Genomic DNA, 115,343 nt, shown 5'->3' on the forward strand with positions numbered 1-115,343 from the left:
TGGTAGCCAAAGGAGATTTAAAGGCACCAATTGTGATCGGTCGGGACCATTTAGATTCAGGCTCTGTAGCATCGCCCAATAGAGAAACAGAAGGAATGAAGGATGGCAGTGATGCGATTGCAGACTGGCCAATCTTAAATGCGCTTATTAATGCAGTGGGAGGCGCTAGTTGGGTATCAGTTCATCATGGTGGAGGTGTTGGCATGGGATATTCTATTCATGCGGGAATGGTAATTGTTGCTGACGGAACAAGAGAAGCGGAAAAACGTCTTGAGCGTGTATTAACGACAGATCCTGGAATGGGTGTTGTTCGCCATGCCGATGCCGGTTATGAACTAGCTATTAGGACAGCTAAGGAAAAAGGAATTCATATGCCAATGCTAAGGTGACAAGGAGGAGAGAAGTGAATGTGCCCCCTCTTCGTTCGCAATGCGAAACAATTGATTACTTTAAAAGGAAGTTCTACAGCCCCTTTAAAGAAAGAAAAAATGAGAGAACTTCATATTATTGAGAATGGAAGTGTTTGGATCGAAGAAGGAAGAATTGTTGCTGTAGGGACAGATCAAGAGCTTTGTAAACAATTTCAAGCGAAAATAGATAAGGCAGAAATAGTTGATGCAACGGGAAAGACGGTCATGCCAGGATTTGTTGATCCTCATACTCATCTTGTCTATGCTGGCAGCCGTGAAAAAGAGTTTGCTATGAGACTAGATGGCATGACCTATATGGAAATTATGAATGCTGGCGGTGGTATTTATGCAACAACGAGAGCGACCCGGAAGGCGTCAGAGGAGGAATTGTTTATAGAGGGGAAGAAACGACTTGATCAATTTTTATTGCATGGGGTTACAACAATTGAAGCAAAAAGTGGTTATGGTCTGAATTTAAAACATGAGCTCAAGCAGTTAGTTGTTGCGAAAAAATTGCATGCAGCCCATCCTATTGACATCATTTCCACATTTATGGGTGCCCATGCTATCCCGGTAGAGTTTAAGGACCGTCCTAATCAATTTGTGTATACCATCGTTGAAGAGATGATTCCAGAAGTAAAGAAGTGGGAGCTTGCAGAATTTAATGATGTATTTTGCGACAGAGGCGTTTTTACTCCAGAGCAAGCAAAAATTATTTTAGAAGCAGGGAAGGCTTATGGATTAACCCCAAAAATTCATGCAGATGAAATTGAGCCGTACGGATGTGCAGAGTTAGCTGCAGAGATTGGAGCGATTTCCGCTGATCATCTATTATGTGTGTCAGATGAGGGAATTAAGCGGATGGCTGAAAAAGGCGTTATCGCTGTTTTGCTGCCTGGTACAGCATTCTTCTTAATGAAAGAAGCAGCAAATGGAAGAAAAATGATTGATGCAGGAGTTCCGATTGCTCTTGCTACTGATTATAACCCGGGTTCTTCTCCAACTGTATCGCTTCCATTAATAATGTTGCTTGGTTGCCTTCATATGGGAATGACTCCAGAAGAGGTTATAGTTGCCGTTACGATTAATGCTGCTCACTCCATTCGACGCGGACATGAAATCGGCAGTATTGAGGCAGGGAAAAAAGCAGATATGACGATTTTTAATGTATCGAACTATATTCAATTAATTTATTACTACGGCATGAATCATGCAGAGACCGTGATTAAGAATGGACAAGTAGTTGTTGCAAAGGGACAGCTTTGTTACTGATGCTTTCTTTACAAGTTATGTATGAAAATAAAATAAGGAGGTATGAAAGAATGAAGGTAGATACAGATAAACAATCTTTTTTATCATTACAGCCTCCCTTAGGGCATGCATGGAAGTTTTTTGTTTATAGTGCTATCGGCATATTTATGTTTTTTATTCCTATAAAAATAGGAGAAAATTCATCTATTATGTTAGATCACATGGTCTCTTGGATACGTGCTGAATTCCCATCTCTTGTTCGATATTACGCTTTTATGGTTATTTTGCTAGGAGCTGTGTATCCATTTATTAATAAAACATGGAATAAGAATGCTGTCACCATCATTTTTTCTGTGCTAAAAGTAATAGGATTACTTGTTGCTGCCTTGCTGCTGTTTAAGATTGGACCATCATGGTTATTTAGAGAGGACATGGGACCTTTTTTATATGATAAATTGGTGATTTCAGTTGGTTTGTTAGTCCCCATTGGTTCGATATTTCTCGCACTTCTTGTAGGGTATGGTCTTTTAGAATTTATAGGAGTATGGATGCAGCCTGTTATGCGGCCGATTTGGAAGACTCCTGGTCGATCAGCTATTGATGCAGTTGCGTCGTTTGTTGGAAGTTATTCAATCGGATTATTAATCACTAATAAAGTATTTAAAGAGGGGAAATACACAATTAAAGAAGCTGCGATTATTGCGACAGGCTTTTCTACTGTATCTGTTACATTTATGGTGGTCGTTGCGAAAACACTTGGACTTATGGATATATGGAACACGTATTTTTGGATCACATTTTTCGTCACATTTCTTGTCACAGCTATTACGGTTAGGATATGGCCATTAAGTAGGATGAGCGATGAGTATTATGGTGGGAAAGGCCAGCCTGAGGAAAAAGTAAAAGGGAACTATATGAAGAAGGCTTGGTCAGAAGCTATGGAGGCTGTACAACATTCGAAAGGCCTCATTGAAAATGTGTGGGATAATCTAAAAGATGGCTTTGTTATGACAATGAGTATTCTGCCGTCCATCATGTCTGTCGGGTTGCTTGGCTTACTGCTAGCAGAATACACACCGTTATTTGATATTATAGGATATCTTTTCTATCCGGTAACTGCTTTGCTACAAATTCCCGAACCATTGCTTGCAGCTAAAGCCTCAGCTATAGAGATTGCCGAAATGTTTTTACCTGCATTACTAGTAACAGAAGCACCACTTATTACTAAATTTATTATTGCTGTTGTCTCCATTTCAGCTATTCTTTTTTTCTCAGCCGTGATCCCATGCATTCTCTCCACAGAAATTCCGCTTAGTATTCCGAAGCTGTTGATCATTTGGGTTGAACGGACGGTTCTTACTCTTGTAATCGTCACTCCTATTGCCTATTGGCTTTTATAACCGTACATTTGTGCTGATATCTGTATAGCTTTCTGCCTCCCCCAGCAAACAAGGAACGCCAGTGGACAAATGAACTTCCCCACCAAGCGTTCCTTATTTGCGCAGGGCTTAGTCGGCAAACAAATCGGCTTGCCGATTTCAGCAGAAAAGCGGGAAATCCGGTATTGTTCATTGGATGATAGCAGCAAACAAAGGGTGTCTCTTTTTAGACTATTGACAACCACTTTTATGCTGCACTAGTGGCCTCGCAATCGTGTTTGCTAGGAAAAAACAAAGGGAGGATGAAAAAGCGGATGCAGCCAAAGTCAAAATGGACTTTGGCTGCGATTATCCTCGTTCCCTTTGTTGTTGCTTCAATAAGTCGCGGATTTCGCTCAACAGCTCCTCTTGTTTGGATAACACAGGCTGTTCTTCTATTTTTTCTTGCTTTTTACGTTGATGCAGTTTGTTTAATCCTTTTACAAGCAAAAAGATGGAAAAGGCAACAATGAGAAAATCAACGATGGTTTGGATAAACATCCCGTATTTTATATTGGCTTTTCCAAATTGAAATGAGAGGCTGCTAAAATCAAGACCGCCAAGCAGTAAACCGAGCAGCGGCATGATCATATCGTTGACAAGGGAAGAAACGATTTTGTTAAAGGCGCCGCCGATAATCACCCCAATCGCTAAATCAATAATGTTTCCACGCATTGCAAACTCTTTAAATTCTTTCCACATAGATAACACCTCATTTTAACAAGTATAACATATTTATAAAAGATTCTAGGAGGAAATTTATGAATGGGAGAAAGAAGAACGGGGTGATGAGGTAAACGAATAGCAATTTAATATAAAATGACTATTTACATATATTTACACTCACCTATAATAAGATTGTGGAAAATAATTACAAATAATGAAGGTGTATACCATCTTGTAAGCTCCATACAAAGGGATTGTTCCTATGTTGCTGTTTCCATTAATCAATGAAACTACAGGGGGGGACATGATGAAAAATAAAAAATGGCTTGCTCTTTTATTCGTTTTCTTGCTGGGAGCTTGTTCGGATAAGGAACCATCAGGACCTGAAGCTAGAGCAGGAGGCTCAAAAACAAGAGAAACAGTAGTAGATTCAGAGCAAACCAACCAGCAAGATGTCCAAAATGGTCATATCACGAACCACAACGAAAACACACAAACGAATCCATCATTGACTCCAGATGAGCTAAAAAGCAGCTTCAGCTTAGCATGACAAAAGAAGCGGTGGATGCATTATTAAAGGTTCAAGCAGTACGGGTGGTGGATTCTGAGGGGAGCGGCGTCATCATGCGCCGTTACGATATAGGCTTTCCGAAAACGTATCAGTTTCAAGCGACGAAGGGATCAAGTGGGATAGAGCTTGATGAAATCGATGTAGATGGCGTCAAAACATACAATGGGATTGTCATATTTGCCACTTATGATAACAAAAACGAAGCTCAGCGCTACTCCATCGTTTATCTTGAACCAGGCAAAATCTATCATTATATACACAATCCAGATTATGAAAAAACAGAAATGATTCAATGAAATTTCTCCCGCCTACACTCTATTTGGAGGCAGAAGACTTCTCGGGGGAGATGTTAAAAAAGAAGGAGACGGTTTTGTTGCGTGATTAGCTAGTAGGTTAATAGAGAAGGGATAAAAGTCAATACACGGAACCGGTTTTATCATCTTCAAGCAAGAAAACCCCACTTCAATGCATAAGGTATAAGTGGGGAAGCATTCTATAAAGCGCGTTATTTTCATCCTTCCGCGGCGACTTTGTTTGATAGATAGAGAGGAAATAGGTCAGCAGATAATAGCTTAGCTCATTTCCTCTTATGTTTCCGTCATGGTGCCGCCATTCACATGTAATACTTGACCTGTGACATAAGAGGAATCATCGGAAGCAAGATAAACGTATGTCGGAGCTAATTCGTACGGCTGTCCGGCTCTGCGCATCGGTGTATCGGTGCCGAAGGTTTTGACTCTGTCAGCTGAAAAAGAGGAAACGATTAACGGGGTCCAAATGGGGCCGGGTGCCACCGCATTGACGCGTATGCCTTTTTCTACTAGTTGCAGTGCTAACGATCTAGTAAACGATACAACTGCCCCTTTTGTTGACGAATAATCCACTAACGACGGTTCACCTTCATAAGCTGTAACAGAGGCCGTGCTCATAATAGAGCTGCCCGGCTTTAAATAAGGCAAAGCTGCTTGTGTGATGAAAAACATAGGAAAAATATTAGTGCGAAATGTATTTTCTAACTGTTCTTTTGAAATGTTAAGAATACTTCGTTGCGGATATTGCACCCCTTGATTTAAAACGAGAATATGCAGCTTGCCAAAAGCATCGATCGTTTCTTGAACAAGCTGATGGCAAAATCGCTCTTCTCTTAGGTCGCCAGAAAGCAGTAAACAACGCTGCCCGTATTTTTCTATATATTCTTTCGTCTCTTTGGCATCCTCATGCTCATCTAAGTAAGCAATGGCCACATCGGCTCCTTCTTTGGCAAAAGCGATGGCTACCGCTCGCCCGATTCCGCTGTCTCCTCCTGTAATAATGGCCACTTTATTTTGCAGTTTACCGCTTCCTTTATAACCAGGATGATCAAAAATAGGCCGGGGATTCATGATATACTCCAAGCCAGGCTGTTTTGGCTGATGCTGAGGCGGAAACGCGATCGGCTTCTGTTTGCAGACCGTTTCATAACTGTAATATGGATATACGGGAATCATTTCTCTTTCCCTCCTTACCGTTCATCAACACCCATCGTATGCATATGGTTATGAAAAGGTTCATCAGACTGTTGATGAACGTATTTATCGTTGGTCACTGATCTCGATTGCCCCCGCATGAATTTCTTTTGTTCGCTTCACGTCTCCACTTGGCGCCGTTCCTTGTTTGCCAAGCGTTTTCAAGCCATTCTGATGTTATGGATAAAATCAAAATGGACTTTGTCGATAACCTGTCATGAATAAAACGACTATAACTATAAATGGAAAAAACATCGTGAACTTGGAATCATAGAAGGCTTGCTTTCTCTCCTTGCTACAGCGGTTCTGTTGTTGATGCCCCATTTCTCGCTGATTGGGACTCTGCTGCCATGACGCGGTTTCGTCCCGTTTGCTTGGCCATATAAAGCGCTTTATCGGCATCGTTATAGCATGTGTGAAACGAATGACTGAGCTTGGCGATACCGAAGCTTGCGGTAACTTTGATGGTTTTTCCTTCATATGAAAAAGAATGGGCTTCGATCGTTTGCCGAAGCTGCTCGGCGATTTCTTTGCCAAGCTGTAAGCCGGTTTGGGGAAGCAAAATGATAAATTCCTCCCCGCCAAGGCGGGCAGAAATATCGGTGATCTTCAGCGTAGCTTGAATAATGTCAGAAAGCTCTTTTAAAATTTGATCGCCTGCAGGATGACCAAAGTCATCATTCACCTTTTTAAAGAAATCGATATCTAAAATAATAATGCAAGCTTCTTGGTTGGTCTTCCCATTTTTAATAGCTTCCGTATTAGCTAGCTCGATAAAATGCATCCGATTGAAAAGACCGGTCAGAGCATCGCGAGTAGCTAAAAATTGCAGCGACTCGTTTTTTTCTTCCAGATTCCTTTGTTGCTCTTGGATGACGTGATTTTGCTTCAGCTTAGACAGATGATTTTTCCAAAGGATCAGCGATATGCCTAATCCCATTCCTGTAGCCGTTACGCTGTTAATTCGAATATGGATCAACAATTCGGGTACATGCTGTGTCCATGTAACCATATAAAAAAATAAAAAGAAAGTGGCTGCATAAACGACAACTGCGATGATAGGCGGGATTAAGAAAATCAAACCGACTCCTATGCAGGCTGTTAGTAGAGGGTTGATATTAGTGGTAACAAGCTGGTCACTTACACAAAGCAGAATGCCAAAAAGGAGATTCAAAAAAATAGACATCGTTTGCATCAAGTAAGCTTTCTTCTCTCCTTCTTTTTCTTGCTTTTTTATTTTAAAGGCAATCAAGCCCAAAATCATATTTGCCAACAGCATAGTCAAATGAAGAGTAATAATAGAGTGATACCAGAGGACAACATGCTGAGGACTTGATGGAACATTAAGTCCAAAAAATGCGATGTGCACGATATTTATGGCTCCCATGATCCAACTTAATAAATACATGCGTTGAATATTGATCACACTGGCTGCTTCTAATAACTTCCTATCAAAGCTAATCAGTTGAAAAAATTTGCTTTTTATTTTGTTGTTCACTTAGCATCCCCTCCCTTTGTCTTGGGGTCTTTTTTACTATCCAATTGTTTTATATTCCGGAATGTGCCTGGATGTTCAATGTAAAACAGGTGGCATACTAGGTCAATGATTCGCTTGGCTAGGCTGAACCAATATCATTTTTGATAGATAAGCTTTAGATGCTGGCTGGTCGGATGCCAAGTAGTGAATCATTCATTAGATTAAGATAATAGTACTATTATACCATGTTTTGATGGGGATCGAGGATGGTTTTATGAACAGGATATGAAATTCTTTCATGTAGGTCCAGATGGAAAAAATGACATAAACTAAACCTTTTCATAAAAATGAGTACTTGAATATCCAAAAGCCAGTCCTCTATTCGTATACGTATATTTTCCTATATGATGAACTCATTTTCTCTGAGTTGAAAAAGGGGATTCCTTTTTTAATGATAGTGGTGATGAAACGGGATAAAAAATAGTAATAAGTAAAGGAGGAAGGTAATAAATTAGTTGCAAACGTTTTAATGATGATTGTATACAGTCGACGAAAATGAAGGTGAGAAGATTGAAGCCGCAGATGATGAAGAGAGAAACGTTAAAAAAACAAGTGTATGAATATTTACGGGAAGAAATTATGAATGGACGCATTGCACCTGGCGAACGATTAATCGAGGAGAAAATTGCAAAGAAAATTGAGGTGAGCCGCAGTCCTATTCGAGAAGCCATTCGCTTACTGGAGAAAGATGGTCTTGTTATTGTAAATAAAAGGGGTGGGGTGACGGTATTTCATCCAGATATCAGCCATTTTCAACATCTTTATGAATGCCGAGTGGAGTTGGAACCAGCTGCCGCTTATTATGCAGCGCAGCGAATTACGAAAGAACAAATCAGGATGTTGCGCCAACATTTGCCCTCGAAACATGAGATATGCAGACAATACGAGCTCAAAAAAATCCACGACATGAACGTTAAATTTCATGAAGGAATCATCGAAGCGAGCGGCAATCCTTTCTTAATTAAAACCATTTGTCATCTTAGAGGAATCAACAGCATGTATCGAATGGCGATACTGAAAAGAAATGATCTGCGAGTGGAATTAGCGATCGAAGAGCATTTTAACATATTTGAAGCGATTGCGAGCGGATGTGCAGATGATGCGCGCCGATATATGCGGGAACACATTGAAAGCGATTACAAATTTTATGTCCATCTTTACAGCGAAAGGAAGTGAACGGTTGGATGGTTAAGAAACAGCCATTAGAAGGAATGAAAGTGTTAGAAATGGGAAATTTTGTCGCAGCCCCTTTTGCTGGAAAGATATTGGCTGAATTTGGCGCTGAGGTGATGAAAGTCGAAGAACCGAAGGCGGGAGACCCATTAAGAAATTGGAGGTTGATGCATGGCGATACATCCATATGGTGGTACGTGCAGGCAAGAAATAAAAAATCGATCACGCTTAATTTAAGAGATGCTAGGGGGCAAAAGATTGTCAAGCAGTTGGTTCAAAAAGTAGATATCGTATTAGAAAATTTCAAACCCGGGACGCTTGAAAAATGGGGGCTTGACTACGAAGAGATGAAAAAATTAAACCCATCGATTATCATGACAAGAATATCCGGATACGGTCAAACAGGCCCGTATCGTGATAAAGCCGGATTTGGAAGTGTTGCGGAAGCCATCGGTGGGTTGCGATATTTAACAGGGTATCCAGATCGTCCTCCCGTTAGAACAGGAGTCGCTATCGGTGATTTAACGGCTGGTTTATATGCAGTTATTGGAACGTTAATGGCAGTATATGCAAGGGAGAGGGATGAGGCAAGGCGAGGACAGTTAGTGGATGTTGCATTATATGAATCCGTATTTAGTCTGCTTGAAGGGATGTTGCCTGAGTATATTTTAACCGGAGTAGTACGGGAGCGATCAGGCAGTACCTTGCCCGGAATTGCTCCATCTAACACGTATAAGTGTAAAGATGAAAAGCACGTGGTGATCGGAGGGAACAGCAATAACATCTTTCAAAGATTGATGCAGGTGATCGGTAGGGAGGACCTAGCCAATGATCCGAAGTATGCGAATAACCAAGGGCGTGCCGAAAATGCTGAGTTCATTGATAGCGTGATAGAATCCTGGACAAAACAGCATACCTTAACGGAAGTATTACAAACGCTCGATCGCTCCTCCATTCCAGCAGGTCCTATTTATAGTATTCAGGATATTGTCCATGATGTGCAATATCAAGAGCGAGAGATGCTGTTGCCGCTCGAGTTGGATGATGGGCAGGAATGTCTTTTTCCTGGAATTGTACCGAAATTATCAGATACGCCGGGAGAAATGAAGTGGATCGGTCCTAAATTAGGAGAACACAATGACGAAATATATGCTGGCATTCTCGGTTATTCTGCTAAACAGCTAGAAAAACTTAAGCAGGAGGGGGTCATTTGAATTGGAGACTGTCCAAATGATTGATGTAAGCCCTAGAGATGGCTTGCAAAATGAGCGCTATTTTGTGCCTACGGAGAAAAAGGTCAAGTTAGTGGAAATGCTAGTAGCAGCGAACATAAAAAAAATCGAAGTCACCTCCTTTGTTCATCCGCGCAAAGTTCCACAAATGGCAGATGCAGAGCATGTGCTGCAGCTGTGTGAAGGGTTTAGTCATACAGAACTTGTCGCACTTGTCCCCAATCTTACAGGATTTCAACGAGCTGTCCGAACTCATATATCCGAAATCAATTGGATCACCGCAGCAACGGATACATTTAATGTAAAAAATATCGGTATGAGTATGGAAGAGAATTTTGAGAAATTTAAGCAATTAATAGCAGAAGAAAACGGTAAAGAGAATCTTCAGATCTGCTTTTCAATCGCTGTAAGCTTTGGCTGTCCTTATGAAGGAGAGGTACCACCAAAACAAGTCTTATCACTTGTTGAGCGGGCCGTCCGTGCCGGCGTTCACCGGATCGGCATTGCGGATACGATTGGTGTGGCAACTCCAAAGCAAGTGAAAGAATTACTTGCGGATATATTCAAAATAGCAGGGGATATTCCTGTTGCTGTTCATTTTCATGATACAAGAGGACTGGGTCTGGCTAATGCTTATGCTGCTTATGAAATGGGGGTCAGGATATTCGAAACCGCTGTGAGCGGAATTGGAGGTTGTCCCTTTGCTCCGGGAGCTGCTGGCAATTTGGCAACAGAGGACTTGGTATATATGTTCGAACGAATGGGCATTCATACTGGTATTCACTTTGAAAAGCTATTAGAAGCCGCCGACTTTGCTGCTAGCCTGACCGCAAATCCAGCTTTAGGAAGGGTTAGACATGTGGAAAAAATAAGGAAAGGAAGAGTGTAAGGATGAAAAAGTTATCATTTATACTGAGTATCTGTTTCTTATTATCTATTATTTTAAGCGGTTGCGGCGGCAACACGATGACAAAACAAGCATCAAGCTCTGGCGGAAAAAATGAATATGAACCAGTTACAATCCGATTAGCGTATAATTTGCCTCAAGATCATCATATTTCCATCGGAATTGAAAATTTTGCTAAGAAGGTGACGGAAAAATCAGGAGGAAAGGTCAAAATTCAAGTATATCCGGCTGGACAGCTGTTGAGCGATAAAGAAATGAACCAAGCGATCTTGACAGGCGGAGTGGAAATGGGAGTGAATTCGTCGACATTATGGTCTTCCGTTGTTCCGGCTATGGGAATTTTTGATGTCCCGTATGCCTTCTCAAATTATGAGAAAGCAGGGAAAGCGTTATCCGGAGAGATGAGAGAGAAGTTAAATCAAGCAATGGAAGAAAAAGGAGCCAAAGTGTTAATGTATGCAGACTATGGCTATGCGCAATTTGCCAATAATGTTCGGCCGCTTAAATCTCCTGCCGATTTTAAAGGACTTAAGATTCGTAGTATCGGAGAGATCCCCTCAGAAATGATTAAAGCTTATGGTGCTTCCCCAGTATTTTTAGGCGCGGGAGAGGTGTACACCGCTTTGCAGCGTAAAACGATAGACGGAGCCACATCAGGAACTACGGCGATGCTGCAACGCCATTATGATGAGGTAGCTAAATATTTAACGATTAATAACTATGCCTATTTAGAATTTATTCTGGCGATGAACAAAAACTTTTGGGATCTCCTTCCAGAAAACACAAAAAATCTATTAAGCGAAACGGCTAAAGAAACGGAACAATGGATTCGCGCGCAAGCAAAATCGGAAGATGAAAGAACAGCCAAAGCGTTAAAAGAAAAGGGAATGCAGATAGAAGCCATTTCAGAAGCGGAATTGCCGGAATGGAAGAAAGCAGCTGAACCGGCGCGCGCTGCCTATATCAAACAAGCGGGAGATTTAGGAAAGGAATTGCTTGACAGCATAGAGCATCTTCAATAAAGCGAGCTTTACGTTAAATGGAAAAAGGGAGAGAAAGATCTTCTCCTTTTTTCAGAAGGAGGAAGAAGATGAAGCGTTTCTCATGGGTGTATAAAACGTTTGATCAGTTAGTCTTTGCTGGAGGTATAGCGGCAGGCATCCTTATCATATTGACTACATGTATGACGACGTTTGATGTCATTTCGCGAGCCGTCTTTAATCGTCCAACCATTTGGGCTACCGAGCTGTCCATCTACGCGATTATAGGAAGCTGCTTTTTAGGCTCTGCATATGCTGTTCGATCGTATTCTCATATTACAGTAGATTTATTCATTAATGTATTGTCTGATCGTATAAAAAAAATATTGGCTTATGTCTCTAATGCATTAGGCCTTATTTTTAGCATCATTTTTACGGTTTATGGATTTAAGTATGTATTTGGCACATATCAGCTAGGAACGACATCTGCCTCGTTGTTACGCATACCTATGTATATCCCAGAACTGCTTCTTCCAATCGGAGGCATATTACTTTGCATTGCCTTTATTCTTCAAATAATGGATGGCGGCGTTCAGAAAGGGGGAGGACATATATGAATATTGCCTTTTTTCTCGGTGGAATGGCTTCGTTATTGTTGATCGGTTTACCAGTTGCCTTTGCCCTTGGCTTATTGGCCATTAGTGGAATGTATCTGTTCAACGGCGGAACGTTTTCTTTTTTGCAAATTCCGATCATTTCTTACAAATCTTTAGATGATTTTACTCTTACGGCCTTGCCTATGTATGTGCTGATGAGCCAAGTTTTGGTTGTGAGTGGTGTAGGACGTGATCTGTATGAAATGGCAAGCAGATGGTTCCGGCATTTTCCGGGCGGGTTAGCGATTGCCACATTATTTTGCTGCGCGATTTTTGCTGCTATATCTGGGTCCAGTGTAGCAACGGCTGTTACAGTTGGAGCGGTTGCGCTCCCGGAAATGACCAAGCGCGGATATGATAAAAAAATGGTGCTTGGCTTGCTAGCAGCTGGTGGAACGCTAGGTATCCTTATCCCGCCCAGTGTGCCGATGATTATATATGGGTCTGTAACCGGCGAATCCATTGGGAAATTATTTATGGCCGGTATTGTTCCGGGAATATTGCTAACGATGGCGTTTATGATCTTTGCGTCTTGGAAAACGCGTCACATTAAGGAAGCTCCAGCTACTTGGCAAGAAAGAAAGGAAGCATCGAAGCGCGCTATATGGGGATTGATTTTGCCAATTGTGGTCATTGGTGGTATTTATATAGGAATTTTTACTCCTACCGAAGCAGCGGCGATTGGTGCTATGCTTAGTATTCTTATTTCTATTTTTATATATAAAAATTTAACGATTTCCAATATCAAAACCATTGTATTATCTACAGTTAAAACAAATGCGATGATTTTAATGCTTATTGTCGGTGCGATGCTGCTTGGATATATTATGACCGTACTGCAAATCCCACAAGCCATCACGCAATTCGCTATTTCGCAAAATGTATCACCGTGGGTGATCTTTATTTTAATTAATATCGTATTACTGATTTTAGGTTGTTTCTTAGAAACGATCTCCATCCTGGTCATTACGCTGCCAATCTTATATCCAATTATCACTTCGTTAGGATTTGATCCGATCTGGTTTGCCGTAGTGATGGTGGTAAATATGGAATTAGCTTTGATCACTCCTCCTGTTGGATTGAATTTATTCGTTTTGAAAGGGCTAGATCGAACCAACACGATAGCCGAAATTGTCAAGGGGGTAATCCCATACGCTATTATCATGCTTTTATTTATAGCCGTTTTGTCATTTTTCCCGGAAATCGCAACGTTTGTAGTAAGCGATCGGATGAAATAACTACATCGCGAAGGCGCGTTGTAAGGGACTAGCTTTGTCCGCTTCCTAATATTTGATATATAGAGACCTGTGGTGCTGGTTGGACATATGGCATGCAGCGATGATAGATGGTATCTCTTGATCCCTCTATATTTCTTCCCTATATGAACAGGGGATGATCCGCTTTCGACGGTTGGATGCCCGAACAACAAACTGCTTCACCAAGCGATGAATGGATCTGAAAGCAGTGTTGGTCGGGCTTTTGTTATGCGTTGACATGATAAAGATAGACCTAGATTTTAACATCATCCACCTATCCCACCTCTTCACGGAGTGGAGGTGGGATAGGTTCATTATTTATAGAGATGGTGAAACTCTCTTTGTGTGTTTATAAGCGACGTTTTTCATTTTTTGGACATGATCAATTCCATAGTTTTACTTTTTATGGAGGAAGTTATATAATACCAATTAAATTGATAGAAAAATAGAAATTTTATTTTGTTTTGTTAGGCGATAGAGCAAGGTAACACTTGATGGTTAAGTAGGGTCAAAAATCGACTCGTAGCTCTATTGGTTAGTGGAAACATGGCGTTTTTGTTTCATGTCTATATCTTTCAACGCTAGAGTGCACAATAGGAACAGCAGCAGGCTAACATTCTTATGTAAGGATTTCAGTTTAAAAGGAGAGTAGATAGGTATGGGGAAAGATCATGATCACGAGAATGGGAATGTAGAGGCAATGAGAACGGAGACGCTGGTGATTCACGGTGATGACGATCGAACGAATGATTATACCGTTGCGCCGCCCATTTATTATACAGCAACGTTTCGTGCTCAGGATTCTGATGAGTTTGCCGAAATGGCGGGAACGCCTAGACATCCTCAGTATTACACGCGTTACGGAAATCCGGGTCATCAGCGCGTGGAGAAAATTATGGCGGAGCTTGAAGGAACTGAAACGGCGCTTGTTACGGGATCTGGAATGGGGGCGATTGCGACAGCTGTATTATCTTTAGTGGGCGCAGGGGATCATGTAATTGCTCAGACACGTCACTATATGAGCACGGCGAAGATTATGGATGAATTGTTGCCGCGGTTTGGCGTCCAAGTGACGTTGGTCGAACAAGCGGATATCCATGCTTTCGAGCAGGCGATCCGCCCTAATACAAAGCTGATTATGGTGGAGACGCCGGCCAATCCGACGCTGGTGCTGACAGATTTAGCAGCGGTAGCGAAATTAGCACGTTCGCACGGCATTCTTACGATCGCTGATAATACGTTTGCCTCACCAATCAATCAGCGTCCGCATGATTGGGGCATCGATATGGTTGCTCATAGTGCGACGAAATATTTAGGAGGGCATCATGATCTAACAGCTGGTGTCATTTGTACAAGCCACGACTTGGCTGAACGAATTTGGCATACCCATATTTCGATTGGTTCTGTGCTGTCGCCGATGGATGGCTGGCTGCTTCTGCGTGGCTTGCGTACGCTTCCGCTGCGAATGGAGCGCATTAATGCCAATGCATTGGCTTTAGCCACATTTTTAGAGCAGCAGCCGCAGATTGAACGTGTGTATTATCCTGGCCTCCCAAGCCATCCGCAGCATGAATTAGCTAAATCGCAAATGCGTGGATTTGGAGCTGTTATTGCTTTCGCTGTTAAAGGTGGATATGAAGAAACGGAACGTTTTGTATCTGCTTTGCAATTGCCATTTAACGCCGTAAGCTTAGGAGGAGTTGATTCTCTTGTGGTTCATACAGCAGCCATGTGGAGCGGCGTTATGTCGGAGGAGCAGATGAAGGTAGCCGGCATTCCTGCTAATTTTGTAAGGTTTTCGGTAGGAATTGAGCATATTGATGATTTGAAAAGAGATATATGGAAGGCATTACAGGCGATTTAACATGATCGACCGAGAAGCCCCCCACTTTTTAACGGAGTGTAGGTAGGGGAGGTGTATTCTTTTTTTAACGTAATTTCCGAAAGAAGTCTCCCACCTACTCACTGTGCTGTCGCTCCGTTCCTTGAGGATGGGAGACTTCTTTCGGAACGCTGTTAAAGCGAAACGATTTAATAAGCGGTCCAACCAGAATCAGCTGTAATCACGGTGCCATTGACGAAGCTTGAATCATCAGAAGCAAGAAATAGAGCGACTTTGGCAATTTCCTCTGGCTCGCCGCTCCTCGGATTGGCGTTCATTCCAGCGGTTGCCCGTTCCATCCCGAACGGATTAGGATGATTGATTGTTGTGCCAATGTTCGTATTGACGCCCCCAGGGGCAATCGCGTTGCAACGGATGCCCATATTGGCATATTGAAATCCCACGTTTTTGGTTAAGCCAATCACGGCATGCTTGGAAGCGGTATAGGCAGCTCCAGCTCTTGAGCCGTATAGCCCTCCGATGGAGGCAATGTTAATAATCACACCATGTCCTTTGTTCAAAAAGATCGGCATCGCTCTTCTCATGGTTCGCATCGGTCCAGTCGTATTGACTGCCAAAACTTTTTCCCATAGCTCGTCTGTTAGGTCTGCAATTGGTACGAAATTATCCATAATTCCCGCATTATTGACAAGAATGTCTAACGTTCCATATGTTTGAACAGCTGTGTCAATTAATTGCTGAACATCTTCTTCCTTGGCAACATTTACTGTAACAGCGGTTGCTTCTCCGCCGTTTGCGCGAATTTCCTCCGCCGTTTCATAGGCGCCTTTCTCATTCATATCAGAAACAACGACCTTGGCTCCTTCCTTGGCAAATAAAACGGCGATAGCTTTCCCCATGCCTGATGCAGCTCCAGTAACAATAGAAACTTTATTTTGTAGCTTCACTATAATCCCCCCCACTTAAAAATAAGAACGTCCATAATAGTATTGTATCATTTTTGAAGTATGAGTTATGAAATAATTGTGAATATTTTGTAAATGATTCTTCGCTATGAAGGATGCTTTTTCTATGATCGCTTTTAAAAGGAGAAAGTTTGTGGGCTGGCTGCTTTTATCATGCAAAAATACAGGAGGGATTCAATGGTTGTCCATATCACATGTGATGTTGAGTTTGGACGAACGTATGAGGGCTGCAATCGACAGCAGCATGCATCCATATGGAGCAATGAAGTTGAAAGGGGCGGAGGAGTATAGAAATTCCGCCTCAATTTTAAACCTATTTGTGAAACGACTGCTTTTACTGCTCTTTCCATTCCAGTAATATCTCTAGCAATTTAAGAATGGTTTTTTGATCCTTAACGCTCATTGCTTGCAAGTGGGTAATGATTTGAGACAGGGTATACACTTGAGAATCTGAATGAGAATGAATGGATCGAAAAAGTTCTTCCAGCGAAATGTCTAGGGCATTAGCCACCTTTTCTATACTCCCTAAAGTAGCATTCTTTTCTCCGCGTTCCAACTGTCCAATATAAGTAGTGTGGAGGTTAGCCATATGAGCTAACTCCTCTTGGCTTAGCCCCTTTTCTTTACGAAATTTTCGAATACGTTCTCCAATGATCTTCGGTAAGTCACTCATTTTACCACCTCTCTAGGTAACAGTAGCCCTAATCTTTAAATTTTACCCAGAGACAATAGATATTAAAATCATATTAGTGATATACTATAGATATTATCGCTTTACAAAAAATGTCGAAAAAAATGGATCGCTTGGTTAATCTATGCAAATGCCTGTTCAGCGGGCATTTATAAAAGGCGGAACAGGGAAACAGAAGGCATAGTCATTAGGGGGTTATATGCTATGTTGAACACAAACGGAGCTATACTAGAAGACATTATTCGCGAGAGAAGGTTTCGTCATGTTTTTCAACCGCTCTATGTATTAGAAAATTGGCAAATATTCGGATATGAGGCCTTGCTGCGCTGCGAGTTTTTTCAAAATCCAGAATGTCTTTTTCAATGGGCCATGGCAGAAGATAAATTGTATGATTTGGATATTTGTTCCATTGATCGTGCTTTGACATCGTTTTATGTGGAACATACCCAATTGTTTGTGAATGCGTATCCTTCTACAATCACTCATCCTTCATTTCCTGATTTTCTTGAAAAAATCAGAAACTGCTCGTTTTCTAATCGCAATATTGTATTGGAAATTAATGAGGCGCAAAAGGTGTCAGATGTAGGCTTGCTCAAAGAAAAAATCCGTTTTTTAAAGAGTAAGAAGTATGCCATTGCCCTTGATGATTTCGGCAAAGGGGAGACGTCTATGCGAACCGTCATGGAGTTGGAGCCGGATTTCGTCAAGCTGGATCGTTTCTATGCTGTCGATCTATCTACTTCAAAGGAAAAGCAAAACGAAATCCAACTGCTTTTGGAGTTTTGCCAGCCAAGAGATATATATGTTGTTTTGGAGGGAATCGAAGAGCCAAAGGATTTAGCGATGGCCAAAGCATTAGGCATTCATTTAGGACAGGGCTATTTATTAGGAAAGCCATCGCCTGTTCGCGGGGTGAACTAAAAGAGGGGAGGGTTTGTTGATATGGAAATAATGATAAGCGCAATTTTCGTGTGCCTATTTTTACTTATCTTCTCTCTTATCCTTTTTCATGCCTTTTATAAGCAACAATTAAGAAAAAAGGAAGAGCAAATTCATACGTTGAAGGAATCGGTAACCGATTTGCAGATCAAGCTAAAAGATAAGGAGAAAAGAAAAGCCTTTCGCGTGAAATTGTTTGAGCAGGAATGTCATTTTGAATTGCTTGAATCTGGAAATCAGCCATTAGGAAACCTTAAAAATAAAAAGGGAGCGGGACAAATTAATGATATAAGCCGTACGGGTTTACAAATAAGTTGTACGTTGGATTTGCCTGTCCGAAAACAAATTTTTTTACAGATTTATTTTGTTATTGATGGTGAGCCTTTCTCTCTGAAAGGGAGGGTTGTGCGGAAGGAAGAGCTGATAAACCATGTAATCTACGGAATAGAATTTGTTGATCTGCATCAAAAGGATCAGCAGAAGCTGCATCGATTGATCCAAAGGTTAGAAATTGAAAGGAAAAAAAATGCAGAATGACCGGGCTTTATGATCCGTTTTTCTTCAAGTCATGCGAAAGCAGCTTGAGGATGGAACGAATCTCCTCAGGGAAATTCATATCTAAAAGCTATGTCCGCATATTAAAAAGTCAATGGTATGATAAGCAATGTTTCAGGATGTCACAAGTTTGTCACTCTTTAAAAGTGACAAACTTGTGACATCTTTGACTTTAGTGGAGAAAGCGGTTGCAGTTATAATGAAATTACTTTCAATATTCAGAAAATTTATAGGGGGGATTCTTAAAAATGATTAAATACAAAAAATGGAGGATCATGGCGGTTGCTGGAACAACTACAGTAATGCTATTAGCAGCTTGCTCTTCCAATAGCACACAGCAATCGACAAATACAGCGGAACATAAGGTCGATCCTAAAGTACAGGTGGAGGCGCCTTTTGCAGGAGTTGTTGAAGGACTGCCGAAAATCACCGCTCCTAAAGGTTTTGACTGGAAACAGTTTCAGGGGGTTGAATTAAATGTCATCTCGGAGAACACTCCTCCTTCTTCAGCGTTGGCTGCTAATATCGATCAATTTGAAAAGGCAACAGGAATTAAAGTAAATATCGAACAAAGCGATTTAGGGACAGTTGTAGAAAAGGTAAGTCTTGATTTTAATGCTAAATCAGCGAAATATCACATTATTTATGCAGATCCATATCAAATTTTAGCAAAACAATCGCAAAACTTTGTTAATCTATATGATTTTATTAACGATTCGACTCTTCCTCCGATTCCAGGTGGACTTGACGATTTTATTGAGAGTCAGCTTGAAGTTGACGGTTATATGGGAAATAAGAAAGCACTATATGCTCTTCCTTACGATGCTCCAACGATGGTATTAGCGTATCGAAAAGATATCATTGAAAAATACAAAGATCAGTTTATGGCTGAAAAAGGGTTTGATTGGACGCCTGGTCCCAACTTAACGTGGGAGCAGTATTACGAGGCAGCAAAATGGATTACTGAAAAGGCAAAAGAGGGAGTAATTAAAGAAGTAAAATACGGAACGGGCCATCAAGCGAAGCAATATGATTCTTTAATGTGTGATTTCAGTAATATTCTTGCTGCAAATGGAGGAGATTATTTTAAAGAAACCAACCTTGGAAGCATCGGAAAATCAAATCCCGGAAAATCAGCGATGACTTCTGATGTTGCGATCGAATCTGCTCAGTTTTACAATAAACTTTTAAAAGTAGCTGCTCCAGGAAGCAGATCGTGGGATTGGTCAGGTTTAGCAGAAGCTTTTGCAGCGGGCGATATTGCGATGGCGCCAGAATTTCATGAATTTTCTTCTACTTTTGAAAATCCGGAAAAATCAAAGGTTGTAGGAAAAGTAGGATGGGCCGTTTTACCAAAAGGAAAGGTCAGAAGTGCGAATATTTTTGGCGGAACGGGCATCGGCATTAACAAATATGCCAGTGATAAAGAGAAAAAAGCAGCATGGTTGTTTCTTGTTTGGGCCACTTCGCCTCAATCACAATATATGATTCTCAAATCGGATTTAGGGGGATCGACTCCAACGAGACACTCTGTGTACGAATTGCCGGATGTACAAAAGGGAATGCAGCCGGGAACAGAGGAATCAAAACAAATGCCAAATTTATTGCCGATGGCAGCAACTTTAGAGGCATGGAAAAACGAAAACGTATATATGCGTCCGAAAATTCCTCAATGGCCGCAAATTGATACATTCATCTTTACAGAACTATCCAAAATGTTAGCCGGCAAACAAAGCCCGAAAGAAGCAGTAAAACGAATAGCCAAGCAAAGTGATGAAGCAACTGGAAATTGATGCTAAGAAACAGGAGGGGAGAGCATCTATCTCCTTTCCTAGCTATAAAGAAAGGAGTGAGGATGTGAATACAGAGTATTCGAAGGTATATGAACAAAAAACAATGTCTAAAACAAAAGGGTTTATCTCCTTTTTTACTAGACGTTTTAAAACGGAACATTGGATGCTGTTTCCTTCTTTAGCGTTATTGGCGATTATTAGTATCTTTCCGTTTATTTATTCGCTTTATGCTAGTTTCATGGATTTTATGCTGTCTATTGATCATCCCGATTTTAATGGAATAACAAACTGGAAAAAAATCTTATTGAATGAAACTTTTTGGTATTCTTGGGGACGGACGGCCCTATACGGTATTGCTGGTCTATGTATTGAATTGGTAGTAGGAGTGGGAATGGCGCTATTGATTTACGAATTGCCGAAGGGAAGAAATGTAATCATTACGTTGTGGATGCTGCCACTATTTGTCGCTCCGGTCGTTTCTGGTCTATTAGGGAGATTTCTTTTAAATTCCACCTATGGATTATATGCTTGGCTGCTCAGTCATATTGGAATCGATATTGAGATTTTGGGTGATGTACACACGGCAATGCCAGCCATTATTTTAATGGATGTTTGGGAATGGACGCCGCTCATTACCTTAATTGTTCTAGCTGGCTTGCAGTCATTGCCTGCAGAACCGTTAGAAGCCGCGCAAGTCGATGGAGCTAGTTATTGGCAAAGATTGATTTATGTAATCCTGCCCCTTTTGTTGCGAACGATCATCGTTGCATTACTTGTTCGTTCGATGGATATTCTACGTTTTGTTGACACAATTAAGATTACAACAGAAGGAGGACCGGCCGATTCTACTAAAGTAATTGGATACTATTTAATGGAGGTGGCCTTTAAGTTCCAAGACTTTGGAGCTGCTGCTGCTCTTGGTTTGACGATGTTATTTGTGACTATTTTCCTTGGAAAGAACTTTGTTAAATTAATAGAAACAGGAGGGGAGTAATCATGATGCGTTCCAAGCATGTGCAACGCTCGCAGTTGATTAAGTACACTAGCTTATACACCGTGATGATTTTAGCGTTAATTTGGGCTCTTCTCCCTATTATATGGATGGTGATGTCTTCTGTTAAAACGGAAGCGGGCATGTTTTCGATGCCTCCTAAATTCTTTTTTAAGCCGGACTTTGGAACCTTTAAGTTTATGTTTTCTGAAAAAGGGAATTTTGTTCACTATTTGGCGAACAGTTTAATAGCCTCTATTGTTTCTACAGCTATTTCTCTTATATTAGGAACATTAGGAGGGTATGCTTTAGCAAGGGGAAACTTTAAAAATAAAAAAGGGATCTCCTTTTGGATTATTAGTACGAGAATGGCGCCTGTACCAGCCGTTATTTTGCCGCTTTATTTAATGTTTGCTCAGTTTGGTCTGATCGGTAAGATGTGGGGGCTTATTTTTGCTTACACTACTTTTAATCTTCCTTTTGCGTTGTGGATGATGATGGTGTTTTTTAAGGAAGTGCCAGCTGCACTAGAAGAAGCGGCGATGATCGATGGTTGTAGTCGTTTTCAAGCGTTTTGGAGAATCGCACTTCCCCCAGCTGCTCCAGGATTAGTCGCAACCGGAATTTTATGTTTAATGTTTTCTTGGAATGACTTTATGTTTGCTTCCGTTTTTTCAGGACATGACACACAAACCATCCCGGTTGCCGCATCTTTATTAATAACACAAACAGGAGTAGCATGGGGGCAAGCGATGGCGACAGGGACGGTCATTATTACACCGATGGTCATTGCAGGTCTTGCTGTCAGAAAATATTTAGTACAGGGATTATCGATGGGAGCTGTTAAATAGCAAAATTTTTAATAAAAAGGAGAGAGTGAAATGAGCGTGGAACATACTGAATGGGCATATGATCCAATCGAACTTCCTAGGACGATGAAGGCAGCGGTTATGAATCAGCCTTTTGATATTGAAATAAAAGAAATCCCGGTTCCTGAGGTGAAGGGGAATGAGGTATTAGTAAAGGTCATGGCAGTAGGAATTTGCGGTTCTGATCTCCACTACTATGAGCATGGAAAAATTGGGAGGTACATCGTAGAGAAACCGATTATTTTAGGACATGAATGTTCCGGGATTGTTGTCGCCGTTGGTGAAGATGTAACCAAACTAAAGGTAGGGACCCGCGTTGCTATTGAGCCGGGTGTCACATGTGGGAGATGTGAATATTGCAAGCAGGGGCGCTATAACCTATGTCCAGACGTCCAATTTTTGGCCACTCCTCCTGTCAATGGGGCTTTTGTTCAGTATATTAAGCATCGTGAAGATTTTTTATTTCCTATTCCTAATGAGTTGTCATTTGAGGAAGCTGCACTCAATGAACCATTTTCTGTTGGGATTCATGCTGCTAAACGTGTCCAGCTTCAGCCGGGATCTACAGTAGCCATCATGGGTATGGGACCAGTTGGGCTTACAGCCATTGCGGCAGTGAGAGCTTTTGGTGCCTCGACGATCATTGTAACCGATTTGGAGTCCAATCGTTTAGAGGCTGCTAAGCGGTTAGGGGCGACTTATACGATTAATATTTTAGAAAAAGATCCGATTGGCGAGATTCAACGCATAACGGATGGAAAAGGGGTTGATGCCGCATTTGAAACAGCAGGCAATCCTAAAGCTTTGCAAACAGCGCTCAAAGCAGTGAAACGTGGTGGAAAGCTAGCGATTATCGGTCTTCCAGCGCAAGATGAAATTGCGCTTAATGTGCCTCTTATTGCGGATCAGGAGATTGACATATATGGAATCTTTCGCTACGCCAATACGTATCCACAAGGCATACAGTTTTTACGGTCAGGTCAATATGACTTCAAAAGTTTGATTACTGATCGCTATCCTCTAGAACAAACAAAAGAGGCTATGGAACGGGCACGAACGAATAAGCGGGAAAGCTTGAAGGTAGTTGTATATCCTAATGGAATCATTGAAGAATAACCAAGGGGAGAGGGAAATGTCTGTAAAGAGTAAAGTGAAAACGATGAAAGCCGCCGTATATAAAGGTCCTCATCATTTAGAGATTCAGGAATTGCCATACCCTCAGCCGGGATATGGAGAAGTAACGATTCAAGTTCAGTGCTGTGGAATTTGTGGTACAGACTATCATATTTTAGAGGGAGACTTTATTTCACCATTTCCTTTAGTCGGCGGGCATGAATTTTCAGGTACGATATTTGAAATAGGAGAGGGAGTTGAGGGGTGGGAGATTGGTGCGCGTGTTTCCATCGATCCATCTATTTATTGCGGGAAATGCTATCATTGCCGTAATAAACAATTTAATCATTGCAAAAATTGGAATGCCATTGGGGTGACAATCAATGGAGCTTTTGCTCAATATGTAAAAGTACCAGCTAAAAACCTATATAAAATGCAGGATACGATGACATTTGAAGAAGGAGCTCTCGTAGAGCCGATGTCGTGCGTAGCGTATGCTCTTGAGAGAACGAACGTCAAGTTTGGTGATAAAGTAGTGATTTTTGGTGGAGGGCCAATGGGAATGATGCTCGTCCAAGCAATGTCGGTAAGTGGCGCCTCAGAAGTGGTGTTGGTAGATATTGCAGATCAAAAATTAGAATTGTCCAAAGCCTTTGGGGCAACTTCTGCATTTAAAAACGATGAACATTTAGATCAGTTCATTGGCAGGACACAATATCCAAACGGGTTTGATATAGTGGTCGATGCAACAGGTATTCCTGCTGTCATTGAAGGAATGTTTCGATTTGCTGGTCCAGGTGCAAGAATCTTGCAATTTGGCGTTGCGCCGAACGATGGGAAAATTACGATTAATCCTTTTGAAGTCTATCATAAGGATTGGAGCTATTTAGGGACAATGGCCCTAAAATTTAATTTCTATCAAGCACTTTTTATGATCGAACGAAAACGTGTACATGTAGAATCGTTAGTGACAAAGAAAGTGAATCTGGAGGAGTTTGTAGAATATATGTCACAACCGAAAAACCCAGAAGATTGTAAAGTGCTTGTCTATCCAACATGGTAAGTAATTGGTGAACAAATATTCAAAACAAAGCAGGATCTTTTTTACATTTACACGAAATATAATGTATATGTCGGAAGAGATCGTACAAAAAACGATTAATGAGATGGCTAATTTGATATAGCAGGCAGTGTAAAAGATCTATTAATATATTAGGTTATCGTTTTACGAGGGCAAGTCAAAGACTTGCCTTTGTTATATAAAGGATTACGCCCTATGTTCGCTAGGGAGATGGACTAATCATGCTTAATCGACAAGCCACTTCGCTTGTAGGTTAACCCTGCTCTATTGGTCGAGTTGGTGCTTGAATCCCAAAAAGCATGCTTCTATTTTTTAGTCTAATCACATAAAAGAGATTCCCTTTGCCTTAACTGTTAACTGGCAAGGGATATAAACAACAAGAAGGAGAGAGGGCATAGTGAAGGCTTCAGTATTAAGCTCAAGACAGAAGGAGTTGTTGCGTGCACTTTTATTTGCGTCTAAGCCAATTTCTTATCAGCAGCTGTCAGAGCTGTTTAAGCTAAGCCCAAGAACGATCCGTCGCGAGATCGTTTCTTTAAAGTCCATTTTAAAGAACTATCATTTGGAGATTGTCAAAAAAATTGGCTCAGGAATTTTTATTGATGGTACGATCGAAGAAAAGAAAAAGTTGGAACATGATTTAATGGAAACAAAGACGTTTTCTGTTTTTTCTCCTGAAGAAAGGCAAGATGGTATTCTTTATGATTTATTAATGGCAAAGGAGCCTGTGAAATATTTTTTCTTTAGTGATAAATATGGGGTAGCGGAAACAACAATTAGCAACGATTTAGAGAAATTAGAACCATGGTGTGAAGCTTTTGGATTAAAAATGGTGAGAAAGCCAGGAACAGGAGTTTGGATCGAAGGGCCTGAGCACAAAAAAAGAATGGCTATATCTAGGCTTCTTCATAAAGATATAACGTTTGAGGAATGGTTTGAATTATTCCAGCTTTCGCAACAAGAGGAATATCCAACGGATAAGTGGCAATTAGAAAGTATTGTTCGTAAGCGCTTGCAAAAGTTTATACACCCCCCTCATATTTTAATCGTTGAACAGGCGGTTCAAGAAGTGATCGAGTCGCAAAATATGATCCATTTATCTGATCGTAACTATGTTAATCTTGTTGTCCATTTGTTATTAGCGGTAGAACGAATCAAATGCAAAGAAGTGAATATAGAAGTCCATGATTTTATCCCTAATATTGAAAGCGTTCCGGAATATATGATCGCTAAACAAATTGTGCACAAATTGGAAGAAAAGATGAACATTTCAATTCCAGAAATAGAAGTTAGCTATATTACTTTGCACCTGTTAGGTTCGCGTTCTAACGGCTATTCTTTATCAGATTATCATATATATTCTACTGATATTGAGTGGGTTGATTTAGTAAAAAGCTTTATCAGAACTGTAGAAAAACATCTTTCCACTTCATTGAGAGAAGACTTGATCTTATTGGATGGTTTGTTATCACATTTAGTACCAGCAATTAGTCGTTTGGCGCTAGGATTACAAATTCATAATCCCATGCTTGAAGAGATTCAGGCACGCTATCCACAAGTATTTTCTGCTTGTCACAAAGCTGCACGTGTTTTATCAGATAAAATTGGCAAGGATATTCCTGAAGACGAAATCGGTTACTTGGCTATTCATATAGGAGCGTCTATGATACGAATAAATGAAAAGACAAAGTATATTCATAAGGCGATCATTGTCTGTGCTAGCGGTATGGGAACATCTACATTCTTATCATCAAAAATCGCGAAGGAAATCCCTAATTTAAAAATAGAGAAAGTGTTGTCGGTAACAGAGCTAAAGCAATGGATGCAACAAAATAAATCGGTGGATCTGATCATTTCCACGGTTGCCCTTCCATTTGTAGATTCTCATCAATATGTAATAGTAAGTCCGTTTTTATATGAGGGCGAGCGAAAGTTGATTCAACAGAAATTAAGCGGGTCGTTGAAAAAGAAAAAAGAAGATGAGGAAATAAATTCTCATTTCTCCTCTATATCGGCTGTATCGGCAGCAAAATATGGAGAAGCAATGACTCAAATATTACGCAATACGATTATTATTCATCCTATAACAGCGTTGAATCCGATCTTGCCAACGCTTGTGGACTATATTAAAGATTTGCCGTTCGTTCATGATGAAATACAATTGCTGCAAGCCATTGAAAGACGGGAGAAAAAAGGGAGTTTTGTACTGAATGGACTAGCAATGATTCATACAAAATCGGACGGGATTAAAGAATTAGGAGTGGTTTTATTTCGCTTAAACGGTCCGATCAAATGGGACGGACAGGATGTATCTACCTTTTTATTATTAGCTGCTCCGAAAGAGGCTACGAAAGAGCATATTGAGATGATCAGTGAAATCAGCTCCAATCTAATTGAAGAATGGTTTTTGGAAGCTTTGATCAATGGAACAGAGAAAAAAGTAAAAGAGCAAATGGAAAAGCTCTTATCCCAAGCTTATGTTCTCAAAGTCAAAGCAATGGTAAAGGAGCCTGGCGTTCAATGAGGAAGCTTGGGCAGTTATTAAGTGCCATGATTTACCAAAATATTTCTGTCATCATTGCTGTTGGGATTATTCGTGAAATATTTGGGATATACGGGTATTTTTATAATGATCGAATTTTACTGCTTGTAAACCCGATTTATCAAACACTTTTGCCTATTTTATTAGCATATACAGGTGGACGATTGCTTGGAGGGCAGCGTGGGGCGGTTGTAGCGTCGATCGTAACTTATGGGTTTACCTTAGCAAGCTCTGTTCCCATTATTATTGGAGCCATGCTGATTGGACCATTGGTAGGATGGATGATTGATCGAATCGAAAGGAACATAAAACATAAAATTCCGATCGGATATGAATTGCTCATTTTAAATGCTTTAACTGCCATGTTAGGAATTGTTTTAACTGTTATTTGTTTTTTATATGTCGGTCAAGCTTTATCAGCTGTTATTAAATCGGTAAATGCTTTGATGCAAACGGTAATTAGCTCAGGATGGCTTCCGCTTTCAGCCGTTTTGATTGAACCGGGAAAAGTGTTGTTTTTTAATAATGTGATCAACTATGGGATTTTAGGTCCTTTAGGAATCCAGCAGGCGAAAGAGATCGGAAAATCGATCTTTTTCTTGCTGGAATCGAATCCTGGTCCAGGTCTTGGGATTTTACTGGCCTATTGGCTCAAGACAAAAAAAGAAAAACGAAGAGCGGTACAATTATCGATACTGATTCATTTTCTAGGGGGGATACATGAAATTTATTTTCCGTATGTCTTACGAAATTGGAAGTTGATATTTGCGGTTATCGGGGGAGGAATAGCTGGAAATATCATTTTTCAGCTATTCGATGCTGGTTTGTCTTCATTACCTTCTCCTGGAAGTATAGTTACAATTATTGGAATGAGCCCTCCAGATGATATTCTATTTGTTTTATTAGGAGTTCTTGGCTCAGTGTTTGTTTCGTTGTTTCTTGCTTTTATTTTGCTCGATAGTTCCTCCAGTGATGCACCGGAACAAGAATATCAAAAGCAGTTGGAAACTATAAAAACATTGCAGGATCTTGACAAATTCTCAAAAATACAAAAACTAGCTACCCCACAAACCTCTATGAAAGTTCCAGAGAAAAATATAGAAGCAAAAGAATTTTATCAATCGATTCACAGTATTGTATTTGTTTGTGAAGCCGGAATGGGATCTAGCGCCGTAGGAGCGGCGATGCTGCGGAAAAAGCTCAAAATGGCGCAGCTTGATATTGAAGTCAATAACGCTTCACTGCAAGATATTCCGAAACACGCAGATTTAATTATTTGCCATCAGACCTTTTTAAAGGATGTTCAAGAAGCAGTCCCAGAAAAACTGTATTATTCCCTGCAATCTTTTACTAATTTTCATGAGTATGAAGACTTGGTTGAAAGAATCAAAAATTCTTATAAAGAAACGTATCAATAGTTGAGATGAAATCGAAGAAAGATAGGATGAATACATGATGGTGTGGCTAGTGATTTTTGTTAGGATACAGATAAATGAATATCCACAGAAAAGTGGCTCAAGAATTGATGCATGTCCAAAATATTTTGATGTGCAGCTTATCATATGATTGTGAAAGCTATTTCAACAAAAACATTTAATGACAGACGAAGCGAATTTACGCTTCTTTTTTTGAAACAGCATGATTAGGCATACTGCTTGTTTTTGAAAAAGAAAATGAGGGCATGTTCAAAGGCTGCAGCCATGATCCGAAGTGCAGATGTACAGAAAAGATTTCCTAATTTACGAGTGTGAATGAGATGTTTGTGATTGATTGACAAGACGATAAACATTTGTTTATAATTTAAACAAATGTTTGAGAATGCTGAGGTGCATTCAGATGAATGAAAAAGAGCAACGAATTTTAACGCTCATTCGCAAAAATCCATTTATTACACAACAAGAATTAGCTGAACAGCTTAAGCTTTCGCGCTCGGCCGTGGCAGGCTACATCTCTTCGTTAACCAAGCAAGGGAAAATCGTTGGCAGGGCCTATGTGCTTCCAGAACCATCGCGGATTGTATGCATTGGGGGGGCGAATGTCGATCGCAAAGCGCAGTCGCTCTCAACCGTTCGGTTTGGTACCTCCAATCCAGTCACTGTTACGCAAAGCTGCGGCGGAGTCGCGCGAAATATTGCTGAAAATTTAGGAAGGCTGGGCGAATCGGTTTCTCTTTTAACCGTTGTTGGCGATGATCAGGAAGGAGAATGGCTGCTGGCGACGACAGGTGCCTATGTCGATATGAGCCAGATTGCAAAGCAAACCAATGCTCATACTGGCACCTACACGGCTGTTTTAGATGAAAAAGGAGAAATGGTCATTGCCCTAGCTGATATGGCGATTTATGACACGATTACCACTGATTTTATTCAAAAAAGATGGCCGTATATTTCTTCTGCTTCTATTGTGCTATTGGATACGAATTTTCCGAGCGAGGTGTTAACATTTGTGATTGAGCGCTGCCGCGAGGAAGGGATTCCGTTGTGTGTCGCGCCTGTGTCGGCTCCCAAGGTGAAAAAGCTGCCTAGCGACCTCCGCGGTGTGACATGGTTGATTGCTAACCGAGATGAAGCGCTCACCCTCGCAGGAATGGAAGGAGAAAGAACAGAAGCGGCAGGTGATTACATTCTTTCTCTTGGCGTCGAGCATGTCGTTATCACTTGTGGCGCCAAAGGGATTACGTACAAAACCCAGCGCGGAGAGAGTGGGACGATCGCTGCGCCGTCGATCGACGTTGCCGATGTAACAGGAGCGGGCGATGCGTTCGTTTCCGGATTTTTATACGGAATGAATCAAGGAAAATCGTTTGCTGATGCGTGCCGGCTTGGCATGAGCAGCTCCATCATTGCGTTGCAGACGAAGGAAACGGTTTGTTCGAGACTGAATGAACATGTATTGAACCAAACATGCCAACACTATTTTTCATAGGAGGCCAAACAAATGAATGGAAAAGATGTACTTGTACTATCAAAAGAAGTAGCAAAAGCAATAGAAGAAAAGCGACCGATTGTCGCTTTAGAGTCGACCATTATCTCCCATGGAATGCCATATCCGCAAAATGTCCAGACAGCGAAGGAAGTGGAACAGCTCATTCGGGAAAATGGTGCTGTGCCAGCAACGATCGCTATTTTGGACGGAAAAATTAAAATTGGCTTGAATGATGAAGAATTGGAGTTTTTGGGAACAAGCAAAGAAATTGAAAAAGTAAGCCGCCGTGATTTGCCATACGTCATTGCGATGAAAAAGCACGGAGCGACGACAGTAGCAGCGACTATGATTTGCGCGCATATGGCGGGAATTCAAGTGTTTGCGACAGGCGGCATTGGGGGTGTCCATCGCGGCGCTGAGCAAACGATGGATATTTCCGCCGATTTGCAGGAATTGGCGCAAACGAATGTAGCGGTTGTGTGCGCTGGAGCGAAATCGATTTTAGATTTGGGATTGACGCTGGAATATTTAGAAACGCATGGTGTACCGGTCATCGGTTATGGCACGGAAACGTTGCCAGCTTTCTACTCGCGGACAAGTCCGTTCAAGGTCGATTATCGCCTTGATGCTCCAGAGGAAATCGCTGCGTTTATTCAGACAAAATGGGAACTTGGTTTAAATGGCGGACTTGTGATTGCGAACCCGATTCCAAAAGAAGCGGAATTGGAAGAAGCATATATTAATTCAATGATTGCCGCCGCATTGAGGGAAGCGGAAGAAAAACAAATTACCGGAAAAGCCGCCACGCCTTTCTTGCTTGACAAAGTTAAAGCATTAACCGGAGGAAAAAGTTTGGAAGCGAACATCGCCTTAGTGAAAAACAATGCCGTACTGGCGGCGAAAATTGCGGCTCATTTGTGCTTATAAAGCATGAGGTAGAAATTCATAACGGCAAATATAAAAAGCGCTTGCTGCTTAATAGCAGTGGGCGCTTTTTATAGCTTCCGCAAGAGGAGTGAACCGTATCAAAAAGCGAGTGTCTCAACGATCAGAAAAGTTTGCAGCGTCTTTGTACGATAAAACATAAAAAACCGAACGACCGACCGCTTGATAGATCGATGAATGGACGATCAACAACGGTGTTTGGGCGTCCGGCCATCAAAACAGCCTGTTAAACGATTGTGGCTGCTCGCTTGAAAGAGCTATAGATGTCTCGTGGTTTGGCTTGGGTATGAAGGGTTGCGGCGGAAACGCTGACGAAGATAGGGAATTACCCAATAATCCACCCCCCATTTTCCTGCATTAAAGCCGGCAACGAGCAAAAAGAAGGTAAGCAGTACCATCTGCGGATTGGTGCTGGTTGTGCCGGAAAACATAAAGGCAAAGTTCATCACGGCTCCCATAAGCGCTGAGAAAGTGGTGAATATCCCAAGGATCAATGCGGCACCAACCAGAATTTCTCCCCATACTACTAGCACATTAAAAAATTCGACATTTGGCAAAGCGACATGCTTTAAAAACGCTGCCCACCATCCTTGGACGGCTGGATGCTCACCTGAGGAGTTAGCGATCGCTCCTTTTAAAAAGCCGGTTGCATCAAACTCGCCGGTTTGCTTTTCCCATCCTGCTGTCAGCCAAGTATAGCCAAGATAGAGCCGTATTAACAGTAGAATGAAGGCTGCGCTGGCCTGCTGTCTTAACCAGTTTATAAACATCCCCATAGTCCCCCTCTATAAGTTTTTATATTTCTTTATTTATATAAATGCAGATTGTTTGTCCAACCTTCATTCGATGGCTGACGGTCAGTCGCTCAATCTGCCTTTATATCATTTTGTTCGGTCTATCTTGACTATTACAGATACAGCTTAACATTTTGATTTTGTATTGATATGAAGTTTAGGCCCGTTTTTCAGTCTTTGTCACCCATATGCGCAAGGATGGCACGTTGGCCGAGTTGATTCGACTGTCCATTCTCCACAGATTCTTTATGCTATCTTCAGATGCCATTTATGATAAAAAGATAGTTGTTTATCGTCATGAAGGATCGGTTATTCTAGCTGTGATAGCTTAATAGTTTCATCATAAGTGGGAATAGTTGGCATAGTCAAGAGCTTTTACAGATAAAATGATGAACATTTATGGACGCGTTTAATTCGTTGAAGGAATGAAAGCTGCCGGTTGAAAACGAACCAATAAAAGAAGAATGATTTGCTTGCCTTTCGTTGCCATTGGAAAGCAGAGGCCAGCGCTTTCTCTTTTCAGCCATTAATCTGTCGTCTGTTTTATCAAATTATATATAATATAGATGTAACGTATCGTATGAACATTTGCATAGATGCGGAGTTTTTCAATCTTCAAGTTAAGTTGTAAATAAGTCTCACTGTTTGGTAAACATCATCAATGGAGCCCTCTTGATTCGTTGTATTGTTTAATATATCGATCGAGAAGGTTCCTGTCTCATCACAAAGTGGAGGTGGAAGAGATGAGCGAATGGCGCAAGCATCAAGATTTAGCGGCATTGAAGCAAGATGTGGAGCCGTTTCTTGAGCGTCATGAGGGTGAAAATTTTGTTGCTCTCTCTCTTCAAACCGATCAGCACCCTTTTTAGTTTGAAAAAATAAACAATACGGGGGAGAACGATGGCAAAATATATTAGCATTTTTTTTCTTGTTGTAGGTGCGAGCTTCATTTTGTTTATGCTGTTTGGGAGTTTGTTGGATAATGGAGGAGACCCGGCAGAAGGGGCTGTTTATATTTTTGGGACGATCATCGTGCTTTTGCTTTCCTTTATCATTGCTCAGATGTTTTACCTCCTCCATGTTATTCGCAGGAAGCGCTAAGCCGGTGTTGTCTGTCCATGGTTCGAGCATAAAAAAGCAACGTTCGTAAAATTCCTTCAATTTTAAAACTGCTGTTTTTCGTGTTGGTTAGAATACATCATGAATCCCAGTTATTTCCTATCGCTAAAAACACATCCAGCGGAAAAAACGCCAAACGATGTTGATAAATAGCCAATATCCTATAAAAGAATAGGTGTGGCTCCATTGAGAGGTATGAATCAACCAGCCTGCAGCCTCTGCCCCTGCCTCCAAAAGAGCCATCCAAAAGCTTAGAGCGACCGCAAATAAACTTCGTTGCCAAGGCTGTAGCTTGGTCATAATGAAAAGAAAAAGCAGGGAAAAGGCGGAAAGTCCTAGTGTTGTAAAGAGAATATGAATAGGAAAAATTGCAGCCAGCGGACGTTGAGGGAAAGTATACCATCCTTTTCCTGTGAAGTATAAATCCAAATATGTTCCAAGCCAAGATGAAAGAAGGGCAGAAGCGATATAGGCCCGCTTCGTTTCGGTTCTAAAAAAACTAGAATAAGTGGCTTTTGGCGGTTGCTGCCAGCTCCAATTTTTCGAGCGTTTTACAATAGGCATTTGAGATCTCTCCATTCAACCATTCACTGTTTTTCGCTAAATAATGGACAACGCTTGGGTCTGTGAACCAATCTCCTTGTTCCGCTTCTTGATGCTCGACATTTTTCCAAACATACAAAAGCGGCGGGCTATAAATGCGCGGCTCTCCTTCTGAAATCTGGCAATCTTTTATTCTGCGGCGGTATGGCTGGCCAGGCAGCGATTCACGGACATCATTAAATAGATGTGGCCAGTAGTCTTTTCTCGTTCCTGTGTGTGGGTGGCGCGATGCCCAACGCACGGCTCTCTCCAATGTATCGTTGTCTTGGAATAATAGAGCATATAGCCGTTTGCCGAGCATGATTCGCTCATGTAGCGACTGAAAGTGATGAATCGTTTCACCCATTAGCACCGTCTGACCTTGTTCATCCTCATACGGAAATAAAATGTGATTCAGGCTGAAAAAGTCCTGGATTTTAAATTCAAGTGCTTCAAAGACTTTTTTTTGAAAGACAGGATGCTGAATGACCCGTTTTTCTAAATAGTTTTGCTCATTAATGACGAGGGCGATGGCAAGGATATATGGATCGTTGTAGCGCCAAAAATGATTCCAAATTGTTTCCATAAATAATGACACATGAAAACAGGGTAAAAGATAAAATAAAGGGATTCCTCTTTTTTTACTTTCTTCATACAGCAAAAATTGCGGATAAATATCTTGAAAAATCAACCAGTTGCCTCTTTCTAAAAAAGAAAAAAAAGCTTGCTGCTCCTCTTCTGTCAACAAAGCAAGCAGCCATTCTCCTTTTAAGTCAGTCATATTCCAGCCACCGTTTCGCGAAACCATATGTCCTAAAAATGCCCAATGAATTTCGCGATGCCTCTGATAAAAATCAAGATAGGCAGCGGTTCTTGTAATATTGTTCACATTGCTTATTTGTGTGCGGACGCGAATTTGTCGTAGTAAACTCCTTTCTTCCGCGGATAAATCTTGTTCGGTTATGCGATTGCCTCTTCGTTTTTTCTTTTTCAACTCCATTTGAATAGCGGCGAGAAAGGGAGAAAGGGAAGGAGCTTTCTTCTTGAACCAGCACATGCGAATCACTCCTTCTGTGAATCATTTGGCTTCTATACGAATAAGTATGAAAGAGAAAGCGGTGAGATTACAGGAAAAGGATGGAGATAGGCAATGCCGGATGAACGGAACCGATTGGTCGCTTTGTTAAAACGGGCGCAAGCTTCTGACGGATCATGGCGCCATCCGTTTGAAACAGGTATTTCGACAGATGCTTATATGATCATCTTATTACGTTCTTTAGAAATAAATGATGAACAACTTATCCAATCGCTGGTGGAACGAATTGAAAGCAGGCAGGAAAATAATGGGGCGTGGAAGCTATTTTATGATGAGGGAGACGGAAATGTAAGCGCAACAGTCGAGGCTTATTATGCGTTACTTTATTCTGGTTACCGGCGAAAAAGCGATCCTCGTTTGCGAGCAGCGAGAAGACGGATTTTAGAAATGGGGGGGATCGAAAATGCTCATATGTTTACGAAATTTATGCTAGCTTTGACGGGACAGTATCGCTGGCCACCGTTTTTTCCGCTTCCATTAGAATTTTTGCTTTTACCACCTTCATTTCCGCTGCACTTTTTTGATATTTCGGTATACGGGCGGGCTAATCTCACGCCACTCTTAGTTTTGTTGGATAACAAATACAGCCGGAAAACGAGCAAAAGCCCCAATCTTTCGGAGTTATTGGGAATGCGCGGGGAGGGAGAGGACTGGCGAGAGATGCGTACAGACCGCGGGTTTCTTTCCTATGTGAAACAATCGATTCTTGGATGGCCTGCGCATATTCGCGCGGCAGCGAAGCAGCGCGCGATTCAGTATATGTTGAAACATTTAGAGACAGATGGAACTTTTTATAGTTATTTCAGCGCCACTTTTTTAATGATTTTTGCGCTTCTTTCAGAAGGATATTCCAAAGACCATCCTGTGATTGCTCAAGCCATTGAGGGATTAAAAAATTTTCGCTGCACCATTGATGGACAGACGCACATACAATATACGACGGCACATGTATGGAATACAGCATTAGCCAGCTATGCATTGCAGGAAGCAGGAGTGCCGCCGACAGATGATGCCATTCAAAAAGCGAATCACTATCTGCTTTCTCGTCAGCACTATCGATATGGCGATTGGGCGATACATAACCCATACAGCCCACCGGGAGGATGGGGATTTTCTGATATCAATACGATCAATCCAGATCTTGATGATACGACCGCTTCTTTACGAGCGATTTACCGAATGGCATCAGAAGAAGGAGCGTTTCGTCAAGCGTGGGACAGAGGGATCAGTTGGTTGTTCTCTATGCAAAATGATGATGGCGGTTTTGCTGCTTTTGAAAAAAATGTAGATCGTCGACTATGGCGTTATTTGCCAATCGATGGGGCGGAGTTTTTGCTGTCAGATCCATCAACGGCCGATTTAACGGGAAGAACTTTGGAGTTTCTTGGTACATTTGCACGTTTAACAAAAGATCATCCAACTGTTGCTTATGCGGTAGAATGGTTAATGGATCATCAAGAAAAAAATGGTTCTTGGTATGGGAGATGGGGAATTTGTTATTTGTACGGCACATGGGCGGCGATAACAGGGATGGCTGCTGTCGGGGTTCCTTCCACGCACTCGTCGATGCAAAAAGCGATTAAGTGGCTGTTAAGTATTCAGAACAGTGATGGCGGTTGGGGAGAATCTTGTAAAAGTGACAGCGCTAAAGCGTATATACCGCTAAGGACTAGCACGGCGGTTCATACAGCATGGGCTCTTGATGCGTTGGTTGCCGTATTCGATCAGCCTATTCCTGAAATGGAAGCGGCGCTTCGTTTTTTGCAACAATCGCTCAATAGCAAAGATTGGACGGTCTCTTATCCGACCGGTCAAGGGATGGCAGGGGGATTTTATATTCATTATCACAGTTATCGTTACGTTTTTCCGCTTTTGGCGTTGAGCCATTACGAGAATAAATACGGATCGTTTACTTCGCAAAAGTCTTAACATTATAGAGTGCTCGATTCCTAGAAAGGCGAGCGGCGAATGAAATCAGGCAATAAAAAGAGAGATACAGATTCTCCTAACGGCCGGAGGCGAGTCTGTGGACATGTATACGCTCTCTGAACGATTAGAAAGAAAAACGGATCTTTTTCCGGCTGTTTTGCTCTTTTTACACAGAAAAAATATGGATTTTCCGCTATGATATAAGCTAGCATAACTGAAATCGATTTCATATGTCCCAAAACAAACTCGTTCAATTGGCTGCGATTCAACATATCTAAAATCGCAATGGCGTTTCATGGTCTGGTCGGCTCTATTTGTCACTTTGTTGATGGGGCTTTCCGCTGGAACATCTTTGCGTTGTGATGTCTGATATGTGATCATTCTTAGCACGGGGCCCTTTTCGCATGCAGAAGATACTTGACTTCCCATGAAGTGATTGATTGATGACAGCCGCTGTTATCAATGCTCTCTGCTTTTTGACATACAGAGTAAAGGAACATAGGGGGTATCTTGTTTTGTTGATAGCAGCAGAAAAAAGCGAGAATAAGTAGGCTGAGAATGTTATTTACATATATCATTTGGACTCTACATTTATATATTAGGATGCTCGCCTGTCTATGAAGAACGGATTCGGCGACGTATGAAATGGAATGGATGGTGAAGATGGGGGGAACAAAAATGAAACCATTGCCGTTGCATCAGTATGGTCTTTCCGCTAGCCGGCTTGTATTAGGCTGCATGGGGCTTGGCGGTGGATGGAATGAGCACCCGATTACAAAAGAGGATGTGAAGCAAGCGCACGAAGCGATCGAATCGGCCCTTTCGGTGGGCATCAACATGTTCGATCACGCTGATATTTATGCCTTAGGTAAAGCTGAAAGAGTATTTGGTGAAGTACTCAAAGAGCAGCCCGAGCTAAGAGAAAAAATATTCATTCAATCCAAATGTGGAATTCGTTTTAAAGAAAGTCCAAGTGCTCCGAAACGGTATGATTTCTCAGAGGAACATATTCGCCGTAGTGTGGACGGCATTTTAACAAGGCTTGGAGTGGAGTATCTCGACATTCTTCTGCTTCACCGCCCTGATCCGCTTATGGATCCGGAAGAGGTAGCCCAAGTGTTTACGGAATTAAAAGCGTCTGGAAAAGTCCATTGGTTTGGCGTATCGAACATGAGCGCTGGACAGATCCGCTTGCTGCAATCGTATTGTGATATGCCGTTGATCATTAACCAGCTGGAAATGAGTTTAGCGAAAATCGGCTGGCTGGAAACAGGTGTTCATGTTAATCAAGAAGCTGCGAAAGAAAGTGTATTTCCTGAAGGCACCCTTGAATACTGCCGATTGGAAAATATTCAGATTCAAGCATGGGGATCACTTGCACAAGGTGTATTTTCGGGACGATCATTAGAAGGACAACCTCAGTCGATGAAACAAACGGCAGAACTCGTTCAAGAAATGGCAAAGCAGAAACAAACAACACCGGAAGCGATCGTGCTAGCATGGCTGATGGCTCATCCGGCAGGAATCCAGCCCGTGATTGGTACGGCAAATCCAGTCCGTATTCGGGCATGCGCGGAGGCCATCAATACGACATTGACAAGAGAGGAATGGTATGCTCTCTATGTCAGCTCAAGGGGCCGCGAGCTTCCTTAATTTAGGGGAGTATCAATGAAGCAGTGAAGCGAACAACGGGCAGGAGATCACTTTGTGCTATGCAAGCTCTTTGTTCGTGGGCTGTAATTTAACATATTTACCGAGAAATCTCCCCCTCTAAACGGAGTGGAGACGGGAGGTTCATTAGGTGGATCTTTAACGATCGGTGTCCGAACAACGAACCGCTTCATAGGAAGGAGTCTGAAAGCGTCGTTGTTCGGTTTTTTTATGCGCTCGCGTGAAAAAAGCAAGTGACTGGTTTCTGATTCTTCAAACATGCACCTTTAGACTATAACCAGAATAGTGTATGCGTTTGTCATCGCTTTTGTTTTGGAAAGAGCGAATCCCTTGTGACAGCGACGAAAGACATAGAACCTTTTGGTATTCTTTGTTCATGTTTAGCTACATCTAGCAATAGACCATGGGTGGAAGACAAACCTATTTTTGATATGCCTTTTCATAGTGAAACACATAAGCTGTTTTCCTGTTTGACGAAGCGGAAGGACCAAAAAGAACGATGCCATCCTTGTAACTGGGGATCGAGGTGGCGACTTCGCTCCCTTCTTTTTTTTTCCTATACCCTTGCCCGGAATTTTATGGATGATTGGTGTATTTTTATCGGAGTTTTGCTAGCGCCGTGTTTGTGTAAAACATCGCTCCCCGCATTTTACTTATACGTACTAACACGGGTCTCGTCGTTATTTCATTTAAAAAGATAGAGCAGGCGTGTTGGTTATCTAATAAAAACCAATGAACAGCGCCAGATTTCTCCCTTAGCTGCTTTTAGGCTTGTCTTTTTCGTTTATTGCCTAATGATATAAAGGGGAATGGCGAAAATAAAATGAAAAGCGGGAGGAAGGTTCGATAGATGTAGTTGGAACATATGAAAGCAGGACAAACACCATGAAGGATGCGGTTTTTAAATATTGACAAGAATGTGTCAGACAAAATGATATTTACTTTACATTGAATATGAGGTGTAAGCGCTTTAACATAGAACTATAGTCATACAACTTAAGTAAGGAGGAAAAACGTATGGAACAGCAAGCGAATTTCCGCGTCAAAATACAGCGGTTCGGTAGCTATTTAAGCGGAATGATTATGCCGAATATCGGCGCATTTATTGCATGGGGAATTATTACCGCTTTATTTATTCCATCAGGATGGCTTCCAAATGAATCATTAGCGAAACTCGTAAGTCCAATGATTACGTATTTACTGCCATTATTAATCGGTTATACAGGCGGAAAAATGGTTTATGATGTTCGCGGCGGAGTAGTTGGTGCGACAGCGACCATGGGGGTTATCGTCGGAGCGGATATCCCAATGTTTCTTGGCGCGATGATTATGGGACCGCTTGGCGGCTATTTCATTAAGAAATTTGACGGTCTTGTTCAAGGAAAAGTCAAGCAAGGCTTTGAAATGCTGGTCAACAACTTTTCAGCCGGGATTATCGGCGGAGCCTTAACGCTATTAGCATTTAAAGGAGTAGGACCTGTTGTTTTAGGACTAAATAAAACATTAGCGGCTGGAGTAGAAGTTATTATTAATATGAAGCTGTTGCCGCTTGCTAATATCTTTATTGAGCCTGCGAAGGTACTATTTTTAAACAATGCTATCAATCACGGAATTTTAAGTCCGCTTGGTATCGAACAAGCAGCAAAGGATGGAAAGTCGATTTTATTCTTGCTTGAAACGAATCCGGGCCCAGGGTTTGGCATTTTGTTAGCGTACTGGTTATTCGGAAAAGGGACAGCGAAACAATCGGCGCCTGGTGCCGCTATTATCCATTTTCTTGGCGGAATTCATGAAATTTACTTCCCATATATTTTAATGCGCCCGGTGTTGATTTTAGCAGCCATTGCCGGTGGAGTGAGCGGGGTGCTCACCTTCACGATCTTCCATGCGGGCTTGATCGCGGTTCCTTCACCAGGTAGTATTGTTGCTTTGCTTGCCATGACGCCGCGCGGAAATTATTTCGGTGTGTTAGCTGGTGTATTAGTGGCTACAGCGGTTTCATTCATCGTCGCATCCTTTTTCTTAAAGTCTGCGAAAGCAGAACAGGAAGATTTGCATGAAGCGACTGAAAAAATGCAACAATTAAAAGGAAAGAAAAGTGAAGTGGCGGCTGCATTGCAAACACAGCCGAAACCGGCCACTTTAGGCGACGTGAAAAAAATTGTATTTGCTTGCGACGCAGGAATGGGCTCAAGTGCCATGGGAGCTTCCATTATGAAAAATAAAGTGCAAAAAGCGGGACTCGATATTGAAGTGACGAATACATCGATCAACCAGCTTCCATCAGATGCGGATGTTGTGATTACACATCAAAACTTAACGAGCCGCGCAAAAGAAAAATTGCCGAATGCCTATCATGTTTCTGTTGATAATTTCCTTGGCAGCCCGAAATATGATGAGCTTGTTCAAATGTTAAAAGAAAGTAAATAGTGACTGGGCAAAAAGATAAGCGGAAGGCTTATCTTTTTGCCACGTTTTTTAAAAATGGCAACAAGTGCAAGGACGAAAATAGTTTTTCAATTTGTTGTTGCTTCTTTAAACAAGGTCTACAATTTTTTTGGTGCGTTCTATACTCCAATAGTTGCTGAAGATGGGAGGTGGCTATCGTGTATATATCAGCAAGAGAAAGAAAAATATTGGATATTTTATTATCTAATGACAAGGGAATCACAGTAGGCGAGCTTGCGGAACAGTTGGATGTCAGCAACCGTACCATTCATCGAGATTTAAAGGGGGTTGAACAAATTTTAACTGAAAGCGGGCTGCGCTTGGTGAAAAAGGCGGGAGTAGGCATCCAAATTATAGGGGAAGAGCATGCCAAAAAAGAACTGCAGGCACACCTTTTTGGTTTATCGCATGCTGAATACACACCGGAAGAGCGGCAAACGATGATTTTAATTGCCTTATTAGAAAATGCTGAACCTGTCAAACTTTTATCTCTTGCACATGATTTAAATGTCACCGTTGCCACGATCAGCAATGATTTGGATAAAATCGAAGGAATGCTTGAAAAAGATGGCCTTTCGCTCATCCGTAAACGAGGATATGGCGTGGAAATCGTCGGATCGGAATCAGCGAAACGAAAAATGATCAGCCAATTATTGCTGCATCATTTGGATGAATCCGAATTTTTGACAATTATGAAGGAATCCATGGCAGACGCAGCAAATGATACATTAAGCGCCATTACGGAAAAGCTGCTTGGTCTTGTTGATAAGAAAAAGCTGTTTACCATTGAAAAGCAAATTGAAATGATGAAGGACGCTCTCCCTTTTACGATTGCGGATAGTTCCTATGTAGCGTTAGTGATCCATCTTGCACTAGCGATTGAACGGATTATGCAAGGAGAAGAAATCAATTTTGAAGAACAGTATCTAGAAACGATCCGGACAACAAAAGAATATGAAATGGCAGAAAAAATAGCCAAATCTTTAGAATCGGCCTTTCAGCTTGTGATTCCTGAACAGGAAATTGGCTATATTACGATGCATTTAATGGGTGCGAAATTTCGCGATCGCCGTGGATATATGCTGGAAGAAGGAAGCTTAGAAATCGGCAGAAAAGTGCAAGAGCTTATTCGTTTTGTCGGCCGAGAGATCGGTGTCGATTTGACGGGCGATTATCCGTTATATGAGGATTTGATCATTCATTTAAAACCAGCTTTATACCGCATCCAGCATAATATGGGAATTACGAACCCATTGCTTGAGAGAATTCGTCAAGATTATTTCGAGCTTTTTGAAATTGTTAAAAAAGGAATGCATGCCATTTTTCTCGACATGGACATTCCTGAAGAGGAAATTGGTTATGTGGTTCTTCATTTTGCGTCTGCGTTGCTCAGGGAAAAGAAAGGTCTGAATGCTTTAGTCGTTTGCTCAAGCGGGTTAGGAACCGCGAAAATACTAGCGACGCGCCTGAAAAAAGAAATACCCGATATTTCAGCGATTGAACAACGATCATTTTTTGAGCTAAATCGTATTGATATGAGCAAATACGATTTGATTGTGTCGACCATTCCGATTTCGGGAGTGAGTGAACCGTATTTTCTTGTCAGTCCTATGCTTCAGGAGGAAGAAGCTGCTGCCATTCGGCAATTTTTAAAAAACAAGAAAGCGGTCAGCCGCCAAAAACAGGTGGACGTTTCCAGAAACACGATTCAAAAAATGAACGCCATTCAAACGATGAGCGAAACGATTGTCCAGCTTCTTCATGGATTTACGTTACAGTTTGTACAAGCGCGCTCGGTTCACGAAGTGTTAGAGAGAGCGTGTGGCCGCCTGCAAGAGAAAGGAATCATCCAAGAGGCGGAGCAAGTCCTAACAGAATTAATGCGAAGAGAACAAATTGGTGGATTAGGCATTCCTGGGACGCCGTTAGCGCTTTATCACACACGCAGTCTGGCTATCTCTGTCCCTTCGTTTACAATGTATGAGCTTGCCCATCCACAAACCGTGATGGGAATGCATCATCAACCAATGGATGTAGAGCGGCTTTTGCTGCTTTTAGCGCCGAGCGATGCTCCAGAAGAAACATTATCGGTATTGAGTCAAATCAGCTCTCTCATTATTAAAGATGAAGAAAGTGTGCGTTTGTTTTCAAAAGGAACGGCCGAGCAGCTTCATTCTTTTTTAGGAAAGCATTTAGAAATCTTTTTTTATCAGCATCTTCAAAATCGCAAGGAGTGAATGACATTGACTATTTTGAAAAAAGAAAACATTGTTCTTAATGCAGAAGTAGCAAATAAAACAGAAGCGATCCGTTTAGCCGGAACGATTTTAGTAGAGCAAGGCTATGTGGACGAGGTATATATTGAGAAAATGTTTGAAAGAGAAGCGCTGACATCGACATATATGGGGAATTTTGTGGCGATTCCGCACGGAACAGAAGAAGCGAAGCCATTAGTGAAGCAACCTGGTCTTTCGATTGTTCAAGTTCCAAATGGTGTTGATTTTGGAGAAGGAAACATTGTCAAGCTATTAATTGGCATTGCCGGCAAAGAAAATGAGCATTTAGAGATTTTATCGAAAATCGCCATTGTTTGCTCAGAGGAAGAAAATGTGGAAAAGATGATTCATGCGACAGAGAAGGAAGAGATTCTTCAGCTTTTAAACGGGGTGAATTAACGTGTTAGCCGTTCATTTTGGTGCTGGAAATATCGGCAGAGGTTTTATTGGCCAACTACTTTCGCAATCGGGCTATGAAGTCGTATTTGTGGATGTTAACGAGGAAATTGTTCAAAAGCTGCAAGAAAAGCGGCACTATCGGGTCATTATTGCCGGCGAACAAATTGAAGAGCAACACGTTTACCATGTGACAGCACTGCACAGTGTAAAGGATCACGAAGCTGTGCTTCAGCACATCGCGAAAGCAGATTTCGTTACGACAGCTGTCGGGCCGAATGTATTGCCGCTGATTGCTCCTGTGATCGCTGAAGGGATTCGCAAGCGCTTAGAGGTGAATCGAACTCCTGTTTATATCATTGCTTGTGAAAATATGATTGGCGGCAGCAGCTTTTTAAAAGAGCATGTATGGAAAAAATTATCCGAAGAAGAGCAAACAATGGCCAGCCAATATTGCAGTTTCCCGAACTGTGCCGTTGACCGCATCGTTCCAAATCAAAAAAATGAGGACTTGCTTTCTGTTACGGTGGAGCCATTTTTTGAGTGGGTCATTGAAACGAAGCAAATGATCGGAACCATTCCGCCAATTGAAGGAGTACGCATCGTCGATGAATTGCCTCCTTATATTGAAAGAAAATTGTTTACCGTGAATACAGGGCATGCCCTTGTCGCTTATTTAGGCTATTACAAAAAGTTTTTCACGATTCATGAGGCAATGAAGGACGAAGAGATTTATGCTGACGTGGTGAAGGCGCTCAATGAATCTGGACGAGTACTCATTCAAAAGTATGGATGGAATGCTGATGAACATCAAATATATATCAAAAAAATTGTTCAAAGATTCACAAAATCTGCGATTACGGATGAGGTGACGAGAGTAGGGCGCTCGCCGATTCGCAAGCTTGGTCCGAACGATCGTCTCATCAGCCCTGCCAAACAATATTATGACTTGTTTCATGAGATCCCATCAGGGCTCGTCAAAGGAATCGCCGCTCTCTTGCAATTTGATTATCAAGAAGATACCGAAGCGATGGAGTTGCAAGAGACGATTCGACAAATGGGCATCGAAGGGGCGTTGTCCCGCTACGCAGGATTAGAGCTTGGGCATCCGTTGATAGCGGCTGTTAAGACAGAAGCGGCTACATTAGCGAAGCAATAAATGGACACATTCCCCGATCAGCGATGAGACCGTTGTTTCATAAGTTCTATTGAAAAGCGTGAAAATATAACAAAGAGTTCTCTTGATGGAGAAAAAAGGAAACTACATCATAAAATCACGGACCATTTCGCATGTTGCGGAATGGTCTATTTTTCGTTTGTATACCGCAAATAAATGGCTGGAGTCGTTATAAGCAGGGAGCACCCCGCTTGGTCTGTGCGGTGAAACTTAACGGTAAATGCGTTTGGTGTTGGAAACGATCGTGGTTTTTACAGTCTCGACATCTTGCTTGTATAACACGGCTACTGTTTGCAGCGAATGCTTTAACAATAAAGGAGATGTTTCCATACCGCTGAACGGGCCGGCAAATGGCCAAGGTCCATCCGTTTCTAAAAGCAGCTGTTCGATCGGTACAAAGGATAACAGTTTTCGGTCGCGTTCACGATAGCAAACTTCTGGAGTGACGGAAATATAGTAGCCGCATCGGACGATTTGCTTGATAATAGAAGCCTCTGCTTTTAGCCAATGAAAATGAGCGTATTTTACGGCATATTTTTGCAAAATAGAAAGAGCGGTTTGGGCTCCTTCATACACCGCATGAAGAGCCAATGGCAAAGAAAGGGAGGAAGCGATTTGCACGATTTGCTCGAAACGCTCGCAATGGTTTTGATAACGTGTGGTCGCGTCTGCCGAGTAATGAGGGAGCCCGACTTCCCCGATCGCTCCCAGCTGTGGGCGTTCTTTTTGTACTAGATGAACCCATTCTTCCCAGTCCTGTGGATGAGGAAGTGGCTGTTCTGGATGAAAGCCAATCGCGGCGTATACGAACGATGGAAATCGCTGCTTCAGCTCCAATGTCCGGTAGCTCGACGGCAAATCTGTCGAGACTGCAACAACTCCTGAGATGCCAGCTTCTTGCCATGTTTTTATTCGCTCGTCAATTTGATCGTATTGATCAAGATGGATATGAGCATCAATCATCGGGACACTTACTCCTCTGTAAAAGTTTGGCGAAGGAGATGTTTCTACTCCACCCGTCACGTATTTATTGTATCAAGCATCAGAAAGGGTCGCCAAGCAGCTGGTTCACTATATGTTGTAACGATATTGGCTCTTTGCGAGAAAAATCAGGGGCACGCTTATGAACAGATCAAGCAATGCTGCATCATTGGTATGTCTGCACAAATAATCCGTCTCCTTCTAGCCACTCAGCGATCAGTACATGTTTGTAATCTGTTATTTCCCGGGAACGAAGCTCCTCTAATAGCCATTCTTCGCTTTTTTCTAGTTCGCGTAGCTCGTCCATTAGTAGCTGTCCGTCTCGGATAATTGTAGTTGGAATGTGGACAGACTGTGGCGGGAAGTGAAAATCCTCTTTTTTCGGCTTTTGGTAAGACGATTTTTTTAATATACTGAGCGATCCATCAGCTTCTAAGTAACAAAAAGCAACTTCCCTGATCGAAAATGTTTCATTTTGGCGCAGCAGGCTTTGTAATTGATTAAGGGTTAAGCGCGCTTTTTTCAACGCCTCATAGTCGATGATTCCATTGCGAATTAGTGCGGTTGGCTTTCCCTCAGCGATGAGGCGAAACGCCAGCCATTTTTGGTTGATATATTCTACGAACAGGAGGAGGGCTCCCCATAAGGTGATTGAATAAATAATGTACCAAATATGCACATGGTCAGCATAGAGCGCATTTCCAAGCAATTCTCCTAATACAATGACAGAAATAAAGGTAAACGGTGTAATTTGATGAATCAGCTTCTTTCCAGCCACTTTTACGACAAGAAATAACAAGATAAATCCGACGATCAATTCCAATGTCAATTCTGTAATCTTCATGATGTCCGCGCCTCCTCGCCTTGTCCATTCTTGCTATTTTCATTATGGGCGAGGTGAGTGCAAATTATGTTGCTTATCTTATTACTCAATGGAAAAGAAGCCGCTTTATTTTTTCAACAGACTCTGATTTCTATATCGTAGCGCACTGTTTTACTTAAAAACAGAATGGCATCCTAAACTCCAACAGAAAAGCGAGGAATCTTGTACTGTGTATGGGCTTTTATTGGATCATCCAAACGCCTAGTAGTAGCATGGTGTTGTTGAATAACAAAAACAAATAATTGTCAATCTATTCTAAAAAGTGATACAATACTTAAAATATAAAGGGTGTATATGGAGGGATTGAAGTTGAAGCAATTAAGAAGCAATATGATTAAAAAGGGATTTGACCGTGCCCCACATCGAAGTTTGTTAAGAGCAGCCGGAGTAAAAGAAGAGGATTTTGACAAACCATTTATTGCTGTCGTGAACTCCTATATTGATATTATTCCAGGACATGTTCATTTACAGGAGTTTGGGAAAATTGTAAAAGAAGCGATTCGTGAAGCAGGCGGAGTGCCGTTTGAAATGAATACGATCGGTGTTGATGACGGCATTGCCATGGGACATATCGGCATGCGTTACTCACTGCCAAGCCGTGAAATCATTGCTGATTCCGTTGAAACGGTGGTATCGGCGCATTGGTTTGACGGGATGGTGTGCATTCCGAACTGCGACAAAATTACTCCTGGAATGATGATGGCAGCGATGCGCTTAAATATTCCGACCATCTTTGTGAGCGGTGGACCAATGAAGGCGGGGGTGACGAGTGACGGCCGGAAAATTTCGCTTTCTTCAGTATTTGAGGGTGTTGGAGCGTATCAAGCAGGAAAAATAGATGAACAAGGCTTGCAAGAGCTAGAGCAATATGGCTGTCCGACCTGTGGATCGTGCTCAGGAATGTTTACAGCCAATTCCATGAATTGTTTGGCTGAAGCGCTCGGTTTGGCGCTTCCAGGAAACGGAACGATTCTAGCTGTTGACCCGGCTCGCAAAGAGTTCGTAAAACGCTCGGCTCAACAACTTATGTATTTAATTGAGCATGACATTAAGCCGCGCGATATTGTGACGGAAAAAGCGATTGACAATGCATTTGCGCTCGATATGGCGCTTGGCGGTTCGACCAATACCGTATTACACACACTCGCGATTGCGAACGAGGCAGGGATCGATTATCCGTTGGAGCGCATCAACGAAGTGGCTGCTCGTGTGCCGCATTTAGCGAAATTAGCGCCAGCATCTGATATACATATCGAGGATTTGCATGAAGCAGGCGGAGTGTCAGCAGTGCTTCACGAGCTAGCGAAAAAAGAAGGAACGCTTCATCTTGATGCGCTGACCGTATCGGGAAGAACATTAGGAGAAAATATTTCCGGTTGTGAAGTCACAAACCATGAGGTCATTCGCCCGATTCATCAGCCGCATTCAGAAACGGGTGGACTGGCTGTTTTATTTGGCAATCTTGCTCCAGATGGCGCGATTATCAAAACAGGAGGCATTCAGGGAGGAATCACGCGTCATGAAGGCCCGGCCATCGTTTTTAACTCCCAAGAGGAAGCACTTGAAGGGATTGCCGGAGGACGAGTGAAGCCAGGCCATGTTGTCATTATTCGCTATGAAGGACCGAAGGGAGGTCCTGGAATGCCGGAAATGCTTGCGCCGACATCACAAATTGTTGGGATGGGGCTTGGACCGAAAGTGGCGCTTGTGACGGACGGGCGTTTTTCCGGAGCTTCTCGCGGGTTATCCATTGGACATGTATCGCCGGAAGCAGCAGAAGGGGGACCGCTTGCTTTTGTAGAAGATGGTGATTATATTGTGATCGACATTGTTGCGCGAACGATTGATGTTCAGCTTTCTGAAGAAGAGTGGGAGAAGCGAAAAGCGAACTGGAAAGGATTTGAGCCAAAGGTGAAAACGGGATACCTCGCCCGCTATTCAAAGCTGGTCACCTCAGCAAGTACAGGTGGAATTATGAAAATCTAGCAAACGGAATAATAGATTACTAAAGAAAAGGTGGGAATTCTCAGAAGGGGAATCCCACCTTCTGTTTTGCTTAAAGATGACAACAAAAATATAGGGAGAATCATCAATTGTCCGACTTTTGGCACTGCTACGTAAGGATAAAAGTCATATATTATAAGAATAAAGGAATATGTATCCATCAAGGAGGAGAAGCAGGTGTGGAAAGTATTATTTCAAAAGGAAATACATTGGATGAAGCGATCCGTCTAGGGCTTGAACAGCTGCAAGCCACACGCGAACAGGTTTCTATCGAAATCATTCAGCACGAGAAAAAGCGTTTATTTGGATTATCAACAAAACAAGCGATCGTAAAAATAACAAAAATTTCTGTTGATGAATTAAACGATCCAGACGCTAAAGTATGGATGGAAGATGGCCGGTTGTTTTATCAGTGCTCCTCTTCAGAAGGGCCAAGCATTACGATTGGGGAAGGAGTAAAGCTGTTTCGCAACGGGGAAGAGGTAGACCGTGTGGTTAGCATTAAACAAGGAGATGTATTGGAAGTTCATGCAGAGGAAGAAAAAATGATAGAGGGGACATGGGATATTACAGTGGATTCCCAAAAAATGCAGGCCACTTTACTCATCGAGCCGACACTACACAAACGCTACGTGCTTTTAGATTTTCCTCCAGCTAAGCATGCGCAACTAAATGCCCAAATACTTACCGAAGTAAAGCCGGTTGTTACGTATGAAGAAATCAAGCAACGGTTAGAGCAGTTGCATATTGTGCATGGAATTCTTGAAGAAAACATCAACGAAGCGCTCCAAGCAACGGAGAAAATCCATGTGGCGCTTGCTCAAGGAACGCCGTCTCAGGAAGGAAAGGACGGCTGGGTTGAAGTAAAAGCGGGCTCGAACCAGCCGAAAAAACCGAAGATGCGCCAGGATGGTACAGTAGATTATCGTGAAATCGAAGGAGTTCCGAGCGTTCAAGCGGGTGACGTGATTGCAGTCATTCACCCAGCACAGCCAGGCATTCCGGGAAAAAGAGTAACCGGTGAAGTGATTCCTGTACGCGATACCTTTCCCGTTCATGTTCAACTTGGAAAGGGGGTCGCCATGTCAGAAGATGGAGTGAATATAATGGCTGTGGAGTCTGGAAGGCCTCAAGTAGTGCAAAAGGGGCGTACGGCTATTGTATCCATGATTCCAAAACTTGTCCATCAAGGGGATGTCGATCTCTCAACAGGTAATGTTCGCTTTAAGGGAGATATCGAAATTATTGGAAATGTTCAAGATGGTATGGAGGTTGAGGCGGAAGGAAGCGTTGTGATTTTTCAAAATGCCAACCGTGCAAAAATTCAGGCTCAGCAATCCATTTTTATCTATCAAAATCTTATAAGCGGAACCGTCATTTCAGGAGAGCAAAAAATGGCGGTTACAGAATTAATGGAGTCACTGAATACGATCCGCCAACAGCTTGAAAGAATGATTGTCACCGTTCAGCAGATCACCGTAATCTCCAATGTGGAAGGTAAAAACATGAATTGGGTGATAGGAAAATTAATCGAAACAAAATTTCAGTCTCTGCAAGCGGCTGTGAAAAAGTACCGAGAGGTTTGTCAAACGAAAAGAGAGCAATTAAGCGAAGCTTGGATTCAGCTAGGAGAGCGTTTACATACATGTATTTTAGTACAAAAAGCATACGAAAGCTTTGCTAAGTTGCTTCGCGACCTAGAAGAGATGATTAGTCAAAATGAACCGCTTTCTGCCGATTCGATTGAATTATCATATGCGTTGAATAGTGTCATTCATGGAAGCGGCGATGTGGTGATAACGGGAAAAGGATGTTATAACTGCAATATTTATGCAGGAGGAAAACTGGTCATTCATGGGGTGTTGAGAGGCGGCGAAATTTATGCACAAAAGGGGATTTATGTGAGAGAGGTCGGTTCTTCATCTGGAATTAAGACCGTCCTATCAGTTCCTAAAGGAGAAACGATTCAAATGGATCATGTGTGGGAAGGAACCGTCATTCGAATCGGCAAAAAAACTTATACATTTATGGAAGAGAAAAAAGCGGTTTGTGCAAGATGGAATGAAGAGGCGGGCGAGATTCAATTCGAAGCGTAGCTTGCTTTTTTCGCATAAGCTGAATCAACTGTTTTTTGCTCTCCATCATGGGACGCACAGAAATCCTCTTTCAAAATGTTTAGCTGTATCCCCAATTTTGTTAAGCAGCTGAAGAGGTTGTCTATTGGTGAAAGCGCTCTATATTTGATGGTCTCGACGGTCGGAGGCCCGTTCGTGACTTGTCTCGGTCACGCCCCATTGCGGCCGGAAACCGAACAACCAGCCGTTTCTTTTTTGGTTTATGGAAAACCAGTGCGGGAAGGCGAAACTCATTCTTCATCAAGAGTCAATTCCTCTCATTTTCTTGGATTTTGTATTATAATTGGGAAAGAGTTTTAAAGCGGTGAAGCTAAAAAGAAATGGAGGAATGACTCGATGTTCATTGCTTTAGATATGGATGGAACACTGCTTCATTCAGAGGGGTACATTAGTCCGAGAAATAAAGATGCGATCAAAAAAGCCCAAGATGCCGGACATATTGTGGCCATTGCCACAGGACGAGCGTATAAAGATGCGTACCTTCCGCTGGAGCGGGCTGGTCTTCGTTGTCCGATCATTGGCTTAAATGGTGCGATGATTACATTGGAAAGCGGTGCGGTGATGAGCGAGGTTCCGTTGCATCGGCAAGCATTCATCCCCACATTAGAATGGGTGCGAACACAGCCGGATTTATATTGCGAACTTTATACCAACACAGCTGTCTACGTTGGCTTACATAATCGCGAACATCTAGAAGCCCTTGCTTATAAAGTAAGGGAAGAGCATCCTGATTTGCAGCGCATTGTTCAAAAGCAGTTTCAACAGGCGCGTGTGACATATGTAGAAGATATTAGCCAAGTATGGCATGATGATTCATTAATAGTCTATAAGATTCTTATTTTTTCCTTAAATCTCCATTTGTTAAAAGAGGCTTCTTTCCAATTTGCGAAGCTGCCGGATGTGGCGGTTACTTCTTCGCATCCTAATAATATTGAAATCAATCATCAACAGGCGACAAAAGGAGAAGCGATCAAGAAGCTCGCTTCTTATTATGGAATGGAGTTGTCTGATACGGTGGTCGTCGGTGATAGCCTTAATGATCTGCCGATGTTTGCGGTTGCGGGATACCGTGTCGCGATGGGGAATGCTGCTGAGGCAGTGAAGCAGCAAAGCGATTCGATCACAGCTACGAACGATGAAGATGGTGTCGCTTTGATCTTAGAGGAACTTGTACAAAAGGGAAACGTACCGCGCCAACGGCTTGTTTGATGAGAAGAAAAGGAAAAAGGCAGTTAACGATGGTGAAGCCGTGTATGAAGGAATAATGGCAAAATCATGATAAAGAAAGTAGGAAGGATTCCTCCGGTAGATGAAGTGATGGATGGGCTCATTAGTAAATGATACATAGAGAGGAATAAGCAAAGCATGACAAATACTCATTCACATTTATTATTAGTCGACGGTATGGCTCTATTGTTTCGCTCTTTTTATGCGACTGCTCCGAGTGGACAGTGGATGCGAAACAGCCGCGGTGTGCCGACAAATGCGGTTCATGGGCTGATCAGGCACTTATCAGCAGCACTGCAAACCATTCGGCCAACGCATGTCGTGTGCTGCTGGGATATGGGGAGCACCACCTTTCGCACTGAATGGTTTCCCGACTATAAAGCGAATCGTGGCGATCCGCCGCCGGAGCTTGTGCCGCAATTTGATTTGGCGAAAGAAGCCGTCGCTGCGCTCGAAATTCCCAACATCGGAGTATTAGGAGCCGAAGCGGATGATTGTATTGGCACGATTGTCAAGCAATACGGGAGTTTGCTGAACATTTCGATTTTGACTGGAGATCGTGACTTATTGCAGCTTCTTTCTCCGAATGTGTCCGTTTATTTGCTGGCTAAAGGCATCGGTCATTATGAAGTATATACGGATGACCGGTTTTATGAAGAGAAGGGCCTTTTACCGCAGCAGCTTGTGGATGTCAAAGCGCTTATGGGAGATTCAAGCGACAATTATCCGGGAGTGCGCGGCATCGGAGAAAAAACGGCGTTTAGATTAATCCAACAATATGGTTCTATTGAAGGATTAGTCGAAAATCTTGAGCAGTTGACGAAAGCTCAGCAGAAAAAGATTAGCGAGAATTTAGAAATGCTTTATTTATCGCGCAAGCTGGCCACCATCTATTGCGAGATTCCGCTGTCTTTGCGTCTTGAAGAAGCGAAATGGACAGGGGATTTTGTTGGCTTGGAGAAAGTAAAGCAAATGTTAGCATAAGTAGCAGGTTTAATGATGAAGCGACCATTTTCTTTTCTGCGTTAGAGATGTTAATACGTAGCGAAGGCCTAATCATCTGGCGATATGAAGATAGATTAGTGTTTTTGTATGTCGGAACGTTGGCAATGGGTAGATCGAGAACTTAATTTTGACGGTTGAGTGATCGAACCATCCCACGTACAGATCATCCATTTGTCTGTAAGCGGGATGGTTGTCGGCGCTCGCTCTCTCTTTTGATCGGGAGTGGCTGACGGATCAAATTCGCGATACCATGAAAAGCTGTTTCACAAAAATAAAAAAGCGGCCTATAAACCGCTTTTTTGATCATTAAATATGGAGCATATCGGATTCGAACCGATGACCTCTTCGCTGCCAGCGAAGCGTTCTCCCCCTGAACTAATGCCCCGTTATTAAAGCTACGGACAATATTTATAATATCATAAAAGATAGAAATGTCAATGATCGATTCATGAGCAAACAACAAATCATAAGCAACTTCGCCCATATTAAGTGATGTCCTCATTCTGGCATCAGAAAAAAATAAAAAATGACAGAGATAGCCGTTTTTACTAGAACCTTTTTTCATGCACGCCATAACGTGTTATTACATTGTAAAAAGAGGTGCTGGCGTTGTTTAAAAGAAAAAGGCGATCGCTGTCAACGAAGCTGCTTTCCGTTGTTTGCTCTATGATTTTTCTAATGGGAATCGCAAGTGCCTGGTTGGCTGACAAAATTATTGTAGAGAGCAATTTAGCCAACATGGAAAAAGAGCTAAACGGATTTGGCACCATTTTGGCGAAAAATGTAGATGAGAAGGTAGTCCAATCTGTTATTCATCAACCGAGCGAAAAAAACCATGATGCTTTACAAGTCAGCGAATTAATGGACGAAACCATTCGTAGTACCCATTCCTATGTTGCTAATCTGTATTTCGTTACTTATGAAAATGGCCGTATTGACCTGCCGGTATTTAGCAGCAGCTTACGTTCCGATCGCTTTACATTTGGCTCTGAATATCCAACGGATGAAACGACCTTTCGTACCGCAGTTGTCAAAGCCTATACAACCAAAACGGCACAAACGACCGACATATATACCAATCAATTTGGAAAGTGGAAAAGCGGGGTTACGCCCATATTAGATGATAGAGGAAATGTTTTAGCGTTGTATGGAGTAGATTTCGATGTATCCAAGATTGAAAAAAAGGCATGGCAAGAGACGTTGAATTTCGTCTATTTAATCATTGGTTTTCTATTCACAGCTATTGTTTTAACCTATTTTGTTGTTCGAAGAATCGTTCAGCCGGTGCTAAAGGTTTCCGATTTATCCTCAAGCGTTGCCAATGGAAATTTAAATATCGAAGAGCTAGCGGTGCGTTCAAAGGATGAGGTAAGCATGCTGGCGGCTCATTTTAACTTTATGGTCCATAATTTGCGGCATATTATGAAAAAGGTTAATCTTCATTCACTGCAGGTATCGAGCGCTGCTGAGCAGCTGACAGCAAGTGCTGAGCAATCGACGATCGCTTCTGAACAAATTGCTCGTATTACACAAGAAATGTCTGCTGGAACAGAAGAACAGTTAAAAAATATAAGGAAAACAGCTCATTCAGCTGATACGCTGTCAGCTACACTTCAGCAAGTAGCACAAAATAGTGAAGAGATGCTGCGAAGTGCACAAAATGCAATGGAGGCGGCTGTTCAAGGAGTTGACTCTATTCGTGTTGTAATGCAGCAAATGAATGAAATCAGTCTTTCTGTAGACTACACTTCAAACATTATGCAACTGCTTGGCGAAAAATCGAAGCAAATCGGTCGGATTGTCGCCTTTATTACTGATATTGCTGAGCAAACGAATCTGTTAGCTTTAAATGCTGCTGTTGAAGCCGCCAGAGCAGGAGAACATGGGAAAGGCTTTTCTGTTGTCGCTGCTGAAGTAAGAAAGCTAGCGGAGGAATCCAAAAAATCCGCTTTCCAGATTACAAACTTGATTGATTCGATTCAAACAGAAACAATAGAGGCGGTTCGTTCCGCAGCTATGTGTACAGATAAAGTGAGATTAGGTCTGGATTCAACAGAAAAGTTAAAGAATGTTTTTGTTCATATAGAAGAAACGGCGCAGCTTGCTGTGAATAAAGTGAATCTTGTATCTGCAGCGGTGCGTTCCATGTCTGAAGTCGGTGAAGAAATGGCAGAAAGCATGGAGCACATGAAGGATATTTCTGAAAAAACGGTTTTATCAAGCAGCGAGATTGCCGGAGCAACCGAACAACAACTCGCCGCAATGGAGGAAATTTCATCCGCAGCCCAGTCTTTATCATTGCTGGCCAACGAATTATTAGAAAGTATTGCGATTTTTCAAATGGAGAAAAAATAGCCCCTTTACCCATATCGAATAGATTGCGTAATGGAAAAATTTTATTGTTAATGAACGAAAATCCCGCGCTTTGTTGAATGTTCTAACCATCTCTGATGGATGATTCAATTTTTCATCAAGCAGCTGCCCATTTGCTAAAGCAAACTATATTCGTGAGTGATGAATGGTCATGAAGGTTTGGAGATATCGGCGGCGGTGCATTTTTCTTTACTTTCAATAGAATTTAAACGTAAAGGCGCCGATATTGCTTAGCGTTGAATTTGCCAAAATATTTTCTAAACAACAAGGAGGGGCGCATTATTTTGTTGACATCCGGACAATCTTGAGGACCCATGTCCAGAGAGATAGCTTATGCTGCGACAAAAGAGGCGCTTGATGCCTTTGTGAAAACATTTGTTGTTGAAGTAACGGAAAAAAGGGATTACGCAGGGTCCGACTGATTTTGGAGGAATGAACGAGGAGTGGAAACAGCATCTTCTGCTTAACTTTCCGTTCGGACGGCTTGGTACACTCCATGATGCCGTGCGCCTTATTCGTTTTTTTGGCGAGTGATGAAGCCGCGTGGATCACTGGACAAGTGATTCATTCCGAAGGTGGATTTATTCGCGGATAGTTGCTGCTGCTCCGTTCTTTATTCGTTTCAAAAAATGAAAAAAGGAGAGGGCTCCAAAAGTGAGCGTTCCCGACTTTTGGGACAGCCCCTGATTAATTGAAGCGATCATTCGCGTACTTGTCCTGCGCCATAGACGAGCGTTTTCGTCGTTGTGATGGCGCGTAGACCCATTGGACCCCGGGCATGCAGCTTTTGGGTGCTAATGCCGATTTCTGCTCCGTACCCAAACTGTTCGCCATCCGTGAATCGCGTCGAGGCATTATGATAGAGCACTGCCGCATCAACAGATTCAAAAAAGCGTTGAACGTGTGCGTCACATTCGGAAATAATTGCTTCGGAATGTTTTGTTCCATATTGGCTAATATGACGGATCGCATCTTCTACGTCTTCAACAAGCTTGACGGCTAAAATCGGTGCTAAAAATTCTGTTCGCCAATCTGCCTCTGTTGCTGGCTGAATAAAAAGATATGCAGAAGCGAGGACAGCATCGCCGCGCAATTCAACGGCTTGATGGTGCAATGTTTCGATGAGTTCGCCGACGTACGGCCAATCTTTATGGATCAAGACGGTTTCGGCAGCATTGCATACGGATGGACGCTGCAGCTTTGCGTTGAGTACAATATCCATTGTCATTTGTTTTTTGGCTGATTGATCGATAAAAATATGACAATTGCCGACACCTGTTTCTAAGACAGGAACGGTAGCATTTTCGACAACCGATTGAATCAATCCGGCTCCGCCGCGCGGGATGAGAACATCTAAATATTCTTTTAAGCGAAACATGCTCCGAGCGGTTTCGCGGCTCGTATCTTCTAGCAGTTGAACCGCTTCTGGGGGAATAGGAGAATGTTTTAGTGCCTCTTGCATGATGGAAACGAGGGCCTGATTGGAATAGATGGCCGATGAACTTCCCCGCAACAGCACGGCGTTTCCTGTTTTTAAGCAGAGTGTTGCGGCATCGACGGTGACGTTCGGCCGCGCTTCGTATACCATGCCAATCACGCCAAGCGGAACCCGGATATGTTTGATTTGCAGTCCATTGGGCCGTGTTTGCTCCTCAATCGTTTCACCAACTGGATCAGGCAAAGCGATCACTTGTTGGATACCAGTGACCATTTGTTTGATTCGTTCCTCTGTTAACTGTAAACGGTCAAGCAAAGCGGGCGACATTCCGTTTGCTTGGCCAATGGACATATCTTTTTTATTTTCTGCAAGAATCCATTGTTTTTTTGCTACTAATGCTTCAGCGATGATGGCGAGCGCTTCATTTTTTTCCGATGTCGATAACACGGCTAATGACTTAGCCGCTTGCTTTAACTGTATAGCTTTTAGCAACAATTCATTCATGACGGTGGCCTCCTTTGTCATAAGCATGTCGTTTCTTAATTTAACGCAATGAAACAGACGGGTTTTTTAAACATACCCAGTGATTGCGATGAATGACCTCTGGACGCTGGTGGATAGAATAGCGTCTGGCGGCCTCGCTAGCCCAGCCCTTGACTTTTACTAAGTCCTCAGCTGAGTAGTATACCTGTCCTCTTCCGATCACTTCGCCCTTTTGATTCATCACTTCCACGACATCGAGAGCTTTGAATGCTCCCCATACATTGGTTACACCAACCGGCAATAAACTTTTCCCTTTATGTAAAAGGGCGATTTCTGCTCCTTCGTCAATTTCGATCCTCCCCGCTGGTTGGGAGTGATAGGCAATCCACTGTTTGCGCATTTGCATATGCCCTTGCCGAGTGCCAATATATGTCCCGTCTCCTTTTCCTTCTAAAACATCACACAATTTTCTTTTTCCGCTTCCTGTTCCGACAAAAACGCTGACGCCAAACGAAAGAGCTTTTTGTGCCGCTAGCAGCTTTGATTTCATTCCTCCTGTTCCTAGAGAGGTGCCGATACCGCCAGCCTGCTCGATTAAATCATCTGTTATTTCCGGTAAAAAATGATACTTTTTTGCGGTTCGGTCTGTTTTTGGATTTCCATCGTATAGTCCATTAATATCTGTTAAAATAATTAACGCATCGGCATGTAAAAAACCGCTGACAAGAGCGGACAACAAATCGTTGTCGCCAAATGTTAATTCTTCGACAGAAACCGAATCGTTTTCATTAATAATCGGCAGAACTCCACGATCAAGCAATTCAGAGATGGCAGAAAATAAATTGTGGAATCGTTCCCGACTGTAAAAATCCTCGCGTGTTAAGAGCAGCTGCCCAATGACAATACCAAACGAGCGAAAAGCAGAAATATAGCTTTGCATAAGCAGTCCTTGGCCGACCGCCGCCGCCGCTTGCTTGCCTGCTACTGTTTGTGGCCGAAAGCGGTAGCCGAGCTGAGAAAATCCCGCTGCAACAGCGCCAGAGGAAATTAAAATCACATCATGGCCGAGCTGTTTCAAGTAAGCGATGGCTTCCACGTGATCGAGCAGCTTTTGTTCAGAAAGCTTTCCGTTTGAATCGGTAAGGGAGCTGCTGCCGATTTTTACGATCACTCGTTGTTTTCTCATTTTTTCCCTCCTTACTTTAATTTCACATAAAAAAACGCTTTTCCCCTCCTTATGAAAAGGACGGAAAAAGCGTTCCGCGGTACCACCTTTTTTGGCGCAAGTAAGCGCCCACTTTCGTCCCAGTAACGCGGGAATAACGGCTTATGTTTGCATAAGCGGCCATATTAGGGCAGGTTCAATCAACTTTCCGTGAGGAACCTTCCAGCCTACGAGCTCCACTCTCTTGCACGTTCCATTGATTTACTAGTCCCGTACCGTTATCAGTATCGTTGTTTTTCAGAATTATCTTACGGAACGGCGGATTTGTCAAGATACTATCTGCCGTTTGTGGGGAAAATTTTCATATTTTGTTAGAATAAATCCTTAGTATAGCAGCAAGAAAAGGAAATAGACGAAACGAATCATGCCTGTGAAAAAATAACGGTGGAAGGAGTTTCGTAATTTGCTTTTTCGTCATACATTGTGTGACAAAGGTTCGCCAACTCGACTCTATAAATGACATCCTCAGCCAATGTCAACCTAGTATAAGATAGATAACAAGTTTTTAGAAAGCGCTTACAAAAGATTTTGGCATATCGTATACTAAAGATGAAGGGTTATTACCATATAGGGGGGATTGGTCATGAAATATACAGAGAAGCGATTTGAAACAGCAGCGATTCATCACGGCTATTGTACGAAGGAGCATCTTGGAAGTCTATCTGTTCCGATTTTTCAAACCTCTACCTTTACTTTCGATACGGCGGAGCAAGGAGAAGCACGCTTTGCTGGGCAAGAGGAAGGATTCATTTATTCGCGGCTGGCTAATCCGACAGTCCGGGCACTTGAAGAGAAAATGGCTTATTTAGAAGAGGGAGAGGCTGCCTTGGCGTTTAGCTCAGGCATGGCGGCAGTGTCCGCTGTGCTTGTTGCTTTGACAAAAGCGAATGATCACATCATATGTTCGCAAGGAGTATATGGCTGTACATTCGGTTTGCTGCAGCTAATGAAGCAGAAATACGAAATTGATCATGATTTTTGCCCGATGGAAACAGAAGAGCAAATTCGTCAGCTCATTCGTCCTGAAACCGTGTGTATTTACGTAGAAACGCCGATTAATCCAACAATGAAGCTCATTGATTTGGAAATGGTGGTAAAAGTCGCGAAAGAGCACGGAATAACGGTTGTTGTAGATAACACATTTTGTTCCCCGTATTTGCAGCGGCCGCTTTTGTTCGGTTGTGACGTTGTCATCCACAGCGCAACGAAATACATTGGCGGCCACGGTGATGTCATTGCTGGTATCGCGGTAGGAACGAAAGAATTGATGGCGGAAATCGCTAAAACGACGCAAAAAGATATTGGCGGGGTTCTTTCACCGTTTGATGCCTGGCTTTTGTTGCGTGGAGTGAAAACGCTGGCAGTGCGCATGGATCGCCACTGCGACAATGCTGAAAAAATTGTGGAACGCCTTAAACAGCACCCAGCTGTTGCGAATGTATATTACCCAAACGACCCGGACCATTGTAGCTATTCGATTTATAAAAAACAAATGAAGCGCGGCGGCGGCTTAATTTCGTTTGAAGTGAAAGGGACGAAAGAAGAGGCTCAACGCTTGCTCAATGGCTTGCGGCTGATTCATATCGCGGTCAGCTTGGGAGATACGGAGACGTTAATTCAGCATCCAGCCACCATGACACATGCTGTCGTCCCAGAGAAAGCAAGAACGGAAATGGGAATTAGCGACTCGCTCCTTCGCTTATCGGTGGGACTTGAAGCGTGGGAAGATATTTGGAGTGACTTGGAACAGGCGCTTAATCAGCTGTGAAAGAAGAATAAAGCAGACACTTGATGTGCCTGCTTTTATTTCATAGAAAGAGGAAGTGGGCAGTCGAGTTTTCGATTTTAACCACTTTAAACCATCCCTGCATCATCGGCTACGTGTCTTCCTTTGTAAAATAAACGCTGTTCGTTTAAAGGCTTTTCCTTAGCTGTTATCACCTTTGGAATGATTTTCATGACGATTGTACGGCTTCCCATTGAAGAACGGTACGAATCGACGTGATGTTTGGAAAGAGGAGCGGAAAAGTAACCAGGAACATATTTATCAAGCATCTTTTGCATCGCGGCGGTTGCTTCAGACAAATCGGCAACGATTTCGATCTCCCCAAAAATCATAACACTCATATAACTTGTATCCGTTTTGGCTGGTACCGGATTGACCATTGTTCCAAAATTTTCACTGACAGTAAAACAGATCCGTTTGTTTCGATTTATTATTTCCATTTTTCTTCCTGATTCAGCTCCATGAATGTATACGGCGCCTTTCCACCAAACGAAATTAAGAGGAACAACGTATGGTTCCCTGTTGTCAGTTAATCCTAAATATCCGGTGGTTGCTGACGAGAGAAAGGCAGAAATTTTGTCTTGATCGTTACAGGCTAATAGCGGTCTTCTCATTTCATCCATATTTTTTCCTCCTGTTCCTTTGTTATAATCATTGTAAAAAGCTGCTGTATGGATGCATAGTGGCAGTTTTGGATATTTTTTAGGGGACAGAGGAGGAGGAAACATGATTGAATTAACCCCGCATTTAGACAGCGAGCGGCGACTTCCGCTTTATGAACAGCTTTACGAATATATCAAAGGCGAAATGGTGAAAGGGCATCTCCAAACAGGTGAGGCGCTTCCTTCCATACGCGTTCTTGCCAAGCATTTGCGCATTAGCCGCAATACGGTGGAAGCCGCTTATGCACAGCTTGTAGCGGAAGGGTATGTTGAAAGTCGGCCGCGGAAGGGATTTATCATCAAAGAATTTGATAAGGATGTATGGATGAAGTTAGAACCGCCGTTTGTGATTCCGTCATCCGTGTCACCTGTATCGAGGTATCGGTACGATTTTCGCTATGGCCATATTGATACGGCCCATTTTCCGCTGCGAGCGTGGCGCGCTTGCCTGAACGAGGCAATGGACGCATCACGGGAGGAATTGCTTTGGTATGGTGAACGTCAAGGAGAAAGGAAGCTGCGTCAGCAAATTGCCCGGTATTTGTTTCAGGCGCGCAGCATTCATTGTTCAGATGAACAGGTGATCATCGGTGCTGGCATTCATCAAATAACAGGACTTCTTTGTCAGCTTTTCTCACCTGAAAAAAATAAAATCGCTATGGAAAATCCATCGTATGACGGTATCCGTGCCGTCTTTATAAACCATCGTTATCAGGTGCTCCCCATTTCACTTGAACAGGATGGTTTACATATTGCGGAATTGGAACAGAGTGATGCCACTGTTGCTTATGTGACCCCATCACATCAGCTGCCACTTGGAATGGTACTGCCGATTGGCAAACGGCAAAAGCTATTAAAATGGGCAGAAACGAGAAATGCGTTTTTGATTGAAGACGATTACGACAGCGAATTTCGATATGAAGGAAAACCGATTCCTGCTCTAAAAGCGCTCGATACGCAAGATCGCGTGATCTATATTGGAACGTTTTCAAAAGTGCTAACGCCTGCCATTCGTGTTTGTTATATGATATTGCCAAAACAATTGCTTCCCTCGTTTTACCAGATGTTTTCTAGCTATCATCAGCCCGTGGCGACGGTGGTGCAAAAAGCGCTGGCGTTATTTATGGAAAAAGGCTATTTGGAGCGTCATATTCGAAAAATGCGCACTGTATATGCAAAAAAACGTCAAACGCTGATCCATGCGATTTATGACCATTTTGGTGAGCATGCCACCATTATTGGCGAAAAGGCTGGATTGCACTTGCTTGTTCACTTCCATCATGTCATGGATGCCGATCGGCTAGTCAAGGAAGCAAAAGGAAGGGGCATTCACATTTATTCTGTGGCAAAGTATTGGTTTGATTCCCAAACATCTCCTCCGCCTTATATTTTGTTAGGATTTGGTAGCATGACAGAACAAGAAATGATAGAAGCGATACAACTCTTGAAAGACATTGTTCAAGCAACGAGAAAATAAGGAAGAGAACTCGGACAAAATAGAGAGACGGGATGGCCGCTACAATATAGAAGAAAGGAATGAACTTATAGCTGAATGTTGGTTGTCCGATGGTTGAAAAACGTCCCAAACTTCACTTTGATGAAAATGTTATGATGTCCCGTTACATCCATATAGTTGAGTTATATTGAAACTAGCATCGCAGCTATCAGAAGAAGTTTGCAAATTCTTTATCTTTAAGAACGATGCGGTAGGTGAAAGGTCCTAAGATGAACGGGAATAGTAAAAAATAATTGACAATTTGCAATGTTAGCGCTATTTTTAACTTAAATATGATGTTAAACACTTATAACGTTATTTAAACGTAATAAGTGTTTAACTTTTATAAAAAATGAAAGCGTTTTAAAGGGGATGGGAAAATGATTTTGCATGATGTTGAGACGTTTTCGAAGTATGAAATGGAAAAGCTGCAGCTACAGAGACTGCAGCAAACGGTTGAAAGGGTGTATGAGAAGGTTCCGTTTTATCGCGGCAAGCTGAATGAACGGAATGTCAAGCCAGAGCATATTCGCTCGCTTGAAGATATCCGCAAGCTTCCGTTCACAACGAAAAAGGATTTGCGCGACCATTATCCGTTTGGATTGCTGGCTGTCGATCTACGTGAAGCAGTACGTATCCATGCTTCAAGCGGTACAAGCGGAAAACCGACGGTGGTGGCCTATACAAAACATGATATTGAAAATTGGTCTGACATTGTCGCGCGCGCCATCGCTACTGCTGGCGGAGAACCGGGTAAAGTGCTGCATAACGCATACGGTTACGGTTTGTTCACCGGAGGGCTTGGCTTGCATTACGGAAGCGAGCGGCTGGGGATGGTGACAGTGCCTGTATCAGGAGGAAACACAGACAGACAAGTGACATTAATTGAAGATTTTCGTCCTGAAGTCATTTGCGGTACTCCTTCTTATGTATTAAACATTGCGGAACGCATGCGCGAGCTTGGGAAAGATCCGCGGCAAACATCATTAAAATATGGCGTTTTCGGGGCAGAGCCTTGGTCCGAGGAAATGCGAAGAACGCTTGAAGAAGCTTTTGCGATTAAAGCTTGTGATATTTATGGATTAAGTGAAGTGATTGGACCTGGCGTAGCAATGGAATGTCATGAAGCCCAGGATGGACTGCATATTGCGGATGATCATTTCTACGTGGAAGTCATAAATCCAAAAACGCTTGAGCCAGTCGCGGATGGAGAAGAAGGAGAGCTTGTATTTACAAGTCTTACAAAAGAAGCGTTCCCTGTGCTTCGCTACCGTACCGGTGACATCGCTTCCATTACAAGAGAACAGTGTAAATGCGGTAGAACAACGACAAGAATGTCGCGCGTCAAAGGGCGTGTCGATGATATGCTAATTATTCGCGGAGTGAATGTATTCCCATCCGAAATTGAACATTATTTGCTTACCGTTCCTGAATTAGCCCCGTATTATCAAATTCATCTTGATCGCAAAGGAACACTCGATGTTGTTGAATTGCATGTGGAGGTCAATGAGGAGTTTATGGGAGAAATCAGCGGGGACATGAAGCATGAACGCGTGATGCTGCTGAAAAAACACATTCAGCATTTGTTGAAAAACTACTGTCTTGTGTCGATGAACATAGAGATCCATACGCCAAAGACACTTCCTCGTTCGGAAGGAAAGGCGATTCGGATCATTGATCGCCGCAAAGAAAAGGCGAAAATATGAAAAATACTCAATTATAACAATTTTCATTATTGAAATATTTATAACGTTATTTTATAATTACGTTAAAATAACGTTATATAATTAGGAGGGTCATATCAATGACTGTCATTACATCGTTTGAACGCTTGTCAGAAGAAGAGAAGCATCAGCGATTTATGGAGCGAATTGAAGCTGGTGAAAAGATTGAAGCAGATGATTGGATGCCGGAAGAATACCGTCTAACATTGATTAAATTAATCTCTATGCATGGAATTAGCGAAATCATGGGCGCACTTCCTGAAAAAGAATGGGTGCCCAAGGCTCCGTCTTTGCGAAGAAAGCTTGGTATTATGGCGAAAGTGCAAGACGAAATGGGGCACGGTCAGCTTTTGCTTCGTGTTGCGGAGGATTTAATGGCACCTCTTGGAAAAACACGTGAAGAAATTATGCAAGATTTATTTAAAGGAGATTTAAAGTTTCATAATGTGTTTCATATGCCTGCGCCAACATGGGGAGACGCTGGCTTAATTGGTTGGCTTGTCGATGGAGCTGCGATTATTACACAAACGAATATGCTTGATGCATCTTATGGTCCATATGCACGCGCTTTAAAACGAATTTGTGCCGAAGAGGTATTCCATGCCCAGCATGGGGAATCGATTATTTTAGCGCTTGCAGAAGGGACAGAAGAGCAAAAAGAAATGATTCAAGGCGCTCTAAATCGTTGGTGGGATGCCCTGCTTATGTTCTTTGGGCCTGATAATGCATCGACAACAGGGACATCGAAGCAAGATATCACCATTAAATATCGCATCCGTACAAAAACGAATGAGCAGCTGCGCCAAGACTTCTTTACGAAATATGTACCGCGCATTTTATCGCTTGGACTTAAGCTTCCAGATGAAACGATGCACTATGATGAGACACAAGGAAAATGGGTGTATCGTCAGCCGGATTGGAGCCAATTTAAAGAAATCATTCGCAATAATGGACCGAAATCCAAAGAGCGTCTTCGCCTCCGAGAATTGTCATATCGGAACAACGCTTGGGTTCGCGAAGCGTTAAGCTGTTCATCAGCCGTGTAATGGGGGGATCGTTATGAATCATAACGGAAAAGGCTTTTATCAAGTATTTGAGGTTTTCAGCAGAAAAAACGATACAGCGCCGCTGCAGCATCAATTTAGCCTGCTGGCGCCAAATCATGAAATCGCGCTAGTAATGGCTCAAGAAAATTTCATGCGTCGTGAACCTGTCTCTGATATTTGGGTTGTAAAACGTTCTGACATTCGTCAGATGACAGAGGAAGAAAAAGAAGCGCTAAAACGTCTGGATAATAAGGATTACCGTACGACAAAAGGATATGGATATTTGAAAAAGAAATGGCGGCAATATGAACAGCAAATGTTGGATGAGAAAGAAATTCTGTCATGGAAGGGCGAGATTCAGCGATGAAAATCACGAAACCGGAAGAATTGAAGCAATACCCTGAATATCAAGAAGCGCTTGTGGAGCTATTATTTCAGCTGGCTGATGATGATTTTATTTTGGCGTATCGTGGTTCTGAATGGCTGGGGCTTGCCCCTCATATTGAAGAAGATGTCGCGTTTTCGTCGATCAGCCAAGATACGATGGGGCATGCAGCGATGTATTATCAGTTGCTTGAAGAGATCGGCATGGGCCGCGCTGATGATCTAGCGCATGGGCGTGAAGCATCGGAAAGACGCAATGCGATTTTACTAGAGGAAGTGAACGGACCGGGGCATTATTTACAGGAGCCTCGTTATGACTGGGCGTTTACCGTTGTAAGAAATTACTTCTACGCACAAGCGAAGAAGGTCCGCATTGATTCATTGAAAAACTGTTCCTATGAGCCGCTAGCGCAGGTGGCAATCAAGATCAATATGGAGCTTTACTATCATTTGATGCACTGGAAAACATGGTTTGTTCAGCTTGTCAATGCACAGGGCGAAGCACGCGAACGGATGATTCAAGCGATTGAGAAAGTGATGGACGATTTTGGTGGTGTCTTGTCCCTAGGGAATAAAGGAAGCAAGATGGTCGAATTTGGTTTGATTGACAGCGAGGAAGTGCTAACAGAGCGGTGGATTCAAGCGATGAAACCCGTATTTGAACAAGCCAATCTGACAATGCCAAACGCATTTCAGATGAAGCGCGGAAATGGCCGCAACGGCGAACATACACCAGATTTGGAATCGGCAATCGCCACTTTATCTGAAGTATACCGAATGGATCCTCTTGCCGCTTGGTAATTCATCGATCACTACTACCAAAAACAAGGGAGGTGCTAATAGGATGATCGAGAAAATCAAAACGGCGTTGGACGCGGTTAAAGATCCTGAAATTGATTCCGTCAGCGTTTTAGATTTAGGGATGGTAGAAAAGGTCCAGTTTACAAACGGGGAAGTGGTTGTTCAATTGCTGCCGACCTTTATTGGCTGTCCGGCGCTTGATATTATTCGACAGCGTGTCGAACAAGTTCTTTCCAGTTTAGAAGGAATCAAGCGTGTAACCGTTGAATTTATTAACCATCCGCCATGGACATCGGAACGGATTACAGAAGAGGGTCGTGAAAAATTGAAGGAGTTTGGAATTGCTCCGCCGCCGAAACAAATGGGTCCTAACGGCGAATGGCAAATTGAGTGTCCATATTGCACCTCCACTTATACAATGATGGAAAATGTCTTTGGTCCGACCGCCTGCCGCAGCATTTTTTATTGTAAACAATGCAAGAACCCATTTGAAGCACTAAAACCAATTTCGATATGGATGTAAAAAACGAAAAAAGGAGAAGAGACAAATGGTAAAAATGATCGCACTTTATAAGCAACCAAAGGATAAAAATGCGTTTGATGAGCATTATTTTGGAACACACGCACCGATTACAGCGAAAATCCCGGGGCTGCGCAAAATGGAGGTAACCAAAATTGTCGGCACGCCAATGGGGGGAGAAAGCGAATATTATTTACTATGCGAAATGTATTACGACAGTCACGAAGCGTTAAAAGAAGCGATGAGAACAAGTGAAGCAAAAGCGTCCGCAAAGGATTTGATGTCATTTGCCGGCGAGCTTGTGACAATGATGATTGGCGAGGAAGTCGGAAATGAGTAAATACGCGCATATTCAAACGTATATCGAGGGCTCGATTGCTGTGATTGAATTGAATCGTCCTCATGTACTGAATGCGCTAAACCGTCAAATGGTGACGGAAATTGTAAAGGCAATGGAAGAGTATGACCGTCATGATGATGTGCGGGTCATGGTCTTAACGGGAAAAGGGCGCGCATTTGCTGCTGGAGCTGATATTGATGAAATGGCGGACGACGATTCGATTACCTTAGAAATGCTGAATCAATTCGCAGAGTGGGATCGTTTAGCATGGATAAAAAAACCGATGATTGCCGCTGTACATGGCTTTGCATTAGGAGGAGGGTTTGAATTAGCGCTGAGCTGCGATCTCCTGCTGGCTTCAGAGACGGCTGAATTCGGGTTTCCTGAAGTCAATATTGGCGTGATGCCCGGAGCTGGCGGCACGCAGCGTCTGACAAAATTAATCGGTAAAACAAAAGCGCTCGAATGGCTTTGGACAGGGGAAAGGATGTCAGCAAAAACAGCCTACGAGCTTGGAATTGTCAATCGCGTGGTGGCACCAGAGCTGCTTTTGGAAGAAACGATCAAGCTAGCCAAAAAAATTGCTCAACAGCCTCCTTTGTCGGTTCGTTTCATTAAAGAAGCCGTTCATAAAGCGGTCGATTATTCCTTATATGAAGGAATGCAGTTTGAGCGGAAAAACTTTTATCTTCTTTTCTCATCAGAAGATCAAAAAGAAGGCATGCAAGCATTTATGGAAAAACGCAAGCCGAATTTTAAAGGAAAGTAAGGAGGGCTGTTCGTTGTACGAAACGATTCGTTATGAAGTCCGCGAGCATGTGGCGTGGCTGATCCTTCAGCGGCCGGATAAGCTAAATGCATTTACGGAGCAAATGAATAAAGAGATTGTCTCAGCGCTTAAGCAGGCCGCTGGTGACGAAATGGTTCGCAGTGTTGTCATCACTGGTGAAGGAAGAGCCTTCTGCTCAGGCGAAGACCTCGCTGGCGTCACGGAAGAATTGGATCACGGAGAGGTTTTGCGGACGCGCTATGCGCCAATGATGAAAGCGCTTCATCATTTTGAAAAACCTGTTATTGCCGCTGTTAATGGCGTGGCAGCGGGGGCGGGAATGAGCTTAGCATTGGCTTGCGATTTCCGGCTCGCTTCCGAAAAAGCAAGCTTTATTGAAGCGTTTATTCATGTTGGCTTGGTTCCTGATGCCGGAAACCTTTACTATTTACCGCGGTTAATTGGCCACGCCAAAGCACTTGAGCTTGCTATTTTAGGAGAAAAAGTAAGCGCACAAGCAGCCTATGAGCTTGGGCTCGTGACAGCTGTGATTCCTGAATCAGAATGGGAAACCGAAGTGCAACGATTTGCGGCAAAGCTCGCGCAAATGCCGACAAAAGCGATTGGATTGATCAAACGTCTTTTGCGCGAAAGCGGGAGCGGTTCATTTGCGGAATATTTGGAAAAAGAAGCGTATGGTCAGAGAATTGCTGGATTGACAGAAGATCATCGCGAAGGAGTACGCGCATTTTTCGAAAAGCGTCCGGCAGTATTCAAAGGAAAATAAGGAAAAAGGGAGCGTGTATGATATGTCAACAGTAAAAGAACAAAAAATGGAAAAACTTGAAATGAAGCGTGAGAAATATCATCTCATTATTAATGGTGAGCGTGTGGAAGGTTCTTCAGGGGAAACGTTTACAACCTATAATCCAGCAACAGGCGAACCGGTGGCGCAAGTAGCCAAAGGAACAAAGGAAGATGCAGAACGGGCGATTCAAGCGGCGCGTCAAGCATTCGACTATGGGAAATGGCGTCATTTTACAGTGAATAAACGGGCGCGTATCCTTAACAAGATCGCTTCTATCATGCGCTCTCGCTTTAATGAGCTAGTGGAGTTGGAGATTTTAGATACGGGGAAATCGCTTTCTGCTGCCCAAGGACAAGTCATGCAGGCGATCGAAGATTTTGAGTTTTATGCAAGTGCAATTGTCGGCCATCGTGGAACGGTCAACAACATGCCAGGAGCATTTCATAACTTTACAGAAAAAGAACCAGTCGGTGTATGTGCACAAATTATTCCGTGGAATTATCCGTTGATGATGGCAGCGTGGAAAATTGCTCCGGCTATTGCTGTCGGCTGCTCTGTCGTTGTCAAGCCAGCTTCATTAACACCATTAACATGCATTGTGCTTGCGGAGATTTGCCATGAGGCAGGGGTGCCGGAAGGTGTTGTCAACGTTGTAACAGGTTCGGGCTCCGAAGTGGGCAATTATTTAGTGGAGCATCCGCTTGTCGATAAAGTAGCCTTTACCGGTTCCACCCCAGTTGGCAAAGATATTATGGAGAAAGCATCGAAGACGCTAAAACGCGTTACATTGGAGCTTGGTGGAAAATCGCCGAACATCATTTTTGAGGATGCGGATCTTGATGCGGCTGTGGACGGGGCTTTATTCGGTATCTTCTACAATACGGGACAATCATGCGAAGCGCGTTCTCGTTTATATGTACATGAAAGCATTTATGAGCAATTTATGGAAAAATTTGTAGAGAAAACAAAGAAATTAAAGCTTGGCAACCCATTTGACCAAGGGACACATGTCGGAGCGATCATTAGCCGTGAACAATTAGAAGTCATTGACGGATATGTTCGTTCGGCACTTGAAGAAGGGGCAACGGTTGTGACGGGGGGTAAAGAAGCAAAGGTTGAAGGATTTGAAAACGGTTACTGGTATGAGCCGACTATTATTACAAATGTCAATCACAGCATGAAAGTAGTCAAAGAAGAAATTTTCGGGCCAGTGGTTGTTGTGATGAAGTTTAGTGATGAAAAAGAGGTTGTCAAGCTGGCAAACGATAGCGAATACGGATTAGGTTCAGCGATTTGGACAAAAGACCATGGCCGAGCGATCCGGGTGGCGAAGCAAATTCAAGCCGGCATCGTCATGATCAATAGCCCATTCTCCGCATTCCCAGGAACGCCGTTTGGCGGTTATAAACAATCTGGCTTCGGACGCGAGCTTTGCATTGAAACGCTTGACTTATATACAGAGACAAAAAGCATCTTGTCATACTACGGAAGCCGTCCGCTCAATCCTTTCGGTTTGTAATGCGCAAATTCGAGCACTTCCATCTGCGGATGGGTGCTCGTTTTCACTTCTATATATAAATACATGAATAATAAGGAGAGGATTGCTATGGTTCGCCGTATTGTCGTCGTCGGCTCAGGAGTGATGGGAAGAGGCATTGCTTATGTCAGCGCAGCTGGCGGCTTTGTCACCATGTTGGTTGATATAAAAGAAGAGCAGCTGCAAAGTGCGAAAAAAGAAATCGATGCGATTTTTGACAAAGCGGTATCGTTAAATAAGATATCGGAAGCCGCTAAACTTGAAGCGCAAGCTCGCTTGTCGTATTCAACAAATTTAGCGGAGGCTGTTCAAACGGCCGATCTAGTGATTGAAGCGGTACCGGAAAAATTAGAGATTAAAAAACAAATTTTCGAAACCATCGATGCGCATGCGCCACAAGCATGTTATTTTGCCACAAATACATCGACGATGAGCCCGACAGAGATTGCTTCGTTTACAAAACGTCCGGAAAAGGTAATCGCCATGCACTTTTTCAATCCGGTCCATAAAATGAAGCTTGTTGAGATTATTCGCGGATTGGAAACAAGCGATGAAACGGCCGAAGTCATTCAGCAAGTGGCTGAACAAATGGGAAAAGAAACGGTGGTTGTGAATGAGTTTCCGGGCTTTGTGACAAGCCGAATTAGCGCATTGGTGGGCAATGAAGCATTTTACATGCTGCAAGAAGGTGTCGGCACACCGGAACAAATTGATAAAGCGATTAAGCTTGGTCTTAACTATCCAATGGGACCATTTGAATTGGCTGATCTAGTAGGCTTAGATACTCGGTTAAACAATTTAAAATACTTGCATGAAAAGCTAGGAGAAAAATACCGTCCGGCGCCGTTACTGGAGCAATACGTTAAGGCAGGACGACTTGGGAGAAAAACAGGAAAAGGAGTTTACGACTATACGAACAAGGAGTAGGAAGGAGAAGAAGCGATGCGAGAAGTCGTCATTGTTGATGCGGTCCGGACGCCGATTGGAAGATATAAAGGAGCGTTAAAGGAAGTTCGTCCGGACGATTTAGGGGCCATTGTGATTCGAGCATTAGTCGAACGCAATCCGGGGCTTCCAGTCGAGGAAATCGAAGAAGTCGTGCTTGGAAATGCCAATCAGGCAGGGGAGGACAATCGGAATGTTGCGCGCATGTCGGCGCTATTAGCTGGATTGCCAATTGAAGTAGCAGGCACAACGGTCAATCGCTTGTGCGGCTCTGGTTTGGATGCTGTCAATTATGCTGCCCGGGCGATTATGGTTGGTGAAGCTGATATAGTGATCGCCGGAGGAACAGAAAGTATGACGCGTGCGCCGTTTGTTATGGCAAAACCCGATCAAGATTTTCCGCGCGGCAATTTAGAAATGTTCGATACCACGATCGGCTGGCGCTTTATTAATCCGAAACTGCATGAAATGTACGGTACAGACAGCATGCCGCAAACGGCAGAAAATGTCGCAAAGCGGTATGGGATTTCTCGTGAAGCGCAAGATGAGTTTGCCTATGAAAGCCAAATGAAGGCCAAAAAAGCGATGGAAGCGCACCGTTTTGCCGACGAGCTTGTTCCCGTTGTGTATCGCGATCGAAAGGGAGCAGAGATCGTCGTCGATAAAGATGAGCATCCGCGTCCCGATACAACAATGGAAAAGCTAGCAAAATTGCGTCCGCTTTTTGAAAATGGGACAGTCACCGCAGGGAATGCTTCTGGTGTTAATGACGGAGCAGCCGCCTTATTGCTCATGAGTGCAGAAAAAGCCCAAAAGCTAGGCATGAAGCCGCTTGTGAAATATACGGTTTCTGCGGTCGCCGGCTTAGAACCGGCCGTGATGGGGCTCGGTCCGATTTATGCGACGAGAAAAGCGTTGCAGCGCGCCGGTTTAACGGTGAACGATATCGGTTTAGTTGAACTTAACGAAGCGTTTGCTTCCCAGTCATTAGAGTGCATCAAACAGCTTGAACTGAATAAAGACATTGTTAATGTCAATGGTGGAGCGATTGCGTTTGGTCATCCGCTTGGAGCTAGTGGTGCCCGCATTTTAACAACCTTAATTTATGAGATGAAAAAAAGAAAGGTCCGATACGGTCTAGCAACCATGTGTATTGGCGTGGGACAAGGAATCGCTACCATTGTTGAAAACCTGGATGTCTAGTAAAAGGAGGAAGAGCCGTGGCGAATATTTTATTAGAAAAACGTGATTATATCGGATTTGTCACGATTCATCGCCCGGAAGTCATGAACTGTTTTGACTATGCGACACTGGTGCAACTGGGCGAGGTAGTCGATCAAATTTATTTTGATCGTGACATCCGGGTGGTGATTTTTACGGGAGCAGGCGATAAAGCTTTTAGTGCAGGAGCGGATTTAAAAGAGCGCAAAACGCTGTCAGAGACAGAGGTGCGCCGCAATGTCAAGAAAATTCGCGATGTGTTTGATGCGGTGGCCCATTTGCCCCAGCCGACGATTGCAGCGGTAAACGGCTATGCTTTTGGCGGTGGATTTGAACTAATGCTTTCATGCGATTTTCGAATTGCAGTGAAGGAAGCGGTGATGGGACTTACCGAGGTAAGCTGGGCGATTATTCCGGGAGCCGGCGGAACCCAGCGTTTACCGCGGTTGATTGGCGAGGCAAAAGCAAAAGAATGGATTCTCACTGCTCGCAAAATAACAGCTGACGAAGCGTATGCATATGGTCTTTTAACAAAAGTAGTGGAAAAAGGAGAGCTGCTGCCAAGCTGCGAGGCGCTAGCGCATGAAATGCTGCAAAACGGTCCCATTGCATTGCGGCAAGCGAAATTCGCCATCCAGCAAGGGATGAACGTCGACTTGCAAACAGGGCTGTCAATTGAGGCGAAGGCGTATGAGCAGACGATTTCGACTAAGGATCGTCTTGAGGCATTAGCAGCATTCAGTGAAAAACGCAAGCCCCATTTTACTGGTGAATAAGAAAAAAACAAACGGGAGCTCCATCACATGAGGCTCCCGTTTTATCATCAGATGCTTTTTATGCTATTCGTATTGTAAATGTTATAAAAATTTGCTAAAATACTGAACCATGAAAGTGTCGGAAGGGAACCCCTTGCTAAATAGGAAATAAGCGAAAACGGTAGGGACAAAGGGTGTCAAATATGAGCATAAATACACGATCAATGATTTTTACGATTTATGGAGACTATATTCGCCATTATGGCAACCAAATTTGGATTGGTAGTCTGATTCGGCTGCTAAAAGAGTTCGGCCATAACGACCAGGCAGTGCGTGCGGCGATTTCTCGCATGAGTAAACAAGGATGGGTGCAAGCAGAAAAAAAAGGGAACAAGAGCTATTATTCGCTGACACCGCGCGGCATAAAACGGATGGAGGAGGCAGCGAAGCGGATTTACAAAATCCGTCCAGAAAAATGGGATGGAAAGTGGCGCATTTTTGTTTACACGATTCCTGAGGAAAAGCGCTCCCTGCGGGATGAACTGCGAAAAGAGTTGGTATGGAGCGGATTTGGAACGATTTCCAACAGCTGCTGGATCTCTCCGAACCATTTAGAGAAACAAGTATATGATCTCATTGATAAATATCAAATTGAGCCGTATGTCGACTTTTTTATTTCCGAATATGACGGTCCGCACACGAATGCACGGCTTGTTGAAAAATGTTGGGATTTAGAAGCGATCAACCAGAAATACGAAGAATTTATTTCGGTGTACAGTCAAAAATACATCATTGATAAAAATAAAATTCAACGGGGCGAAATGACAGATGCGGAATGCTTCGTAGAGCGGACGAAGCTCGTTCACGAGTATCGGAAGTTTTTATTCATTGATCCGGGGCTGCCAGAAGAGCTATTGCCGAAAGAATGGATGGGCAGTCATGCGGCTTCGCTGTTTAGTGAATACTATAAAGAGCTGGCTAAGCCGGCAAGCCGCTTTTTTGAAGAAGTGTTCACAGATGGCAATGAATTAATAAAAAAAGATACACAATACGATGTCTATACTCATGAGCTGATGATGGAATAATCTATTGGGCCCAAGCCACAGGTTTGTCTTGGAGCGTCGATGTTCAGAAGATGATTTGGGGTCCGGTCTTATGAGAATTATCCATAGAAAAAGCACGAAAATGACCTTGTGTCTCAGGCGTGTACGATGCCATTTGCCTTGCTTGTTCACACTTGCGTCTCCGCTTGGCTGCGTCCCTTGGTCTGCCAAGCGCTTTCAGGACAGCCCGCGACGGAAACGATGGAAAGGAATGGGGAAAATAATAATAGACAAAGTCGAAATGGACTTTGTCTACCATATGAGGTACAAGGATGATCTTGTGCTTTTTTTATTATAGCTGCACCTATTAACGGGAGTGATTTAGCAGTTCGCGATATTCTTTTCCTTTTTGTACATATGTGTCAATGGACAACTGAATAAGCTCTAAATCTTTTTCATTAATTTCGCGGACGATCTTACCAGGCGAGCCGACCACAAGTGACCGTGGCGGAATTTTTTTGCCCGGTGGAATAAGCGTATTGGCGCCAATAATGCATTCTTCGCCAATTTCTGCACCATCTAAAATGGTTGAGCCCATGCCGATGATGGAGCGTCTTCGAATCGTGCATCCATGTAAAATGACATTATGACCAACGGTTACTTCATCTTCAATGACAAGCGGAAATTCGGCATATAAGTGGCATGTGGAATTATCTTGAATGCTGCACCGCTCTCCAATTGTAATCGGCGCTTCATCCCCGCGAAGCACCGCATTAAACCAAATAGTCGATTCTTTGCCGATTTTCACATCGCCAATAATATGGGCTCCGGGAGCAATAAAGACGGTTTGGTCAACATCTGGGGTTTTTCCGTTATATGAATAAAGCATTTTCAATCTCTCCTCAAATGTGATAAGGTTATGATAAGTATAACATATTTTTAACGGGGAGAGAATTTCATGAATGATATTTGTCGTTTTTTTCATATTCGTTATCCCATTATTCAAGGGGGGATGGGGAATATTAGCAATGCTCAGCTGACAAGCGCGGTTTCCGAGGCGGGGGGCCTTGGAACGATTGGTGTGGGAACGATGACACCTGATGAGGTGGAGAATATTCTTGTGGAAACACGCCAGAGAACCAATCGTCCTTTTTCTGTTAATATTCCCATTCAAGTTACTCCGTATATAGAGGAAATGCTCTCGTTAGTGTTTAAGCACAAGATTCCGGTGGTTTCATTATCAGCGGGAAATCCTGCCCCTATTATTCCGATGCTGAAGGAACGGGGAGTGAAGGTGATCGTGGTGACAGCATCGGTAAGACAAGCGCAAAAGGCTGAGGCTGCTGGTGCAGACGTGCTGGTTGCGGAAGGATATGAAGCAGCGGGAATTAATTCGCATCTCGAATTGACGACCATGACTTTAATCCCGCAAATTGTCCGAGCGGTTCGTGTGCCGGTGATTGCAGCAGGAGGCATTGGCGATGGGAAGGGATTGCTCGCTGCTTTGGCTCTCGGAGCAAAAGGGGTGCAACTGGGGACCAGATTGATAGCGACCAAAGATGCTCCTTTCCATGAAGATTATAAGCAGCTTGTAGTAAAGGCTGGAGAAAATGAAACCGTTATCGTTGGTCGTACAGTCGGCAGAGTGCGGAGAATTATGCGCACAGCCTATGCGGAAAAGTTGCTTGACTATGAAAAATCAGGAGTTACTCTTGAAGAATTTAACCGTTACACATCAGAGGACTATCACCGCCGTGGAGCTCTTTCTGGTGATTTTGTCGAAGGCTTTGTGAACGCTGGTCAAATTTCTGGATTTATTCAAGATATACCGACTGTACAGGAGCTGTTTGACCAAATGATGAGTGAAGCGAAACAACAATGGAATGAGCTTCGCGAAATGTTTTTAGAACAATAATTTTTATATAGAAAATATAAAAGCGCCTCCATGATGAGGGGCTTTTTTTGTAATGATTCAATTTTTGAGAAAATTATTGACTTTTGATTTTATCGGTTGATAATATTTAATTATCATAACGTTATTTTAACGTTAATAAATATTTTTATGATGTTAATTGTGTAAACGTTTACAATTTAAACGCTTTACATCGCTAAAATATCTTGATAAAACCTAATTTAAAAATGTTTTGATCTAATAGTCTAGCATATTGAAAATGTTATTTTTTTATTACGTTTATAAAACGTCTTATATTATTCTCGTATTATCAAGAGGGGTGGAGAAATGAAACGAGGGATGAAAGTTGGAGATACAGCTGTTGTGGAGGCGGTTGTCACTCCTGATATGTTTGCGCAATTTGAAGGCCATGTCGTTCATCCGGTTTATTCGACGGTTTCGATGGTGTATCACATGGAATGGGCATCGCGAAAAATTATATTGCCGTATCTTGAAGATCATGAGGAAGGAATGGGGGCAGCTGTTTTTGTTAAGCATGTGGCCCCAACTCTGGAGGGATCGACGGTAACCGTTACGGCCACGGTAACGGAGCTTCGCGATCATGTTGTGATGACGAAGGTGGAAGCGAAAAATGGCGAAAGATTGATTGGTGTGGGCGAGGTCAAGCAAGTCATTTTGCCAAAGGAAAAAATTAAGGAGATGCTTCAAGCGACACTACATTCATAGGAGGAAGAGGGAATGAATGCGGTTACAAATGAATGGAAATCCATTGATTTATTTACACAAATGAAGGAGCATGAGCAAGTCATTTTTTGCAATGACGAACAAACAGGCTTGAAAGCGATTATTGCCATTCATAATACGACGTTAGGGCCGGCTCTCGGTGGCTGTCGTATGCAGCCGTACCCTACTGTTGATGCAGCGCTTTTTGATGTGCTTCGCCTTTCAAAAGGAATGACGTATAAATGCATTGCGGCCGATGTCGATTTTGGTGGAGGAAAGGCGGTTATCATTGGTGATCCGAATAAAGATAAAACACCGGAATTGTTTCGAGCGCTGGGCCAGTTTGTTGAATCGTTAAACGGTCGTTTCTATACAGGAACAGATATGGGGACAACTCCAGAAGATTTCGTACATGCGATGAAGGAAACGGACTGTATCGTCGGTGTGCCGCAAGAGTATGGCGGAAGCGGTGACTCCTCCGTTCCGACAGCGTTGGGTGTGATTTACGGCCTGCAAGCGACGAACAAAGCGTTATGGGGAAGCGACGACCTCCAAGGCAAAACGTATGCGATTCAAGGGCTTGGCAAGGTTGGTTATAAGGTGGCAGAGCAGCTGTTAGAAAAAGGTGCCAACCTTTATGTTTGCGACATTAACCAAGCGGCTGTTGATTCGATTGTTTCCTATGCGAAAGAAATCGGCGGCTCGGTAAAAGTGGTACAAGGTGACGAAATATACCGAACCGATGCGGATGTGTTTGTGCCATGTGCTTTTGGAAATGTTGTCAACGACGACACCATTGATGCATTTAAAGTAAGAGCCATTGTCGGTTCTGCCAATAACCAATTGCTTGATGTACGGCATGGTCAGATGCTGCAAGAAAGAGGCATTTTATACGCGCCGGATTATATTGTCAATGCAGGTGGCCTCATTCAAGTATCGGATGAATTATACGGCCCAAATAAAGAACGCGTGCTGCAAAAGACGAAAGCGATTTATTCGACGCTTCTTGATATTTATACACAAGCGGAAAATGAACAACTTACAACGATCGAAGCTGCGAACCGCTTCTGTGAAAAGCGGCTGGAAATGCGAAGCAGAAGAAACAATTTCTTCTCTCATAAAAAGCGTCCGAAATGGGATATTCGTCTGTAAATAATGAAGAAAAGAGGGTGATGGGATGGAACAGCAATTTCCAATGATTCAAGTGATGAATAACGATGGGGAACTTGTAATGACAGAATACCGTGAACAAATCACAAAAGAATTGGCCATGACCTTTTACCGCCATTTAATGCGCACAAGAACGTTCGACCGCAAATGTGTCAGCCTTCAGCGGCAAGGACGAATCGGAACGTATGCGCCGTATGAAGGACAAGAGGCAGCGCAAGTCGGCAGTGCGCTCGCGCTAAAGGATGATGATTGGTTGTTTCCGACCTATCGCGATCATGGGGCAACGATGACGTTTGGCCATTCGTTAACCCGCATTTTGCTGTATTGGAGAGGCCGAAACGAAGGGTGCGTTCCGCCAAACGGCAAGAAAATCTTCCCGCCAAGCGTGCCGATTGCGACGCAATTGCCGCATGCAGCGGGTGCAGCGTATGCAGAAAAAAGAAAAGGAACAAAAAATGCGGCCATCGTTTATTTTGGAGACGGAGCGACATCGGAAGGAGATTTCCATGAAGGTTTAAATATTGCCAGCGTCTTTCAAGCGCCCGTTGTCTTCTTCAATCAAAATAATCAATATGCGATTTCTGTGCCGATAACAAAACAAATGAATTCGCAAACGATCGCGCAAAAAGCATTAGCATACAATATTCCGGGTGTTCGCGTCGACGGAAATGATGTGTTCGCGGTATATTTTGAAACACAGAAAGCGCTTGAACGGGCAAGAAATGGTGAAGGACCAACGCTCATTGAAGCAATCACATGGAGATATGGGGCACATACAACAGCGGATGATCCGACAAAATACCGCAATCAAGATGAAAGCAAAAAGCGTCGCGAGCTGGCTGATCCAATCCAGCGTCTTGAGCGATTCATGAAACGAGAAGGCTTTTGGGATGAAACGTGGGCACAATCGGTTCAAGAAGAAGTGGGCCGGGAAGTCGAGCAAGCAATAACAGAAATGGAAAACTACCCAGAAGCCAAATCGGACGATATGTTTGATTACGTATTCGCTCAGCCAACGTGGACGATTGAACAACAAAAGAATGAATATAATGCATGGAAACGGGGGAGTATCCGATGACAATGGCGGTTAAAACAAATACGTTGACGCTTGTTCAGGCAGTGACAGATGCGATGCGGACCATGTTGCGTGAACGGGATGATGTCCTTGTGCTTGGAGAAGATGTCGGCAAAAACGGCGGAGTATTCCGCGCCACTGACGGGCTGCAAGCGGAATTTGGAGAAGATCGGGTGATCGACACGCCATTAAGTGAAGCGGGATTTACGGGCGCGGCCATCGGCATGGCGGTTAACGGATTCCGACCGATTGTTGAAATTCAATTTTTAGGATTTATTTATCCAGCCTATGAACAAATTATGACGCATGCATCTCGAATCCGTTCGCGGACAATGGGACATTTTACGGTGCCAATAGTCATTCGTGCGCCGTATGGGGCGGGAGTGCGCGCACCCGAAATCCACTGTGATAGCACCGAAGCCCTATTTACCCATATGCCGGGAATCAAAGTCGTTTGCCCATCGACTCCGTATGATGCAAAAGGGTTGCTGATCGCGGCTATCGAGGATCCGGATCCCGTTTTATTTTTAGAACCGATGAGATGCTATCGTTCATCTCGCGAGGAAGTGCCGGAAGGAAAATATACGATTGAGATTGGCAAAGGAAAAAAGTTGCGTGAAGGGGACGATGTGACGGTTATCGCTTGGGGAGCGATGGTGCCGGTAGCCATGAAAGCAGCGGAGGAAGCGGCGAAAAAAGGTATTCAAGCCGATGTCATTGATTTACGCACCCTTTATCCGCTTGATCGGGATCTCATCGCCGAATCAGTACAAAAAACAGGGCGCACGGTCATCGTTCAGGAAGCGCACGCGACAGGCGGAGTGGCCAACGATATCGTCTCAATTATCAACGATACATCATTCTTGTATCAAAAAGCGCCCGTTGAGCGAGTGACGGGTTTTGATGTCCCTGTGCCGTTTTTCGCGCTTGAGGATTACTATTTGCCGACACCAGAACGGGTATTGCACGCAATTGAGAAAGCAGTGAAGTTTTAGTTGGAGGGGGTATAGGAAATGTTGGAAGTCAAGCTTCACGATATTGGTGAAGGAATGACCGAAGCGGTTGTCATCCATTATTTTGTCAAAAAAGGCGATGATGTAAAAGTCGATCAGCCGCTTGTCGAGGTGCAAACGGATAAAATGGTGGCCGAAATTCCTTCGCCAGCGGCGGGGACCGTCCTTGACATTTTCGTTCCAGAAGGTCAAACAATCGCGGTCGGAACGACATTGTTGTCTTTGCAGACGGAAGCGGTTGGACATGAGCAAGCGAAGGAGCAGGCTGCTGTGACGGTCGAAGCGGAAGTCGAAATTGAAAGCGAACCAGTCATAGGCGATCCTGCCAGAACAAATGAAAGCAAAACAAAACCACAACGAATTCTTGCTTCGCCATACACAAGAAAAATTGCGCGTGAGCATGGCATAGATTTATCTCTTATTCAAGGAACAGGACCAGCAGGACGCATTACTGATGAAGATGTGTATCGCTATCTTCAAGGGCAACAAGCGCCAACACAACAAGAACAAGCAACACAGCTAGTTGCTCCAGCGGCCGAACGCGAGCCTGCGTCCGTTACGGTGACAAAAGAAGAAACGAAAGAGGAAATGATCATTCCGTTCCGTGGCCGCCGCAAGCAAATCGCGAAAAAAATGACGCAATCGCTCTTTACCATTCCGCATTGCACGCATTTTGAAGAAATCGATGTAACGGAGCTTATTGCGTTGCGCGAGGAATTAAAGGAACATAATATGAACATTTCGGCAACAGCGTTTTTCATTAAAGCGCTCTCGTTGGCGCTGAAACAGTTCCCGATTTTCAATGCAAAGCTTGATGAGGAAAACGAATGCATCCGCCTTGAGAAAGAACATCACTTTGGCATTGCGGTTGACACAGAAGAAGGATTGATTGTTCCGGTCATTAAAAATATCGAAAAGAAATCGTTGCGCCAAATTCATGAAGAAGCGAAAGCGTTGACAAAGAAGGCGATGGAAAATCAATTGTCATTAGCTGAAATGACAGGCGGAACGTTTACGATCAGCAATGTCGGCCCGCTTGGAGGAAGCATTGGGGCAACGCCAATCATTAACTATCCGGAAGTGGCGCTTGTCGCGTTCCATAAAACGAAAAAACGCCCTGTCGTACTGGAAAATGATGAAATTGCTGTGCGCTCGATGATGAATCTTTCGATGTCGTTCGATCATCGCGTTGCCGACGGAGCGACAGCGGTCGCATTTACGAATTATTTTGCCAAACTAATCGAAAATCCGAAATTGATGTTGATGGAGTTGATCTAAATGGTCGTAGGAGAGCTTGCTCACGAACGTGATGTCGTTATCATCGGCGCGGGTCCTGGGGGATATCATGCGGCGATTCGCGCCGCACAGCTTGGACTCACCGTCACATTAGTCGAAAAAGAGGAGCTTGGTGGCGTTTGTCTAAATAAAGGATGTATTCCATCGAAAGTGTTTGCTCACGCGGCGCAAAGCATGACCAGCGTTCAGCACATGAATGACATGGGGATCGAATGGGCTCATGTGGCTTTCCATCCTGGAAAGCTTCAACAATATAAAACAAAAGTGATGAGTCAGTTGCGTCAAGGTGTGGAGGCGCTCTGCAAAGCAAACAAAATTGAAGTCATTAAAGGAACGGCTTCCTTTTTAGCGGAGGATCGGATCGGGGTGGAAAAGGGGGATGCGTTTGATGTGTACCGATTCCGATATGCGATGATCGCCACTGGCGCTTCGCTCGTTTCGCCAGCTTCGATCCATGTGGACCACAAGCGCGTGTTGAACGCCTACTCCATTTATGGATTAGAAGAGCTTCCAGAGTATCTTGTCGTCTATGGCAGTGATTATATAGCGCTTGAAGTGGCAACAAGCTTTCGTGCCTTTGGCGTCAATGTGTCGCTTATTTTAGAAGCCGATGATTTCGCTTTCGATTCTTCGATTAACCGCGAATTGCAGCGTTTGCTTAAAAAAATGAAAGTAAAAGTCTATAAGAATAGCCGATTGATCAAAGCAGCGAACGATGGCGAACAAGTGACGGTTTCCTTGTCTGTGAAGGAGCAGGAAACAGTGACGATTGAGGGGTCTCATCTGTTTGTTTCGTGCCGTTTGCAAGCGAATATCGAAGAATTGGGCATTGAACGTCTTGATCTAGAGCGGACAGAAGAGGGATTTATTCGCGTGGATGCCCAGTCTCGAACAACGTTGCCGCATATTTTTGCCGTGGGGGATGTGACAGGCGGACCAGCGCTTGCTGTCAAAGCGATTAAGCAAGGGAAAGTAGCGGCGGAAACGATGGCAGGAAAGCAATCAGAAGCAGATACGACGTTTTTGCCGACGATCGTTCATTCGATTCCGCCGATTGCCAGCGTCGGGCTGACGGAAGAAGAAGCCAAAGAGCAATATAAAGACGTTCGCATTGGACAGTTTCCGCTCACTGGAAACGGCTATGCAAGCATCATCGGACAAAAAGATGGCTTTATTAAAGTGATCAGCGATGCCGACAGTGAAATGGTACTCGGTGTCCATATGATGGGGGCTGGGACGATTGAACTCATTTCAAGCGGAGTGATCGGACTTGAAATGGTAGGCCGTGAGGAAGATTGGAAGTTTCCACTTTATCCGCATCCAAGTATCAATGAAGGTTTATTGGAAGCAGTTGAAGCGCTGGGTGCTGAAGCGATTCACCTTCCACCGCTGAAACAAAAAGGAGCGGTCTCAAGCTGAGACGGCTCCTTCAAAAATATCACGATGATGTTTTAAAAGAGTTTGTTGCACTTTAGCGAGAGAAGGTGCTCCGTTTTCAAATGTATATGAACCAAGACGAACCAAAGAGTATTCATTGCCAGGATCGAAAACAACTTCGACAACCTCTTCACTTCCGTCCTTCATTTCTTGAATAAAACCGATATCCGATACCTTTACATCTACTTTTTTATATTTTTGCAATAATACATGATACCCTTTTTTTAGCTCTTCCGTAAAAATGGCTTCCGTGCTGATCAATTCATGAACAACCATTGTTCAACTCCCCCGATTTTCTAAAAATGATCCATAGAGAATATACGACTAATCTATAAAAACATGAATCCCGTTTCGCTAACGTTCACAAAATCGTCATATCTATTTGAACGTTATGTGACAGACTGTTTTTGTCTTTTATATTCAAACGATGTGGAACTAGATAGATTCAGATTGAAAAAATGGACGTCAATAAAAAAGCGAAAATATTTCAAGGGATGGAAAGCATGACGGAAAAGTGACCAGATGATCAGCTGATTTTGCCGAGCGTTTTCGTTATACGGATCCGTGATGACAACGACTTTCGAAAACGGCCTAAAGTTTTATCATACAAGAACATGTTAATCTACATTAACAGGCGAGTGATGAAGCTAAAATTCAATGTATTTATAAATTTTATAAATAAGGAAAATTTTGATATAATCACAAAGAAATAGAGAGTGATCGTTTTGGCTAGAAGGAGAGAATCGAATCGTAAGAATGTGAGAAGGAAAGGAGAAGCTCATAAATGTAGCGGGCAACGCTTCATGTATTGGAGCGGGACGCGGGGGAGGTTCATTGGTTGAAAAATGGGATCCTGCATCGATGATTTCTCATGTTTGATTGAATACGGGCAAGAAAACGTTCGGAGAGAAGGAGAAGAATGGAGATTACGCTCATTCGTCACGGAAAATCTGCGTGGCAGGAAAAGAAGCGATGGATGAATTCCGCGCAGTTTTCTCAATGGATTGCCGCGTATGACGCCGCAGGCATATGTCAAGATCATCTGCCTCCAAGCGAGACAGTGAAGAAAGCTCGGAAGGCCCGCGTTTTCATTACAAGCGCATTGCCGCGTGCTGTTCAATCAGCTGAACATCTTTCTCCTTTGTGTGCGGTGGAAAAAAACGAACTATTTCGCGAGGCAGAATTGCCTGTTCCATTTTCTTCTATCCGTTTTTGGCGGCTTCCTGTATCTTTATGGTTGGTGCTGGCGAGAATTTGTTGGTTTTGCGGGTATTCTCTCGGGGTGGAATCCTATTCACAAGCAGTGATTCGTGCTGAGAGGGCTTCCCAGCTTCTCGTGGAGTATGCGAAAGTTCACGAAACGGTAGTCGTTGTTGGGCATGGCTGGTTTCACAAGCTAGTAGGAAGACAATTGATAAAAAAGGGATGGAAATGTTGTACAAGCAAGAGCACTTCTTATTGGCATGCCTGTACATATATTGCAGAATAAATGCTTTGATCCTTTATCTTTCATTCACATATTTTCCCTAATTCTGTCATAAAAATGAATCAGAAATGCAGAACGGGAGAGGGGAAAGTGCGTGAGGGAGAACGAAAGCCATCATGAAGAGACAAGCGAACAAGAACAAGTGAGTCAAGAAGAAGCGGTGCCATCGCGCCAAAGGATGCGAAAGCAGATGGTGTGGCACAAACGCTATCGAGCGTTTTTATGGGCTGCGATTTTGGGGGGTGTTTTTTGTTTTTTTATTGGTGTGATGATGAAAGGGTATGCTGCACTAAAAAATGAAATGAGCAAGGAAGCAGCCGTTCATCAATTTGAACAAGCGCTTAAAAAGAAAGATGTGCGCACATTGAAAAACTATATTCGGAGCGAGGAAATCACGGTGAACGAAAAAACGTTGGCCCCCTTGTTCACATATGTCGATCAGCACCCAAAGGCATATGAGATGCTTGAACGTGATTGGGAACGGCAATGGAACGAAAAGCATGTCTATATAAAAGGGCTGACATCCATACCGCCCATTTTTACGATGAAGGTGTATGAAAAACAATTTTTTTTGTTTCACCAATACGTGTTTGAGCCGACTCTTTATTCGTTTGTTATTCGTCAAGAAGAGGAGGCTACGGTGCTTGTGGATGGTAAAGCCGTTCAAGGCCAACCGACAAAAGAACCGTTTGTGAAGAAGTACGGCCCTTATTTTCCTGGCCTGTACACAGTAACGATAACGACTAAAAAGGAAACGAAAACAAAAAAAGTGGTTTTATTTGGCGGCAAGCGAGTACATGAGATCCAATTTTGAGAGAGGGAGATCCATCAAAAGGGATCTCCTTCAATACGTAAAAACAGCATGAACAATAGCGGTAATCGTCACATCCTGTGTTTGAATCGGCGGGGCGGCAGATGCGGCGAGAACGGTCGTTCGCGGCTGTGGGGAAGGATGAAGCGAAGAGATGGTTTGCTCTTTTAATTCGATGGGGGTGTCGTGTAAAGGAAGGCTGAGCGTGCGGGCAAGAACGATCGCTTTTTCTTGAGCATTTTTGACAGCGAGAGCGAGAGCTTGCTGATAATAGGGCTGTTCATGCGCGAGTTTAAATTGCAGTTCGCGGGCGATATTGGCTCCGTTCGTTACAGCCGCTTCGTAAATCATGCCGACCGTTTTTACATCTTTCACTGTAATTTCAAAAAGATGTTCGACCTCATATCCTGCTAACACCGCGATATTGTTTGTATACGTATATTTTGGATAAATTGAAAACGAGATCGTATCGATTTCTTCCTTATGAATGCCGATCGCTTCGAGCGCTTGAATCATGGCGTTTACCCGCTTCGAGTTGCTGGACAACGCTTCAAGTGCGTTTGTATGTTCTGTGCGAATACCAAGTGTGATCGTTACAGTATCCGGCTTCACATAAAGAATGCCTTGACCAGTGACGGTGATCGTTCGCGAGCGTGGGGCGGCTCCCGGTACGGAAGGTGTGGCGTAATATGAATACGGGTGAGCATCATGCATAAGAACACCTTCTTTCCTCTATGCTGCGTTGCGGTGGTCGTCATCTTCAAGCGCATACCAATAATAGATGCGCGGCAATCTAAAATAACACCAATATTCTTGTAACAACGTCAAGCCAACAAATGCACACATTTGCCAATCAATATATTTCATTTTCAATTCTTCATCTCCTTCATTGGCAATCCTTGCTATAGTCAGCATATTCAGGCTTGAAGTTGTCTTATGACTTTCGAAAATGAAACAAAAATCGCAGTTGCTTCGTATCAAAGGAGAGGACATGGTATAATATCAATAATCCATTTATTTAAGGAAGGGATAAAAATGAAACGATTGTTGATGACCCTTTGGCGGTGGTTTGTTTCGTGGAACGTCGGTTTTATAACAGCCACGATCGTTTTCTTTCTTCTTGATTATCAATTTTTTCTTTCATTTATATCAGGAACAGCTGCTATGGTGCTTACCTCTTTCTGTATGAAATGGAGATCGCAGCGAATTCATGCCGGCGATCTCTTAAAAGAAGAAAAAGACTATATACGTACACAACTTGCAGAAGCGCGAAAAAAATGGAGAAGAATGCGGCGGGCGCGTTTAAAGATTCGATCAATGGTGATGTGGCAGCGGATATCACACATTAGTGCTACCGTGGATAAAATGATTCAAGCGGTTGAACGGCAGCCGCAAAAGTTTCGCGTCGCTCAGTCATTTTTCATCCAAGAGCTGGATTCGGCAGTGACGATGATTGAAAAGTATGCTTATCTTATTCACCAACCTGTTCGCAGTGAAGAAATGAAGGAAGCGCTGCGCAAGACGGAAAAGCTTTTAGAAGAACTGGAGAGCTCAGCTGAACAGCAGCTTTTGGAGATCCTTTCGGATGATGTGTTCGATTTAAAAATTGAAGCCAAGCTGCTAGAGCAATCGCTTCTTGAAGAACAAAACAAACCAAAAAACACAGAGTGGAGAGAGGAGAAAAAGTATGAAACCGTCCGATAACGAAGCAAAGAACGAACTTCGCGAGCAAGATTGGACAAGCTCGCTTGATTCGCTCCTCGAAAATCCTTTCTCTTTGCCTGCGGAACAAAAGGCAGGATCTGTTGAAGAAGAGCGACCAAACAAGCTGATTGATTCACTTAAGCAGGAACATCGTGAAAAAGCGCTTCAGCTTGCCAAGCAAATTGATCCGAGCAATCAGCAGGCGATCGTTCAGTACGGAGTAGCTGCGCAAGCAGAGCTGTCAAAGTTTTCGCATACCATTTTAAATCATGTTCAGGCAAAAGATGCAGGACCTGTTGGCGAAGTGATCAGCTCGCTGATGACCAAAATTAAAGAAGTTCGCCCAGATGATTTGTTACCGGAGAAAAAAGGCTTCTTGTCGCGGATTTTTGGCTCTGTATCTAAATCGCTTCAAGGGATGGTAGCGAAATATCAAAAAATCGGTGTGGAGATTGATAAAATTGCGGATCAGCTGGAAAGGCATCGTCAGTTGCTATTTCGCGACATTATGATGCTGGAAACGTTATATGAGAAGAACAAAGAATATTTTGATGCGCTCAACATTTATATTGCGGCAGCCGAATGGAAGCTTGAGGAATTGCGAACCGTGCTCATTCCAGAAAAAAAGGCGAAAGCTCAACAATCAGGAAATCAAATGGAAATGCAGGAAGTCAATGATTTATTGCAGTTTGCTGACCGTTTAGAAAAGCGGATTCATGATTTAAAGTTAAGCAGACAAGTCACCATTCAAACGGCGCCACAAATCCGGATGATTCAGCATATGAACCAAACGTTGGTCGAACGAATCCAATCTTCTATTCTCACAGCCATTCCATTATGGAAAAATCAAGTCGTGATCGCATTGACGCTCTTTCGTCAGCAAAAAGCTGTACAAGCGCAAAAGCAAGTAGCGGAAACGACCAACCATCTATTGCTCCGGAATTCAGAAATGCTGAAAACGAACAGCATTGAAGTGGCGAAAGAAAATGAACGCGGCTTGATTGATATTGAAACGCTAAAGAAGACACAGGAAAACCTCATTACCACATTAGAGGAGACGCTCAAAATTCAACAGGAAGGGCGAGTGAAGCGCCAGCAAGTAGAGCGAGAGCTTGTGAATATGGAGGAACAGCTCAAGCAAACATTGTTATCATTAAAACGAGAGGAATAATCAAAAAAGCTGACCGCATTTATAACGATGGTCAGCTTTTTGGGTTTTTATGATTTGGGTCCAATTCTTCTGCCGTTTCCATTTGTACAGAAGGAATCAAAGGCTTAGCCGGACGTTCTTCGGCGACTTTGCCATCGCGCAATACGATTTGCTGCATATAGGCGTGAAAAGGCGCTTCACCAAGAGCAACAAGCAACGCTGTGAAAAATGAGGCATTCAATACCGCGGCAGAGGCGGTATAAAAGCTGCCAACTCCTATCCATAGTCCAAAAAAGACAAGGCCAAAATCGGCAATCGTTGCTGACAGATTCCCAAAACGCGTTAAAATCCATAAATCGCCAATTGCATAGGCAAAGCATGTCATCACAAGGCTCAGCCATAAAAGCTCTGCTGTGGATACTCTCAGAAATAAAGGAATAATCGAAAAAAATATGGTTGTAAGTAAAATGTACTTGATCACAAGAGAAAGAATATGCTTCATTGATAAACGCCTTCCTTTTATATGAATTATTCCGCAGGACGATTCGGTCCGTTCAGCTTCTTATCCCCGTACCCTGTCTTTTTCGGTTGGGAATGGGATGGATCAGGTTGTTTGCGACTTTTATTGTGTGAAGAGTGTGTCATGTGCTCGCCACCTTTTTAACCATATTTCATGCCATCGTTAGTTTGGCCTATTTTCTCCAGTTTATTACAACCATAACGTTTCTTTTTTATTTTCTTTTACGTTTACATTTAAGAATGAATCGCGAGGAATGGCTCAAAATAGAAGGTGAGTAACGGTTGAGTACACTGTCCATCTCGATGATGAAGGAGGAAGTTAGTATGGCTGAAAAGGGACAAGGTGATTTTAAAAGAACGGAAGAGATTCAGAGTAAGGAAGCTAATGACCGAAGATCTTTAGGATTTTCAGAAACTCATGAACAAGTGAGTGATGTATATATGGAAGGAACAATCGATGAGGTGTCAGAAGAAGAGTAAAGTGTTATCGTTAGGATAAGTTATGTCACATTTTATAACATTATTTGTTTTTTTATAAGGGAGACATAATGGATTATGAGTTGACACGTAATGAATAAATACAACTGAAAGGTTGAATAGACGATAACTGTAAAAATACACCGTCTCAGAAAATTCTGGTGACTTGTTTTCGTTGCACATTTCTATGGCGAAGGTGGGAAACAATGGACCGTTATTCACGTTTCTGTGAGCGGCATTGTTCATGTAGGCCGACGCTCCAAGCATGTTAGGTTCCTCATCGATTATCATGTCAAAAGAACGCCTTGTTGGAGGCGTTCTTTTTTATGTAATAATAATTTACAAAAAAATTAAAAATGTAATCGTTTTCTCAAAAAATAATGGTTGCTACCGCGAAGTATATGTAATATATTATAACGTATATATGTTATGTATAATAACAAAAGAGAAGGGGAGATGAAGATGAGTCCAAAAGAAATATCGTTAGCGCTTGACTCATTATGGGTCATGATGGGGGCTGTATTAGTGATTGGAATGCAAGCGGGATTTGCTCTATTAGAAGCAGGATCGACGAGAATGAAAAATTCGGGCCATGTTGCCGGAAAACAAATTTTAAGCTTTTCCATTGCTTCTTTGGCGTTTTGGGCGTTTGGTTTTGCGATTACATTTGGAACTGGTAACAGTTTTATTGGAACAGAAGGATGGTTTTTAAAAGAAGGAGATGGAACATTTGATGCGTTATCGTGGGCAAATGTACCTCTGGCATTGAAGTTTTTATTCCAGCTTGGATTTGCAGGAGTATCGCTGGCGATTGCTTGGGGAGGTTTTGCGGAACGGGCGAAGCTGGCCGTGTACTTTATATTCGGAACGATTTTTACCGTATTGATTTATCCGGTGATTGGACACTGGGTATGGGGAGGCGGCTGGCTTGGAGAAATGGGAATGCAGGATTTTGCAGGTTCGACTGTCGTTCATTTGCAGGGAGCTGTTGCCGCGCTGATTGCCACCATTTTGCTTGGGCCTCGTATCGGAAAATTTAATAAGGATAAAACACCAAATGTGATTCCAGGACATAATCAAGTATATACCGTCATTGGCGGCTTTATCTTATGGGTGGGTTGGTTTGGATTTAATGCTGGAAGCACGATGGCTGTAGGAGACGGATTTTTCGGCTATGTCGCTTTGACAACTAATCTAGCAGCTGCAGCTGGAGCCGTAGCGGCGATTGTTACTTCGAAAATTATGATCGGAAAAGCGGATATTCCAGCGATGGTCAATGGTGTTTTAGCGGCTCTTGTTGCGATTACAGCAGCGTGCGCCTTCGTTGAACCATGGGCTGCGGTCGTCATTGGAGCCGTAGCAGGGGCGGTTACATTTTGGACATCTGTATATTTTGAACGAAAAGGAATTGATGATCCGATTTATGCGTTTTCCGTTCATGGCATCGCCGGAGCGATTGGAACGATTTCGACCGGATTTTTTGCTTCACCGCGCTTGGTAGAAATTACTGGAGTGGGAGAAGCGGGGCTTGTTTATGGAGGAGGATTCCATCAATTAATCGTTCAGGTTGTCGGCGTGCTGGGGGCAGCTGTTTATGTTGCAGCGGTGTCATTTATTGTCCTGTTTATTCTTAAGAAAACGATTGGGTTGCGTGTTACGGCAGAGCAAGAAATTTCTGGACTTGATATTAGCGAGCATGGATCATATGGTTATCCAGAGCAATTAGATCCTGTGTTTATCAACCCTTCCACAAAATCAGTGGTTCAACAGTAAAGATGAGGCTGCTAAAGGATCTTATTCAACAAATCAACCAAGCTAAAACGGTGGAGGAGTTAGGCCGTTTTCATCAGGAGCTAGCCTATCAGCTGCGCGGTGTGACGGAAAGAGAGAGAATTCCCTCTCTTTCCGATGTTTTAAGTGACGTCCATGATGCCATCATGAAACAAGCGATCGCGCTTGCCGAGGAAGCGGCTAGACGCGCGTCTGTAGGCAGACCGCCAGCTAGATGGTGCTGGTATGCAATGGGCAGTATTGGGAGGGGAGAGCCGACGGTATGGACAGATCAAGATCATGGCATTCTGTTTGAATGCGCTGCTGAAGCCGAGGAAGAGTGCTATATATTCATTCGTTATTTAGCTGAGATTGGCACAAAGTATTTATATGAGATGGGTTATCCGTATTGTACAGGAAATGTCATGGCGACAAACCGCAGATGGAGTCAATCGCTCCGTCATTGGCAGGAACAAATCGCTACTTATATCGACCACCATTTTCCAGATGATATCCGTTTTCTTCTGATTGCGATGGATATGCGTCCCATCTATGGGGCGAGTGAATTAGTGGTGGAAGGCAAGCGGTTTTTGATTGACCGGATTCATCACCATTCTCTTTTATTAAAACGAATAGGGGAGCATGTGATTTTTCCGCGGGTTCCGCTTGGGTGGTTCGGCAATTTTCAACTGGAGCGTTGGGGGCCGTATAGCGGTTGCTTGCATTTGAAGTACAGCGGCTATGTCCAATTAGTGAATGCGCTGAAGTTTTTTGCTTGTCAAGGAAATATTGCGGCGATGCGGACGAGAGAAAGATTAGAGGAAATAAGTGCCCAATCGCTTTTGCCAGCTGAACTGGCGGAAGCGGTGCGCGAAGCATTTTTCACATACGCATATTTTCGGTTGAAGTATTCGCTTGCGATAGACAGCAATGAATATGTTTCCGTTCACATTCTTAAGCGGCATGAACGAATGCAATTAAAACAAGCCATGAAGATTTCCCGGCGATTACAGCGCTTAGTGATGAGACGGGCTGGTGATTGATCGATGAATGAACAGCAACGTTTTTGGCAGCGAGCGCTTCGCATGCTGTCCCTTGGAGTTCCGCGCGAAAAAATATCGGCTGCATCAGAAACTGAAGGGCGAACATTTCAGCAAGAAGCATGGGATCGAGCGATGCTAAATGAACTGAAGAAAAAGCAGATCAGCATGAATACGCGTCTTGAGCAGATTCCTTTTATTATTGTTGACACAGAAACAACAGGATTTTCTCCAAAGAATGGCGCGGAAATTTTTGCGCTGGCTGCTGCCAAAACCATTAATGGAACCATGAAGGATTTTTATTTTACGCTTATTTGTCCAGAAAAAGAGATTCCAGAGCATATTTCGCAATTAACAGGAATTACAATGGAAGATGTCCGGCATGCACCGCGTCTAAAGGAGGAAATGAATCATTTTTTAGCATTGATGGGAGAAGGCATTTCAATGGGCTATCATATTGCGCATGATCTTGCTTTTATTAACCATTTTCTTTGGGCTAACTACAGAACAAAATGGACGATGCGTTTTCTAGAGCTGCAGCAGGTGATGGAAGCTATTCACCGCAAGCCGTTTTCTACGCTCGATTCAGCCTTGGAGCATTATCGCATTATCTGTGAAAAAAGGCATACGGCTGATGGCGATGTCCAAGCGATGGTGCTGCTTTGGACGAATTTATTGCAAGAGCTGAAACAAAAGCAAATTGAAACGTTGCATGATCTATATACGCTGCTAAGCATCTATTCATAAAAAGCTACCGAGGACGGTAGCTTTTTTGCGGTTTTATGAATGGGTTGGCGTCGGTTCGGCATAACCTTCTTTATATTTCTCATCAATCATGCTGCGGATTTCTGAGATTGATTTGCCTTGCTTGTATGCTGTGATGGACTCGTCCGCAATCTCTAAGCAAACTCCGCATTTTGTGGCGTGATTATCCCATACAATGGTGCCGTCTTTTTTATTTTCGTAAACAAAGCAGTCATAGTTATTTTTATGGCCGGCAGATTGTCCGCACCCGCAGTAGCAGGGAATGCTTTCAAGCAGTTCGCGATGCTTCGCGGTTTGTTGATAAAGAACGGCCATATTTTCATCATAGGAGTTTAAGAAGTTCGGTAATTTGTCAACGGATTTGGTTGTTTCTCGTATATCTCCGGAGCTGGTTGTATAGGTTTTGGCGTGCTGTTGATCATCTTGATCTTTTGCTTTTTCTGTAGAACAAGCGCTGACAAGTAGACTTAAGGAGAGGAAGCACGCTGCCAAAGATGTACGTTTCATTGCTTTTCATCCTTTCATTCATCATTACATACTTTGAATCTAGCATAAGTCATGCGAAATAGCAACTTTTTGGCGGCGATGATGGTCTGTCTTCCTATTCGATATCTGTTGTTTTAAGTCGAATGTGATGCGAAAAAAGCTGCCCTGATATAAAACGGGCAGCTTTCTTAAAAACTCCTTATTTTTCTAAAAAGTATTTTTCGATGTCGTCTAGCATGAGGTTAGCAGCAAGCACACCGCCAGCTGTATTCCAAATTGTATCGCTGACCTTGTATACCTTTCCTTGTTTAGCAACATTTAAGTTTTTAAAGAGCGGATCGTTAATCCATTCTTTTTCTAGCTCGTTCGCTTTGCCATCCCCTGTTTCATAGGTGAAATAGAACAAAATGTCACCATCCATTGCTGGGATTCGCTCTTTTGTGACGCCCGTTTCAGCAAAATCATTGACGTTTTGTGATTCAGGACGAGCAAAGCCGAGCTGATCTAAAATGATGCCGGAAAAGGAATCTTTATGATAGATTCGGACATCGCCTGCCATAAAACGAACAATGGATACCTTCATATGTAGTTTATCGCCAAGTTTCGCTTTTAAGTCGGCAATACGTGAGTCGTATTGTGCAATGATTTCTTTTCCTTTTTCTTCTTTATTTACCGCTTTAGCGTACAACATAAAATTTTCTTTCCAACTGCCGCGAAGGGTTTCAGAAAATACAGTTGGCGCGATTGCTTTCAATTGTTCGTAAATTTTTTCTTGACGTAATTTGTTGCCGATAATTAAGTCAGGCTTTAATGCTGCAATGGCTTCAACGTTTGGTTCACTTTCAGTGCCAACCTCTGTTACATCCTTCATTTGTGTTTGGATATGGTCGTACCAAGGATCTCCAGTCCATGATTTGACAGCCCCAACTGGCGTGATTCCTAAGGCCAAAAGCGCTTCTGTTCCTTCATTTGTCAAGATGACGATTCGTTTTGGTGTTCCTTTTATTTCCGTTTTGCCCATCGCGTGCTCTACTGTATAGCTTTGGGCGTTTTCCTTTTCATTTGTTTGTGCTGGCTGTGCTTCCTTTTTTCCTCCGCACGCAGTCAGGCTGAGAAGCAAAGCGAAAGCAGCGGCAATAATGGTAGTGAGTTTGAAACGTTTTAGCACAGTGAAAAGTCCCCCTTTTCTTTTAGAAAATGATAATTATTTTCATTGACAGATTCAATAATAAAAGTATTGATAATGGTTGTCAATAAGAATATGATAAAACAAATAGGAATTGTATCAATTAATGATAAGGTAATTTTAAAAAATATTATTGACTATGAGATTCATTATCAAATAGACTTATTAATGGTGAGAAACTTTAGTATATTAAGGGAGCAAGTAGAATGTTAAAGACGAATTATGCAAAAGGCTTAGGACTCATGCTGGCATGTTTGCTGCTTGGGGCGAGCATGTGGATGAGTATTATTTTAGGATACACTAACACGAGCTGGAAAATGGCCATAGACGCATTTTTACATAATGACGGTTCAAACGAACATATTGTCATTACAACTGTTCGTTTGCCGCGCGCATTAATTGGCGCTTCAGTTGGAGCGAGTTTAGCAATGGCGGGGGCGCTGATGCAGGCACTGACAAAAAACCCGCTCGCTTCCCCAAGTATTTTCGGAATTAATGCAGGTGCTGGATTTTTTATTGTGCTTGTTATTACTTTTTTTCATGTAAGCTCTTTTCAGGCCTTTACATGGTTCGCTTTTTTAGGGGCAGCGATAGCGGCTGTTAGCGTATTTGTTATAAGTGCTTCCGGAAAAGAAGGAATGACACCCATCAAACTCACATTAGCAGGGACTGCTGTCGCAGCGTTATTTTCTTCATTGACTCAAGGAATGCTGTCAGCTAATGAAAAAGCGTTAGAGGAAGTGCTGTTTTGGCTTGCTGGATCTGTTTCTGGAAGAAAGCTAGATATGCTGGCCGCTGTTTTTCCTTACTTGTCCATGGCGTGGATTGGCGCTTTTTTGTTAGCTCCAAAGGTGAATGTATTAATGCTTGGGGATGATGTGGCGGCGGGACTTGGCCAGCGCATAAATATGGTGAAATTGGCAGCGGCCATTCTTGTCGTTTTGTTAGCCGGCGGTTCAGTGGCGGTTGCAGGTCCGATTGGATTCATTGGAATGATGGTGCCGCATATAGCAAGAGGGGTCGTCGGTACGGATCATCGTTGGTTGTTGCCATATTGTGCGCTTATGGGAGGAATTCTCTTAGTTTTAGCTGATATTAGCGCACGCTATGTGTTAATGCCTCAGGAGGTGCCTGTCGGAATTATGACGGCGCTGATTGGTGTCCCATTCTTTATTTATATTGCCCGTAGGGGGATTTTGAAAAAATGAAGAAGAAATACCTATCGCTTCGCATGAGTAATTATCTTTCTTTTCTTATCGACAAAAAAGCATTCATTATCAGTCTAGTATTATTAATGCTGGGATTGATCGTGTTTTTAGTGAGCTTAGGAATGGGCAGTGCGTATATTTCTCCGTTGAATGTAGTAAAAACGCTTTTTGGAAGCGGAACAGATATGGAGAAAATCGTCATCCATACTTTTCGTTTGCCGCGCGCCATTGTAGCTTTGTTTGTTGGGATGTCGTTAGCAGTAGCAGGGGCCATTTTACAGGGAATGATTCGCAACCCGCTTGCTTCCCCGGATGTGCTCGGTATGACTAGTGGTGCCGCGGCGGCTGTTGTTGCGTTTTTAGCGCTATTTAGTGATCAAAATCATTCATTGACCATTAGCATTCACTGGCTGCCGCTTGGGGCTTTTGTTGGTGCCACGGTATCGGTGCTTTTGGTTTATATGCTAGCTTGGAAAAACGGGATTTCCCCTTTTCGTCTTGTGTTGATCGGCATAGGCATTTCCGCGCTGATGCAGGCTGGAACCACTTTCTTAATGATAACAGGTCCGATTTATCGTGCGAGTCAGGCAAATGTATGGATTACGGGAAGTATATATGGAGCTTCTTGGAAGGATGTCGCTTTTCTTGTTCCGTGGGCGCTGATTTTATTGATGATCAGCATCGTATCAGCACGTAAGTTAAATATTCAGGAACTAGGAGATGAAATTGCGCTGGGAGTTGGCGTTTCTTTGCAAAGGCAAAGACTTTTTCTTCTGTTGTTAAGTACGGCATTAACAGGAGGGGCTGTAGCGTTTGCTGGAGGAATTGGATTTGTCGGGTTAATGGCGCCACACATGGCGCGAAGACTTGTTGGTTCATCGTTTGGAGCCTTACTTCCTGCGGCTGCGTTGCTTGGTGCGATTTTGGTCATGCTGGCCGATTTAGTGGGACGTACGATGTTTGCCCCTCTCGAAGTTCCTGCTGGTGTGTTTACGGCAGCACTTGGAGCCCCTTATTTTATTTATCTACTATATAAAAGCCGACAGTAGAGAGGGAGGAGTATCATGAATTCATTGCAAACGAAGGAATTAACACTGGCATATGGGGATACCGTGATTATTAAGGAGCTAGATTTAAGCATTCCAAAAGGCAACATTACGGTGCTGATTGGAAGCAACGGATGTGGCAAATCCACTCTCTTGCGTTCCATGGCCCGCCTTCTTAAGCCGGTTAGTGGTGCTGTGCTGCTTGAAGGAGAGGAGATTGCCAAGCTTCCGACAAAGGAGGTGGCTAAAAAATTAGCTATTTTGCCACAATCCCCCTCAGCTCCAGAAGGTCTAACGGTTCTTCAGCTTGTCAAACAAGGACGTTATCCGTATCAATCTTGGCTACAACAATGGACAAAAGAGGATGAAGCAGCGGTTAATAGAGCGCTTGAAGTAACAGGGATGAAGGCATTAGCTGAACGTTTAGTTGATTCTCTCTCCGGGGGACAGCGGCAAAGAGCATGGATTGCCATGACTTTGGCCCAAGAGGCGGACATTATTTTATTGGATGAACCAACTACATATTTAGATATGACCCATCAAATGGAGATTCTTGATTTATTATATGAATTAAATGTGCAGGAAAAGCGAACCATTGTGATGGTGCTCCATGATTTAAACTTAGCTTGTCGTTATGCTCAACATATAGTGGCCCTTCGTGATCAATCTGTATATAGACAGGGAAAACCAGAAGAAGTGATTTCACCAGAATTAGTAAAAGAAGTATTTCAAATGGATTGTATAGTGATCCGTGATCCATTGTTTGGGACACCGCTATGTATTCCGCACGGAAAAGGACGCCGCATTTCCCCTCAAAAGAAGGAGGAGTGTAATGGAGCTTTCAGACTATGAGAGAAGTCAATTAGAACCATTTCGTTTTTCCATGAAGCAGACAGATTCACCTTTGTCTATTTGTGTTGCTCAGTTATTCGATGAAAAGGATTTACGTTACTATTTCGAAAAGCTACGGAAAAAAATAGGAGCACCGAATATGGCAGTGACCGCTTCGATATTTATCAAGCGCTACAGTTTTGTTGTTGTCATCGCTTTGTATGCCATGTCAGTGTGGAATAAACGGCTGTTTCTTCCGTTTGACCGTATTTATTTAGAAACTGACGATACTGCGGAAATATGGCTGCCTACGTTTCGGATTGAACCTCTTCAATATACACAATCAGCCCAAAAGCGAATTCAATGGAGAAAAGAAACAATAGAAGAATTGTTTGCAAATCATCTTTCTCCTTTAATTGGGCAAATCCATCCTATTGCCAAGATTCCTTCTCTTGTTTTATGGGAAAATATAGCCATTTATCTTTTTTGGCTATATGAAACCGTATTAATGAAGGATGAAGCACTTTCTGGCATTGCTGTCCAACTTAACGAAGATTTGCAAACGGTCATTCAAACGATGAACCTTGCACGTTTTTGGGAAAAAAGAAAGAAGGTTGGGCGTCGGGTAACCTGCTGTCTCTCTTATCAAACAACAATGGCGCATTCATATTGTAAAATATGTCCATTAAAAAAGGATCATTTCTAAACCTCTCCCGCTTGTGAAAACGGGAGAGTATTTTGTTTATGAATAAAAGGCCAGCTTATTTGTCGTTTTGATTCCCTAGAACCAATGTTTTGTATCCTAATATATGAAATACAACAAAAAAATGAAAGGAATGGCATCTATAAAAAACTGTAGTTGGAAGAGTTTTGTAACAAGTTTTTTCTTTGCTCAAAACGATCGTTTACCTTGTTATCAAACAGGTTCATAGAGAAAATAGCGGTCTATGATTGTATCTTTACAAGAGAAATACGTTTAGACAGATTGGTCATATTTCATCCTACGCCAATGGCCCCGTTTGGCTTCGTTGTCCTCGTTTTCAAGCTGGGGACATGACCGTGAATTGATGATATGTAGACAACGTCATCATGAACTTTATCTACAACCTGAAGCTTAGGAATTTTTTCTTCGTTTTTCGAAAAAAATTGGTCCATTTTGTTGATTTTTGTTGTTATATTAGTAAAAATGAAAGTGTAAGAATCATAAGAAAATGATAAGCAAGAGGGCGACTTTCTGTTGGAGGAGCAAAAAATATACTGGAGAGGTCATTATTCATATGGAAGATAAATTTTCCACTTTTTTTCAACATTTTGTAGAGTCTATTGCCCTCATTGATGCAAATGGGCGTATTATACATATGAATCCGGCTTTTCAATCTCTAATAGGGGAAGAAGCAGGAAATATTCAAGCACTAGGTTTTTCGTTAGAAGATATGGAAAAAGTTCATTGTGGCCAGGCGGTTCACTATGAAAAGTGGGAGGTTCAAAAAGCGGATGGAGGATGTGTCACAGTCAGCGCATCGTTTCTTCCGCTCCAAAGTGAAACCGATTGCGCCATCTTGTGCGTGTTGCGCGATCGCATGGAGCTCTTGCGAATGGAAGCGGCATTGCAGGAAAGTAAACAGCAACTACGGATGATTGCGGAACATTCGTTTGATGATCTTTTGATTCTTTCCCCTGAAGGAAAAATATTGTATTGTTCATGGTTTCATATATTTGAAGCTTCTGCGGAGTACATGGATATGGAAACTGTTTTCTCCCGTCATGTACATCCAGAAGATGTAGCAGCGCTGCGTCAAAAATGGGAAAGATTATATGAAACGAAGGAAGAACAAGCGGTAGAGTTTCGCAAGAGAAACAGGCATGGTGAATGGGTTTGGATGCAAGGTTATGGACGGTTTGTTGCGAATGAAAATCAACCTTTTCATTGGTTTATTATCTCTACCAAAAATATTAATGAGCGAAAACAATACGAGGATCAACTTTATCAGCTTACCTATTTCGATCCGCTGACAGGCATTGCCAATCGAAGATATTTTGAAAAATATATTTGGCAGTTGATCGAACAGCAGAAAACGTTCGCCTTATGTTATCTTGATTTTGACAAGTTAAAATGGATTAACGATCATTTTTCTCATCAAGCAGGGGATTACTTTTTAAAAGAAGCGGTTAAAAGAGTAAGAAACGCATTGCGCACCGCTGATTTTTTTGCTCGAATTGGCGGCGATGAGTTTGTCTTGCTATTACCTGACATGACGAAAGAAGCAGTGTCTCAATTCGTGGATCAGCTGATTTGCGCTTTCCATCAGCCGTTTCATTATGAAAAACAAATGATTCAGTCGACGCTTTCTGTCGGTATTTCTTTTTTTCCAACGGACGCGGTGGATGCCAACGAATTAATGAAATATGCCGATCAAGCCCTCAACTACGTGAAAAAGCGTGGCAAGAACGGTTATTATTTTTACCAGCCCGTCCAAAATCGAGCGACTATCATTGAGCGGGATCTCCCGTTTGCCATTTTGCGGGAGCAGTTTTATTTATGCTATCAGCCGAAAATTGAGCTTGGGAGCGGGACGGCGATGGGGGTGGAAACGCTGCTCAGATGGCGGCATCCATCCTTGGGTGAAATCCCGCCGTTGGAGTTCATTCCGCTAGCAGAACACAGTGGATTTATTTTTGAAATTACATTATGGGTTCTGGAGCAAGCATGCCGTCAAGTGAAGCAATGGCAGCAGCATTTTCATCATTTGAAGCTGGCTGTAAATTTATCTCCTTTTTTATTGAACCGTAAGGAACTGATCGGACATGTGACCTATATTTTAAAGGCAACAAATTTTGCGCCGGAGCATTTAATTTTAGAAGTGACAGAAAGCGGATTGATGGAAAATATTGAAACAGGAAAGCATATTTTGACTGAGTTAAAAAATATTGGCGTGCAAGTGGCGATCGATGATTTTGGAACAGGCTTTTCCTCACTTGCCTACATCCGTAACTTGCCAGTGTCGCTTTTAAAAATTGATCGCAGCTTTATCCAAGGGATCGCGGACAATTCTAAAGATGCCACCATTGTTGATACGATTATTCATTTGGCGAAAAGCCTTGATATTCAGGTGCTCGCAGAAGGTGTGGAAACAAATAACCAGCTTTTGCTTTTGCGGCAAATGGATTGTGACTTTGCACAAGGATTTTATTTCAGTAAATCATTGGAGGCAGAAAAGCTGCAAAAATGGCTCGCGCACTATAACAAAACGGCCTTTCAAACCAATCACCCCCTCTAAGCGAAGAGAGGGGTTTTTGTTGTAACCTATCCACGGGGAAGCCGCTCACTTGGAAATGACATGTAGGCGGGAATGGCCACCAATACTCTACTCATGTATTTATGAAGGTGAATCGATCGATTCGATCAAGGAGAATGTTCATCCTTCCGGTGGTGATCAACTTCATTCAGCCAAGGGCATCTGTAAAGAAAAAGGAATATTTACGTGGATCAAGAAGTAAAAAGATAGCGCTAGAGAACGGATACCCGAGCCGTGGTTGGCTAGGGGATTTTCGAGAGACGGAGGAGAAGGAGCATGTTGACATTATACGTCACAAGACATGGAGAAACGGAATGGAACATTGAAAAACGATTGCAAGGATGGAATGACTCGCCATTGACGAAGAAAGGGAGGGAGGATGCGCTTCGTCTTGGAAAAAGAATGGAGAAGATTGATTTAACAGCGATTTATACAAGTACAAGCGGACGGGCTCTTGAAACAGCCAAACTCATTCGCGGCGAACGTTTGATTCCTATGTATGAAGATGAAAGATGGCGAGAAATCCATCTAGGTGATTGGGAAGGAAGGACGCATGAAGAGATTCAGAAGTTTGATGCTGTGCGGTTTCACCATTTTTGGAATGAGCCTCATGTATATCAGCCGGCGCGCGGTGAGGCGTTTAGCGATGTGCAGCAACGCGCCTTTGCGGCGTTAGAAAGCATTATTGAACGCCACGCGTCAGGCGATATTTTAATTGTCACCCATGCGGTGGTTTTAAAAGCGTTGACGACTCTTTTAAAAAATGCGCCGCTTGAGCGGCTTTGGGATCCACCGTACATTTATGGTACGAGTGTAACAACGATTCAAGTGGAGAATGGCGTGATGACATTGCTTAGTGAAGGTGATGCGTCGCATATCGAGGAAGTCAAGCATGTATAATGAAATGTCCCGCCTATTATCGAAAGAAGGCGGGACATTTTTTCTTATAGAAGATCAAACCATTGCACGATGTGAGTGGTTAAAAAGGTAACGGCAATCGCGATACTCGTTGGAATCAAAAAGGCGAGCAGCGTCCATTTTTTGCTTTTTGTTTCTTTATAAATATTAATCAATGTTGTGCCGCATGGATAGTGAAGTAAAGAAAATAACATCATATTTAATGCGGTCAGCCATGTCCAGCCGTGATCAAGGAAAATTTGCTTTAATGAATGAAGATCATCGACTTCTGTTAATGCCCCTGTTGATAAATATCCCATGAGCAAAATAGGCAGCACAATTTCGTTAGCTGGAAGACCCAAAATAAAAGCCATTAAAATATAGCCATCAAGTCCAAGTTCACGTGCAAACGGATCAAGCCAATCCGTAATGTAAACCAGAATGGTCGTGTCACCAATGTGAATGTTCGCTAATATCCATGTTAACACACCGGCTGGAGCAGCGACAGCAACCGCACGTTTTAGCACATACACGGACTTATCTAATGTAGCACGAATAATGGTATCCCATATTTTAGGACGACGATAAGGCGGAAGCTCAAGTGTATAATGAGTCGGCACGCCACGCAATGCGGTTTTAGATAAAATCCATGAGACGGTGAGCGTGACAATAATTCCAAACAGAACCATGGCGACGACGACTCCTGCGGTAACAAATGTTTTCCATCCGCCTGTATAGCCTGCCGCCATAAATAGAGAAGCGAGTAAAATGAGCGTTGGCCATCGTCCGTTACAAGGGACAAAATTGTTGGTTAAGATAGCCAGCATACGTTCACGCGGCGATTCAATAATGCGTGTCGACATAATGGCAGCGGCGTTGCAGCCAAAGCCCATCGCCATAGTGAGAGATTGTTTTCCGTGCGCTCCTGATTTTTTAAAGAGACGATCCATATTAAAGGCTACTCGCGGAAGGTACCCATAGTTTTCTAACAAAGCAAAAATCGGAAAGAATATCGCCATTGGCGGCAGCATAACACTCACCACCCAAGCGGTTCCGCGGTATAGACCTAATACGAGAATTCCATAAAGCCAGTCTGGAGCGTGCAGCTGTTTAAAAACAAGACCAATATAGCCTTCAAGCCAATTAAAAAAGTTTGCCAGCATACTTGAAGGAACATTGGCACCGGCTACCGTAATATAAATGACGATCGCAAGCATGGCCAGCATGATGGGAAATCCCCATATTTTCGAGGTGAGCACACGATCTAGTTTCTCGGTCTCATCATGCTTCTTTTGTTTAGTATAGTGAACGGATTCTCGGCAGATCGCCTGTGACGTTTGAAAAAGGGCGGAAACGATCTGCTCACGCGTATCGCTATCTGTCAAGCTTTGTGCCCGGCTCATTAACTCCTCAAATGGATTTAGTGGAGCAGTTGCACGCATAGTGGGGCACCTCCTTTAGAAATTGCTGCGGTTCCTTTTGTAGCGATTGAAGGAGAGACATATCTCCATCTAACAGGCGAAGCGCGATCCAACGGGCAGGATAATGGTCACCGATCACCTGTTTGACAAAAGGGACCAGCTTTTCAATTTTTTCTTCAATTGCGCGATTGTACGAAATTTGTAGCGGATTGGTTTGAATATCCCCACGAACCATTTGATCGATGGTATCTAGGAGTTGATCAATTCCTTCTTCATTGCGTGCAGAAATAGGAACAATAGGAACGCCTAGCTTTTGTGAAAGCTTGTGGATGTCTATTTGTATTCCTTTCTTTTTGGCTTCATCCATTAAATTCACGCAAACGATCACTTGACTTGTCATCTCTAATACTTGAAGCGCGAGATTCAGATTTCGCTCCAGAGCTGTGGCATCTAAAACAACGAGTGTAACATCTGGTTTAGCGAAAATGATAAAGTCCCGCGCTACTTCCTCATCAGCCGAATTGGAATATAATGAGTACGTTCCGGGAAGATCCGTAATCTGGTAGCTTTGACCTTTATAATCGAAAAAGCCTTCCGCATGTGCAACGGTTTTTCCTGTCCAATTGCCTGTATGCTGCCGCAATCCAGTTAATAAATTAAATAATGTGCTTTTTCCGGTGTTCGGATTTCCTGCCAAGGCGATTGTATATTGATTATGATTGTTGCTCATTGCGCATCCTCTCCCCATAAATGTTTGAGCTTTCTTCATTTCGTAACGCGATGGTTGTATGGCTGACCCGATAAGCGGTTGGATCGCCAAGTGGACTTTTCTGCAGTACGAGCACTTCGTTTCCTGGTACGAATCCTAAGTCAAGCAATCTTCGCTTCATCGTTCCCTCTATTGCGATTTTTATAATTCGAAACCGTTCTCCTGGCTTGGCATCAGATAATCGTTCAAGTTTTGCTTGGGTCACAACAGTTGCCCCCTCATTAATAATTTGTACTAGTATTATAATTTTTCCCTAGACCAACTTTTATTTTTATATTATTCAGCGATGGTCATTTTGTCAATGATTTTGTTTGTTATTCTTTTATAAAGGTGAGGCAGAAAGCGATACAGCGTTTGTTTTTTCTTTGGATGAAACGAATAACGCTTAGGTCTTTATAGGGTGTTATGGATATCTAAAAATGGAAGGAAAAAGAAAAAACGGTTTGTTGGTTTCTGAACATGGTCTTTTCAGGGATGCTTCGTTTTATTTGAAGTTGCTTTTGTTATTCGGCAGCTAAGAGCCTGTGATGATGGGCAGTTCTTGTTTGTCGAAAAAGACAGAAAATCGTTGGGTGAATCGGGGAAAAGTCGAATCTTCGAGTTACACTTCTATTAGAAAAAATGTTATTATAAAAATAATCTGAATTTTAAATAAAGAGATGCTTGGGAAACAAAGGGGAAAGGTGGTGAATTCTGCGCAAAACAGCACGTTTTGACGCGGACGAAAATGAAAACGGTTACGGATGGGACCATACTATGGACGCCAACAGAAGAACAGATTCAACAGTCGAGTATCTATCGCTATATGAATTGGCTGCAAGAAAAAAAGGGAATGAAACTGCAAACGCATCAACAGTTATGGACATGGTCGGTGGAGCATTTAGAAAAGTTTTGGGAGACAGTATGGGAGTATTGTGGGGTGCAATCCTCGCATCCGTATCAATGCGTGTTGGAAAAGCGGGCTATGCCGGGAGCACAGTGGTTTCCAGGAGCGCGCCTCAATTATGTTGAGCACGTTTTTCGTCATGCACAAGACGAAAAAACGGCGCTGATTTTCCGCTCAGAGAACATCGCACAACGCGAGATCACATGGAAAGAGTTAAAGGAGCAAACAGCGGCGGTTGCCAGCGCTCTCAAAAAATTAGGCGTCAAACGCGGCGATCGCGTGGCTGCTTATATGCCGAATATTCCGGAAACCGTGATCGCCTTTTTAGCGTGTGCCAGCATTGGCGCCATTTGGTCAAGCTGCTCCACTGATTTTGGCACCGGCAGCGTTATCGACCGTTTCCAGCAAATTGACCCCGTCGTGTTCATCACGGTGGACGGGTGCCAATATAATGGGAAATCATTTGACAAACGCGATGTGATGAACGAGCTTCGCCAAAAGCTCCCATCGCTCAAGAAGACGATTCTTGTATCATATTTAAATGAACAAACAAAAGCGCCAGATGATTCTGTTTGGTTATGGAGCGATTTGATTCAGGAACAGAGCGAGCTTTCGTACGAGCATGTTCCGTTCGATCATCCTCTTTGGATTTTATATTCGTCAGGGACGACAGGACTGCCAAAGCCGATCGTTCAAGGCCATGGAGGAATTTTGCTGGAGCATTTGAAAATATTGATGATTGAACAAAACATGACGGCTGACAGCACCTTTTTCTGGTTTACCACAACAGGATGGATGATGTGGAATTTTTTGATTGGCGGTTTACTGGTAGGAGCCAAGGTTGTGCTTTATGACGGAAGTCCTACGTTCCGTGATGGCCACATTTTATGGGAGCTGGCCGAACAAGCTCAGATCACTCATTTTGGAACAAGTGCCGCATTTATTAATCTTTGTATGAAGCTAGGAATCAGCCCAAAAGAGCAGTACGATCTTTCTTATTTACAAGCGGTTCTCTCCACGGGATCCCCGTTGACGACCGAAGGATTTGCTTGGGTGTATGAGCATGTTAAAAAAGATGTTTGGTTAGTGTCGTGCAGCGGCGGAACCGATGTGTGCACCGCGTTTGTCGGCGGCTCCCCGATTTTGCCTGTGCGGGCAGGGATGCTGCAATGCCGAGCGCTCGGTGCCAGCGTTCAATCGTTTGATGAAAAGGGTCAGCCGCTTATCAATGAGGTGGGTGAACTAGTCATTACCGCTCCAATGCCTTCCATGCCGCTGTTTTTCTGGAATGATGAAAATTACAAGCGTTATAAGGAAAGCTATTTTGACACATATCCGGGAGTTTGGAAGCATGGGGACTGGATTAAAATTGATGAACAGGGAAGCTGCGTCATTTACGGACGTTCCGATTCCACGATCAACCGCGCTGGCATCCGCATGGGAACAAGTGAAATTTATCGGGCGGTTGAAACGGTTGACGGAGTGATCGAAAGCTTAGTGATTGACTTGGAGGTCATGGGGAGACAATCCTTTATGCCGCTATTCGTTGTGCTTCAGCCTGGAAGAAAATTAGATGAGGAATTGAAGCATAAAGTGAAGGAGGCCATTAAAACCAAAGTGTCACCGCGATTTATTCCAGATGAAATTTATCAAGTGGAACAAATTCCGAAAACGTTAAACGGAAAGAAAATGGAAATTCCGATCCGCAAGGTGCTATTAGGCTTCCCGCTTGAAAAGGCGGTGAATGTCGGTTCGATGGCGAATCCGGAGTCGCTGGAGTTCTTTGTCGAGCTGGCGAAAAAGTTGGAGAGCCCGATGTTGAACGGATAACGGGGATTATTCGCTATGAAGCAAACGAGGCCGTTGCTTTGCGGCAGCCGCCTCGTTTTTTATTTCATTTCTGTTAAAAGCTCATGTTGATAATGTCAAAATGCTGAAGGAAACCTATTATTGTAGTTTTTCGATTGTTCTTGCACTAACCCGTCAATTGTTGAATAAATGACCATTACTATTTATGGCAATTTATCATTGGAATGAATCATATTATTGATTACCATTCCAATGATAAATTAGTTGCACAACGCCAGAGGAGAACGTTCTTGTATTAACTAGTTTTAAATTCAATCTTTGCTTTATATCAATAAATAAGGGTTTTCCTTCTCCCAAAATAACAGGGTGGACAGATAATCTAAATTCATCAATAAGCCCTAAATTGATAAAAGTAGTAATAAGATTTGCTCCGCCATATAGCCAGATGTCTTTACCAGGTTCATTCTTTAGTTTTAATACTTCTTCCAAAATATTATCATTTATGAATGTCGCTTTGTCATCAGCCTCTTTTTGCGTTCTGGAAAACACATATTTTTTTTGCTATGAATTAATTCCCAAATTTCTTTTTCAGCATCATCAGTAGTTTCTGGGGTAAATTGTCCCCATAAATCGTAGCTTTTTCTTCCATATAAAATAGTATCAATTTGGTTTAAGAAATTAATAAACTCCATCTCAGAGTCCATGATGCACCAATCAACTTCTCCATTTTTCCCTTCAACAAAACCATCTAAAGTAACTGCTAAATCTAAAATGATTCTTCTCTGTCTTACGTTATTTGACATAACTCATCTTCCTTTTTATCATTTGGGTATTGTTTCTTCTTCCTTTAATAATTCCATATTTCATTATTGACAGCATTTATTGCTGAAAAAGTGACTGAAGTTACTAAAAAGTCTCTCTCGTTTCATTAGTTAGACGCCCATCAACAGAACATAAAGGTTTGACATGTTTAATTTATTGATATACTTGCTCTTTCTTTGTATGTGATAATTAGTCGATGTGTTTTAAGAAGTTGCTAAGCGCTTTGCTCAACTTAAGTTCTTTATACGAATATTTGTCGCTATCGGATTATATCAAAAGTTCAGAGAAGGTTCAAATATCAACAGTTACCTTTAACAGAGTCTTTATTATCTTTAAATTCCATTTTTTGTTTACATATTTTTTAGCATCTCCTATAATAAACCGTGAAATGGAAGTGGATGGTGCGAAGAAACGGCAATGTGTCCTTGTCATTTTGGCGCGCTCGAGGGAGGGAACAAAGACTTTATGTTGAAACATTGTAACGATTCAAATGTTGCTGTAGTCTTAATCCATGAAATCTACGGAATCAATGATCATATGAAATATGCAACGCAAATGATTACTGCTCAAGGGTATGACGTCTATTGCCTTAATTTGCTCAATAGGGAAACTTTCCATTACAATGGTGAGAAAGAAACTTATCAATATTGTCGAAATGAAATTGGATTTGAACAGGCGAAACAATTTAGCGCAACCCTTAAAAAAGAAGTACGAAACTGTCGTGTTTTGGGGATACAGCGTCGGCGCCACTGTGGCATGGTTATGTTCTGAATATGATGGGATAGGGGATGCAGCAATTGGCTACTACGGTTCCCGAATTCGAGACTATACCGATTTGCGTCCAAAAATGTCTGTACGTTTATTGTTTGCCGAACAAGAGGCGTCGGTTGATGTCCATCAGCTGACAGAACGATTATCGTGCACATCAGGCGTGAACATCGAGAGGGGGGAAGGCGCACACGGGTTTGCCAATCCTTTCTCGCGTTTTTATCACCCTGAAACGGAAAAAAGAGCGCTTGATTGGTCGTTCAAATTCATTGAAACGATTTGGACAGGCGAAAAATAAACAGAAGGATTTTTAACGATTTACCGTTTCAGGGGGGACATGATTAAAAGTAAAAGGGGGATTCAAAGCATGTACCAAGGAAAAGTCGTCGTCATTACCGGAGCGGCGGGAGGCATCGGGCGCGGGCTAGTGAAAGCATACGCGGAGCAAGGCGCAACGGTTGTTGCTGTCGATAAAGCGAAAGAAGTGGAAGTGGTCACAAGCAGACTGCAAGCGCAAAAGTATGATGTTCATCCATACGTGTGCAATTTAAGTGTTCCGGATGAGATTGTGAAGATGTTTGAGCAAATCAGGGAATCGTTTGGCCGAATGGATGTGCTCATCAATAATGCCGGATTTGGCATTTTCGTTTCGCCGTATGATTTAACCGTCGAACAGTGGGATGATGTTATCCACACGAATTTGCGCGGCACGTTCCTTTGTTCGCGTGAAGCAGCAAAAATGATGCGAACGCATGGCGGCGGGGCGATCGTGAACATTTCTTCGACGCGGGCGCTCATGTCGGAAGCGAACTCGGAGGCGTACGCGGCTTCCAAAGGCGGCATTTTATCATTGACGCACGCTTTGGCCGTTTCGCTTGGACCGGATCGTATCACGGTTAATGCGATTTGTCCTGGATGGATCGAAACGGGTGATTATGAACAGCTGCGCGATGAAGACCACGCCCAGCATCCATCCGGCCGAGTCGGGAAACCGGACGATATCGCCCGCGCTTGCTTATATTTGACAAATCCAGACAACCATTTTGTCACGGGGATTCAATTGGTCGTCGATGGCGGGATGACGCGGAAAATGATATACGTGGAGTAGCAGAAAACGATAAATGAAGAGGTTTTCACAAAGGAGCTGTTAGTATGGGATAGCTCCTTTGTTGTTTTTTGTGGTTGTGTTCGGCAAGAAATGCGCAGAGAAGATTGTTCAATACTATAGTTTTAAAAAGCGAAAAGTTTGTCAGTGGATACGTTAAAATAAATCGTCATTAATGGATGAAATGTCGCGATTCTATGCACATGTGGTCTAAGGAAAATCGATGATTGGGAGACGAATCTAATGATTGACTTTTACGTTAACGTAAATTAAAATAAAATTCAGAAAAATAAAAAATATAGGTGAACTCGATGAATTTCTATACCATCTCCCAGCTGTCGCAGGAATTTGACATCAGCACGCGGACGATTCGTTATTATGAAGAGCGCGGGCTCATTGTACCGATCCGCACCGAGTCGGGCCAGCGCTTGTACACGAAAAAGGATCGGGCTGTGTTAAAGCTTATTTTGCGCGGCAAGCGGTTTGGCTTCTCGCTTGAGGAAATTCATGAAATGATTTCGCTTTTTGACAAAGATCGCACCGGACGGAAGCAGCTTGAAAAAACGATTGAATATGGTGAGCAGAAGCTGAAGGAGGTGAAAGAGCGGATCGCTGATTGGCTGCAGCTAAAACATGAAATGGAAACGATTTTAGAAGACTTTAAAACAAGATTAGAAGAATTGGAGGGAAGTGAATGAACATTTCTGAACTCTTGGCGCGAAATGCGCGCAAATTTCCGGAAAAAATCGCGATCATTGATGGAGACGCGGTTCTTTCATACAGGCAAGTGGATGAGACGGTCAATCGCCTCGCTTCGTCGCTGCAAAGGCTCGGGCTGAAGCGAGAGGATAAAGTCGTTTTGTATATGCCAAACACGAAAGAATTTGTGTATGCCTACTTTGCGGTTTTGCGCCTCGGCGCGATTGCCGTTCCGGTCAACGCCCGGCTGACGGCTGAAGAAGTGCGCTATATTGTCGAGCATAGCGAAGCGAAAGCGGTCATCGCCCATGATTGGATTTATGAAGCGCTGGCGCCGCTTGCTGGCGATTTCGATCTTCTATGGATCAAAACCGGCGAGGCGAAAGACGGCTGGCGGTCGCTCGCGCAGCTCATTCATGATGGCAGCGCGAATTCGATTGCCTGCCCGCTTCAAGAAGACGATGAAGCGACGATTTTATATACATCCGGCACGACAGGGAGGCCCAAAGGCGTCTTATTTACGTACCGCAATATTTTATCTGTCGCTGTCATGATGGCGCTAGAAACGAAAATGGATAAAGACAGCCGCTTGTTGCATATGATGCCGCTCAGTCACTCCGCTCCGCTTCATTTATTTTTTATTGGCGGCATGTATGTTGGGGCCACCCATATATTATCACCTTCGTTTTCCCCAGAAGCATTGTTTCAGCTTGTCGAACAGCACCGCATTACCCACTTTTTCGGAGCCCCTGTCGCTTATCTGCTTGCGGCTAAGCACCCGCTCCTTCATCAGCATGATCTCTCTTCCGTTCAATATTGGACATATGGCGGAGCGCCGCTGTCAGCTGAAGAAGTGCGATTGATCGCCAAACAGTTTCGCACTGACCGCCTCATGTGCTTATACGGCTTAACAGAAGCCGGTCCGAACGGCACGTACTTGTCGCCGGAGGAACATGCTCACAAAGCGGGCAGCGTCGGTAAATTCGCTGCGCTCAACTGCGAAGTGAAAATTGTCGATGAGCAGGGACGTGAAGTGCCAGCGGGTGAAATTGGAGAAATTGCGCTCGCCGGCGAAGGAACGATGAAAAGATACTATAAAGACGAAGAAAAAACAGGAGAAACATTAAAAAACGGCTGGCTTTATACGGGAGATTTAGCTCGTCGTGATGAGGACGGTTATATTTGGATTGTGGACCGTAAAAAAGATATGATTATTTCCGGCGGTGTCAACGTCTATCCGAAGGAAGTGGAAGACGTGTTGCGAACCCATCCCGACATTATAGATGTCGCTGTTGTTGGAGTGCCGCATCCGGAATGGGGGGAAACGGTAAAGGCTTTTATTGTTGGGGCAAAACCGATCGATTCACTCGCAGATCGTTGTAAGCGTTTTCTATCAGGGAAGCTTGCTGATTATAAAATTCCGCGCTTATATGAACAGATTGATGAACTGCCGCGCAATGCGACGGGAAAAATATTAAAGCAAGTCTTAAGGGGGATGGGCGATGAAGCAGCTGCACGAAGCTGATCCAAATTTACTGGCGAATTTAAAAAAATATTTAGATCCAGAATTATATGGCTATGCAGAGAAAGAGCTGGAGAAGTTTTGGCAGCTTTGTATGACGGAATTTGATAAAAGGGCCGTCCATACCGATCGTGAAGGGCAGCCGAGGTTAATCAAATATGATCGCTTTGGAAATGATGTATCGGAGGTGTGGGTCAACGAAGGCTACCGTCAGACGGTAAAGCAAACATATGAATCTGGAATCGTCGGCTACGTTCATAAAACCATTCCAGAGCTTGGCCGAAAAGGCAACTATATTTACTCTTATGCGCAAGGTTATTTGTTATCACAGGTAGAACCGGGTTTTTATTGCCCGGTCACGTTGACAATGGCAACGGCCTATTTATTGGAGCATTTTGCGGATCAAGAGCTGAAAAATAAATATTTGCCACATGTCATTTCAACAGGAGAAGTCGAACGATATGAGGGAGCCACCTTTTTGACAGAGCGGCAAGGAGGATCGGATGTTGGAGCGAATGAGGTGAAGGCGGTTCCTTGCGGCGATCATTATAAAATTTATGGTGAAAAATACTTTGCGAGCAATGCTGGCATGTGCGGCGTAGCCATGGTATTAGCGCGCATCGAGGGCAGCGGACCAGGAACAAAAGGACTTAGCTTGTTTCTTGTGCCGTGGCGCACGGACGATGGAGCGCTCAATGGCATTCAAATTCGCCGATTGAAAGATAAGCTTGGGGTGCGGGCCGTTCCATCAGCGGAAGTGGTGTTTGACGGTGCGAAAGCTTATGTTGTGGGCGATCCGACAAAAGGCTTTTATTATATGATGGAAGCGCTCAATTTATCGCGTGTCTGCAATGCGGTTGCTTCCATCGGCATTATGAAGCGGGCGCTTGATGAAGCGGTACAGTATGCAGAGGAACGATCAGCTTTTGGGCAAACATTGACCTCGTACCCGATGGTGAGAGAAACGTTGGCTCACTTGACAGCGCGCCAAGAAGTACAGACAAGTGCTTGTTTTGAGCTGATTGCATTATTTGATCGCATTATGCAAGCGCCAGAGCAGGCAACGGAAGCAGAAAAAGCGTGGAATCGGCTATTGATTGCCATTTTGAAAATGCGCACCGCTGAAGAGGCGATCGCTTTTGCGCACGAAGCGATTGAGATGCACGGCGGCAATGGTTATATCGAAGATTTTGTCACTCCAAGGCTTCTTCGTGACGCACAAGTGCTGACGGTTTGGGAAGGCACCGCTAATATTTTGAGCTTGGAAGTATTGCGGCTCATCCGAAAGCATCGCATTGAGGAACGCTTTAACGACAAGATGCGCGAGCAGTTGGCGGCGCTTCCCGGACATCTTCGCCCGTTGGCGAAGCCGGTGGAAAGCGGATTGGATGAGCTGATGGAGTCATTGCCAAGGCTGCAAGCGATGCCGGAACATGCGCAAACATACCATGCGAAAAAAATAGCCAATCGTTTGTGCGATCTTTATTTAAGCGTGACGGCATTGAAAAACGCTTCGGAAAGCGAACGAAGCGAAATGATTGCCCGCCTCTTTTTGCAGCACATTTGGCCTCAGCATTTACTGGATTATGAGATGCTTGCGGTCCATTGTTTCGATTTGCTGGTAAATAAAAATAAGAAGATGAGAGTATAAGAGGATCAAAAGAAGCTGGCGTATGCCAGCTTTTATTTTATGGAAAGATTGAAGAGAGCGCTTTTTTGCTAATTTTATCGACATCGATCGATGGAGACAGGGGAGTCATATGATTCGGAGATTGACCAAAAGAGATCATTCCGCTGTTTTTCTTTTTAGCGCAAGAAGCTTCTATCAATCTTTTTATCATTGATGATATCGTGGCTTTTGGTTATTAGCAGGATTTCCAAGAATTATGGGGAGACTTTGACGAACAAGGTGCGCTTCGGGCCGTTTTATGGCGTTTTTATGATATTCTGTATGCTCCAGCCGCGTTTGATGCAGATGGATTTGCTGAGATCATTCGCCGAGATCCTGCTTCGATCCGACTTTCCGGAAAATCAGAGATTGTGGAGCAATTGGAAAAGCATGAATAGGAATGGACTGCGGTGGGATTCTTTCAATAGCTTGCAGTTACATAGAATCTATTATATAGTAGAAGTGAGACACAAAAAAAGCCCCTTACTCCAAAAGGGGGACAAGCAACAAATCAATCTAGAATCAACCTCTAAGTTTTGCCATGCTATTCCAAAAAGGAGGTGATCAGACATGGCCAAAGACGTGCTCTGTGAAGTGAACACTTGCCGCCATTGGGGTGACGGCAATCAATGCCAAGCTGACAAAATCTACATCATTTCTCATAGTTCCCATGAAAAAGCACAAAGCTCTGCAGAAACAGATTGCAAAACATTCGAAGCTAAGTAATGGAGACAGGGAGGTAAGGAAGTCTGTCATTCCTTCCTCCCGCATTTATTCTAACATGAATGATAATCATTATCAAGCGTTTCTTTTATCATTTATTGGAGATTTTTACTCGCTATCTGTGCTTTCAAGGAAGTGGGATTTTTTGTACTCGGCATATGTTTTGCTGCTACATATTCATTGATAAAAAACTTTGATCCGCTGATGAATAACGGAAAATGACGGATCAAGGTCAGACACAATATATAGCTCAAAAGGGGAAATCATAAATGACCGAATCCCGATTTGTTGAATTTTTTATTGAAGCGAAGAAATAGACGTATGCCGCTGAAGGAAATGCGACAGCCGTGCCTTCGCTATTGAATGGAGCAAAGCAGCTTGAATATCGCAAAGGCAGCTTTCTATACCGCGGATCTTTATTTCAGTTTTGCTTAGCTTGCCGGACAAGAAGTCGTAGGACAGGATGAGCAGTTGCTTTGATCAATGGTGCGGTTGGGAGGAGTGCTTATTTCTGATATGCCGTGCGAGCTAAAATTGCTTTGATTTATGCTTTTTTGCGTCAAACGCTCTGATTTGTCGAGAGCAATGACCCATATCGGCCAATATATTGAAATTGGACGATATGCTTACCTAAACGAGTGGGTGGGAACCATTTACTCGGAAAGAGAATATTTTTCACAACGGCGAAAAAGTGCACGAGCTTTGCTATAGTGGAGGATTCATTCGATAAGGGAATTTAGCGGCGATGGTTTGGGGAATATTTATGCTGGTTAAATCGTCATGGCTAATGAATGTGGTCGTTAGGGAGATGATCTTAACCTGCTATTTTTCTCTTAAACATTGGGGACGTGTTAGAAAAATGATAAGGCAGTTACAATGGCATTTATCCCGACGTAATCGGTCATCTTTGTCCAATGAGCAAGACGGGATTGTAGAAAAGAAAATAAGAAATTAGGATGGGATTGGGGCAAATGAAAAAAGAACAGGAGCTATTGAGCGAGCTGCTTCATTGGGGAGAGGCTAACAGCGAGGTTCGAGCGATGATATTAACAAGCTCGAGGTCCAATCCTTATGTTAAAAAAGATATCTTTAGTGATTATGATGTTGAATTATATGTTAAAAATTTAACTCCTTTTCTAGCTAGTGACCAATGGTTAAAAAGTTTTGGTGACATGATTACTTGCGTTCCGTTAAAACCGTCGGTAAATCAAAACAGGATCACCCGCCTTGTTCTCTACGAGGATGGGACAAAAATTGATTTTCAACTATTTACTGTGAAATCGCTAATAGCGCTTGTTCAGAAACCGCAGCTTCCTCCAGAATATGATAACGGTTATCAAATTTTACTTGATAAAGATCAGTTGACTCAGAAGCTAAAAACTCCAACTTATTCAGCATTTTTGACACAAAAGCCGACAGAAGAAGAGTATCTGGAGCTTATCAATGATTTTTGGTGGGATACGACTTATGTTGCTAAAGGACTATGGCGCGATGAATTATACTTTGCCAGGTTTATATGCTTGATTCTGTGATCCGATTTCATTATTTGCAGAAAATGGTGGAATGGTATATAGGTGTTCAGTATGATTGGAAGGTGAATCCGAACAAGCATGGCCGATGGTTTAAAAGATATCTAGATGAAGAAACGTGGATCGAGCTTGAGTCGACCTTTGTCGGAAGCAACATAGAGGATAACTGGACGGCTCTGTTTGGCATGGCCGATTTGTTTACAAAGTTAAGCGCGAAAGTTGGCCAGGCATTAGGCTATACATATCCTAGCAAAGTGGAAGAAAAGATCAGGGAGTATTTGTTACAAGTAAGGCGGTTAGATAGATGTTAGCCTGTTGGGCTGTTTTTTCACGGTCGGGGGCCAGGTCTAAAGACTGACCTTCTGGCCGTGGTTTTTACTGGACATTCCATTTCTGAGCCTCCTCCCCCGCTCTGTTAAGGGGCGGAGGAT

102 protein-coding genes, 1 tRNA gene and 4 pseudogenes (1 of these 107 cut by a window edge) are annotated in these 115,343 nt (G+C 43.0%); 81 read left to right on the plus strand and 26 right to left on the minus strand.

Annotation, left to right across the window (positions count from 1 at the left end; translation table 11 throughout):
- The 3 genes in view from hutU to GFC28_RS01765 are tightly spaced (at most 50 nt apart) and all read left to right on the plus strand, a layout consistent with a single transcriptional unit that may run on beyond the window.
- Positions 1 to 389 carry the 3' end of a urocanate hydratase gene (gene hutU / locus GFC28_RS01755; RefSeq protein WP_044746363.1) on the plus strand. 1,270 nt of this gene lie to the left of the window's left edge, so only the last 389 of its 1,659 coding nucleotides appear in the window; its start codon lies beyond the left edge, outside the window; the stop codon is at positions 387 to 389.
- Positions 390 to 407: 18 nt separating this feature from the next.
- Positions 408 to 1,682 carry an imidazolonepropionase gene (gene hutI, locus GFC28_RS01760; RefSeq protein WP_044746364.1) on the plus strand — a complete coding sequence of 425 codons (1,275 nt, stop codon included), beginning with the start codon at positions 408 to 410 and terminating at the stop codon, positions 1,680 to 1,682.
- A 50-nt stretch (positions 1,683 to 1,732) separates the two neighbouring features.
- Entirely contained in the window at positions 1,733 to 3,061 is a 1,329-nt protein-coding gene (locus GFC28_RS01765; RefSeq protein WP_044746365.1) for a YjiH family protein, read from the plus strand.
- A 327-nt stretch (positions 3,062 to 3,388) separates the two neighbouring features.
- Here the strand turns inward: GFC28_RS01765 and mscL are convergent, their stop codons facing one another.
- Entirely contained in the window at positions 3,389 to 3,781 is a 393-nt protein-coding gene (mscL, locus tag GFC28_RS01770) for a large conductance mechanosensitive channel protein MscL (protein ID WP_044746366.1), read from the minus strand.
- Between the two features lie 271 nt (positions 3,782 to 4,052).
- Between mscL and GFC28_RS01775 the strand changes: the two genes are divergently transcribed.
- Complete coding sequence (locus GFC28_RS01775) at positions 4,053 to 4,295, plus strand: hypothetical protein (RefSeq protein ID WP_044746367.1); 243 nt, start codon at positions 4,053 to 4,055, stop codon at positions 4,293 to 4,295.
- On the plus strand, positions 4,292 to 4,612 hold the full coding sequence (locus tag GFC28_RS01780; protein WP_044746368.1) for a hypothetical protein: 321 nt from the start codon (positions 4,292 to 4,294) through the stop codon (positions 4,610 to 4,612). Before GFC28_RS01775 ends, GFC28_RS01780 begins: the two co-directional genes overlap by 4 nt.
- 291 nt (positions 4,613 to 4,903) lie before the next feature.
- Here the strand turns inward: GFC28_RS01780 and GFC28_RS01785 are convergent, their stop codons facing one another.
- Positions 4,904 to 5,803 (minus strand): SDR family oxidoreductase, encoded by a 900-nt coding sequence (locus GFC28_RS01785; RefSeq protein ID WP_044746369.1) that lies wholly within the window; start codon positions 5,801 to 5,803, stop codon positions 4,904 to 4,906.
- Positions 5,804 to 6,116: 313 nt separating this feature from the next.
- Positions 6,117 to 7,319, minus strand: coding sequence for a GGDEF domain-containing protein (locus GFC28_RS01790; RefSeq protein WP_052661037.1), 1,203 nt, complete (start codon positions 7,317 to 7,319; stop codon positions 6,117 to 6,119).
- 540 nt (positions 7,320 to 7,859) lie between these two features.
- On the opposite strand from GFC28_RS01790, the gene GFC28_RS01795 reads away from it, so the two are divergent.
- The 7 genes from GFC28_RS01795 to GFC28_RS01825 all read left to right on the plus strand — a co-directional run bounded on the left by GFC28_RS01795 (position 7,860) and on the right by GFC28_RS01825 (position 15,426).
- Entirely contained in the window at positions 7,860 to 8,534 is a 675-nt protein-coding gene (locus GFC28_RS01795; protein WP_231734621.1) for a GntR family transcriptional regulator, read from the plus strand.
- Positions 8,535 to 8,542: 8 nt separating this feature from the next.
- On the plus strand, positions 8,543 to 9,745 hold the full coding sequence (locus GFC28_RS01800; protein ID WP_044746371.1) for a CaiB/BaiF CoA transferase family protein: 1,203 nt from the start codon (positions 8,543 to 8,545) through the stop codon (positions 9,743 to 9,745).
- Position 9,746: 1 nt separating this feature from the next.
- Positions 9,747 to 10,652 carry a hydroxymethylglutaryl-CoA lyase gene (locus GFC28_RS01805; protein ID WP_156450521.1) on the plus strand — a complete coding sequence of 302 codons (906 nt, stop codon included), beginning with the start codon at positions 9,747 to 9,749 and terminating at the stop codon, positions 10,650 to 10,652.
- A 2-nt stretch (positions 10,653 to 10,654) separates the two neighbouring features.
- Positions 10,655 to 11,692 (plus strand): TRAP transporter substrate-binding protein, encoded by a 1,038-nt coding sequence (locus tag GFC28_RS01810; RefSeq protein ID WP_044746372.1) that lies wholly within the window; start codon positions 10,655 to 10,657, stop codon positions 11,690 to 11,692.
- Between the two features lie 68 nt (positions 11,693 to 11,760).
- Complete coding sequence (locus tag GFC28_RS01815) at positions 11,761 to 12,267, plus strand: TRAP transporter small permease (protein WP_044746373.1); 507 nt, start codon at positions 11,761 to 11,763, stop codon at positions 12,265 to 12,267.
- Positions 12,264 to 13,544 (plus strand): TRAP transporter large permease, encoded by a 1,281-nt coding sequence (locus GFC28_RS01820; protein ID WP_044746374.1) that lies wholly within the window; start codon positions 12,264 to 12,266, stop codon positions 13,542 to 13,544. Before GFC28_RS01815 ends, GFC28_RS01820 begins: the two co-directional genes overlap by 4 nt.
- A gap of 676 nt (positions 13,545 to 14,220) precedes the next feature.
- Positions 14,221 to 15,426 (plus strand): trans-sulfuration enzyme family protein, encoded by a 1,206-nt coding sequence (locus GFC28_RS01825; RefSeq protein WP_044746375.1) that lies wholly within the window; start codon positions 14,221 to 14,223, stop codon positions 15,424 to 15,426.
- Positions 15,427 to 15,593: 167 nt separating this feature from the next.
- Here GFC28_RS01825 and GFC28_RS01830 read toward each other — a convergent pair whose 3' ends face one another.
- The gene (locus tag GFC28_RS01830) at positions 15,594 to 16,352 is read right to left on the minus strand and encodes an SDR family oxidoreductase (RefSeq protein ID WP_044746376.1); all 759 of its coding nucleotides are present in this window, start codon (positions 16,350 to 16,352) and stop codon (positions 15,594 to 15,596) included.
- Between the two features lie 352 nt (positions 16,353 to 16,704).
- Positions 16,705 to 17,043 (minus strand): helix-turn-helix domain-containing protein, encoded by a 339-nt coding sequence (locus tag GFC28_RS01840; protein ID WP_044746378.1) that lies wholly within the window; start codon positions 17,041 to 17,043, stop codon positions 16,705 to 16,707.
- 222 nt (positions 17,044 to 17,265) lie between these two features.
- Between GFC28_RS01840 and GFC28_RS01845 the strand changes: the two genes are divergently transcribed.
- The 11 genes from GFC28_RS01845 to GFC28_RS01895 all read left to right on the plus strand — a co-directional run bounded on the left by GFC28_RS01845 (position 17,266) and on the right by GFC28_RS01895 (position 30,796).
- Positions 17,266 to 17,982, plus strand: coding sequence for an EAL domain-containing protein (locus GFC28_RS01845; protein WP_044746379.1), 717 nt, complete (start codon positions 17,266 to 17,268; stop codon positions 17,980 to 17,982).
- Between the two features lie 21 nt (positions 17,983 to 18,003).
- The gene (locus GFC28_RS01850) at positions 18,004 to 18,537 is read left to right on the plus strand and encodes a PilZ domain-containing protein (RefSeq protein WP_231883448.1); all 534 of its coding nucleotides are present in this window, start codon (positions 18,004 to 18,006) and stop codon (positions 18,535 to 18,537) included.
- A gap of 266 nt (positions 18,538 to 18,803) precedes the next feature.
- Positions 18,804 to 20,348, plus strand: a complete 1,545-nt coding sequence (locus tag GFC28_RS01855) for an extracellular solute-binding protein (RefSeq protein ID WP_052661038.1) — start codon at positions 18,804 to 18,806, stop codon at positions 20,346 to 20,348.
- Between the two features lie 64 nt (positions 20,349 to 20,412).
- Positions 20,413 to 21,342 (plus strand): carbohydrate ABC transporter permease, encoded by a 930-nt coding sequence (locus GFC28_RS01860; protein WP_231883447.1) that lies wholly within the window; start codon positions 20,413 to 20,415, stop codon positions 21,340 to 21,342.
- 2 nt (positions 21,343 to 21,344) lie between these two features.
- A complete protein-coding gene (locus GFC28_RS01865) occupies positions 21,345 to 22,190 on the plus strand; it encodes a carbohydrate ABC transporter permease (RefSeq protein WP_231883446.1) in 846 nt (281 codons plus the stop codon).
- A gap of 30 nt (positions 22,191 to 22,220) precedes the next feature.
- Positions 22,221 to 23,324, plus strand: coding sequence for an NAD(P)-dependent alcohol dehydrogenase (locus GFC28_RS01870; protein WP_044746380.1), 1,104 nt, complete (start codon positions 22,221 to 22,223; stop codon positions 23,322 to 23,324).
- 16 nt (positions 23,325 to 23,340) lie between these two features.
- Positions 23,341 to 24,384 (plus strand): zinc-dependent alcohol dehydrogenase family protein, encoded by a 1,044-nt coding sequence (locus GFC28_RS01875; protein ID WP_197478859.1) that lies wholly within the window; start codon positions 23,341 to 23,343, stop codon positions 24,382 to 24,384.
- A gap of 415 nt (positions 24,385 to 24,799) precedes the next feature.
- Complete coding sequence (locus tag GFC28_RS01880) at positions 24,800 to 26,926, plus strand: BglG family transcription antiterminator (protein ID WP_044746381.1); 2,127 nt, start codon at positions 24,800 to 24,802, stop codon at positions 26,924 to 26,926.
- The gene (locus GFC28_RS01885) at positions 26,923 to 28,362 is read left to right on the plus strand and encodes a PTS transporter subunit EIIC (protein WP_044746382.1); all 1,440 of its coding nucleotides are present in this window, start codon (positions 26,923 to 26,925) and stop codon (positions 28,360 to 28,362) included. Before GFC28_RS01880 ends, GFC28_RS01885 begins: the two co-directional genes overlap by 4 nt.
- A 418-nt stretch (positions 28,363 to 28,780) precedes the next feature.
- Positions 28,781 to 29,869, plus strand: coding sequence for a carbohydrate kinase (locus GFC28_RS01890; protein WP_044746383.1), 1,089 nt, complete (start codon positions 28,781 to 28,783; stop codon positions 29,867 to 29,869).
- A 12-nt stretch (positions 29,870 to 29,881) separates the two neighbouring features.
- On the plus strand, positions 29,882 to 30,796 hold the full coding sequence (locus GFC28_RS01895) for a pseudouridine-5'-phosphate glycosidase (protein WP_044746384.1): 915 nt from the start codon (positions 29,882 to 29,884) through the stop codon (positions 30,794 to 30,796).
- Between the two features lie 275 nt (positions 30,797 to 31,071).
- Here the strand turns inward: GFC28_RS01895 and GFC28_RS01900 are convergent, their stop codons facing one another.
- From GFC28_RS01900 to GFC28_RS01915, 4 genes are all read right to left on the minus strand, one after another.
- On the minus strand, positions 31,072 to 31,584 hold the full coding sequence (locus GFC28_RS01900; protein ID WP_044746385.1) for a DoxX family protein: 513 nt from the start codon (positions 31,582 to 31,584) through the stop codon (positions 31,072 to 31,074).
- A 639-nt stretch (positions 31,585 to 32,223) separates the two neighbouring features.
- Positions 32,224 to 32,769 (minus strand): hypothetical protein, encoded by a 546-nt coding sequence (locus GFC28_RS19135; RefSeq protein WP_156487500.1) that lies wholly within the window; start codon positions 32,767 to 32,769, stop codon positions 32,224 to 32,226.
- A 63-nt stretch (positions 32,770 to 32,832) separates the two neighbouring features.
- Positions 32,833 to 33,291 (minus strand): CBO0543 family protein, encoded by a 459-nt coding sequence (locus tag GFC28_RS01910; RefSeq protein WP_172798629.1) that lies wholly within the window; start codon positions 33,289 to 33,291, stop codon positions 32,833 to 32,835.
- Positions 33,227 to 34,366: a DUF2515 domain-containing protein gene (locus GFC28_RS01915; RefSeq protein ID WP_044746387.1), complete on the minus strand. Its 1,140-nt coding sequence runs from the start codon at positions 34,364 to 34,366 to the stop codon at positions 33,227 to 33,229. The genes GFC28_RS01910 and GFC28_RS01915 overlap by 65 nt, the downstream gene beginning before the upstream one ends.
- Before the next feature lie 93 nt (positions 34,367 to 34,459).
- Between GFC28_RS01915 and shc the strand changes: the two genes are divergently transcribed.
- The 6 genes from shc to GFC28_RS01945 all read left to right on the plus strand — a co-directional run bounded on the left by shc (position 34,460) and on the right by GFC28_RS01945 (position 44,284).
- Positions 34,460 to 36,334 (plus strand): squalene--hopene cyclase, encoded by a 1,875-nt coding sequence (gene shc, locus GFC28_RS01920; protein ID WP_044746388.1) that lies wholly within the window; start codon positions 34,460 to 34,462, stop codon positions 36,332 to 36,334.
- A gap of 678 nt (positions 36,335 to 37,012) precedes the next feature.
- A complete protein-coding gene (locus tag GFC28_RS01925) occupies positions 37,013 to 37,987 on the plus strand; it encodes an aldo/keto reductase (RefSeq protein ID WP_156487501.1) in 975 nt (324 codons plus the stop codon).
- A 1,035-nt stretch (positions 37,988 to 39,022) separates the two neighbouring features.
- A complete protein-coding gene (locus GFC28_RS01930) occupies positions 39,023 to 40,435 on the plus strand; it encodes a PTS mannitol transporter subunit IIBC (RefSeq protein ID WP_044746390.1) in 1,413 nt (470 codons plus the stop codon).
- Positions 40,436 to 40,611: 176 nt separating this feature from the next.
- Positions 40,612 to 42,690: a BglG family transcription antiterminator gene (locus tag GFC28_RS01935; RefSeq protein ID WP_044746391.1), complete on the plus strand. Its 2,079-nt coding sequence runs from the start codon at positions 40,612 to 40,614 to the stop codon at positions 42,688 to 42,690.
- On the plus strand, positions 42,691 to 43,128 hold the full coding sequence (locus tag GFC28_RS01940) for a PTS mannitol transporter subunit IIA (RefSeq protein WP_044746392.1): 438 nt from the start codon (positions 42,691 to 42,693) through the stop codon (positions 43,126 to 43,128).
- Position 43,129: 1 nt separating this feature from the next.
- Positions 43,130 to 44,284 carry a mannitol-1-phosphate 5-dehydrogenase gene (locus GFC28_RS01945; protein ID WP_044746393.1) on the plus strand — a complete coding sequence of 385 codons (1,155 nt, stop codon included), beginning with the start codon at positions 43,130 to 43,132 and terminating at the stop codon, positions 44,282 to 44,284.
- Positions 44,285 to 44,512: 228 nt separating this feature from the next.
- Here the strand turns inward: GFC28_RS01945 and GFC28_RS01950 are convergent, their stop codons facing one another.
- Together GFC28_RS01950 and GFC28_RS01955 are read right to left on the minus strand one after the other, a co-directional pair.
- Positions 44,513 to 45,265 (minus strand): TatD family hydrolase, encoded by a 753-nt coding sequence (locus tag GFC28_RS01950; protein ID WP_044746394.1) that lies wholly within the window; start codon positions 45,263 to 45,265, stop codon positions 44,513 to 44,515.
- 184 nt (positions 45,266 to 45,449) lie between these two features.
- Positions 45,450 to 46,127: a DUF421 domain-containing protein gene (locus GFC28_RS01955; protein ID WP_044746395.1), complete on the minus strand. Its 678-nt coding sequence runs from the start codon at positions 46,125 to 46,127 to the stop codon at positions 45,450 to 45,452.
- Between the two features lie 348 nt (positions 46,128 to 46,475).
- Between GFC28_RS01955 and ilvD the strand changes: the two genes are divergently transcribed.
- The 4 genes from ilvD to GFC28_RS01975 all read left to right on the plus strand — a co-directional run bounded on the left by ilvD (position 46,476) and on the right by GFC28_RS01975 (position 52,516).
- Positions 46,476 to 48,152, plus strand: coding sequence for a dihydroxy-acid dehydratase (gene ilvD, locus GFC28_RS01960; RefSeq protein WP_044746396.1), 1,677 nt, complete (start codon positions 46,476 to 46,478; stop codon positions 48,150 to 48,152).
- Positions 48,153 to 48,349: 197 nt separating this feature from the next.
- Complete coding sequence (locus GFC28_RS01965) at positions 48,350 to 50,266, plus strand: FapA family protein (RefSeq protein ID WP_044746397.1); 1,917 nt, start codon at positions 48,350 to 48,352, stop codon at positions 50,264 to 50,266.
- A 375-nt stretch (positions 50,267 to 50,641) separates the two neighbouring features.
- Positions 50,642 to 51,514, plus strand: a complete 873-nt coding sequence (locus tag GFC28_RS01970; protein WP_044746398.1) for a Cof-type HAD-IIB family hydrolase — start codon at positions 50,642 to 50,644, stop codon at positions 51,512 to 51,514.
- Between the two features lie 156 nt (positions 51,515 to 51,670).
- The gene (locus tag GFC28_RS01975) at positions 51,671 to 52,516 is read left to right on the plus strand and encodes a 5'-3' exonuclease (RefSeq protein ID WP_044746399.1); all 846 of its coding nucleotides are present in this window, start codon (positions 51,671 to 51,673) and stop codon (positions 52,514 to 52,516) included.
- 334 nt (positions 52,517 to 52,850) lie between these two features.
- Here GFC28_RS01975 and GFC28_RS01980 read toward each other — a convergent pair.
- Positions 52,851 to 52,922: transfer RNA gene (locus tag GFC28_RS01980), tRNA-Ala, on the minus strand.
- Between the two features lie 224 nt (positions 52,923 to 53,146).
- Between GFC28_RS01980 and GFC28_RS01985 the strand changes: the two genes are divergently transcribed.
- Together GFC28_RS01985 and GFC28_RS20165 are read left to right on the plus strand one after the other, a co-directional pair.
- Entirely contained in the window at positions 53,147 to 54,892 is a 1,746-nt protein-coding gene (locus GFC28_RS01985) for a methyl-accepting chemotaxis protein (RefSeq protein ID WP_052661039.1), read from the plus strand.
- 223 nt (positions 54,893 to 55,115) lie between these two features.
- A pseudogene (locus GFC28_RS20165) lies at positions 55,116 to 55,505 on the plus strand (SDR family oxidoreductase); the annotation flags it as partial.
- Positions 55,506 to 55,610: 105 nt separating this feature from the next.
- Here the strand turns inward: GFC28_RS20165 and GFC28_RS01990 are convergent.
- Positions 55,611 to 56,852: a glutamate-5-semialdehyde dehydrogenase gene (locus GFC28_RS01990; protein ID WP_044746400.1), complete on the minus strand. Its 1,242-nt coding sequence runs from the start codon at positions 56,850 to 56,852 to the stop codon at positions 55,611 to 55,613.
- A gap of 40 nt (positions 56,853 to 56,892) precedes the next feature.
- Positions 56,893 to 58,017, minus strand: coding sequence for a glutamate 5-kinase (proB, locus tag GFC28_RS01995; RefSeq protein WP_044746401.1), 1,125 nt, complete (start codon positions 58,015 to 58,017; stop codon positions 56,893 to 56,895).
- A 622-nt stretch (positions 58,018 to 58,639) separates the two neighbouring features.
- Between proB and megL the strand changes: the two genes are divergently transcribed.
- Complete coding sequence (gene megL / locus GFC28_RS02000; protein ID WP_044746402.1) at positions 58,640 to 59,824, plus strand: methionine gamma-lyase; 1,185 nt, start codon at positions 58,640 to 58,642, stop codon at positions 59,822 to 59,824.
- Positions 59,825 to 59,910: 86 nt separating this feature from the next.
- On the opposite strand, the gene GFC28_RS02005 is transcribed toward megL, so the two are convergent.
- Complete coding sequence (locus tag GFC28_RS02005; protein WP_044746476.1) at positions 59,911 to 60,456, minus strand: pyridoxamine 5'-phosphate oxidase family protein; 546 nt, start codon at positions 60,454 to 60,456, stop codon at positions 59,911 to 59,913.
- Between the two features lie 112 nt (positions 60,457 to 60,568).
- Here GFC28_RS02005 and pdxR point away from each other — a divergent pair, with 112 nt between their 5' ends.
- The 14 genes from pdxR to paaX all read left to right on the plus strand — a co-directional run bounded on the left by pdxR (position 60,569) and on the right by paaX (position 73,934).
- Positions 60,569 to 61,981 carry a MocR-like pyridoxine biosynthesis transcription factor PdxR gene (gene pdxR / locus GFC28_RS02010; RefSeq protein WP_231883445.1) on the plus strand — a complete coding sequence of 471 codons (1,413 nt, stop codon included), beginning with the start codon at positions 60,569 to 60,571 and terminating at the stop codon, positions 61,979 to 61,981.
- Between the two features lie 398 nt (positions 61,982 to 62,379).
- Positions 62,380 to 63,705 carry a phenylacetate--CoA ligase PaaK gene (paaK, locus tag GFC28_RS02015; RefSeq protein WP_044746403.1) on the plus strand — a complete coding sequence of 442 codons (1,326 nt, stop codon included), beginning with the start codon at positions 62,380 to 62,382 and terminating at the stop codon, positions 63,703 to 63,705.
- Between the two features lie 98 nt (positions 63,706 to 63,803).
- Complete coding sequence (gene paaA, locus GFC28_RS02020) at positions 63,804 to 64,769, plus strand: 1,2-phenylacetyl-CoA epoxidase subunit PaaA (protein WP_044746404.1); 966 nt, start codon at positions 63,804 to 63,806, stop codon at positions 64,767 to 64,769.
- Positions 64,770 to 64,782: 13 nt separating this feature from the next.
- The gene (gene paaB / locus GFC28_RS02025) at positions 64,783 to 65,136 is read left to right on the plus strand and encodes a 1,2-phenylacetyl-CoA epoxidase subunit PaaB (RefSeq protein WP_044746405.1); all 354 of its coding nucleotides are present in this window, start codon (positions 64,783 to 64,785) and stop codon (positions 65,134 to 65,136) included.
- Positions 65,112 to 65,954 carry a 1,2-phenylacetyl-CoA epoxidase subunit PaaC gene (gene paaC / locus GFC28_RS02030; RefSeq protein WP_044746406.1) on the plus strand — a complete coding sequence of 281 codons (843 nt, stop codon included), beginning with the start codon at positions 65,112 to 65,114 and terminating at the stop codon, positions 65,952 to 65,954. The genes paaB and paaC overlap by 25 nt, the downstream gene beginning before the upstream one ends.
- A 43-nt stretch (positions 65,955 to 65,997) precedes the next feature.
- Positions 65,998 to 66,477 carry a 1,2-phenylacetyl-CoA epoxidase subunit PaaD gene (gene paaD / locus GFC28_RS02035; RefSeq protein ID WP_044746407.1) on the plus strand — a complete coding sequence of 160 codons (480 nt, stop codon included), beginning with the start codon at positions 65,998 to 66,000 and terminating at the stop codon, positions 66,475 to 66,477.
- A gap of 25 nt (positions 66,478 to 66,502) precedes the next feature.
- A complete protein-coding gene (locus GFC28_RS02040; RefSeq protein ID WP_044746408.1) occupies positions 66,503 to 66,814 on the plus strand; it encodes an EthD family reductase in 312 nt (103 codons plus the stop codon).
- Positions 66,807 to 67,583 (plus strand): enoyl-CoA hydratase/isomerase family protein, encoded by a 777-nt coding sequence (locus tag GFC28_RS02045; protein ID WP_044746409.1) that lies wholly within the window; start codon positions 66,807 to 66,809, stop codon positions 67,581 to 67,583. The genes GFC28_RS02040 and GFC28_RS02045 overlap by 8 nt, the downstream gene beginning before the upstream one ends.
- A gap of 13 nt (positions 67,584 to 67,596) precedes the next feature.
- Positions 67,597 to 68,370: an enoyl-CoA hydratase-related protein gene (locus GFC28_RS02050; protein WP_044746410.1), complete on the plus strand. Its 774-nt coding sequence runs from the start codon at positions 67,597 to 67,599 to the stop codon at positions 68,368 to 68,370.
- Positions 68,371 to 68,392: 22 nt separating this feature from the next.
- On the plus strand, positions 68,393 to 69,910 hold the full coding sequence (locus GFC28_RS02055; RefSeq protein WP_044746411.1) for an aldehyde dehydrogenase family protein: 1,518 nt from the start codon (positions 68,393 to 68,395) through the stop codon (positions 69,908 to 69,910).
- Positions 69,911 to 69,997: 87 nt separating this feature from the next.
- Positions 69,998 to 70,855 carry a 3-hydroxyacyl-CoA dehydrogenase gene (locus GFC28_RS02060; protein ID WP_044746412.1) on the plus strand — a complete coding sequence of 286 codons (858 nt, stop codon included), beginning with the start codon at positions 69,998 to 70,000 and terminating at the stop codon, positions 70,853 to 70,855.
- A 15-nt stretch (positions 70,856 to 70,870) separates the two neighbouring features.
- A complete protein-coding gene (locus GFC28_RS02065) occupies positions 70,871 to 72,076 on the plus strand; it encodes a thiolase family protein (RefSeq protein ID WP_044746413.1) in 1,206 nt (401 codons plus the stop codon).
- Between the two features lie 17 nt (positions 72,077 to 72,093).
- Entirely contained in the window at positions 72,094 to 72,870 is a 777-nt protein-coding gene (locus tag GFC28_RS02070; RefSeq protein ID WP_044746414.1) for an enoyl-CoA hydratase-related protein, read from the plus strand.
- Between the two features lie 188 nt (positions 72,871 to 73,058).
- Positions 73,059 to 73,934 carry a phenylacetic acid degradation operon negative regulatory protein PaaX gene (gene paaX / locus GFC28_RS02075; RefSeq protein ID WP_172798671.1) on the plus strand — a complete coding sequence of 292 codons (876 nt, stop codon included), beginning with the start codon at positions 73,059 to 73,061 and terminating at the stop codon, positions 73,932 to 73,934.
- A 325-nt stretch (positions 73,935 to 74,259) separates the two neighbouring features.
- Here paaX and GFC28_RS02080 read toward each other — a convergent pair whose 3' ends face one another.
- On the minus strand, positions 74,260 to 74,781 hold the full coding sequence (locus tag GFC28_RS02080) for a gamma carbonic anhydrase family protein (protein ID WP_044746478.1): 522 nt from the start codon (positions 74,779 to 74,781) through the stop codon (positions 74,260 to 74,262).
- 69 nt (positions 74,782 to 74,850) lie between these two features.
- On the opposite strand from GFC28_RS02080, the gene GFC28_RS02085 reads away from it, so the two are divergent.
- The 7 genes from GFC28_RS02085 (at position 74,851) to lpdA (ending at position 82,500) form a co-directional block, all read left to right on the plus strand.
- Positions 74,851 to 75,807 carry an NAD(P)H-dependent flavin oxidoreductase gene (locus GFC28_RS02085; RefSeq protein ID WP_044746416.1) on the plus strand — a complete coding sequence of 319 codons (957 nt, stop codon included), beginning with the start codon at positions 74,851 to 74,853 and terminating at the stop codon, positions 75,805 to 75,807.
- Positions 75,808 to 76,131: 324 nt separating this feature from the next.
- On the plus strand, positions 76,132 to 76,530 hold the full coding sequence (locus GFC28_RS02090; RefSeq protein WP_044746417.1) for a thioesterase family protein: 399 nt from the start codon (positions 76,132 to 76,134) through the stop codon (positions 76,528 to 76,530).
- A gap of 12 nt (positions 76,531 to 76,542) precedes the next feature.
- Positions 76,543 to 77,679 carry a Leu/Phe/Val dehydrogenase gene (locus GFC28_RS02095; protein ID WP_044746418.1) on the plus strand — a complete coding sequence of 379 codons (1,137 nt, stop codon included), beginning with the start codon at positions 76,543 to 76,545 and terminating at the stop codon, positions 77,677 to 77,679.
- Positions 77,680 to 77,704: 25 nt separating this feature from the next.
- Positions 77,705 to 78,775 carry a pyruvate dehydrogenase (acetyl-transferring) E1 component subunit alpha gene (pdhA, locus tag GFC28_RS02100; protein WP_044746419.1) on the plus strand — a complete coding sequence of 357 codons (1,071 nt, stop codon included), beginning with the start codon at positions 77,705 to 77,707 and terminating at the stop codon, positions 78,773 to 78,775.
- Positions 78,772 to 79,767 (plus strand): alpha-ketoacid dehydrogenase subunit beta, encoded by a 996-nt coding sequence (locus GFC28_RS02105; protein WP_044746420.1) that lies wholly within the window; start codon positions 78,772 to 78,774, stop codon positions 79,765 to 79,767. Before pdhA ends, GFC28_RS02105 begins: the two co-directional genes overlap by 4 nt.
- A gap of 21 nt (positions 79,768 to 79,788) precedes the next feature.
- Positions 79,789 to 81,063, plus strand: a complete 1,275-nt coding sequence (locus GFC28_RS02110) for a dihydrolipoamide acetyltransferase family protein (RefSeq protein WP_044746479.1) — start codon at positions 79,789 to 79,791, stop codon at positions 81,061 to 81,063.
- A complete protein-coding gene (lpdA, locus tag GFC28_RS02115) occupies positions 81,064 to 82,500 on the plus strand; it encodes a dihydrolipoyl dehydrogenase (RefSeq protein WP_044746421.1) in 1,437 nt (478 codons plus the stop codon).
- Here the strand turns inward: lpdA and GFC28_RS02120 are convergent.
- Positions 82,492 to 82,794, minus strand: coding sequence for a hypothetical protein (locus tag GFC28_RS02120; RefSeq protein ID WP_044746422.1), 303 nt, complete (start codon positions 82,792 to 82,794; stop codon positions 82,492 to 82,494). The genes lpdA and GFC28_RS02120 overlap by 9 nt on opposite strands.
- A 643-nt stretch (positions 82,795 to 83,437) precedes the next feature.
- Here GFC28_RS02120 and GFC28_RS02125 point away from each other — a divergent pair.
- Both GFC28_RS02125 and GFC28_RS02130 read left to right on the plus strand, forming a co-directional pair.
- The gene (locus GFC28_RS02125) at positions 83,438 to 84,007 is read left to right on the plus strand and encodes a histidine phosphatase family protein (protein WP_044746423.1); all 570 of its coding nucleotides are present in this window, start codon (positions 83,438 to 83,440) and stop codon (positions 84,005 to 84,007) included.
- A 91-nt stretch (positions 84,008 to 84,098) separates the two neighbouring features.
- Positions 84,099 to 84,818 (plus strand): TcaA second domain-containing protein, encoded by a 720-nt coding sequence (locus GFC28_RS02130; protein ID WP_044746424.1) that lies wholly within the window; start codon positions 84,099 to 84,101, stop codon positions 84,816 to 84,818.
- Positions 84,819 to 84,848: 30 nt separating this feature from the next.
- Here GFC28_RS02130 and GFC28_RS02135 read toward each other — a convergent pair whose 3' ends face one another.
- Together GFC28_RS02135 and GFC28_RS19140 are read right to left on the minus strand one after the other, a co-directional pair.
- A complete protein-coding gene (locus GFC28_RS02135) occupies positions 84,849 to 85,529 on the minus strand; it encodes an SIMPL domain-containing protein (protein WP_082063846.1) in 681 nt (226 codons plus the stop codon).
- 18 nt (positions 85,530 to 85,547) lie between these two features.
- Positions 85,548 to 85,688 carry a hypothetical protein gene (locus GFC28_RS19140; protein ID WP_156450522.1) on the minus strand — a complete coding sequence of 47 codons (141 nt, stop codon included), beginning with the start codon at positions 85,686 to 85,688 and terminating at the stop codon, positions 85,548 to 85,550.
- 162 nt (positions 85,689 to 85,850) lie between these two features.
- Between GFC28_RS19140 and GFC28_RS02140 the strand changes: the two genes are divergently transcribed.
- Entirely contained in the window at positions 85,851 to 86,519 is a 669-nt protein-coding gene (locus GFC28_RS02140) for a 5-bromo-4-chloroindolyl phosphate hydrolysis family protein (RefSeq protein ID WP_044746425.1), read from the plus strand.
- Positions 86,503 to 87,690 carry a toxic anion resistance protein gene (locus GFC28_RS02145; RefSeq protein WP_044746426.1) on the plus strand — a complete coding sequence of 396 codons (1,188 nt, stop codon included), beginning with the start codon at positions 86,503 to 86,505 and terminating at the stop codon, positions 87,688 to 87,690. The genes GFC28_RS02140 and GFC28_RS02145 overlap by 17 nt, the downstream gene beginning before the upstream one ends.
- Positions 87,691 to 87,721: 31 nt before the next feature.
- On the opposite strand, the gene GFC28_RS02150 is transcribed toward GFC28_RS02145, so the two are convergent.
- Positions 87,722 to 88,171, minus strand: a complete 450-nt coding sequence (locus GFC28_RS02150; RefSeq protein WP_044746427.1) for a YndM family protein — start codon at positions 88,169 to 88,171, stop codon at positions 87,722 to 87,724.
- A gap of 341 nt (positions 88,172 to 88,512) precedes the next feature.
- On the opposite strand from GFC28_RS02150, the gene GFC28_RS18625 reads away from it, so the two are divergent.
- The 4 genes from GFC28_RS18625 (at position 88,513) to GFC28_RS02165 (ending at position 92,222) form a co-directional block, all read left to right on the plus strand.
- Positions 88,513 to 88,668, plus strand: a complete 156-nt coding sequence (locus GFC28_RS18625; protein WP_172798630.1) for a YozQ family protein — start codon at positions 88,513 to 88,515, stop codon at positions 88,666 to 88,668.
- Positions 88,669 to 89,127: 459 nt separating this feature from the next.
- The gene (locus tag GFC28_RS02155) at positions 89,128 to 90,438 is read left to right on the plus strand and encodes an ammonium transporter (protein WP_044746428.1); all 1,311 of its coding nucleotides are present in this window, start codon (positions 89,128 to 89,130) and stop codon (positions 90,436 to 90,438) included.
- Positions 90,439 to 90,440: 2 nt separating this feature from the next.
- The gene (locus GFC28_RS02160; RefSeq protein WP_044746429.1) at positions 90,441 to 91,478 is read left to right on the plus strand and encodes a DUF294 nucleotidyltransferase-like domain-containing protein; all 1,038 of its coding nucleotides are present in this window, start codon (positions 90,441 to 90,443) and stop codon (positions 91,476 to 91,478) included.
- Positions 91,479 to 91,481: 3 nt separating this feature from the next.
- On the plus strand, positions 91,482 to 92,222 hold the full coding sequence (locus tag GFC28_RS02165) for an exonuclease domain-containing protein (protein WP_044746430.1): 741 nt from the start codon (positions 91,482 to 91,484) through the stop codon (positions 92,220 to 92,222).
- Positions 92,223 to 92,255: 33 nt separating this feature from the next.
- Here the strand turns inward: GFC28_RS02165 and GFC28_RS02170 are convergent, their stop codons facing one another.
- Positions 92,256 to 92,747: a PCYCGC motif-containing (lipo)protein gene (locus tag GFC28_RS02170; RefSeq protein ID WP_044746431.1), complete on the minus strand. Its 492-nt coding sequence runs from the start codon at positions 92,745 to 92,747 to the stop codon at positions 92,256 to 92,258.
- Positions 92,748 to 92,925: 178 nt separating this feature from the next.
- Positions 92,926 to 93,894 (minus strand): ABC transporter substrate-binding protein, encoded by a 969-nt coding sequence (locus GFC28_RS02175; RefSeq protein ID WP_044746432.1) that lies wholly within the window; start codon positions 93,892 to 93,894, stop codon positions 92,926 to 92,928.
- Between the two features lie 224 nt (positions 93,895 to 94,118).
- Here GFC28_RS02175 and GFC28_RS02180 point away from each other — a divergent pair, with 224 nt between their 5' ends.
- From GFC28_RS02180 to GFC28_RS02205, 6 genes are all read left to right on the plus strand, one after another.
- The gene (locus tag GFC28_RS02180) at positions 94,119 to 95,120 is read left to right on the plus strand and encodes a FecCD family ABC transporter permease (RefSeq protein ID WP_044746433.1); all 1,002 of its coding nucleotides are present in this window, start codon (positions 94,119 to 94,121) and stop codon (positions 95,118 to 95,120) included.
- On the plus strand, positions 95,117 to 96,169 hold the full coding sequence (locus GFC28_RS02185; protein WP_044746434.1) for a FecCD family ABC transporter permease: 1,053 nt from the start codon (positions 95,117 to 95,119) through the stop codon (positions 96,167 to 96,169). The genes GFC28_RS02180 and GFC28_RS02185 overlap by 4 nt, the downstream gene beginning before the upstream one ends.
- A 15-nt stretch (positions 96,170 to 96,184) precedes the next feature.
- Positions 96,185 to 97,018 carry an ABC transporter ATP-binding protein gene (locus tag GFC28_RS02190; RefSeq protein ID WP_044746435.1) on the plus strand — a complete coding sequence of 278 codons (834 nt, stop codon included), beginning with the start codon at positions 96,185 to 96,187 and terminating at the stop codon, positions 97,016 to 97,018.
- On the plus strand, positions 96,999 to 97,703 hold the full coding sequence (locus GFC28_RS02195) for an IucA/IucC family C-terminal-domain containing protein (RefSeq protein WP_044746436.1): 705 nt from the start codon (positions 96,999 to 97,001) through the stop codon (positions 97,701 to 97,703). The genes GFC28_RS02190 and GFC28_RS02195 overlap by 20 nt, the downstream gene beginning before the upstream one ends.
- A 571-nt stretch (positions 97,704 to 98,274) precedes the next feature.
- A complete protein-coding gene (locus GFC28_RS02200) occupies positions 98,275 to 100,275 on the plus strand; it encodes a putative bifunctional diguanylate cyclase/phosphodiesterase (RefSeq protein WP_044746437.1) in 2,001 nt (666 codons plus the stop codon).
- 294 nt (positions 100,276 to 100,569) lie between these two features.
- On the plus strand, positions 100,570 to 101,193 hold the full coding sequence (locus GFC28_RS02205; protein ID WP_044746438.1) for a histidine phosphatase family protein: 624 nt from the start codon (positions 100,570 to 100,572) through the stop codon (positions 101,191 to 101,193).
- Positions 101,194 to 101,237: 44 nt separating this feature from the next.
- Here the strand turns inward: GFC28_RS02205 and GFC28_RS02210 are convergent, their stop codons facing one another.
- From GFC28_RS02210 to GFC28_RS02220, 3 genes are read right to left on the minus strand one after another with little or no spacing between them, the layout of a single operon-like run.
- Positions 101,238 to 102,632, minus strand: coding sequence for a nucleoside recognition domain-containing protein (locus GFC28_RS02210; RefSeq protein ID WP_044746439.1), 1,395 nt, complete (start codon positions 102,630 to 102,632; stop codon positions 101,238 to 101,240).
- Entirely contained in the window at positions 102,601 to 103,341 is a 741-nt protein-coding gene (locus tag GFC28_RS02215; protein WP_044746440.1) for a FeoB small GTPase domain-containing protein, read from the minus strand. Before GFC28_RS02215 ends, GFC28_RS02210 begins: the two co-directional genes overlap by 32 nt.
- Positions 103,325 to 103,585 carry a FeoA family protein gene (locus GFC28_RS02220; protein ID WP_044746441.1) on the minus strand — a complete coding sequence of 87 codons (261 nt, stop codon included), beginning with the start codon at positions 103,583 to 103,585 and terminating at the stop codon, positions 103,325 to 103,327. Before GFC28_RS02220 ends, GFC28_RS02215 begins: the two co-directional genes overlap by 17 nt.
- Before the next feature lie 522 nt (positions 103,586 to 104,107).
- On the opposite strand from GFC28_RS02220, the gene GFC28_RS02225 reads away from it, so the two are divergent.
- Positions 104,108 to 106,096 (plus strand): acetoacetate--CoA ligase, encoded by a 1,989-nt coding sequence (locus GFC28_RS02225; protein WP_044746481.1) that lies wholly within the window; start codon positions 104,108 to 104,110, stop codon positions 106,094 to 106,096.
- Between the two features lie 213 nt (positions 106,097 to 106,309).
- On the opposite strand, the pseudogene GFC28_RS02230 reads toward GFC28_RS02225, so the two are convergent.
- Positions 106,310 to 106,878, minus strand: a pseudogene (locus GFC28_RS02230) (dihydrofolate reductase family protein).
- A gap of 556 nt (positions 106,879 to 107,434) precedes the next feature.
- Between GFC28_RS02230 and GFC28_RS02235 the strand changes: the two are divergent.
- The 9 genes and pseudogenes from GFC28_RS02235 (at position 107,435) to GFC28_RS19915 (ending at position 115,223) form a co-directional block, all read left to right on the plus strand.
- A pseudogene (locus tag GFC28_RS02235) lies at positions 107,435 to 107,963 on the plus strand (dienelactone hydrolase family protein).
- Between the two features lie 69 nt (positions 107,964 to 108,032).
- On the plus strand, positions 108,033 to 108,773 hold the full coding sequence (locus GFC28_RS02240) for an SDR family NAD(P)-dependent oxidoreductase (RefSeq protein WP_044746442.1): 741 nt from the start codon (positions 108,033 to 108,035) through the stop codon (positions 108,771 to 108,773).
- Between the two features lie 308 nt (positions 108,774 to 109,081).
- On the plus strand, positions 109,082 to 109,468 hold the full coding sequence (locus GFC28_RS02245) for a MerR family transcriptional regulator (RefSeq protein WP_044746443.1): 387 nt from the start codon (positions 109,082 to 109,084) through the stop codon (positions 109,466 to 109,468).
- The gene (locus tag GFC28_RS02250; protein WP_044746444.1) at positions 109,465 to 110,994 is read left to right on the plus strand and encodes a class I adenylate-forming enzyme family protein; all 1,530 of its coding nucleotides are present in this window, start codon (positions 109,465 to 109,467) and stop codon (positions 110,992 to 110,994) included. Before GFC28_RS02245 ends, GFC28_RS02250 begins: the two co-directional genes overlap by 4 nt.
- On the plus strand, positions 110,972 to 112,642 hold the full coding sequence (locus tag GFC28_RS02255) for an acyl-CoA dehydrogenase family protein (RefSeq protein WP_044746445.1): 1,671 nt from the start codon (positions 110,972 to 110,974) through the stop codon (positions 112,640 to 112,642). The genes GFC28_RS02250 and GFC28_RS02255 overlap by 23 nt, the downstream gene beginning before the upstream one ends.
- 109 nt (positions 112,643 to 112,751) lie before the next feature.
- A pseudogene (locus GFC28_RS20170) lies at positions 112,752 to 112,939 on the plus strand (GNAT family N-acetyltransferase); the annotation flags it as partial.
- Positions 112,940 to 113,230: 291 nt separating this feature from the next.
- On the plus strand, positions 113,231 to 113,386 hold the full coding sequence (locus GFC28_RS18630) for a DUF1540 domain-containing protein (RefSeq protein ID WP_080862730.1): 156 nt from the start codon (positions 113,231 to 113,233) through the stop codon (positions 113,384 to 113,386).
- Positions 113,387 to 114,354: 968 nt separating this feature from the next.
- The gene (locus GFC28_RS19910; RefSeq protein WP_052661040.1) at positions 114,355 to 114,915 is read left to right on the plus strand and encodes an aminoglycoside 6-adenylyltransferase; all 561 of its coding nucleotides are present in this window, start codon (positions 114,355 to 114,357) and stop codon (positions 114,913 to 114,915) included.
- Positions 114,900 to 115,223, plus strand: coding sequence for an aminoglycoside 6-adenylyltransferase (locus GFC28_RS19915; RefSeq protein ID WP_082063858.1), 324 nt, complete (start codon positions 114,900 to 114,902; stop codon positions 115,221 to 115,223). The genes GFC28_RS19910 and GFC28_RS19915 overlap by 16 nt, the downstream gene beginning before the upstream one ends.
- Positions 115,224 to 115,343: the final 120 nt, after the last annotated feature.

The organism is Anoxybacillus sp. B2M1, from assembly GCF_001634265.1.
Classification (GTDB): Bacteria; Bacillota; Bacilli; order Bacillales; family Anoxybacillaceae; genus Anoxybacteroides; species Anoxybacteroides rupiense.

Coding starts and splice junctions, on each gene's coding strand:
- GFC28_RS02185 (WP_044746434.1), top strand. CDS start 95,117: ATGAAGAAGAAATACCTATCGCTTCGCATGAGTAATTATCTTTCTTTT.
- GFC28_RS02200 (WP_044746437.1), top strand. CDS start 98,275: ATGGAAGATAAATTTTCCACTTTTTTTCAACATTTTGTAGAGTCTATT.
- GFC28_RS02120 (WP_044746422.1), bottom strand. CDS start 82,794: ATGGTTGTTCATGAATTGATCAGCACGGAAGCCATTTTTACGGAAGAG.
- GFC28_RS02210 (WP_044746439.1), bottom strand. CDS start 102,632: ATGCGTGCAACTGCTCCACTAAATCCATTTGAGGAGTTAATGAGCCGG.
- paaK (WP_044746403.1), top strand. CDS start 62,380: ATGATTTTGCATGATGTTGAGACGTTTTCGAAGTATGAAATGGAAAAG.
- GFC28_RS01895 (WP_044746384.1), top strand. CDS start 29,882: ATGAATGGAAAAGATGTACTTGTACTATCAAAAGAAGTAGCAAAAGCA.
- GFC28_RS18630 (WP_080862730.1), top strand. CDS start 113,231: ATGGCCAAAGACGTGCTCTGTGAAGTGAACACTTGCCGCCATTGGGGT.
- GFC28_RS02145 (WP_044746426.1), top strand. CDS start 86,503: ATGAAACCGTCCGATAACGAAGCAAAGAACGAACTTCGCGAGCAAGAT.
- pdhA (WP_044746419.1), top strand. CDS start 77,705: ATGGAACAGCAATTTCCAATGATTCAAGTGATGAATAACGATGGGGAA.
- GFC28_RS02205 (WP_044746438.1), top strand. CDS start 100,570: ATGTTGACATTATACGTCACAAGACATGGAGAAACGGAATGGAACATT.
- GFC28_RS01910 (WP_172798629.1), bottom strand. CDS start 33,291: ATGCCTATTGTAAAACGCTCGAAAAATTGGAGCTGGCAGCAACCGCCA.
- GFC28_RS01990 (WP_044746400.1), bottom strand. CDS start 56,852: ATGAATGAATTGTTGCTAAAAGCTATACAGTTAAAGCAAGCGGCTAAG.
- paaC (WP_044746406.1), top strand. CDS start 65,112: ATGGAAGGGCGAGATTCAGCGATGAAAATCACGAAACCGGAAGAATTG.
- GFC28_RS01955 (WP_044746395.1), bottom strand. CDS start 46,127: ATGAAGATTACAGAATTGACATTGGAATTGATCGTCGGATTTATCTTG.
- GFC28_RS02090 (WP_044746417.1), top strand. CDS start 76,132: ATGAAACGAGGGATGAAAGTTGGAGATACAGCTGTTGTGGAGGCGGTT.
- GFC28_RS02150 (WP_044746427.1), bottom strand. CDS start 88,171: ATGAAGCATATTCTTTCTCTTGTGATCAAGTACATTTTACTTACAACC.
- GFC28_RS02095 (WP_044746418.1), top strand. CDS start 76,543: ATGAATGCGGTTACAAATGAATGGAAATCCATTGATTTATTTACACAA.
- GFC28_RS01925 (WP_156487501.1), top strand. CDS start 37,013: ATGAAACCATTGCCGTTGCATCAGTATGGTCTTTCCGCTAGCCGGCTT.
- GFC28_RS01775 (WP_044746367.1), top strand. CDS start 4,053: ATGAAAAATAAAAAATGGCTTGCTCTTTTATTCGTTTTCTTGCTGGGA.
- GFC28_RS02040 (WP_044746408.1), top strand. CDS start 66,503: ATGGTAAAAATGATCGCACTTTATAAGCAACCAAAGGATAAAAATGCG.
- GFC28_RS01845 (WP_044746379.1), top strand. CDS start 17,266: ATGTTGAACACAAACGGAGCTATACTAGAAGACATTATTCGCGAGAGA.
- GFC28_RS01875 (WP_197478859.1), top strand. CDS start 23,341: ATGTCTGTAAAGAGTAAAGTGAAAACGATGAAAGCCGCCGTATATAAA.
- paaA (WP_044746404.1), top strand. CDS start 63,804: ATGACTGTCATTACATCGTTTGAACGCTTGTCAGAAGAAGAGAAGCAT.
- GFC28_RS02225 (WP_044746481.1), top strand. CDS start 104,108: ATGAAAACGGTTACGGATGGGACCATACTATGGACGCCAACAGAAGAA.
- GFC28_RS02165 (WP_044746430.1), top strand. CDS start 91,482: ATGAATGAACAGCAACGTTTTTGGCAGCGAGCGCTTCGCATGCTGTCC.
- paaB (WP_044746405.1), top strand. CDS start 64,783: ATGAATCATAACGGAAAAGGCTTTTATCAAGTATTTGAGGTTTTCAGC.
- shc (WP_044746388.1), top strand. CDS start 34,460: ATGCCGGATGAACGGAACCGATTGGTCGCTTTGTTAAAACGGGCGCAA.
- GFC28_RS01885 (WP_044746382.1), top strand. CDS start 26,923: ATGAGGAAGCTTGGGCAGTTATTAAGTGCCATGATTTACCAAAATATT.
- lpdA (WP_044746421.1), top strand. CDS start 81,064: ATGGTCGTAGGAGAGCTTGCTCACGAACGTGATGTCGTTATCATCGGC.
- GFC28_RS01780 (WP_044746368.1), top strand. CDS start 4,292: ATGACAAAAGAAGCGGTGGATGCATTATTAAAGGTTCAAGCAGTACGG.
- GFC28_RS02170 (WP_044746431.1), bottom strand. CDS start 92,747: ATGAAACGTACATCTTTGGCAGCGTGCTTCCTCTCCTTAAGTCTACTT.
- GFC28_RS01785 (WP_044746369.1), bottom strand. CDS start 5,803: ATGATTCCCGTATATCCATATTACAGTTATGAAACGGTCTGCAAACAG.
- GFC28_RS01890 (WP_044746383.1), top strand. CDS start 28,781: ATGAATGAAAAAGAGCAACGAATTTTAACGCTCATTCGCAAAAATCCA.
- GFC28_RS01940 (WP_044746392.1), top strand. CDS start 42,691: ATGACATTGACTATTTTGAAAAAAGAAAACATTGTTCTTAATGCAGAA.
- GFC28_RS01810 (WP_044746372.1), top strand. CDS start 10,655: ATGAAAAAGTTATCATTTATACTGAGTATCTGTTTCTTATTATCTATT.
- GFC28_RS18625 (WP_172798630.1), top strand. CDS start 88,513: ATGGCTGAAAAGGGACAAGGTGATTTTAAAAGAACGGAAGAGATTCAG.
- hutI (WP_044746364.1), top strand. CDS start 408: ATGTGCCCCCTCTTCGTTCGCAATGCGAAACAATTGATTACTTTAAAA.
- GFC28_RS02245 (WP_044746443.1), top strand. CDS start 109,082: ATGAATTTCTATACCATCTCCCAGCTGTCGCAGGAATTTGACATCAGC.
- GFC28_RS01870 (WP_044746380.1), top strand. CDS start 22,221: ATGAGCGTGGAACATACTGAATGGGCATATGATCCAATCGAACTTCCT.
- GFC28_RS02060 (WP_044746412.1), top strand. CDS start 69,998: ATGGTTCGCCGTATTGTCGTCGTCGGCTCAGGAGTGATGGGAAGAGGC.
- GFC28_RS01800 (WP_044746371.1), top strand. CDS start 8,543: ATGGTTAAGAAACAGCCATTAGAAGGAATGAAAGTGTTAGAAATGGGA.
- GFC28_RS02155 (WP_044746428.1), top strand. CDS start 89,128: ATGAGTCCAAAAGAAATATCGTTAGCGCTTGACTCATTATGGGTCATG.
- GFC28_RS02080 (WP_044746478.1), bottom strand. CDS start 74,781: ATGCTTTATTCATATAACGGAAAAACCCCAGATGTTGACCAAACCGTC.
- GFC28_RS01865 (WP_231883446.1), top strand. CDS start 21,345: ATGATGCGTTCCAAGCATGTGCAACGCTCGCAGTTGATTAAGTACACT.
- GFC28_RS01840 (WP_044746378.1), bottom strand. CDS start 17,043: ATGAGTGACTTACCGAAGATCATTGGAGAACGTATTCGAAAATTTCGT.
- GFC28_RS19910 (WP_052661040.1), top strand. CDS start 114,355: ATGAAAAAAGAACAGGAGCTATTGAGCGAGCTGCTTCATTGGGGAGAG.
- mscL (WP_044746366.1), bottom strand. CDS start 3,781: ATGTGGAAAGAATTTAAAGAGTTTGCAATGCGTGGAAACATTATTGAT.
- GFC28_RS02065 (WP_044746413.1), top strand. CDS start 70,871: ATGCGAGAAGTCGTCATTGTTGATGCGGTCCGGACGCCGATTGGAAGA.
- GFC28_RS02180 (WP_044746433.1), top strand. CDS start 94,119: ATGTTAAAGACGAATTATGCAAAAGGCTTAGGACTCATGCTGGCATGT.
- GFC28_RS02190 (WP_044746435.1), top strand. CDS start 96,185: ATGAATTCATTGCAAACGAAGGAATTAACACTGGCATATGGGGATACC.
- GFC28_RS01930 (WP_044746390.1), top strand. CDS start 39,023: ATGGAACAGCAAGCGAATTTCCGCGTCAAAATACAGCGGTTCGGTAGC.
- GFC28_RS02005 (WP_044746476.1), bottom strand. CDS start 60,456: ATGAGAAGACCGCTATTAGCCTGTAACGATCAAGACAAAATTTCTGCC.
- proB (WP_044746401.1), bottom strand. CDS start 58,017: ATGAGAAAACAACGAGTGATCGTAAAAATCGGCAGCAGCTCCCTTACC.
- GFC28_RS02135 (WP_082063846.1), bottom strand. CDS start 85,529: ATGCATGATGCTCACCCGTATTCATATTACGCCACACCTTCCGTACCG.
- GFC28_RS02195 (WP_044746436.1), top strand. CDS start 96,999: ATGGAGCTTTCAGACTATGAGAGAAGTCAATTAGAACCATTTCGTTTT.
- GFC28_RS01915 (WP_044746387.1), bottom strand. CDS start 34,366: ATGTGCTGGTTCAAGAAGAAAGCTCCTTCCCTTTCTCCCTTTCTCGCC.
- GFC28_RS02105 (WP_044746420.1), top strand. CDS start 78,772: ATGACAATGGCGGTTAAAACAAATACGTTGACGCTTGTTCAGGCAGTG.
- GFC28_RS01950 (WP_044746394.1), bottom strand. CDS start 45,265: ATGATTGATGCTCATATCCATCTTGATCAATACGATCAAATTGACGAG.
- GFC28_RS02125 (WP_044746423.1), top strand. CDS start 83,438: ATGGAGATTACGCTCATTCGTCACGGAAAATCTGCGTGGCAGGAAAAG.
- GFC28_RS02045 (WP_044746409.1), top strand. CDS start 66,807: ATGAGTAAATACGCGCATATTCAAACGTATATCGAGGGCTCGATTGCT.
- GFC28_RS02250 (WP_044746444.1), top strand. CDS start 109,465: ATGAACATTTCTGAACTCTTGGCGCGAAATGCGCGCAAATTTCCGGAA.
- GFC28_RS01765 (WP_044746365.1), top strand. CDS start 1,733: ATGAAGGTAGATACAGATAAACAATCTTTTTTATCATTACAGCCTCCC.
- GFC28_RS01820 (WP_044746374.1), top strand. CDS start 12,264: ATGAATATTGCCTTTTTTCTCGGTGGAATGGCTTCGTTATTGTTGATC.
- pdxR (WP_231883445.1), top strand. CDS start 60,569: ATGATTGAATTAACCCCGCATTTAGACAGCGAGCGGCGACTTCCGCTT.
- GFC28_RS01975 (WP_044746399.1), top strand. CDS start 51,671: ATGACAAATACTCATTCACATTTATTATTAGTCGACGGTATGGCTCTA.
- GFC28_RS01815 (WP_044746373.1), top strand. CDS start 11,761: ATGAAGCGTTTCTCATGGGTGTATAAAACGTTTGATCAGTTAGTCTTT.
- GFC28_RS01850 (WP_231883448.1), top strand. CDS start 18,004: ATGGAAATAATGATAAGCGCAATTTTCGTGTGCCTATTTTTACTTATC.
- GFC28_RS01855 (WP_052661038.1), top strand. CDS start 18,804: ATGATTAAATACAAAAAATGGAGGATCATGGCGGTTGCTGGAACAACT.
- GFC28_RS01970 (WP_044746398.1), top strand. CDS start 50,642: ATGTTCATTGCTTTAGATATGGATGGAACACTGCTTCATTCAGAGGGG.
- GFC28_RS01825 (WP_044746375.1), top strand. CDS start 14,221: ATGGGGAAAGATCATGATCACGAGAATGGGAATGTAGAGGCAATGAGA.
- megL (WP_044746402.1), top strand. CDS start 58,640: ATGAAATATACAGAGAAGCGATTTGAAACAGCAGCGATTCATCACGGC.
- GFC28_RS19915 (WP_082063858.1), top strand. CDS start 114,900: ATGCTTGATTCTGTGATCCGATTTCATTATTTGCAGAAAATGGTGGAA.
- GFC28_RS02160 (WP_044746429.1), top strand. CDS start 90,441: ATGAGGCTGCTAAAGGATCTTATTCAACAAATCAACCAAGCTAAAACG.
- GFC28_RS02085 (WP_044746416.1), top strand. CDS start 74,851: ATGAATGATATTTGTCGTTTTTTTCATATTCGTTATCCCATTATTCAA.
- GFC28_RS02255 (WP_044746445.1), top strand. CDS start 110,972: ATGAAGCAGCTGCACGAAGCTGATCCAAATTTACTGGCGAATTTAAAA.
- GFC28_RS02140 (WP_044746425.1), top strand. CDS start 85,851: ATGAAACGATTGTTGATGACCCTTTGGCGGTGGTTTGTTTCGTGGAAC.
- GFC28_RS02055 (WP_044746411.1), top strand. CDS start 68,393: ATGTCAACAGTAAAAGAACAAAAAATGGAAAAACTTGAAATGAAGCGT.
- paaD (WP_044746407.1), top strand. CDS start 65,998: ATGATCGAGAAAATCAAAACGGCGTTGGACGCGGTTAAAGATCCTGAA.
- GFC28_RS01900 (WP_044746385.1), bottom strand. CDS start 31,584: ATGTTTATAAACTGGTTAAGACAGCAGGCCAGCGCAGCCTTCATTCTA.
- GFC28_RS02240 (WP_044746442.1), top strand. CDS start 108,033: ATGTACCAAGGAAAAGTCGTCGTCATTACCGGAGCGGCGGGAGGCATC.
- GFC28_RS02215 (WP_044746440.1), bottom strand. CDS start 103,341: ATGAGCAACAATCATAATCAATATACAATCGCCTTGGCAGGAAATCCG.